This is a genomic window from Oceanicoccus sp. (genome assembly GCF_029238675.1).
Lineage (GTDB): Bacteria > Pseudomonadota > Gammaproteobacteria > Pseudomonadales > Dasaniaceae > Oceanicoccus.
In genome coordinates, this window is sequence record NZ_JAQWFR010000024.1 from 1 (window position 1) to 92,148 (window position 92,148).

The following is a 92,148-nucleotide window of genomic DNA, read 5'->3' on the forward strand; positions in this document are numbered from 1 at the left end:
AATATAACGCTTCAGTAAGCGGCGGCCGGCACGGCCGTCCGGCGCCGCAGGCGCGAACTTGACTGACTTGTTATGTGGCTTATTCCAATTTTCACAAAAATTGATCCAGTGTTTGATTAATCGCTATAGGTATCGATAGAGTTACTCTTCTTTCGCCTGAGCGAAAGAGCGAGACCCACGGCTGCAAGAACAATCAGAATATTACCCATGGCGATTCCGGGCGGCGTTCCTGCTGCAGCGATTGGCTTGATGGTGCCCAGGATATTCCTCCCAACATAATCAATCAGTAACAAAACATATGCACATGACACCAAGGACCGATATCGAAGAAATACGAACACGAAAAATACACCCATTATCAGTTGCAATAAACCCCACTGCGCTACAAATGCAACAATGTTCGCGGCAGCCTCATTCGAGTAGCTATCCAGTGGAATTGTAGCGATTGATTGGACGCCGCTATCAGGCAAGAAAACATGAATTCCACCGCGATAAATCGTGAGAAGCGTAATCGGAAGCAGCATCCATAACGCAAACTTGCTGCCCTCATAGGTGTTGTCTATCGAGTTGGGGAACAGGCGATTTAACAAAATTCCTCCCTCATCTTTCATGCCGGAGCGTGATAGACACATAACGCCTCAATAACCGGCAGCTGGAACGTAGCGAAGCGTAGTGTAAGCTGTCCGGCGCCGAAGGCGCGTAGTTAATTGACTTGTTATGTGCAGATTTAAGAGAATTATTGATTTGGATAGATGACAAACCCGATACTCTCCATTAAAGCCGCCGTTTGCCACTCAAATATCTCAACACCTGAAAAATCCAATAATCTGATATCTATTCCAGATATCTCCGCATTTCTTAAGTCTGCCTTAAAAAGCAAAAGACCATCATATTGGCTTGGTGAAAATATAGTATTTGTGAGGTTGGCACCCTCAAGATTTACTCGTGTCAAAATAGTAGCGACAAGTATACTCTCCGATAAATCGCATTTTTCAAGGTAAACTCCCTCAAAGTCTGAATACTTAAAGTTTGAGTTGGTTAGTTTTGCGGAGCTGAATAATACGCTTTTACTAACAATACTTACAAAATCAGCCAATTCAAAGTTACACCCTTGCGCCTGGCATTCATTAATTGTGACATCAAATAGCTCAGATCGATAAAAATTGCTCGTTGATATATTGCAATGCTGAAATTCAGCGTGCCTTAAATCGGCCGTTTGAAAGTCGCAACCCTTTTGGGTGTTTTTATCATAAAAGGTGTTTTCTTCAAAAACACTATTTCTAATACTTGCCCCTGAAAAGTCACAATTTAGTATTCTGCAATTTTCAAGGCGTAAGTTATCTAGATTTGCGCCGGAGAAGTCAGAGTCAGCTATTGTACAATTCTTAAACACTAAATCTTGCTCATATTCATTTTTCCAATCTAGGTTAGAAAACGAACGAGCTATAATCAGTTTTTCACCTTCATTTAACACCAGCTCTGCTTCTATTGGTGAAGCAATATCTTCGTCAGGTTGATTTTTTTCAATTCGTTCATCATTACTCATTTAGGACATGGTCAGCACATAACATTTATATATGGCGCATGCGCGTTTATCAGGAAGATATACGTCTCACGCATCACCTAAGTTATTCTTTAGCAAAGGAAAATAATAGAAGAGCAAATCCTTGCCAGTAGATAATAAGTTTTTCCCCTTATCCAAAATAATCGAGGGGGTCCTATTATTACCTGCTTTAAATAATTTATCCATTTGATAACGCTAATTATTTTTAATTAGTGTTTCTCTAAACGCGCATCAATAACAAATGCTAAAGCTTTAATTGACAGGGCAAGGGCTACTGACTATAAAATGAGTTTTCAAGGATTGAAGGAGGTGCTTATGGAAAGCCCATTTATCAGGTCGGTCAGGGAAAATATCAGACTAAGGGGATACAGTTTAAGAACAGAAAAATCCTATATTCACTGGATAAGGCGATATATCTACTTTATCAATAAACGCCATCCTAAGGATGCTGGTAATAAAGAGGTAGAAGCTTTTTTATCCTGGCTGGCCAATCATCGTCATGTCGCTGTAAACACCCAAAAAGTCGCATTAAATGCTTTGGCGTTTCTTTATAACAAAGTATTGAACCAACCTCTGGGGCAATTGGGTTTTTGCCGTCACCCCTATACCCATATTCAGTGCAGGCATCATCTTCACCAAACAGTAATAAGAAAGGCACTGGGCCAGGCTGTGAAACGATCATCGATTAAAAAGAAAGTGAATTGCCATACGTTCAGGCATTCTTTCGCCACACACCTGCTAGCATCCGGTACAGATATCAGGACGGTTCAGGAGTTACTGGGCCACAATGATGTGACAACACGCAAATTTATACCCATGTGTTAGGGCTACATTATGCGGGGACAGTTAGCCCGCTTGATAAACTGGGTACTGAAACCGCCTTTGCCGTCTCCGCCGCCGCTGCCGATTGGGCGGCCAAGGGCAATAAAGTCTACCCCTTTCATTTGGGGGATATCAATATCGCTACCCCAGAGAATATTGTCGAAGCGACTATCAAAGCTATTGGTGATGGCTATACCGGTTACTGCGCCGGTGCCGGGGTTACAGAGTTACGAGATGCCATTGCCCGCGATGTTGGTAGCAAACCCGGTTATCCGATTTACGAATCTCAGATTGAGTACCAGGACGGTAAGGCCGTGGCCTATGACTATATTCGTTTTGCGTATTCGGGTATTGAAGTGGCGGATATTAATGAAGGTATGGCGAAGCTGAAGACGTATTTTGAACGTTAGTGATAGGCTTATTAACGCTTATCCATTTTCTCAACTTCAGCTTCAATCCATACTTTTGCTTGCTCCGTAATCTCCCGGCTACCATGCTCAACTGAAGAAATAGGCTTACCTATCTTAACGGTAATGGTACCGGGGAACTTTAAAAACCCACCCGAGGGCCAATACTCACCGCCATTGTGGGCGATAGGTACCGCCGGCACCTGAGAGGCCACTGCGATATTAGCTCCGCCCCTGGCATACTTGGCTTCCTTCCCGGCATTGGTACGGGTGCCTTCCGGAAAAACTAATACCGATATGCCCTGACCGATTCGGGCTTTACCTTGTGCAAGGGTTTGTTTTAGGGCTTGCTTGGGGCTGCCGCGGTCAATAGGGATGGGGTCAGTCAGGCTTAAGCCCCAACCAAAAAACGGCAGCTTTAATAATTCCCGTTTTAGCACGATGGATACCGGCGCTAAAAAATATTGCAGAAAATAGGTTTCCCAGGAGCTTTGGTGTTTGGCTAAGGCCACATAAGGGGTGGCAGGTAAATTTTCTTTGCCCACTACGGTGACTTTTAAACCGCAGGTGACATGCAGCCAAAAAATAATAAAACGGTTCCAGCACAGCGCATAGTTGCTACGAATACGGTGGGGGAAAAAACTAAACAATAGAATACCGGTAGTACTAAACCAGATAAGGCTCAGGGCAAAACCGACATAAAATAATAAGCTGCGTGAAGCGGTTAGTAATATCATGATTGGGTAATGGCGTCGGCAGCAGCGGCAAGGTTGTTATAAACCGCTAAATTATGGAAGCTGGCATTTTGCTCGGCAATAATCTTTTGCAGGGTTTTCTGGCCTTTGCCGGTTTTGACTAAAATGGGAATACAGCCCTTTTTAAGGCCCGCTTCTAAATCACGTAGTGAGTCACCAATAGTAAAAGCTCCTTTGGCGGTCGTGTTGAATTGCTGTTCTATTTGGGTAATTAAACCCGCCTTGGGTTTACGGCAGTCACAGCCATCGTCTGGATGATGTGGACAATAGACAACCGCTGCGATATTCCCGCCCGCCGCTTTTACCATGGTATGCATTTTTTTATGCATGGCCTCCAGGTCGGACTCTTGAAACAAACCACGGCCCAAACCGGATTGATTGGTGGTTACCACCACGGTAAAGCCCGCCTTGGATAAACGGGCAATCGCAGCAATACTGCCTTCAACAGGAATCCACTCATCGGCGCTTTTAACAAACGCATCCGAGTCTTCGTTGATCACGCCATCCCTGTCCAGAATAATCAGTTTCACAGTATTATTATTTCGCCGGTACTAAGAGTGAAATATCTGCCACCTCTAAAAATAAACCGCGCAACTGTTTTAATAGCGCCAAACGGTTATTTTTTAAGGCGTCGTCGTCAACCATTACCATTACATCTTCAAAGAAGGCATCCACCGGTTCCCGCAGGTCAGCAAGATTGGCCAGGGCTTCTTTATATTGGCGTTGTTGAAACAAAGGCTCAACCATCGAGGCTTTGTTTTGTACTAAATCCGCCAATGTTTTTTCAGCGGCATCTGCCAGCAGTGCATTATCAACAGCGCCAATAGCGGACTCATCATCAAGCTTAGCTAAGATGTTAGATACGCGTTTATTGGCAGCAGCTAAAGCCTGAGCTTCAGCTAGTTGACTAAAGCTATGTACAGCTTGTACTCGCTGGTTAATATCTAATGGCTGCGATAAACCTTTAGCAGAAACCGCTAAAAAGACTTCCGCAGAAATATTCTCTTCCTCATACCAGGCGCGGAAGCGTTCGATCATATAGGCCAATACAGTATCGACCAGTCCATCAGCTGCTGGTAGGTCGCCATGCTGCTGTTGCGCTTGTTGTAACAGGTCGCGCAAATCAACATTTAATTGTTTTTCTACAATAATTCTTAACACGCCTACAGTAGCGCGACGTAGGGCAAAAGGATCTTTTGAGCCAGTAGGGGGTTGGCCAATACCAAAAATGCCGACGATAGTATCAAGGCGATCTGCCAAAGCTACCGCACAACCCGTTAAGCTCTCTGGCAATTTATCACCAGCGAATTTGGGTAAGTATTGATCTTTAATCGCATTGGCCACTTCTTCTGGCTCGCCATCGGCCAGCGCGTAATAGCAACCAGCGATACCCTGCATCTTATCGAATTCCAATACCATATCGGAAACCAGGTCGGCTTTACTTAACTCCGCAGCGCGGCTGGCGTAATCGGCATTGCTATTAATCTTATTGGCAATGGCGGCGGCCAATGACATGACCCGTTGAGTCTTATCATAGATGGTGCCGAGCTTAGCCTGGAAAACCACATTTTGAAGTTTTTCCAAACGGGTTTCCAGCTTGACCTTTTTATCAGTTTCATAGAAAAACACGGCGTCGCTAAGGCGTGGGCGAATCACTCGCTCATTACCGCTAATAACCTGTGCCGGGTCATTGCTAACAATATTAGAAACAGTAATAAAGTTAGGCAGCAAGTCGCCGTTGTTATTTTCTACATGGAAATATTTTTGGTGCTCTTTCATGGAAGAGATTAAAGCTTCAGCGGGGACTTCCAAAAAGCGCTCTTCAAAACTACCGGTCAGAGCAACAGGCCATTCAACCAGTCCGGTTACTTCGTCCAGCAAGTCATCACCAATAATGGCAGCGCCGCCGACCTTCTCGCCTTCTGCGGTAACTTGCTCGCGAATCATATCCCGGCGTTTTTCAAAGCTGGGAATAATATGGCCACTATTTTCCAGCAGTGCAGCATAGCTTGAGGGGTTGCCAATCTCTAAGGTAGTGTCGCAATGGAAACGATGGCCACGGGTAATATTGGCAGCTTTGAAGCCAAGGATTTCACAGTCAATCACCTGTGAGTCCAGCATCATTACAATCCACTGGGCCGGGCGCACAAATTCAGTACGACTGGCACCCCAGCGCATGCGTTTTGGAATCGGCAGTTTATCCAGTGCATTTTGTACAATGGCTGGTAATAGTTCAGTAGCCGCTTTACCACCTTTGATTGAACGATAAACCAACTTGTCAGCTTTACCGTCATTTTCAACCTGAACGTCTTCGATACTAATGCCATTCTTTTTGGCAAAAGCCTCGGCGGCCTTGGTGGGTTTACCTTCATCGTCAAAGGCGATTTTTTTCGGTGGGCCCCAGGCCGCAATTTCTTTTTCTGGCGTTTGGGTGTCGATACCAGAAATGACTACCGCTAAACGGCGCGGGGTCGCATAGCTTTCAACACCAGAGAAGTTTAACTCTTCAGCTTTAATACCGTTTTTAACTTGTTCGGTAAAACTGGTAGACAGTTTTAACAGGGCGGTAGGTGGCAATTCTTCCGTACCAATCTCAACCAAAAAATCAGACATTATACTTTCTCCCCTGTTGCAGCTAAAACTTCGTTGCGCAAATGTTCCGGCGCAAGGGGGAAACCTAAATTCTTACGGGCATCAAAATAAGCTTGGGCAACACCGCGGGCTAAAGTACGTACCCGCAAAATAAAACGCTGGCGTTCGGTAACAGAAATGGCGTGGCGTGCATCTAATAAGTTAAAGGAGTGGGAAGCTTTCATCACCATTTCATAAGCGGGCAAAGGCAAGCCTTTTTCAATCAAACGCTGACTTTCCGTTTCGCAGTGATCAAAGTGTTTAAACAACTGTTCAACATCGGCCTCTTCAAAATTAAAGGTCGACATCTCCACTTCATTTTGGTGAAACACATCGCCGTAGGTAACGATACCTTCCGGGCCTTCCGTCCATACCAAATCATAAATACTATCAACGCCCTGTAAGTACATGGCGATACGCTCAAGACCATAAGTGATCTCACCGGTAACGGGATAACACTCCAGACCGCCCACTTGCTGGAAGTAGGTAAACTGGGTGACTTCCATACCGTTTAGCCACACTTCCCAGCCCAGACCCCAGGCACCTAAAGTAGGTGATTCCCAGTTATCTTCCACAAAACGGATATCGTGGGTTAAAGGATCAATACCCAACGCGCGCAGCGAATCCAGATACAACTCCTGAATATTGGCGGGGTTGGGCTTCATCACTACCTGATATTGATAGTAGTGCTGTAGACGGTTGGGGTTTTCACCATAGCGACCATCGGTAGGGCGACGGCAGGGCTGCACATAGGCGGCATTCCAGGTTTCAGGGCCAATGGCGCGCAGGAAGGTGCCGGGGTGGAAGGTGCCCGCTCCTACTTCCATATCCAGTGGTTGCAAAATCACACAGCCCTGGGCTGCCCAATATTGCTGCAATGCGAGAATCAAGCCCTGAAAGGTCTTGGTATTTGGTGGTTGTGCTGCTGCTATGGTCACAATTTGGCTCTTGTTATAGGTAGAGTGTTTTTACTGCCACCGTCAGTGATGGCAAAGGTCGGACATTATACAGGCAGTTGGCCCCAAGGTTCTATTGCCAGAGGGGGTGAAAATTCGGTAATTAGCGTTCCTGAAGGGCTGGGAAACCGGTATGATTTCAACCCCTTAGTTCGGTTTACTGATAATGACACAGATCACCACCTTCGCTGTATTTGCCCTGTTCCAGTTTTTCTCGATAATGCCGATCCGCTTTTTGAGGTTTTTGGGGACCATGGTGGGTCGTGGTGCATGGCTCATGAATAGCCGCTTGCGGCAGGTGACCGAGGAAAACCTGGCTATCTGCTACCCCGATATGGATTCCAAACAGCGCGAAACCCTCGCCAAAAACAGCTTAAAGCACTTGGCCATGACGGCAATGGAGCTGGCCCCGATCTGGCAGCGCCCAGTAACCGCGGTGCTGAATGCCGTAGTTGAGGTTGAAGGCTACGAAGACTTTAAACAGGCACTGTCTGATGATAGGGGCCTGATTATCCTGGCCCCCCATTTTGGCTCATGGGAAGTCATCGGCCTTTATCTGGCCCAGCAGGCCAGGATTAGCATTATGTACCAGCCGCCGGAAAACCAAGCCATGCAGCAATTGATGTATAAGGCACGCAGCCGCAATGGTGCCAGCATGGTGCCCACGGATACTACCGGCGTAAAAGCGCTGCTGCAGGCCCTGAAGAAAGGCGAAATGATTGGTGTCCTGCCGGACCAGGTGCCACCGCTTGAAGGGGGCGGCTTTGCGCCATTCTTTGGTGTCCCTGCCCTAACGACGACGCTGGTAAAAAAGCTGGCCAAGCGCACCGGCGCCCGGGTAATGACTGCCAGTGTGATTCGTCTTCCCCATAGCGGGCAATTTCGCATGGTCTTTGCCGCTGCACCCGAGGCTATCGCCGCCGATGATGAGCTCGAGGCACTAACCGCCCTCAATAAAAGCGTTGAGGACACTGTAGCGCTGGCTCCGGAGCAATATCAATGGGAGTATAAACGCTTTAAAAAACAGCCTGATGGCGAACGCAAGTACTACCAAAAATAATAAAGGGGTCAATAATGAGTTGGCAATCCATCGTATTAAACCAAATTTTTCGACTGCGAAAACGCCGTATTGTTAAAACTGACCCTCGGGCTATAAAGGCTGGGTATAACAAGTTGGAGGAAAAGGCGGAAAAAACTTTAAAGATTCCCACCACCACCGAACACCGTGTTGATACCCTCAATGGCGTGCCCTGTGAATGGATGATTGCCGAAGGGGCAAAAGACAGCGACCAGCTAGTGCTGTATTTCCACGGTGGTGGGTTTATGCTTGGTTCACCACCTATTCTTCACCGCCCTCTCGCTGCCCGCTTATCAGCAAAGTCCGGCAGAAAAGTGTTATTGGTGGATTACCGGCTAACGCCTGCCCATACTTATCCCGCACCAGTAGAAGATTGCAGCCAGGTCTATCAATGGCTTTTGGATAATGGTTATAACGCCAGCCAGATTGCCTTTGGCGGCGACTCCGCGGGGGGCAACCTGGTATTGTCCGTTATACAAAGCGCTAGAGAGCAGTCTCTACCCTTACCCGCGCTGGGGATTTGCCTATCGCCCTGGGCTGACTTAACTCACACCGGCAGCTCCATTCAAAGTAACAAATATCGCGACCCGATGTTGCCGGTAGAAATTTTAGAGCTGATGGCACCGCTCTATGGCAAGGGACATAATCTGGCGGAACCTAAAATTTCTCCGGTATTTGCAGACTTTAGTGGCTTTCCCCCATTGTTGGTTTATGCAGGTACTACCGAGATTTTATTAAGTGATGCCGAGCGTGTTGTGGCCGCCGCCGAAGCCAAAGGTGTGACGGTAGAATCAAAGTACTGGCATAAACAGGCCCACGCCTTTCCCGTTATGACCCAGTACTTACCGGAAGCGCGCGAAGCAGTAGATGGTATGGCCGATTTTATCAATCGGCATATGCGCTAATTACGTTGGAGAAATAGTAGTGATCTTTGGAAAATTAATCGGTGGCTTAATTGGCTTTTTCTCTGGCGGATTTTTAGGTGCCATTATTGGCCTGTTTGCCGGCCACTTTTTTGATAAAGGTATTGGCCAGGCTATGGGCTTTGACTATGGTGCTGACCGCGCCCGCCTGCAGCGGTTATTTTTTGAAACCACCTTTATGATTATGGGCCATTTGGCCAAAGCCGATGGTCGTATCAGTGAAGAAGAAATCAGGCAGGCCGAAGTTTTAATGGGGCGCCTGGGCTTAACGCCCGAGCATCGCAAAGAAGCGATTACCTTATTTAAACAAGGCTCGCAAAGTGACTTTCAATTAGAGCCGGTTATTTCATCATTTATAAGTGAAGGTGGCCGCCGACACAACCTGCCCATTTTATTGCTGGAATTTTTATTTAGCATCGCCATGGCCGATGGTGAAATGCATCGGGCAGAAAAAGAGATACTGGCAAAAACGGCGGGTTATTTAGGTATTGGCAGCCGTCAATTTGAACAATTGTTGGCTATGTTAACCGCACAACAAAGCTTCCATGGCGGCAACTATCAACAGCAAGGCCGCCCCCATACCTCCGCCAATGATTTAGATAATGCCTATAAAGCCCTGGGCGTTACCAGCAGCGCCTCCGATAGAGATATTAAAAAGGCCTACCGAAAATTAATGAGCCAACACCACCCCGATAAACTGATCGCCCAGGGTGTGCCGGAAGATATGATGAAAGTGGCCACGGAAAAAGCCCAGGAAATCCAGGCGGCTTATGATTTGATTAAAGTAGCGAGAAAATCCTGATGAAATCATTTAGGGCTCATCCTGAGCCGCAAGCTCCGTTGATTTTAATGCCTGCTATAAAACATCTAGCATAATCCAAATCGAACTAACCAAAATCGTAATCATAGTACCCGCCATACCCAAAGGCCGGCAGAAATTAGGCCCAATTTCCGTTAAACCCAAGTAGTGGGAAATCCGCCCAAGCACTAGCGCTGCCCCCAGAATATGCAGCCAGGTATCCGAAGCTCCCAGTACTTCCATCGTAATTAATAAAAACAATGCCATAGGCACTGTCTCGGTAAAATTCCCCTGCCCGCGCACCCGGCGCAGCAATTCCGGGTCATCGCCATTGCCAATATTGACATTGATCTTTACCCGGTAGATACCGACTCGCAGGGTGATCACGAAAAATAGTAAACCTAATAGCGCAATATAAATGGGGGACACACTCAATAAGGAAGGTAAATTCATAGTGACTCCTAATGTTAGATAACAGGAAAAATTTTCCCGAGCATATCACGTAATAGCTCATGTAATAACTCTTGTACTAGCTCATGTATTAAATACAGGCCCAGAGATTTTTGCAGCAAACCGAACATACCTTCGCAGGCGGTCAAAAGTGTTAAATTAATCTGTCAAAAATGCTCATCCTATTTGCCATGTAATGATTTATAGTGCCCCGTCAATGAGTTTAGTAACCACTCTAAGCGGCCAGAACAGGGATAACGCATGTCAGAGTTGAATGAATCGCAGAGTAAAGATGTTGAGAATAATGAAAAGCCAATAAAAAAAGCATTCAAAGGTATTTATGTTGCTGCTGGGGTCTTGGCTACCCTGCTTAGTATTGTCACCTTTTTTGTAACGCAGTATTCATCCTATTCAATTTATGATCTTACAAGTACAAGCCTAAACCCAACAAGGCCTAACCCTATGTTTGTTGCCAGGGCGAGTGCAAAATGCAAGCAAGGGATAATGATGGCTAAGTTAATGGCCAGGGGAATGGGCTCAAGTGAGGCCGCGGCAGTTAAGAGAGCAGAGAAAAAATGTAGAACCTTTAGAAAGGAAGACCCTAAGGCATGGGAGCTTGCCATTGCCTTTACTAATAAGGGAAAGTCTTCAATGAATAATCTGTCTGTTAGTTATTTGGCTAGCAATGAGAAGGGCGAAGAAGTTGGTAGTGGGGAACTTGATCGAAAGGTGCTTTCAGGTGACGAGCGTTTTTTTGAAAAAAAGCTAAAAGTGAATGCTTTGGTAAAACGACTGCTAATTTGTATTAGCTATGATAGCGGCCCTTATCGTAGATCCTGGAAACTCTTTGATGGGCGGCCTGGCAACGCTCATATGCCACTGGGCGGCTTTGGAAGCTTTAAAACATATGATGAAGGTTATGAGTGGTTTGCAGAAAGTGCTTGCCAGTTAGAAATAGAAAGGATCAGGGCATAAGCGAGGGGAAGCAGAGTCAGTAATTTATTGACGCCAGAATGCCGGGGTAAATAGAACTAGCAAGGTAAAGACTTCAAGCCGTCCCAGCAACATAGAGAAACAAAGTATCCATTTAGCCGGTGCGCTGATACTGCCATAGTTGGAGGCTACCTCACCTAAACCAGGGCCCAGGTTATTCATTGACGCTACCACCGCAGAAAATGCAGTTACATAATCCAGGCCGGTCGCCATCAGCGAAAATAAAATAACAATAAAGGCGAAGATATAGACCGCAAAGAAACTCCAAACCGCACTGACGACCTTGGCCTCTACGCGACGGTTTCCCACCTTTAATGGAATGACCGCATTGGGATGAACCAACTGGGATAATTCCCTTACCCCCTGCTTGGCCATTAACATCACCCGCACCGCTTTCATGCCGCCGCCGGTAGAGCCGCCACAGCCACCCATAAACGACAGCATCAGTAACATAAAGGGCAAAAAGCTCGGCCACGCCGAAAAGTCCGTCGTTGCAAAACCTGCGGTTGTTGCAATGGAAATGGTTTGGAATAAACCGTGCAGCAGTCCTTCATCAATACTATAGGAGCCACTAAGAATTAAGTACGTCGCTACAATTACCGCTGCGCCAAAAATCGTATAGGCAAAAAACCGGCTTTCGGAGTCATGCCCATAGTGCTGGAAACTGCTCTGCCTTAGCGCATAAAAATGCAGCGCAAAGTTAATCCCTGCAATCATCATATATAAACAGGCAATTAACATAATCGCCGGGCTATTAAAGTAGCCCATGCTGGCATCGTGGGTAGAAAATCCACCAATCGCAATGGTTGAAAAAGCATGGCAAATGGCATCAAAAGCGGACATCCCCGCCGCCCAATAAGCCACGGCACAGGTCGCGGTTAATAACACATAAACCAAAAACAGCGCTTTAGCCGTTTCAGCAATCCGGGGCGTTAACTTGCTGTCCTTAACCGGGCCGGGCGTTTCTGCACGGTATAGCTGCATACCGCCAATGCCCAGCATCGGCAAAATAGCCACAGCAATAACAATAATACCGATGCCGCCCAACCATTGAAGCTGCTGGCGATAAAATAAAATGGACTTTGGCAGATGGTCGAGGCCGGTAATTACCGTGGCCCCAGTTGTTGTTAATCCTGATAGTGATTCAAAGACGGCATCACTTACCGTCATTTCCGGGTTAGGTGACAGAATAAAAGGCAGGGCACCAAACAAACCCAGCACCGTCCAGAATAAGGAAGTAATTAAAAAGCCATCCCGAGTACGCAGGTCGGCTTTTTGTTTCGTCACCGGCATCCACATTAGTGCACCGCTGATGACGGTAATCGCAAATGCCAACAGAAAAGAAGGATAAGCACCGTCGTCATACCACAGTGACACAGCAATGGGTGTAAACAGCGTTAAGCTGAACACCATTAGCAGCATACCTAAGATGCGGAAGATCAGTGCGATATGCATTAGAAGAAACTAAACCCAACCTGAAACAGGCGCTCGACTTGCTTGATCTTTGTCTTGTCGGTAAGAAAGACGATTACGTGATCTTCCGGTTCGACGACTAAATAGCGATGGGCAATTAACACTTCATCGCCGCGCACAATAGCGCCAATGGAAGAGCCTTCAATTTTTTCAATTTCATCCAAACGTTTGCCGACGACTTTGGAGGAGCGGGTATCACCGTGGGCAATCACTTCCAATGCTTCCGCTGCACCTCGCCGCAGGGAGTGCACATTGGAGACATCGCCGCGGCGTACATGGGTTAACAAACTACCCATGGTAATTTGCTGTGGCGAAATCGCAATATCAATTTCACCGCCTTGCACCAGGTCAACATAGGCAGGGTTGGCAATTAAGGTAATAACTTTTTTGGCGCCTAGTCGTTTGGCCAGCATAGACGACATAATATTGGCTTCGTCATCACTGGTGAGTGCACAGAAGACATCGACGTTTTCGATATTCTCGGCAATTAATAAATCTTTATCGGAGGCATTGCCGTTTAATACGATGGTACGGCGCAGGGATTCCGATAACTGGCGGCAGCGAGCGTAGCTTTGCTCAACCACTTTTACCTGATAGTTATCTTCCAGCGCATTGGCCAGGCGCTCACCAATATTACCGCCCCCGGCAATTAAAATACGTTTATAGGGGTTATCCAGGCGGCGTAGTTCACTCATCACCGGCCTGATATTTTCACGGGAGGCGATAAAGAAAACTTCATCGTCTGCTTCAACCACGGTATCCGCCATCGGCATAATGGCACGGTTGCGACGGAAGATAGCCGCTACCCGGGTATCGATATTGGGCATATGGCTGCGAATATCCCGCAGTTCATTGCCGACAATGGGGCCGCCGTAATAAGCCTTAACGGCGGCCAGTTGTACCTTGCCATCGGCAAAGTCCAATACCTGCAAAGCTCCAGGGTATTCAATTAAGCGCTGAATATAGCGAGTTACCAATAATTCAGGACTGATAATAACGTCGATGGGTATCTGCTGGTTATTAAACATTCCGGGCTTTTCTAAAAATGCTCGCGCCCTGATCCGTGAAATTTTGGTGGGGGTGCGAAATAGGGTATAGGCCACCTGGCAGGCTACCATATTGATTTCGTCAGAGTTGGTGACGGCGATTAACATGTCTGCATCGTCGGCACCCGCACGCTGCAATACATCAGGATGGGAGGCTTGCCCGGTGACGGCACCGATATCCAAGCGGTCTTGCAGCTCCCGAAGGCGATCACTGTCGAGGTCGACGACAGTAATATCATTTTGCTCATCGGCGAGATGCTCAGCCAGAGAGGCTCCAACCTGCCCTGCCCCGAGAATTATTATTTTCATGGATGTAGCCGTTTCTGGAGATAAATAGTTGGCGAAAATTAGTTATCTGGTAATTGTATGTGCTAATTGGCTAAAGGCCATTTTTTCATAACGTTTTTGCCGTTATTTTTACGTTTTTTTGGCAATTAGGGCATAAAAGAATCCATCGTGGCCATTCTCGGCGGGGAATAGCTGGCGACCATAGGGTCTGGCTTGTCCCCAGCTAGCATCGATAGGCAGATGTTCGGCATCGTCTTGCTGACCACAGAAGCGGGCTACTACATGCTCGTTTTCATCAGGGAGTACCGAGCAGGTGGCATATAACAACAGCCCCCCCGGTGTTAGTGTTTGCCAGAGCGTCTGCAAAATCGAAAACTGCAATTGATGTAATTGCTGTATATCTTCAAGGGTGCGGTGCAACTTGATATCGGGGTTGCGGCGGATAACACCCGTGGCTGAACAGGGGGCATCTAATAAAATGCGATCAAAGGTTTTGCCATCCCACCAAGAGTCCAGGTCGGCGGCATCACCGGTGATCAGCTGGGCCTTAAGCTTTAGGCGTTGCAGGTTTTCTTCAACACGGCTTAGGCGCTCTTCATCAATATCAAGGCCAATCACTGCTGTTAGTCGGGGTTCGGCTTCCAGAATATGGCAGGTCTTACCGCCAGGCGCACAGCAGGCATCCAATACCCGTTGCCCTGGTGCCAGCTTTAATAGTTCGGCGGACAACTGTGGCGCTTCATCTTGTACGCTGACCTGGCCATCGTTAAAGCCGGGTAATTGGTCGACGGCCACAGGCTCAACTAAGCGAATCCCCTCTTTGGCATGGTCACATAGAGCCGCTTTTATGGCCTTGTCTTGCAGTTGTTGTAAATAGTCGCAAGCGCTACCCTGCTGTTGATTGACCCTTAGGCACATTGGCGGGTGGCTATTGTTGGCCAGCTCAATCTTATTGGCATGGTCCGGCCAGGCCTTATTCAGTAATTTATGCAGCCACTCAGGGTGAGAGAGTTGTTGCGCGGGGCTAAGTTTTTCCAGCAGTTCTTCAGGGCTGCGTTGCCATTGCCTGAGAACACCATTCACCAACGCTTTGGCCCAGTGTTTTTTTAATGCTTTAGTCGCGTTAACGGTGGTACTTACTGCGGCATGATCTGGTATGCGCATTTCACTTAATTGGTAAATGCCCAGCATAACCAGCATCTGTATATCGCGGTCTTTGTTTTTCAGGGGTTTGCTAATCAGCTGTTTACTAATGCCAGCCAGCTTGGGGTAAAAACGCAAAACCCCATAGCAGAGCTGTCGAAATAGCGCGCGGTCTTTTTCAATAACCCGCTGTTCAAAGCGTGGAATTTGTTGCGACAGAGAAGAACCGTTAGAGACTGCGGCAAGGCAGCGGGCGGCTGCAGCACGGCATTCTATCGTCTTTGTTGTCATGTTATTTCTATCGGGTCAAAACGGGTGCCGGTGGTAAACAGGTCGGCTTTGGAGTTCATCACAGCGGGAATTTCCAGGGCTTTACCGCCGGGCAGTTGAATGATTTGCAGCTTGAGGCTGCCTTCACCACAGGCTACGACAATGGATTTTTTATCGGCGTGAATAATCTGGCCGGCTTTACCGCCCTTTTCACTTACGCTGGCTTGCCAAATTTTTATCCGGTCGCCATTCAGGCTGGTATAAGCAATAGGGAAGGGATTAAAGGCGCGAATTTTTCGCTCGATCACCGCCGCAGGCTGTTGCCAATCAATGGCAAGTTCCTGTTTGGATATTTTGGGGGCGTAACAGCTGTGTTCGTTATCCTGTTTGGTGGCGGTAATGGTTTGCTCGGCTATTTGCTGCAAGGCATTATTTAATGCAGGTACACCTATATTTGCCAGCTTGTCATGCAGGCTGCCGCCAGTGTCTTGGGCGGTGATATCGCAGCGAGCTTCCAACAGCATATCGCCGGTATCCAGGCCTTCATCCATTTGCATGATGATCACGCCGCTCTCACTATCGCCAGTTTCAACCGCCCTTTGAATAGGTGCGGCGCCGCGCCAGCGGGGCAATAAGGAAGCGTGAACATTGATGCAGCCCAGGCGGGGGGCATCAAGAATGACTTTGGGGAGTAACAATCCGTAAGCTACCACCACCATTAAGTCGGCATTAAGGTTCGCAAGGGTTTGCTGGTCGACAGGGTCTTTAAAATTGAGGGGCTGGTAAACAGAGATATTGTTGTCCAGCGCCACTTGCTTAACGGCGCTGGGCTTTAACTTTTTACCACGGCCTGCGGGTCTGTCGGGCTGGCTATAGACAGCAATGACTTGATGATCGCCCTGCTCCAGTATGCCCTGTAGATGGATAGCAGCAAAATCCGGCGTGCCGGCAAAAATGATTTTCAGGGGTTGAGCCATCTGGGTTGAGCCTTACGCTTTTTGTTTGTGTTGTTTTTCCAGTTTGGAGCGGATGCGCTTGCGTTTCAGGGGTGAAATATAATCCACAAACAGCTTGCCATTGAGGTGGTCTAATTCATGTTGAATGCAGACTGCTAGCAGCCCTTCAGGCTCCATTTCAAAGGTGTTGCCATCACGATCAAGGGCTTTTACCCGAACTTTCTCTGGGCGAGTGACGGTTTCGTGGAAGCCGGGGACCGATAGGCAACCTTCGTCATACTCGTGGTCGGGGCCATCCAGAACGGTGATTTCGGGGTTGATAAAGACCAATGGCTGATCCCCTTCATCGCTGACATCAATCACTACAATACGTTGGTGCACATTAATTTGGGTGGCGGCCAGGCCAACCCCCTGGGCGTCATACATGGTTTCAAACATATCATTGACCAATTGCAGTACGCTGCCGTCTACTTTCTCAACAGGCTTTGCCTGTGTGCGTAGTCGCGGGTCGGGGAACTCAAGAATGTCTAAAATGGCCATGGTTTGCTGAATCTGCTTTGTGACGAATTTCTAACTTCTAGTATAAACCGAAGTGTTGTTGCTAAGATTATGATCAGACTGCAAATAATCGAGTCCGTGTAGACTAATCATTTGCCGGTAAGCTGCTATAGTATATCAGGTTACAAATAAAAAATTACTCCATGCTATGTAGCGCTATAACGTCGAATAGCACGACATGGATTGCGAAGAAAGGAATGCCATTATGAAAAAAGCGGTGTTGGGATACATCCTGTTTGCGGTTGTGTCTCTTGTCTCAATAGCTCCCCAGGCCGGCGATGTGTTATCGCTCAAAGACGGTCATCCCCAAACCCATGTCGTTGTTAAAGGGGATACGCTATGGGATATTTCAAAGATGTTCTTGAATGACCCGTGGTTATGGCCGGAAATCTGGCATGTAAACCCCCAGGTAGATAATCCACACTTAATCTATCCCGGTGATGTACTAAATCTGGTTTATATCGATGGCAAGCCCAAGTTGGTGGTTAAGCGTAATAAAGACGTAAAACTGACCCCTAAAGTAAGAATTTCAGCGTTGGATTTGGCCATCCCGGCGATTCCGCTGGACGCTATCTCACCTTTTTTAAGCCAGAGTCGCGTAGTTAGCAAAGAAAGATTGCAGGATGCCCCTTATGTGTTGGCCGGTAATGATGGCCATATTGTCTCGGGTGCTGGTGACCAGTTATTTGCCCGTGGTGAGTTTGACCCGGAAGGGGAAGAGAATTTTGGTATATTCCGCCCCGGTGATTCTTATATGGATCCCGAGACTGAGGAGCTGTTAGGTTATCAGGCGCTATCTATTGCCAGTGCCAAAATAATTGATATACAAGAAGACATTGCAACAATGGGCCTAAACCGTACCTCTGAGGAGGTGCGTCGAGGTGATCGATTGTTAGCGGATGAAGAGCATCGTATTAGCTCTAATTTTTACCCCAGTGCGCCTGGGGAAGAAACCAACGGTTTTATTATCTCGGTTGAAGGGGGTGTTTCCCAGATTGGCAGCATGAATGTTGTGGTGATCAACAAGGGTGAGCGTGAAGGTCTTGAGGTGGGCAATGTGTTGGCCATCTACCGTGTAGGTGAACAGGTTAGAGATACTATTACCGGTGAGATTGTGAAAGTGCCAGACTCCCGTGCAGGTTTGATGATGGTGTTCCGCACCTTTGAGAAAGTCAGCTATGGTTTGGTACTTAAAGCCAACCGTCCACTGGCGGTGATGGATAAAGTAAAAAATCCCTAATTAAGTCATATCAATATTAATTCTACGATGATCAAGGATGATCTATGCATTATCAATACAATTCCCAGCAACTTCGTGCTTTACTAACACTTCATAGAACACCTCATTTATCTACCCGGGCGCTATGCCGTTTGCTGAAGGCTAGCGATACGCCGGAGGCTATTGCCAGCCTTTCAGCTGCCGAGTTGTTCGCCCTGAAAATTACCCCTGATACACAGCTTGCTTTGCGCCGGGGCTGCGACCAGCGATTGATTGACCAGGATATAGCCACGATTGAAAAGCTGGATATCCAGTTGCTTAGCCTTAATTCGGAGCATTATCCGGAATTGCTCAAGCAGATTAGCAACCCACCCCCACTACTCTATGTTAGAGGTAATGTTGATTTATTAAACCAGCCTCAACTGGGTATGGTAGGTAGTCGCAGGACCTCAAGACAAGGTTGTGAGAACGCTTTCCAGTTCTCCCGTGAGTTTGCCCGTGCGGGTTTTACCATTAATAGCGGCTTGGCCCTGGGTGTCGATACCGAATGCCACCGTGGCGCTTTGGCGGCCGAGGGCAAAACCGTGGCCGTACTAGGTACCGGTGTTGATATAACCTATCCGGTACGTAACCGCTCACTATTTAATGACATTGTGAATACAGATAATGGGGCGCTGATATCAGAGTTTCCTTTGGGCACTCAGGCGCTACCGGAGCTGTTTCCACAGCGGAACAGGATTATTAGCGGCATGTCTTTAGGGGTGTTAGTTGTTGAAGCAGCCCTTAAAAGCGGCTCATTGATTACAGCACGCTTTGCTATGGAGCAGGGACGTGAGGTATTTGCTATTCCAGGCTCTATTCATGATAGCGGTAGTAAAGGCGTTAACTACCTTATTCAGCAAGGGGCAAAGCTGGTGTCGACAGCGGCTGATGTGATGGAGGAGCTTCAGGGGTGGTTGCCAGCAAGGACAAGCAAGGAGACAACGCCGGATAATGTCGAGCTTTTATCTGACCTCACTCAAACAGAACAGCAATTGGTGGCTCTCTTGGGTTTTGATCCTGTTGCAATCGACTTACTACAGCATCAAATAGGCTGGCCCCTGACACAACTTAGCGAGGTTTTGACCACCCTGGAGCTAAAAGGATGGGTAGAGAATAATGCCGGTTGTTATCAGCGAATGGTAAAGGCGCGTTAATCCTGACGGAAAACGTCGGTTTTGCTTGCAATCAGGGCCCCAGTTGGGTAATTTTCGCGCTTTTTCCAGATCCTTAAATTATTGCTGTGAGGGCACAACCATGACCAAACCTTTTGTCGCTATTTTGATGGGCTCGGACTCAGATCTACCACAAATGGAGCCAGCTTTTGGCGTTTTAAAATCCTTTGGTATCGATTTCGAAGTAAAAGTGACCTCTGCTCACCGTACCCCCAAGATTACTCATGACTATGTAACCACCGCTGACCAGCGTGGCTGTGGTGCCTTTATCTGTGCTGCGGGTATGGCGGCTCACTTAGCGGGTGCTGTTGCTGCTGCAACCCTTAAGCCTGTAATTGGTGTTCCGATTAACGCTTCTTTAGAAGGCTTGGACGCACTGTTATCAACGGTGCAAATGCCTGGTGGTATTCCAGTAGCGACTGTTGCTATTGGTAAAGCCGGTGCTAAAAATGCAGGCTATCTGGCCGCGCAGATTCTAGCTACTGCCGACGCTGACCTGCAGCAAAAGCTGATCGCCGAGCGTGAAGCCAATGCCCAGGCTGTTGTAGCCAAAGACGAAGCCCTGCAGGAAAAACTAAAAGGCTAACCGCCTGGGCCTTATGGCTACCAAGGACTCGATCAGCCTCCGGCGGGCGACTACGGTCATCCAGTCCGGGGGTGTTATAGCCTACCCAACCGAAACGGTATGGGGCTTTGGCTGCGACCCGGATAACCAGCGGGCAGTAGAACAACTACTGGCGCTTAAGCAGCGTCCGGTGGAGAAGGGATTAATATTAGTCGCTGCCTCAGCAGAGCAATTTGCTCCTTATTTGCAAGGGTTGGACGATGCGCTTGTTAGCAAATTTGCGCAACTCACCAGCAAGCCCGCCAGCAAACCCACCACTTGGTTGGTGCCCCATAATGGTAGGGCGAAAGATTGGATTAGGGGTGATTTCCAGAGTGTTGCACTCAGGGTAAGCACTAGCGCACTGGTGATTGAATTATGCAACTCCCTGGGCGGTCCTGTTGTCTCAACCTCAGCCAATATCAGCGGAGAGCCCACCTGCGAGTCACCAGCACAGCTGCAGCGGTTTTTGAATGGTGACGGGCTGGACTTTATTTTACCCGGCCGGCTTAAGCCCAATGCCAAGCCGTCGGAAATTCGCGATTTGATTTCTGGCAAAGTAATAAGAGGCGCATAGTGGTGTCGCCGCAGGCCTGTTTATTTTGCCCCTCCATTAATTAGGTTTTTCATGCCAGAGATAGCCGTTGATCAAGTAAAAAAATACCTGCTGCAATTACAGGATTCTATCTGTGAACGCTTGGAACAAGAGGATGGCAAAGCCACCTTCCAGCAGGATGAGTGGGATCGCCCCGAAGGTGGTGGCGGTCGCTCAAGGGTTATCAGTGGCGGTGCCGTATTTGAAAAAGGCGGCGTAAACTTCTCTCATGTGTATGGCCAGAAAATGCCGCCTTCAGCCACACAAGCCAGGCCCGAATTAGCCGGTCGTGGCTTTCAGGCCATGGGGGTGTCATTGGTGATGCACCCGGAAAATCCTTATATCCCTACCAGTCACGCCAATATACGTTTGTTTATTGCCGAGAAAGAAGGTGAAGAACCGGTGTGGTGGTTTGGCGGCGGCTATGACTTAACCCCTTATTACGGTTTTGAAGAAGACTGCGTTCACTGGCACCAAACCGCAAAAAACGCCTGTGATCGCTTTAGTGCAGAAGCTTACCCCCGTTATAAAAAATGGTGTGATGAGTATTTCCAGCTGCCACACCGCAATGAACCACGCGGTATTGGTGGTTTATTTTACGATGATTTAAATGAAGGTGGTTTTGATCGCTGTTTCGAGTTTATGCGTAGTGTTGGCGATTCTTATATTAAGGCTTACCAGCCAATCGTCGCCAAACGCAAGGCTACGCCCTATGGTGAGCGGGAGCGTGAGTTCCAGCTTTATCGTCGTGGCCGCTATGTAGAATTTAATTTGGTGCACGATCGCGGCACCATATTTGGCTTGCAGTCCAATGGCCGTACGGAATCTATTTTGATGTCACTACCACCGCTGGTGCGCTGGGAATATGATTGGCAGGCTGAGGCTGGTAGCCAGGAAGAAGCACTAACTCAACAATTTTTAATTAATAGAGACTGGGTATAAACCCGGTTTGATAGTCCAAAGAGCACATTATGACAGCCACCGATAAATATGCAGTCTTCGGCAACCCCATCAAGCATAGCAAGTCTCCGCAGATTCATAGGGCGTTTGCACAAGAGACACAACAGCAACTGAGTTACCGTGCACACAAGGTGGATGTGGATAAATTTGCCGATGCCGCCAAAAGCTTTTTTGATAATGGCGGCAAAGGTTTAAATATCACCGTGCCCTTTAAAATTGATGCCTATAATTTTGCTGATGAACTCAGCGGCCGTGCTCGCCTTGCCGGTGCGGTTAACACCCTGGCGCTGCAAGAAGATGGCAAGATTTATGGTGATAACACCGATGGGGCTGGCCTGGTCAGGGATATCTGCGAAAACCTCGGTTGGGAAGTCACTAATAAGCGAGTGTTGTTATTAGGCGCAGGCGGCGCTATTCGCGGTGTACTTGAGCCATTGATGAAACTGAACCCCAGCCATGTCTTAATTGCCAACCGTACCGTTGAAAAAGCGCAGAAATTAGCGCGGGATTTTTCGGAGTTTGGCAGCGTCGGTGCCTGTAGTTTTAAAGCCTTAAATGCCAACCAGTACGATTTAATTATCAATGGCACCAGTGCCAGTCTTGCCGGGGAGTTACCGCCACTGCCGAGTGATGCATTAACTGACGAAGGTTGTTGCTACGATATGATGTACAGCGCCGAGCCTACTCCCTTTATGCGTTGGGGTGCAGAAAGTGCTGCCTGGGCAGTGTCAGATGGTTTGGGGATGTTGGTAGAGCAGGCGGCAGAATCCTTTTGCATCTGGCGCGGTACGCGGCCAACAACCCGCGCCGTGATTGACGCCATCCGTGAAGAGCTGGAAGCCTGCAACTAATCTTTTAGCAAATATACTACCCTGATACGCTGCTCAATCGATGGTTTGCCAGGTTTAAGCCCGGCTTTTTCTTTATGCCCGTACCGGCGGGAATGATGTTATTGCTCAGTAAAATAACTGTCTTTAAGGGCCACATAATTTTGTGCTGTCTGCACAAAGTGCTCCATTTCTCCGTCTTTTATGGGGCGAGCCTGACGCGCCGGGCTGCCGGTATAGAGATAGCCGCTCTCCAGCGTTTTGCCGGGGGTGACTAGTGCTCCCGCTCCAACAATCACATCATCTTCAATTACCACCCCGTCCAGTACAATGGCACCCATGCCCACCAGCACGCGGTTGCCTATGTTACAGCCATGCAGCATCACCTTATGGCCGACGGTAACATCTTCGCCAATAATCACCGGGTGGCCGCCAGGGTTGGTGGGGAGGGGCCTGGACTCATGGATAACTGAGCCATCCTGTATATTACTTCTATTGCCAATGCGTACCTTGTTAACGTCGCCGCGAATAACGACCAGAGGCCAAACGGAAACATCTTCACCCAGAACAACATCACCAATAACCACTGCGGCAGGGTCGACATAGGCGCCCCGCTCCAAGACTGGCGCTATTCCCTTAAAAGAACGAATATTTTGTTTAGGCATATTTTGTGTAGGCATAGTTTGCTTCGCTTTGTGCTGTTACAGTATCAGCCTATTGTAATCTCTTAGTCAGGTCTCTGTAAGCAATGTTTGCCAGGTTGTTTTCTGTTGCAGTTGTATTTTTGCTGGTTGCCAGCCCAGTGTCAGCTAACGTTTTTCCGAAAATTGTCCCGCAGATTGTGCTGCCCGATTCAGGTCTGGTAGCTAAAGATTTGGCTGTTATTGTCAATACAGAGGACCCGCTTAGCGTTCAAATTGCTGGCTATTATCAGCAGCAGCGACAAATACCGCCAGAAAATATTATCACTATTTCATTTAAAGTTGATAAGCCGGTTATGCGCCCCGGTGAATTCGCTGTATTGAAGAAAATAGTTGAAGCAAAAACGCCAAAGCATATTCAAGCTTATCTGCTAACCTGGGCAGATCCTTATCGTGTTGGCTGTATGTCAATCAGTTCTGCCTTTGCACTGGGCTTTGACAGCCGCTATTGCGCCAAGGGTTGCAAGCTTACCGCTGCCTCCCAGTATGCAGGGACAAACAGTTTAAGACCCTATGACGATTTTAGTATTCGGCCTACCATGCTCTTGGCAGCAGCTAATTTCGAGGAGGCCAAAGCCTTAATAGATCGCGGCGTTGCTGCAGATGGCCAGATGGTGGCTAACGGCAACAACGGCAAAGCCTATTTGTTGGAAACCTCTGATAAGGCCCGCAGTGTCCGTAAGAGCGTATTCCCTTCGGTGCAGTTATTGCTGGGGAATAAATTACCTGTGACGATACTAAAGGCAAATGCGATTCGAAATAGAAAAGATGTCATGTTTTACTTTACCGGCAAAAAGTTTGTAGCGGATATAGACAGCAATACTTTCCTGCCGGGGGCGATGGCAGACCATCTGACTTCAGCGGGGGGCAAGTTGACCAATAGCCGACAGATGAGCGCCCTTCGATGGCTGGAAGGGGGTGCAACAGGCAGTTATGGAGCAGTGGTTGAGCCTTGTAACTTCCCAGGGAAATTTCCTAACCCATTAATTGCCATGTCGAACTATATGCAGGGTTCATCCCTAATAGAAGCCTATTGGAAAAGTGTCATCATGCCCGGTCAAGGCGTATTTATTGGCGAGCCTTTAGCTAAGCCCTATATGGGATATCGGTTGAAAAAAAGAAATAATAGCTATGCCCTCTTTTCTCCCGTGTTAACCAGAGGCTACTATAAAATTTTAACGTCCAGTCAAAAAACAGGCCCCTTTACATTAGTGACCAGTGGTATTGAGATAACGCCTTACCAACAATTTATAACCTTACCCCAACCCCTATCACCGTTTTATAAAATAGAGCGATTACAAAATTACGCGCAGCCATTATTGAGCAGTCCGTTGTTTTGAAATTATAGTTTTGAAAAAGCATTTACGATTTTTGAGGTCAAAAACAGTGTCTAACCCATTACTAAAAACAGCATCGCTGCCAGCATTTTCCAGTATTCAACCAGAACATATAGAGCCAGCGCTTGATCAGTTATTGGCAAGTAATCGACAGCGAGTCGATGATTTATTGAAAGCAGAACAAACCCCCGGAAAATCTTTTTTGGCTTCCATTGAGCAGTGGGATGATGAGCTGGAGCAGCTATGGTCTCCCATTAGCCATTTGCACGGCGTAAAAAATTCAGATGCCCTGCGTGATGCCTATAACGCCTGCCTGCCAAAGCTGACAGAATACGGCACAGAAATGGGCCAAAACACACAGCTTTACCAAGCCTATAAACAACTGGCAGACAGTGATGTTTATGGGCAGCTGAATGAGGCGGAGCAAAAATCTGTAGACAATGCCTTGCGAGATTTTACGCTGTCCGGCATTGCGCTAAAACCCGAGCAACAAAAGCGTTACGGCGAAATAAAAAAACAACTGGCCGAATTATCCACACAATTTTCCAATAATGTCTTAGATGCAACCCATGGCTGGAGCAAGCATATAGATGATGCCGAAGAGCTTGCTGGTATACCCGAATCCGTATTACAGGGCTATCAACAAGCGGCGGCGGCAAAAGAGTTATCCGGCTATTTAATTTCATTGGATATCCCTGCCTATTTGCCCCTGATGCAATATTGTGAAAATTCAGCGCTGCGTCAGGAAATGTATACCGCTTATACCACCCGAGCTTCTGACCAGGGCCCCAACGCTGGTCAGTGGGATAACAGTGAGCTAATGGATACTATTTTGGCACTTCGGTATGAGTTGGCATTGTTGTTAGGGTTTAACAATTATGCCGAGCGCTCCCTGGCTACAAAAATGGCTGAATCACCGGAGCAGGTTGAAGGTTTTTTGAATGACCTTACTGAAAAAAGTATTGCGGTTGCAAAGCAGGATTATAAAGAGCTGGAAGCGTTTGCTAACAGTTTGGGCGTTACCACATTATCTGCCTGGGATATCCCCTTCTATAGCGAAAAATTACGTTTACAAAAATACGATTTATCCCAGGAAGAATTACGCCCCTATTTCCCCTCAGCGAAAGTGATAGAGGGTATGTTTACCGTAGTCAATCGTTTGTTTGGTATTGAGTGTAACGAAGTTAGCGACGTTGAAACCTGGCATCCTGATGTTCGCTTCTATCATATTGAACGCGATGGCGAAGTGATCGCAAAATTTTATCTGGATATTTTTGCCAGGGAGCATAAGCGTGGTGGTGCATGGATGGCCGACTGTCGTGTGCGACGACAACTAAGCGCTACAGAGCAACAACTGCCGGTTGCGTTTTTAACCTGTAACTTTACGCCACCCACAGAGACCACCCCATCCTTATTAACCCATAATGAAGTGACAACCCTGTTCCATGAGTTTGGCCATGGTTTGCACCATATGCTAACTGAAATTAATTGTGCAGCGGTTTCCGGCATTAATGGTGTGCCGTGGGATGCGGTTGAATTGCCCAGCCAGTTTATGGAAAACTGGTGCTGGCAAAAAGAGGCGATCCCGTTAATTTCTGGCCATCATCAAACCGGCGAGGTACTGCCGGATAATTTATTAGAAAAAATGCTGGCCGCAAAAAACTTTCAATCCGGTATGATGATGGCAAGGCAGTTGGAATTTTCATTATTTGATATGTTAATGCATCATCACTATTCGCCAGAAAATCCCAGATCGATTCAAACCGTATTAGATGAAGTTAGAGAAAAAGTCTCAGTCTATCCGGTTCCCGAATTTAATCGCTTCCAACATGGCTTTGGCCATATTTTTGCTGGCGGTTATGCGGCAGGTTATTATAGTTATAAGTGGGCGGAAGTATTATCGGCAGATGCTTTTTCCCGCTTTGAAGAAGAAGGTATTTTTAATCAGGCGACGGGAGAAAGCTTTTTGCAGGAAATATTACAACGTGGTGGGTCGAAAGAACCGATGGCCTTGTTCACCGCTTTCCGGGGGCGTGAACCCGATATTGATGCATTGCTGCGACACAGCGGTATTGTTACGACCAGGAAAGTAGCATGAGCGAACAAAAAATAATAAAACGATTTATCGCTGGGGCTGTTTGTCCGCGTTGTGCGGAGATGGATAAGCTAGTGATGTATAACGATAGCAATGGCCAGCAGATCAGGGAGTGTGTGCGCTGTGGTTATAGCGATATTATGACGGATGATGGCCCTCAAGCTATCGATGTCGATGAAGTGACTACTCGGGTAAACCAGCCCCGTTTGGGGGAAGAGCCACTAGCCCATGAAGACGAAGTTCAGGTAGTTAGTATCATCGACCCTAACCCCGGCGCTAAGCGGCGGGATCATTAAGCAGTAGGGTGGATTATAATCCACCCTACGGTTTTATCGCCGTCTGGAACGGGCGCGTTGTGCGCGTAGCTTTCTACGCTTATAACTCGCTCGAATCTGCCCCGCCATCTTAATGGCAAAGTGATTTTCATCCGCAGGATCTTCGTGATGATCGTGACTGTGGTTGGTGTTGTCGATAGCTAAACTGCCGGGATTCATTGTCATAGTTCTATTCTTCTTTTATTTTTCTATAGCAAAGAGATATCAGTTACAAATGGGCAAACTGCAAATTAATGGATAGTTCATCGGTTAAGCAGGGCCAGTGTTGTTGTTCTTTTTCCCAGTGATTATCTTGATGCAGGGCAACATAGGCTTTAAATTCCGGTGTTTCATACACATGCTCTTTAAGCATGTTACGCTCAGCCATATAGTGTACGGCTTCATCCAGTTCGTTGGCAAAGGGTTCGCCAATAATACTGTGCACAATCAGATTGGACATGGTCATATCCATCGGCACTAACGGAATTGATGTGCGAATCATAAAGCGGTCGTTAACCTCTTCAATCAGGCGGTGAGCCAGATAGGCTTCGTCCATCAGTTCATTCAAGCCCACATGCTGTGAAACAATTTCCGGTGGCTTTAAAAAGAAATCCTCCGCCAGCTTTAAAAACGGCTCGGCATATTCCCGAATGTTAGCTTCGCTGGTGATGGATCTTGTGGCATCAATAAATCTGGGGACGTGCTCAATATAGGCAATAATAAAATCTACCAGGCTGGCGGTGGCATCTTGCTCGGGCAGCTGGATGGTAAAGTGAATATCGTTCTTAACATGCTGGTCGAGCAGCTTGGCCAGATGATCGGTTTGCTGTTCATGGAGCTTTGCTAAGGCAATAGTGTCGCGGATGGCATCAGTTGCCACAGGTCGTCCTCTTCATGGGCGTTAATATTGGGTTTACAGGTTTTTACAGTGCTTGTGCAGGCCCTGCATAGGGCTAACACTTTCTATAAGTGATAAGGCTAGTACAAAATACTAACTTCGCTATCGCCTGCTTAGACCAATGTGAACTATTTCCTATAGCTTTGACCGCGACAGCGGCTAAATATTGAGCATTTTCGAGGCGCCCAAGGGTGGCGGTACCCACTAATCCCGGCATGGGGGCCGAAAGATTGGAAATAATCATCGACCAGATTAAACCCCATATCTTGTGGTTGAGGCCTCTGCCAAGTGTCATATCTGGAAGTTTGGGGGGCTCGAATAGCTGCTTGTTATAGCATTAGGAAGGGGTTTCCCACGATTTAACAGGCTTATGGTGGCCTGTTTTGTTAAAGATGCGTATAATCGCGGCGTTTTGTCGCACCCAGCGACCGGGGGATACCGAAAAATCGCTATTCATTGTCATTAATGGGCTTATTTGAGCGCGTTTTCGACGAATAAAGCACTCAGCCAGGCTCAAAAGGCCGAAATTGAGTGGTAATACAGCAGCTAAGTAATCACAGGGATGGGAGGTCACTGCAATATTGTTCCTACGAGTCAGTATTTGTCTCGCTCGGCGCATATCAGTGAAGATGTTAGCGATCCGGATTCTGGGGTATTTTTTAACATTTAAACAATGGAGACACGGGAAATGCATTTACGAGCGAAACGGCTGTACAAGCTGGCGCTTAGTCCTGTGCTATTACTGCTCAGTTTTCTGAGTACAGGTGCTTGGGCAGAAGAAGCTCAACGCTGGCAGATGAATATGTCGCCAGGCGTTACCGAAGTTGGGGCAGAAATTTACGGTCTGCATATGATCGTTTTCTGGATTTGTGTAGTGATTGGTATTTTCACTTTTGGCGCAATGTTTTATTCGGTGTTTGCGCACCGTAAGTCAAAGGGTGTTAAGCCAGCTACTTTCCACGAAAGTACAGCAATTGAGATTGCCTGGACTGTCGTTCCCTTTATTATCCTTATCGTGATGGCTTTTCCTGCCACAACCACATTATTAAAAGTCTATGACTTTGATGATTCCGAACTGGATATCCTGGTGACCGGTTATCAGTGGAAGTGGAAGTACGAGTATATTGATGAAGCTGGCGAAAACGTCGTGTTCTTCAGTAACCTGCGTACAGGTAAGACAGAAATTTATAACGAAGACAACAAAGGCGAGCACTACTTATTAGAAGTAGACGAGCCTGTTGTGCTTCCTGTTAACAAAAAAATACGCTTTTTAGTCACAGCGAATGACGTTATCCACGCCTGGTGGGTACCTGCATTGGCGGTGAAGAAAGACGCGATCCCCGGCTTTATCAACGAAGCCTGGACTCGTCCACTGGAAACCGGTGTATACCGTGGCCAGTGTGCTGAGCTATGTGGTCGTGAGCACGGCTATATGCCGATTGTTGTAAACGTCGTTGAACAAGACGAATACAACGCGTGGTTAGCAGGCAAAAAATCTCAAGCAGCTGAAATCAAAGCCTTGATGGACAAGCAATTCACCCTTGATGAGCAGATGGTTGCGGGCAAGGTCGTATACGACCAATACTGCGCTGCCTGTCACGGTCTGAATGGTGAAGGCGGTATCGGTAACGCCATCGCCGGCAGTCCATATGCTACCGGCGAAGTCGGCCCGCATTTAAATATGGGTATCAATGGTGTGCCTGGCACAGCCATGCAGGCTTTCGGCGCTCAGCTCAATGATGTCGACATGGCCGCCGTTATTACGTACCAGCGTAATGCTTTTGGCAATAATATGGGTGACATAGTTCAGCCCATCGACGTTTATAACTTTAAGCAAGGTCAGTAGGAGGAGTCACAATGGGTGCGCACGGGCCTGCTACAACAGGATTAATGCGTTGGGTAACAACAACCAACCACAAAGATATCGGTACGATGTATCTTTGGTTCAGCTTCGCCATGTTTATCATGGGCGGTGCTTTTGCCATGATCATTCGTGCGGAATTATTTCAACCGGGCCTACAAATTGTAGAGCCTGAATTCTTTAACCAGATGACTACCATGCACGGCCTCGTGATGGTATTCGGTGCCATCATGCCTTCGTTTGTTGGCTTGGCTAACTGGTTAATTCCAATGATGATTGGTGCGCCTGATATGGCGTTACCAAGAATGAATAACTTAAGTTTCTGGATTCTTCCTCCTACCTTTTTACTGTTGGCTTCAACATTATTTATGGAAGGCGGAGCGCCAAACTTCGGTTGGACATTCTATGCACCACTGTCAACGACTTATGCTCCAGACACAGTAACGTTCTTTATTTTCGGCGTTCACTTGATGGGTCTGTCGTCAATCATGGGTTCAATCAACATTATTGCCACTGTCGTCAACTTACGTGCGCCTGGCATGACGTATATGAAAATGCCAATGTTCGTATGGACTTGGTTAATCACTGCTTTCCTACTGGTTGCTGTAATGCCAGTACTGGCGGGTGCGGTTACTATGATGTTGATGGATATTCACTTCGGTACCAGCTTCTTCTCAGCGGCTGGTGGCGGTGACCCGGTTCTGTTCCAGCATATTTTCTGGTTCTTCGGTCACCCAGAGGTTTACATCATTATCTTGCCTGCGTTTGGTGTGGTGTCACAAATTATCCCAACCTTTGCTCGTAAGCCGTTGTTTGGTTACGACTCAATGGTTTATGCAACAGCGTCTATCGCTTTCCTATCGTTTATCGTGTGGGCTCACCACATGTATACCGTAGGTATGCCGATTGCTGGTGAGTTGTTCTTTATGTACGCCACCATGCTGATTGCTGTACCAACAGGGGTTAAAGTATTTAACTGGATCACAACCATGTGGCAGGGTGCAATGACGTTTGAAACGCCAATGCTGTTCTGTATCGGTTTTGTATTCCTGTTTACCGTAGGTGGTTTCACCGGTGTTATGCTTTCATTAGCACCGGTAGATTTCCAGTACCACGATAGCTACTTTGTTGTTGCTCACTTCCATTACGTAATGGTTGCGGGTGCGGTATTTAGTATGTCGGCTGCGGTTTATTACTGGTTGCCGAAGTGGTGTGGCCGCATGTACAACGAGAGCATGGGTAAAGCCCATTTCTGGATCTCGTTTATCGGCTTTAACCTGACCTTCTTCCCTCAGCATTTCTTAGGGTTAGCAGGTATGCCACGTCGTATTCCTGATTATGCGCTGCAATTTACTGACTTCAATACCATGTCTTCAGTCGGCGCGTTTATCTATGGTACTTCGCAGTTATTGTTCCTGTTCAATGTGGTTCGCACCATTACTTCAGGTGAGAAAACCAGCGAAGAGAAAACCTGGGAAGGTGCTGAAGGTCTTGAATGGACCGTTGCAACTCCCGCTCCTTACCACACATTCTCAACGCCGCCGGAAGTTAAATAACGGTTGGGTTGTATGTTTTGTAAGAAGTTAAGTAGAAGATGTAGATTGTTGTAAAAGAGGTAACAATGGCGGATATGCCAACAAACAATGAGGCAACGGGTTCAGTTGCTATGACAGTCGGTAAATTATCGATTGTGGTTGTTGTTATGTTCGCCTTTGTATTTGTAGTGATGGTGCCGTTATACAATGTGCTTTGTGATGCACTGGGTATTAACGGGAAAACCAGTGGCGAACGTTACCGCGTAGTGGAAGCCACCGTTGATACCAGTCGCGAAATTCGAATTTCGTTTGTTGCGACTAATAATGATGGTATGCCCTGGGAATTTCGGCCAACCGATTCTGTTCTCAAGGTGAACCCCGGCGCAGTTAACGACACCGTGTTTTATGCCAAAAACCCGCTAGCGGAAAATATGGTGGCTCAAGCAGTACCGAGCGTATCACCGGCACGAGCAGCGGAGTATTTTCATAAAACAGAATGTTTTTGTTTCAACCAACAGCCTTTAGACGGCGGTGAAGAAACAGAAATGGCACTGCAATTTATTGTCGACCAGGATTTACCGGCCGATATAAAAAGCATTACCTTGTCGTACACAATTTTTGATGTGACAGCGATGGTTGGTCCTCAAGCCAAAGTTGCCACACGATAAACAGATAAAACAAAAAGCTATTTCTTTCGTTGAAAATATCAGCGAAATAAACGGAGAAAAAAAATGTCAGGTCAGAGCAACTCAGATTACGAGAGCTATTACGTTCCCGAACAAAGCAAGCTGGCTATATTTGCTAGTTTAACTTTGTTTACGGCGTTATTCGGCGCGGCTAATGTGTTGAATGATAGATTGGCGACTATAAAAACAGGCATAGAGACAGATACCAATTCCTGGTTTATCTTCATCACGGGCCTGGTTTTATTTATGGCGACCTTGTTCGCATGGTTCCGCCAGACGATTATTGAAAACCGTGCCGGTATGAACAGCGGCCAGTTAAAACACTCTTACGTTATTGGTATGCAGTGGTTTATCTTTTCAGAAGTGATGTTCTTTGCCGCCTTCTTTGGTGCGCTATGGTACGTCCGTAACCTTGCAGGCCCATGGTTGGGTGGTGAGGGCGACGGCGGCCGTATGAATAGTTTGATCTGGGAAGGTTTCAGCTACAATTGGCCAATGATGACGACACCACAGGATGCTGTTGGTATCAGTAATCAGACCATAGCTAACAACGGCATTATGGCCGGCCCCGAGAAGAACCTTAGCTTTCCTGGTTGGGATAATATCCTGCACTGGTTACCGATGTGGAACACCATCGTGCTAATGACCTCTTCGGTGACTGCGCACATGGCTCACTTGGGTCTATTGGCTAACAACCGTAAGAAGTTAAACCTTTGGTTAGGTATTACTGTTGCCCTGGGTATCTTGTTCGTTTACTTACAGTATATGGAATACCACGAAGCCTATGTTGAATACGGCCTGTATCTGCACTCAGGTATTTACGGCTCAACCTTCTTTATGTTGACTGGCTTCCACGGCTTCCACGTTTGTATGGGTATGATTATGCTGTTGATCCAGTGGCTGCGTTCTACCAAAGCTGGCCACTTTACTGCTGAAGATCACTTCGGTTTCGAAGCCTCATCATGGTACTGGCACTTTGTTGATGTGGTATGGGTAGGTTTGTTCCTGTTCGTTTACATCCTTTAAGAAAGCTTGGCAATAACAAGGAACGGTTGTGGAGCTAACTTCACAGCCGTTTTTTTACGTTTAAAGCATGGTGAATTCGAATGTTATTGCCGCAAAGAAATGTCATCCCCGCGAACGCGGGGATCCAGTGACTTTGGGTGCAGGCTGGGTTCCCGCCCTCGCGGGAATGACGGCGATAAGCTATTTAGTGACAGGAGTGATTTTTTCGCTATAGCGGGCATCCCATGGGGCATTAGAGCCAAGTTTCCCGGTAAATACGCCGAAGAAGATAAAGCTCAGTAGTAGAAATGCCAGCACAATTCGCACGGTTAATGCGTTCCAGGTATAGCGGCTGTTATCGTTGTTGCCCGCCGACTGATCCTTAATCAGAAAGCCCAGGCTGGTAAATAAACTGATTACCAGGGCGATAAACAGAAATACAATAACCACTTTTAACCACATAAATAGACTCCAGAGTCTGTTGGATAGAAGTGGCATTATAACTCAGGCAAATTAATCTTTTATATGTCCGATCTTCAATCAAAGCGATTACAATTTACACCCAACTGGCGCGCTAGCTTGTTGGCGGTTCTATTGTTGCCTGTAGTAATCTCGTTAGGGTTTTGGCAGCTGGATAGAGCAGAAGAAAAGCGGCAGCTTCAGGACTTATTCGAACATCGGCAGCTGGCTGGCCCGGTAGCGTTGGAAGCCCTGAATACCCAGGCTGATCTTCGCTACCAGCCCGTGACCCTGAGGGGCGAGTTCGTTAATGAAAAAGCGGTGTTATTGGATAATCGAATTTATCAGGGACGCTTTGGTTATGAGATAATAACGCCGTTTCGCCTCGTGGATAGCAAGACAATGGTTTTAGTCAATCGGGGTTGGTTAGAGGGTGATATCTCCCGCCGTAGCCTGCCGGCTATTAAAGCCATTGCCGGTGAAATAGCGCTCATCGGTGAAGTTTATGTACCGCAGGGTGATGTAATGTTACTGGCAGATGAGTCAGCCAGTGGTTGGCCCAGAGTGATGCAGTCACTGAATATAGAGGCACTGCAAAAAGAATTTGAGCAAACACTATTTCCTTATAGTGTGCGCATAAAACAAATATCTGCCGCCAGTTATACACCCAATTGGGTAGTGGTAAACCTGCAGCCAGAAAAGCATACCGGTTATGCAGTGCAGTGGTTTGCTATGGCGGTGGCCTTATTGGTTATTGGTTTATTAGCTAATACCAATCTATGGTCGTTGATTAAACGTAATAAAGTAGAGGTTGTATAAGTGTCAGGGCAAGTTTTTAAATCGCAGCAAGAAGTCGAGCAAAATAGAAAGAATCGTAAAGTCATTCTAGGTATTTTTGGAATACCTGCATTGGTATTTATTTTGTCGACAGGTCTTTATCTTTTAGTGTCTTCTAAAGCTGTTGATATGGGCACGGTAAACAATGGTGAATTACTTGTTCCGCCGTTGCAGTTTGCCGAGCTGCCCTTAATGAATATTGACGGTGAAACATTTGATTATTCAAAGCCGGAACCGAAATGGGCTTTTGTGGTTTTAGGCGGCCAACGTTGCGAAGGCAGCTGTGAAAGAATGTTATATATCGCCAGGCAAAGCATTATTGCGCTAGCAAAAAAAATGAATCGGGTGCGGTTAATCTATGTCACTAATAATGGTATTGATGACGCCCTAAAAGAACGCTTTGACACAGAGTATAAAGGCGTTGATGTTGTTTCATTACAAGATGTAGAGCTACAGCAATTATTTACCCCTGTAGATATCGACCCTTTTAAAGTAAATACATTTTATGTCGTTGATCCTCGCGGTTGGTTAATGATGCACTACCAAGCAGAAAATACCGAACAGGACACACTGAACACCTTAGGCAAAGCTGTTGTTCGCGATATGAAACGATTAATTAAGTAAGACAAAAGGCAAAATGAATGGCTTTATTTAATTCTCCCGAAAATCGATTGCCCGGTTTTAAACTGGCACTAATAGCCTCTATCTTTGCGGTGCTTGTTCTGGCCTTGGGCGCTTTCACTCGTTTGGCTGATGCTGGCTTAGGCTGCCCTGATTGGCCTGGCTGTTACGGCCATGTACTTTGGCCGACCAGTGCCGAGGATGTTAAGGCGGCTAATCAGGCTTATCCTGACATGCCGGTTGAACACGATAAAACCTGGCCAGAAATGGTGCATCGTTATTTGGCCCAGGCCTTGGGGTTTTTCGCCATTGCTATATTTATTTTAGCGGTGCGATATAGGGGGCAGGAACAACCGGTAAAAACTATCAGTGCATTATTGGTTACCAATGTTTTATTAACGGCGGTGACTGCGGTTGTTGGTGTGGTTATGGAACCTTTTGCGGTGGCCTCAGTAATCGCTACGATACTGACCCTGGCATACTTCGGATTAAAACGAGGGACGTCCGTCCAGCCCTTTAAATTACCGGCGTTTTTGCTGGCCTTTATTATTTTGCAGGGTTTATTCGGCATGTGGACAGTGACCTTAAAGCTTTGGCCACAAGTCGTCACCTCTCACTTATTAGGTGGTTTCACTACCTTTAGTTTGCTGTGGCTATTAACCCTTCGCCTTAATAATTTGCAATGGCAAGTACCAGCAGTAAACTTCGAACAGCTTAAAGCCTTCCGACGGTGGGCGGTGATTGGTTTAGTGATTGTCTTTGTTCAAATAGCATTAGGAGGTTGGACGACGTCTAACTATGCTGCGGTTGCCTGTCCGGATCTGCCAACTTGCCAGAACCAGTGGCTACCAGATATGGATTTCAACGAAGGCTTTAATATCACGCAAAGTATTGGCCCTAACTACCTCGGTGGTATTATGGATAACGAAGCGCGTGTCGCGATTCACTTTATTCACCGTGTAGGCGCGATTATTACCACGGCTTATTTGCTGTTTTTAATCGTTGTTCTATATATGCGCATAGCGTTGCCAGAAACTCGCACTATAGCTTCGGTGATCCTGGGGGTGTTAATACTGCAGGTTCTTTTGGGCTTGGGTAATATTATTTTTCAGTTTCCAGTATCGGTCGCCGTGGCGCATAATTTGGTAGGTGCCCTGCTTCTAATCACTATGGTAACGTTAAACCATCGTGTTTTTACAGCAAAGCCCGTTTAGAGATTTTTAGTATGTCAGAGTCAACCAGTGAACCGTCGAGTCCATCCACCACCTGGGGGGACTACTACGAGCTAACCAAACCTAATGTAGTGTATTTAATGCTGCTCACCTCCGCCATTGGCATGTTTATGTCTGTGCCGGGCATAGTGCCATTGGATATTTTGATTTTCGGAAATTTGGGTATTGGCCTGTGCTCTGCCTGTGGCGCAGTAGTTAATCACTTGGTAGACCAACGTATTGATACCTTGATGAACCGCACTAAAAAGCGCCCTGTTGCCCAGGGCCGTATTAGTCAGGCGCATGCGGGTATCTTTGCCCTGGTATTGGGCGCAGTGGGTCTGGCAGTTTTATTAATCTTCACCAATCAGCTAACAGCATGGTTGACATTGTTTTCGCTGATTGGCTATGCGGTAATTTATACCCTGTGGTTAAAGCGCGCGACGCCACAAAATATTGTGATTGGTGGCTTGCCGGGTGCTGCTCCCCCGCTCTTAGGCTGGACTGCGGTTAATAATGAAATTCACGGCCACGCCCTACTTCTGGTGCTTATTGTTTTTGCCTGGACCCCTCCGCATTTTTGGGCTCTGGCGATTAATCGTAAAGAAGACTATGCCAAAGCCGCTATTCCCATGCTGCCAGTAACACATGGTGTTGAGTACACGGCCTTTCATATTCTGTTATATACCTTTGTACTAATCGCTGCAAGCTTACTGCCCTTCGCTACGGGCTTATCCGGTTTGTTGTACCTGGCGGGTGCCGTTATTTTGGGTGTTGTCCATCTGTATTACTCTATCGCTATAATGCGTAATAAACCTGGCGCGCCAATGGCAACTTTTAAGTATTCTCTTGTCTACTTAATGGCGATATATATTATTATGCTAGTTGATCACTACGTATAACGACTTTAGGAAAAGCGATGAACCAACCGGCCAACAGTTTACAGCCTGAACAAAAGCGCGGCATTTATATGACCGTTGCCGTTGTTGTTATATTCGTCTGCCTGTTTGTCGGTTTTTTTGTTTATGGCTTAAGTAAACCCAAAATATTAACTGATAGCGAATTAAAAACTAACGGTACTTTTTTATTTGATAATCCCCGCTCTTTTAAAGACTTCTCTTTAGTGGATTATAATAAGCAGCCATTTACCCCCGAAGACCTGCAAGGCAAATGGTCGCTGATCTTCTTTGGCTTTACTTATTGCCCAGATGTCTGCCCTACTACGCTAGCTTTATTAAATCGTTTTTATCGGGGTCAACTGGAAGGAGAATATGCAGATAATCTGCAAATTGTTTTGGTCAGTGTCGATCCTGCACGGGACACACCAGAAAAGCTGTATGACTATGTGAAGTTTTTTAATGAAGATTTTGTCGGTGTAACCGGTGAGTTTTTAGAGCTGCATCGTTTTGCTACGCAACTGAATATTCCTTTCAGTAAATCACCCGGTGGCGGTGAGAACTATAACATTGAGCATAGTGGCAATATTGCGATTATTAATCCTAAGGGCCACTATGTAGGGTTCTTCCGTTCGCCCCCTGAATTATCCAAATTGAACATCGGTTATCAATCAATTCGGGCAACCCGTTAGCCGGTTTCCGTCATTCCCCCCTTCGCGTGAATGACAGGATTATTGGGTTGCCTACTTGTACGGCACTGCAATATTCAGCGTTTCTTTGACTTGTTCCATCACCACATAACTGGTGGACTCCTGAACGCCCGGTAATGTTAGAAGAGTTTCCCCTAAGAATTCACGGTAGGCCGCCATATCCGCTACGCGAGCCTTAATCAGGTAATCAAAGTTACCCGATACCAAATAACACTCCTGTACTTCCTGCAACGCAACCGCTGCATCTTTGAATTGTTCAAAAATATCCTGTGAGGTACGAGATAAACGTATTTGTACAAAAACAACCAGTCCTGCTTCCAGATAATTAGGGTCCAACAAGGCGGTATAGCCTTTAATGACCCCTTCCCTTTCCATTCGTTTAACGCGTTCCATACAAGGCGTGGTTGTTAAGCCTACCCGGCGTGCAAGTTCGGCATAGGTAATACGGCCATCGGCCTGGAGTTCGCGGAGTATATTACTATCGATACGCGTTAGGGGCTTTTGAGCTTTCATGGAGTTTAACCAGCTGATTATTTCAAGAATAGAATTCTAACCAGTTAGTTGAACTAAAAATAGTGATAACTTATGGTTTTAATAGTCTGATTATGCAGGGTAAAGCAGGAAAATTGTGCGAAATAGTTATAACGGAGGGTCTAGGTCAATGTAATACAGAGGGTTTTGAGTGTTAACCGAAATGAAAATGCCCGGTTCCTAGTGGTTCCGGGCGTCAACGATTAATGCATCGCATACTCAAGTTCCTTAGCAATTTTATCTTCAAGCTGTTTGCTTAGGTCTATGGATACTTTTTCCATAGTCTCAGCAACTTCTAGCTCAATGTTGTTTGCAAGGGCTTTGTTACTGATAGCCGCTGCGGGCTCTACCCAAGTCACAGCAGCATTGCTGTTCATTGCCAGAGTCATAGAGGGTGCCTCATTTACAGCGCTTTCAGCATTGGCAGCATTGCCAAGAACCCCCAGGATAACGGCTAAGATAGCCACGTTTTTCATGATTACTCTCCTATAGTTGAGTGTGTTTTCGTCGAATACCTAAGATGTTAAATACTCAGCATATTAGTTGGCTTTTGGCCGTTTTGTTGTAGTTGTTACTGCAACGGTGCTAATAGTAACACTTATTTGAGTTTCGTCCAGTATTCGAGATGAAATATTTGTTACTTTTTAGAAATTATATTGTAACAAACGATTTAACTAAGGGGATAATTTGTATTTAAGTTATTGTTTATAAAGAAATAAAACAAAAATTATGCCGACTTTTAAAAGGTAACACTTTTTGAAATATTTTAGAAATAAAAGTGTTACCTTTTCGGGTGGAGAGTGGTGATTTATTAAGTTGTGTAGTGGTTTAAATGATGCCACTAGATATAGTGGCATCAGACACGCCATGCCCCACCACCAAATCCCTTGCCTGCAACCAACACCACGGTGATAATGGCCTGCGCAAAAATAATCCTCCTAACATTAGTCAGTCAGTCGATTCCCAATCGCCGATCTGCGCTATAACCGCGAAGCCAAAAACGACCATGACAGAGACAGCCAGCAAACCCATCGTATTAGTCGATGGTTCTTCCTATCTATATCGTGCCTATCATGCCTTGCCACCCCTGACTAACTCCAGGGGACATGCCACAGGGGCAGTCAAAGGCGTTATCAATATGATGCGGCGTTTGCTGAAAGATTATCCTGGCAGTCAGGTTGGGGTGATATTCGACGCCAAGGGCAAAACTTTCAGGGATGATATCTACCCGGAGTACAAAGCCCAGCGTCCACCCATGCCAGATGATTTACGGGAGCAGATCGAGCCCATCCATAACATTATCAAAGCCATGGGCCTGCCCCTGATTATTGTTGACGGGGTAGAGGCAGATGATGTGATTGGCACTTATGCTCGCCAGGCCACCGAGCAGGGACTGGATGTTGTGGTTTCAACCGGCGATAAAGATATGGCGCAGCTGGTTAACCAGCATGTCACATTAGTGAATACCATGACCGCTACAGTGATGGACGAGGAGGGCGTGATGGCCAAATTCGGCATTCCGCCATCGCTGATTATTGACTACCTGGCACTGAAGGGTGACAAGGTCGATAACATTCCAGGGGTTGCCGGTGTGGGTGAAAAGACAGCCCTGGGGCTGCTGCAGGGAATAGGGGGGCTGGATACTCTCTATGCCAATTTAGACAAGGTCTCTGAGCTTGCTCTCCGTGGTGCCAAAACCTTAGCCGCCAAGCTGGAAAAGGAAAAAGCGAATGCTTACTTATCCTATGAGCTGGCTACCATCAAGTTGGATGTAGAGCTAGAAGAAACTGTTGATACTATCTCCGTTGCTGGTCCAGATAGTGAGTTATTACTTACTTACTTCAAAGAAATGGAGTTTAAAACCTGGGTAGAGGAGGTGGAGAAGGGCGGCACCGGTGTTCCTTTAGCTCCCAATGCAGGGCAGGCTGAAAATAGTATCGCGACGCCAGAGGCGCCTGCTGAGAACGACTATCAGGTGGTGCTGACCGAGGCGGACTTTAAGGCATGGCTAGACAAGCTGGAGCAGGCCGATTTATTTGCCTTCGATACAGAAACCACCAGCCTTAATTATATGGAAGCCCGCGTGGTGGGTGTGTCATTTGCGGTGGAGGCGGGCAGTGCTGCTTACGTACCCTTTGGCCATGATTATCTGGGTGCAGAAGAGCAGCTAAGTGAAGACTTCGTCCTGTCATCACTCAAGCCCCTATTAGAAAACCCGGGCAAACCCAAAGTAGGGCAGAACCTGAAATACGACCAAAGTGTACTGGCCAATCACGGTATCGCCCTGCAGGGCATCGACTACGACACCATGCTGGAGTCCTATGTGCTGGATAGCACCGCCAGCCGTCATGATATGGACAGCCTTGCCAAAAATTATTTAGACGTCACCACCACTAAGTTTGAAGATATAGCGGGCAAGGGCGCCAAGCAGCTTACCTTCAACCAAATTCAATTAAGCGAAGCGGGACCCTATGCTGCGGAAGATGCGGATATTACCCTGCGCTTGCATCAAGCCTTATGGCCCAGGCTTGAAGCGGATGCTGCGCTAAAGTCAGTGCTGCAGGAGATCGAGCTACCGCTGGTACCGGTACTGTCCCGAATAGAGCGCAATGGCGCGCTTGTTAGTAAGGAGTTACTTTCAGTCCAGAGCCATGAATTAGGCAAGAGGCTGGAAGAGCTGGAAAAAGAAGCCTTTGATTTGGCGGGGGAGGAATTTAACCTTGGCTCCCCTAAACAGCTGGGCCGCATCCTGTTTGAAAAGCTGGAATTACCGGTGATCAAAAAGACCCCCAAGGGTGCACCTTCTACCGCTGAAGAGGTTCTTGCTGAACTGGCCCTGGACTACCCACTACCCAAATTGCTGATGGAATATCGCGGCCTGAGCAAACTGAAGTCCACCTATACCGATAAGCTACCAGAAATGATTAGCCCAACGACAGGGCGCATTCATACCTCCTATCACCAGGCGGTAACAGCCACCGGCCGTTTGTCTTCCTCAGACCCTAACTTACAAAATATCCCGATTCGCAACGCAGAAGGTCGTCGAGTCAGGCAGGCGTTTATTGCCCCTGAGGGATACAAAATTGTGGCGGCGGATTACTCCCAAATTGAGCTGCGCATTATGGCGCACCTGTCCCAGGACAAAGGCTTGCTGGAAGCCTTTGCGGCGGGCAAAGATATTCACCAGGCAACAGCCGCCGAAGTCTTTGGCTTGCCGCTGGATCAAGTATCGACAGAACAGCGCCGTCGAGCCAAGGCTATTAACTTCGGCTTAATCTATGGCATGTCCGCTTTCGGTTTGGCCAAGCAAATTGATGTGGGCCGCCATGAAGCCCAGCAATATATTGATACCTACTTTGCTCGCTACCCGGGTGTGCATGACTATATGGATCAAACCAAGGCCGACGCCTCAGAAAAAGGCTATGTAGAAACCCTATTTGGCCGTCGCCTGCATTTACCGGAGATCAACGCCAGTAATGGTATGCGTCGTCAAGCTGCACAGCGCACAGCAATTAACGCCCCCATGCAGGGTACCGCCGCGGATATCATTAAAAAGGCCATGGTCACTGTTGACCAATGGCTAAGGGATGCGGATATCGATGCCAAAATGATTATGCAAGTACACGATGAATTGGTGTTTGAAGTGGCCGAGTCATCAATAGAGGTGCTATGCGAGAAAGTCAAACAACTGATGGGTAATGCCGCTAGTTTGGATGCCCCCTTGATCGTCGATGTAGGCAAAGGTGACAACTGGGATGAGGCGCATTAATTTATTGCCGGGTTTATTACTGAGAGTGTGGAACTAAGTAACAGTGGGCGCGGTCATAGTTGCAGTGGTTGAATGCCACCCAGCTAGTGTTCCCCTGCATTAGTTAGTCTCCATGACCAGACTTCTCCCCCTTGGAAGCTCTGGATACGTTACCCGGTGCGATCATGTCGTCGCCGGGTTTTTTTATTCTTCCGGTTCGGCTTCAGCTTTTTCTTCAATGGTTAACCACTGGTTTAGCTTGGCCTGCAGTAGGTCCAGCCCGGTACGCTTCAAAGCAGAAAACAATTGCACACTGACCAGGTCAGCCATCGGCTCCAACTCTTTACGAACCTTCAGCAGGCTATTATTGGCAGGCCCCTTCTTCAGCTTATCCGCCTTGGTCAGCAATATATGCACCGGCATATCGCAGCTCTGGGCCCAGTTCAGCATCATGCGGTCGAAGTCTTGAAGAGGGTGCCGACAGTCCATTAACAAGATCAAACCATAGAGTGATTGCCGTTCCCGCAGGTATTCTTCCAGATGACGCTGCCATTTTTCTTTTACCTCCATCGGCACCTTGGCAAAGCCATAACCCGGTAAATCGACAATGCGCTGGCTATCACTGAGGCTAAAAAAGTTAATTAACTGGGTTCGGCCAGGAGTCTTACTGGTTCTGGCCATTCGCTTATTTTCAGTTAAGGTGTTGATTGCACTTGATTTTCCGGCATTTGATCGGCCGGCAAAGGCCACTTCAATGCCGCTGTCAGCAGGGCATTTGGCTAAAGTGGGGGCGCTGGTTAAGAATTCCGCTTGGCGAAAGTTGATTTTTATTTGGGTCAAAAGAGGGCCTTTTTGAATACTGGTGACAATCTATTACGTTTGGTCATACTACAGGGATGGCGATAGGATGCCACTCTTGTGTATAATGCCGCGGATTTTGCGACCATCTGGCACAAAGTAACACGACCAACCTAAGGGGAATCGAATGAAACAATTACTAATTGCATCTTCAATAGCCTATTTAGCTATGACTAGCCTTGTCACTCAGGCGGCAGACCAGGCGATCATCGATCGCTATAGTAAGAGTTGTGCCGTATGCCATGCCTCCGGTGCTGCGGGCGCGCCTATAACCGGTAATGCTGCCCAGTGGGCGCCACGCCTGGAAAAGGGAATGGACGTGTTGGTAGCCAGTGTTGATAAAGGCATGAACGCTATGCCACCAAAAGGTATGTGTTTTGATTGTACGCCGGAAGAATTCCAGGCTTTGATTCAATATATGGCCACACCAAAAAAGTAAGTTAGCTTAAGCACTGCACACAAGCAGGTGCTCAATATTAAGATCTATTGTTGGAACAACTATGAAAAAATTATTAGTAGGCTTTTTAGTCATTGCAGGTTTTACAGGTTTTGCACAGGCAGGTGGCAATGCCGCTGCAGGCAAAAACAAAGCGGCAACTTGTGTGGCCTGTCATGGCGAAGGCGGTAACAGCATAGTGCCGACCTTTCCTAAATTGGCGGGCCAGAATGAGCGCTATTTAGTGAAGCAACTAAAGGATATCCAGTGTGGCTACCTTTCTGCTCAAGAACAAAAAGCTCAAAAATGTAATGGCCGCGCAGTTCCAACAATGGCAGGTCAATTAGACAACTTTAACGATGCCGATTTAGCCGACATCGCCGCTTACTACGCGAGCCAGGCCGCTTCAGGTGGCCAGGCCAAGGCGGCAAATGCAGCCAAAGGTGAAGAAATTTACCGTGCCGGTATTCGCAGCAAAGGTGTAGCGGCTTGCACCGCCTGCCACTCACCAACAGGCAAAGGTAATGCCCCAGCAGGTTATCCTGCGCTAGGTGGTCAATATGCTGATTACATTGCTGCACAGCTAAGAGCCTTCCGCGCTGCTGCTGATGGCCTGCCGGGTCGTGCCAATGATGGCGACACCAAGATTATGCGCGATGTAGCTTACCGCATGAGCGACAGCGAAATTGATGCTGTAGCAAGCTATATTTCAGGCTTGTATTAATTCCTTATTGTGGATTGTTTAAAAGGTGGCTAAGGCCACCTTTTTTATAGGTCTAACAAACCCAAGGAATTAATCTTGTTATCTGCAGACTAATTGCGTAGCAAAACAATTAAAGCTGTATTAATGTTGCCCGTTAGAAATAATGACTAAATGGAGTAATCCCATGAATCGTTTTATTAAGATGCCAGTCATCCTTACTGCCCTGGTATTAATAATGACATCCGCTTTCGCTAGTGCACAGGAACCAGTTGCTGGCAAAGACTATGTGGTACTAGATCAGCCTGTTCGCACCCGTGACAGCAGCAAAGTCGAAGTAGTGGAAGTATTTTGGTATGGCTGCAGTCACTGTTACAGCTTTGAGCCACTGATTAAACAATGGAAAAAGCGCAAGCCTGATTATGTCGATTTCCAGCAGTCCCCGGCGATGTGGAATGCCAATATGAAAACCCACGCGGCCATGTTTTTTACTGCCGAAGTACTGGGTGTGATGGATAAACTCCACGACCCTATTTTTACCTCTATGAATGTTGAGCGTAAGCGCCTGGCCAATGCCGGTGAAATTGAAGACCTGTTTGCCGACTATGGTGTTGACCGGGAAGAGTTTCGTAAAACCTTTAAGTCCTTTAGCGTAAACAGCATGGTTAAACAGGCCGATGCCCGTGCTCGTAGCTATAAAATCAGCGGCACACCTGAAATCGTTGTTAATGGTAAGTATCGCGTTTCATCGCGTTTGTCCGGAGGCCAGGCTGAGATGCTGAAAGTGGTGGATTTCTTAGTTGAAAAAGAGCGCGCCCAGCTAGCTAAGTAGCACTTATCCCGTTTTTCATCAGGCGGGCTCCGCCGCCTGATTGCTCATCAATACACAATTAAACCAGTCTGGCCCCACTTAAACCTCGTCATTCCCGCCCTCGCGGAAATAACAGCCTGCTACTAACGAAAACACTTAGGTAAGCAACATTCGGGTCTATACTGAAATCTATCTTTTAGCAAAGCTGGACAAACAAGGCATGAACCGCAAAACCTCCCCCAACACACAAAACGAATGGAAAGATAAATACCTCGAGGCCCTTGATGAACAGGAAAAGCGCGACCGCCAGCAGCAGCAAATGGTCGCTTTATTGTTTAAAGCGGTACTCCGTTTAAGCGTGGTTGCAGAGGGGGTAGACCAGCAATTAGATAAACAGCTTGCAGGTATGCGCCAGATGTTTCGCGATGGCGGCCCATCGGGCAGTGATCTCAATACCGTGGTACAGGCCCTGGAGGGCCAGGTTAAGCGCATGGATATCGTGAAAGACGAGCGTGCCAAGTCAATAGTGCAGGGCTTTCAATTACTCGTCACCACATTACAAAATCTAAAGCCGGAAAAAGATGCCGCCCAGCAACTTAAACGTTTAAATAAAAGCCTGAAAATCCGCAGCGGTTCGGTTCAGGAGTATTCAATACTGGTCAACGAGTTTGCCAAAGTGCAACGGGAGGTGCTGGATGAAAAAAATATTCAGCGTGTCAGCAAACCTTTTTGGCATCAATGGACAGCAGATCATAAAACTCCTGAAACAGAAATTATAGAAATAGCAAAAAAAAGTGCTAGCCCTGAAGCAACTATTAAAGGGGGCTTTACAAAAACAACCCCATTTGCAAAGGCCGAAAATGATAATGACGGACTAGACCTGTCGGATGATGCTGAAGAGCCACGCAACACAGTAGACCCTGCATCCGTTGGCGAAGAGCCGACCTTTTTCCGCTTGAATAAAGCGGTGTGCGAAGTATTACAAGAGCTACTCGAGCAAATCGAACCGCCACCCATGGCCAAAGAAAATTACCAGGCCGCGCAACAGCAAATAGAAAAAGGTTTAAATTGGTATGAGCTGGTGCCCACTCTGGAAGATATCAGCATAGTTGTTATCTCAGCTTTTGATCGCAACCAGCAAGAATTTGAAGTCTTTCTTTCCCAGCTTAATGACCGCTTGCTGCAGGCCTATAAATTTATCAGCGAGTCAGAACAAGCCAATGGGGCGGGGCGTGAAGCGGGCAAACAGCTTAGCAATTCTATGCGCGAGCAAGTCAGTGCTATGCAGCAGTCCGTGCAAGAGGCCACAGAACTGGAACAACTCAAATCAGAAGTTAGCGCTCGGCTCGATCAAATTGTTGTTGCCATGGATCAATACCAGGCGGGCGAACAACAATCTGAAAGTGCCTTGTCTAAAAAACTTGATGCTCTGGTCGAGCAAGTCAAAACCATGGAATCTGCTTCCGCAGATGCAGAGCAGCGTATCGAGGAGCAGCGCCAAAAGGCTCTGCGAGATGTACTAACCCAGCTACCCAATAGGGAGGCTTATAATTTAAGGTTGGAAGTGGAGTTTGAACGGCGGCAGCGCTATAAGCGGCCTTTGTCCATGGTGGTTTGTGATATTGACTTTTTTAAGCGTATTAATGACAGCTACGGCCATTTGGCCGGTGACAAAGTCTTGCGAATTATCGCTAAGACCCTGCGTAAACGTTTACGTAAAACCGACTTTATTGCCCGGCTTGGGGGTGAGGAATTTGTTGTTCTGATGCCGGAAACCGAGCAGGACGAGGCTTATAAAGTGGCGGAGGGTGTAAGGGAGGCAATAGCCAGCTGCCCGTTTCACTTTAAAGACCAGCCCGTATCCATCACCATGTCTTTTGGGGTGTCAGAGTTTGTTGAAGGTGATAGTGGTGACAGGGTTTTTGCCCGTTCTGATAAAGCACTCTATCAGGCAAAGAAAGGGGGTAGAAACCGGTGCGTATTAGCCAAGCCCCCGGGAAATCCCCAGAATTAGGTTAGCTTTTAACCAGCTTGGCCATTCTGCGGGATAAACTTTCACTTTTCACACATTTAACCTCCAATATCTACTATCTACATTGAAAACATCAGCTATAGTATTGTTTAGCAAGAGTTTTTTGAATTTGGCCGTTTAATTGCCGCGTTGTATAAAAAATAATCAACTTTAAGTTCGTGAATAATTAACAGCTATCACCTGTAGCTATTGTGCGGTGTAGGCAGCTTGTGAGATTCTCTATCGCCCTTGATATAGCGGTATTAAAAGCAGTGGAAATAATAATGAAAATTAATGAAATGGCAGCTCGAATTCTAATTTGTTTATGCACATTTTTATTTGCTCATCATGGCTTCGCTGCCCCTTCCTATAAAATCAATCCAGGGGATTTTCTAGCTATTGACGTCTGGAATGAAGACAGCCTGACCAGAGACGTGGTGGTGTCTCCCGATGGTTATATTAGTTTCCCCCTGGCTGGCTCTATCATGATTGGTGGATCCACAACGCTTGAAGCTGAAGATGCTGTTTCAGTGGCTCTGGGTAAGTTTTTAAAAGACACGCCAACTGTCACAATTTCAGTGAAGCAGCTAGCTGGCAACAAAATTTATATCATAGGAAAAGTGCTCCGTCCCGGTGAGTATCCTATCAATCGACCTACTGACGTGATGCAGGCACTATCTATAGCGGGTGGGTTAAACACATTTGCATCAGAAAATAATATTAAAATTTTGCGCCGTCTTAAAACCGGTGAACAAACAGCGATTTCCTTTGAGTATGGTGAGGTTAAAGCTGGCGAGGACCTGGAAACTAATATCGTACTGCAAAGCGGTGACGTTGTCGTCGTGCGATAACAAGCTTGTTACCGATAAGAATTTATAAAAAAAACAGAAGCTCAATGGCTAAAAAATATTCTTTGTATATTGTTAATGCATTTTTTTGCACCATAGTATGTTTTTCATCACCGTTATTTTCAGCGCAACTTTTGCTGGAAAGCGATCTGAATGTAGAGACGGAGTACGATGACAACGCAGGATTAGATGAAAGTTTTAAGGACGAACTTCATGGCGTAAACCTGAAGCCACTGCTTAGAGCGCGCTACGAAGGTGAAAACTGGTCTACTGCGGCGGATCTTGAGCTCATTTTTTCCGAGTACAACCGAACGGAATATAATAGCGATGATCAAAACTTTCAGTTTTCGAGTAATAGGAGAGGCGAGCAATATAGTGCGGGGGTTAACGTTTCAATTCTTCGTTCAACTAACAGAAACAGCGAACTGAATGATTCCGGCCGCTTAACCAACGACCGCTATGAGCTATTGACTTTAAGCCCTTACTATTTTTATACGGTCAATGAGTCTAACTCATTGGCAATAAACTTTTCGGCCAGTGAAAGAAAATACGAGGCCGAAAAGTTTGTCGGCTCTGATACATGGAACTCAACAGTTCGCTGGACGCATAACTTGAATGAGAAGGCTCAGTTGTTTTTAGTCTTTAATGTCTCGAATTATGAGTCTGAAGACCAGACCAGCAGCACCGGCACTTATGTATTTTTTGAGTTAGAGCCGTCCTTAGGTCTGGTGTCGCGGCAGGTAGAACAAAGCTATGTGATTGCTACGGAAGGCGAGGGTGTTCAACTGGGCGGCAGCTACCAATTATCAGAACAGTTAAGTATTGAAGGGCTATTTGGTGATGTGGACTACGAAACAGATTATGACATTACCGACCCTGAAGATGCATGTAATAACCCGAATTACATCGCTTCACCGACTCTGGAGATTAGCAGGGGTCTATGTGATTTGGAAGGTCAGGCGTCCAGTACTGAGTCGATATCGTTTGATATTCGCTGGGAAGATGAAAGGGATACTTTTAACTTTGCCTATAGCGCTACTGCCCAGCCAAGTTCAAGAGGTTATTTATTAGACTCCAGACGTTACAGCCTGGGCTGGAATACTAAGGCATCAGAGACGAGCAGATTTAAAGTTGAAGCCATGTACTCTGAAAACGAAGCTCTGGATCGTTTTACTTCAGACGCTAGCCAGGAAGTCAGTAATAGAGAATTTACACAGATAAAGCTTGAATATAATAAAGATATACTAGAGCAATGGCGGTTAAAAATAGGCTATAGCCATCGTGTACAGAAGCAAAGGGGTAAGGACGCTTCCGGTAATATTGTGCGTTTTGAAATAACCTATAAACCTAGACAGCGATCATGGTCTTTCTAAGATCCAATTAGAGAAAAAGAAATATGAATACGGCAGTTGATTTTGAGGAAGAGACTAAAAGCGTTGGCGATTATGTCAAGCTATTTAAGCGGCGCAAAAAGCAAATGCTTGTGCCCGCGTCAATGGTATTTTCAATTGCTGTGGCAATAGCACTTTTATTGCCCTCTACTTATAAATCTTCAGCGACTATTCTGATCGAGGCACAGCAGATACCGACCGATTTGGTAACTTCCACAGTAACAACCTATGCTGCTCAGCAAATCCAAACAATCAAAGCGCGGATTATGACAATGAAAAATATTATGGGGCTGGTTGAGACCCATAAATTATTCAGCGAAGCTGATTTAAAAGCCAAAGGTGCCAGTGAAATAGTTCATGAATTTACTAAACGGGTGGGGCTGGATGTTATTAGTGCGGGCGTACTTGATTCAAATGGTCGAAAAGCAGAAGCTACCATTGCGTTTTCCCTCAGCTTTGAGCATTCATCGCCCACAAAAGCACAAAAAGTTGCCAACGAAATGGTAAGCCTGTACCTGAATGAAAACCTGCGAGCAAGGGCCGAGCAGTCATCAAGCACCTCCGCATTTTTACAACAGGAAGTGGATAGCCTGGCAAATAAATTGGAAACCCAGGAAGGCAATTTAGCAACCTTTAAACAGGATAATAAAGACAACCTGCCAGCGTTATTTCAATATAATTTAAAAGTTGTTGAGCGTACCAGCAATGATGTTGGTGCCTTGGATATGCGAAAGCAAGATCTTCAAAAGGCATTAATTAGATTAGAATCAGATTTAAGCTTAATCAGCCCCTATACCCCCTCGGTTTTGCCAACGGGAGAAAGGGTTTTAAGCGAGCAGGACAGGCTAAAAGCACTACGCGCCAGATATAGCCAAAATTCTGCGCTCTACAGTGACAGCCACCCCACGGTTGTGCGCAATAAAAGAGAAATTGAAGCGCTGGAAAAAAAGCTGGGTATTGTTGCTGAAGATAATGATGTCTACCTTAAAGAGCTAAGAGAACAAGAAGAAACCCTAAAAGCTCTTAAAGATAAATATACCGATGAGCATCCCAAAGTGACTACACAGGAACAAGTAGTAGCAGCGCTGCAAGAAAAGATTGCCGCTTTACCGGCTGCTACAGAGTCCCAGGCACCGGTGCAGGACCCGGACAACCCATCCTACTTAATGCTTAATGGACAGGTAGAATCTGCAAAATTGGAGTTGGAACTCTTAGATGAGAAGCGCGCCTCCCTGATTGCAAAAAAAGGTAAATATGAACGCTTTGCTGTAAACGCGCCCCTGATTGAGAAAGAATATAATGAGATGGTGCGTGACCTGGATAACACGCGGATTAAATATCAAGAAATAAAAGCCAAGCAGATGACAGCGGAGCTGGCAAAAACACTGGAACAGGGCCGCAAGGGTGAGCGCTTCACGCTGATTGACCCGCCGGAAATTCCACAAAAGCCAGTAAGCCCTAATCGACCGGCAATTATGTTTATGGGCTTTGTACTGGCCGCTGTTACGGGTGTGGTCACTGCCATTTTTGCCGAGGCCCTATCGTCCCGAGTATGGGGTGCGCGAACCTTGGTTGGCATAACCGGTATGCAGCCATTAGTAGAAATACCTTACTTACAAATAGACAGTGAAATTAAAAAAGGCTTAAACAAAAAATATATTATTGCCGGGGCTATGCTGTTTATCGTGATCGCAGGGGCCGCTATAATCCATTTCTTTGTGACACCATTAGATGTCCTTTGGTTTAAGTCATTGCGAAGAATGCCTTAAATTACTCACTAGACTTTAACCAATAGATATCAGAAGACAAGGTTCTCAGCATGGACTACATACAACAAGCAATTGACAAGGCTCGAAATGAGCGTCAAGGAAAAATCGGCAACGCAGCCGAGAATTCCGCGCCCGAAGCAAACCCATCCGCAGGGCCCTTGGCACCTGCGGTTACTGGCGTGCCGGAAGAAATTAATTACACCAAAACACGCCAGGTTAAACTATCGGATGATGTATTAAGGAATAACCGTATTATTGCTGGCTTTGATTTTGACCAGCGCGCGGAGGCCTACCGCCAATTAAGAACACAGGTGCTACAAAAAATTCGTGCTAACGACTGGAAAACCATTGCGGTCACCAGCCCTAATGAAAGCGCTGGAAAATCAATAACCGCCCTGAACCTGGCCATCAGCCTTTCTAAAGAAGTTAACCAAACCGTGCTGTTAGTGGATATGGATTTGCGTAATCCCTGCCTGCTTGAGCTATTAGGCCTGGAGGCAGAGGCAGGCATAGTTGATCATTTAAAAGGTGAAGTTTCTGTTGCTGATATAATGGTTAATCCCGGTTTTGAGCGCTTAGTTATTTTACCAGGTAAAGCGGACCCTCATTACAGTTCTGAAATGCTTTCTTCGCCGCCAATGAAAGAGCTGCTGCATGACCTGACATCTCGCTATGAATCCAGAATCATTGTATTTGATTTGCCAGCATTATTAGTTAACGATGATGCGCTGGTATTTACCCCGGTTGTCGATGCCTCCTTATTGGTGATTGAAGATGGTGGTAGCAGTGAAGAAGACATCAAAAGATCTTTGCAGTTATTAGAGGGTACCGAGCTTTTGGGCACAGTGCTAAATAAAGCGGAATAAACACAGCTCATGTATACACAACACTTCGGTCTTAGCGACAAGCCCTTTAATTTAATTCCGGATCCCGATTATTTATATTTTTCATCAAAGCATAAAATAGGTTTAAGCCTGTTGGAATATGGTTTGATGGAAACCGCCGCGGGCCTTACGGTGATAACCGGGGAGGTGGGCGCAGGCAAGACCACCTTAATCAGAAAGCTAATGCGGCGCATTGACTATACAGCGCTAACCGTAGGTATTATTAATAATACCAGTACCTTTCACGAAGGTTTAATTAGCTGGGTTGTTTCCGCCTTTAACATACCTCACGAAGAAAAAGATAACATTGCCCTCTACAGAGAGTTTCAGAAGTTTTTAATCGCAGAGTATGCCGCGGGCAGACGCTGCGTACTGATCGTAGATGAAGCACAAAATTTAAGTGGTAAGGCACTCGAAGAGCTTCGGATGCTAACCAATATCAATGCTGATAGAGACCAGTTATTGCAAATTGTGCTGGTGGGCCAGCCCGAGTTACTAGACGTGTTATCAAAGCCGGAATATGCACAAATTGCTCAACGTGTGTCTGTAGAGTATCACCTGGAGCCTCTCGATTTTGAAGAGGTTTACGGCTACATCCAGCATCGACTGGAAGTTGCTGGCGGTGCAGATGATATTTTTACTAAGCAGGCAGTGAAGGCCATTTACTATTTCAGTGGTGGCGTGCCACGCCTGGTTAATACCCTGTGTGATTATTGTTTAGTTCATGCCTATGCTTTGGGCAGTGTTGAAGTTGATTTTACCTTGGCGATGGAAGTAAGAAAGGGCCGCAAAGTAGGTGGTGTAAACAGACAGGTAAAAAATGTTGAGTCTGTTGAACAGGTACGGCAGGATCTTATCGCCGAGACAGGTATAGATTTAAAAGCTTTGACTTAAATAAGCTTTCTCTAACCTGTTGATGCAATAACAATAAAAATTAGCAGTACAATTTAGCAGTACAATGATAGGCCGCGTTATAGGTGTATTTGTGAGTATAACAAGAATTACAAAAGGCATAAAAAGACGGCTAAAAAATAATAAAGCCAATAAACTATGTCGTCTGCAAAAAAACCCATTAGCAACAATCAATAAAACGGTGGTAACTACGTTTTATGATTTTGAAGCTGACTATGCCGGAACGGGCAAGCAGCAACCTTGCTTTGCAACCGTAGCCAGAATTTTAGATATAGAAAAAAAACACGGTATACACTCAACCTATAACACCGTGGCAAAACTGGCCCATGATATTCCAGATATAGTGAAAGAAATTCATCATAGGGGCCATGAAATCGCCAGTCACTCTTATGATCACACCGTGCTGCTTCCCCTGAGCCGGCAACAAAAAAAACATAATGTTGAGAGCGCCAAGCAAATGTTTGATGCTCTAGGCTATTCCAATATTGGTCATAGAAGCCCACAGTCTGCCTGGGACTTCACTTTGGTTAAGCAATTGAGTGAAAACAACTATCGTTGGAATGCAGAGAACGGCAGTGAACCATACCCATATATCATTCACCAAACCGAGACCAACAAGCTATGGCGAATGCCAGTACGCGATGATGATTGGTACTATGTCAGGGATAAAATGCAGCCCAAACAAGTATTACAAAAATGGATATCGCTGGTTCAACAGGCCAGGGAAACGCAATCCTATACGGCAATAGGGTTTCATCCCTGGCTACAAGCTTCCGAAGACAAGTTGGTGGTATTGGAAGAGTTCTTTGCATGGCTGGCTGGGCAGGATGATATCGCTGTGATGCCTTTTGGTGAGGTGGTAAACGCTATGGAGAGCCAATGAACATTGTGCAGTCTCGAATAGCGCGAATTAGGCAGGCCTACCACTGGTGGGAGCTAGATCGGCTAAATGATTTCTCCTGGCATTTTCAGGGCGGCCGGGAGCATTTTAAAAAAGAATTTAAAGAGATCGTAAGCTCCCATAAGTGGGTATTTATTGTTGGCTGTAATAACTCGGGCACTAGTATTTTACAAAGAATGCTTGGGCGTGTCGGCAGTGTCTCTACTTTCAAAAAAGAAGGGCAGCGTTATACGCAAGTATTGCCCCGAGCCTATAGACGAGGCTATGAGCGTGTATACATGGAATATGCTGACGCTCTAAAGATGAAGGGCAGCGTCGAGCAAAATGGACCTCGTTTGGTTCACGACTGGACGCGGCATTTACCTCAGCCCTTATCGGATATCATTTTGGAAAAAACGCCAGCCAACGCAACACGTATGCAGTGGCTGCAGGAGTGTTTTCCGAATAGCCGTTTTATTGGTTTGGTAAGAAATGGTTATGCGGTGAGTGAAGGTATTAATAGAAAGTCACATAAAAGTTTCTCAAGAGCTGCAGACCAGTGGCAACATGCCAATAAAGTGCTGCTAGAGAATTCGAAAAATGTTGATCACTATAGGCAGTTTCACTATGAAGACATCGTCGAAGACCCGGGTGCTGCGGTATCGGCCTTAGCGGCATTTGTCGGGGCAGAGGGCGCGGATATATCGGATGTGGCAACGGCCAGTTATGACTTGCCTAACGTGCGAGGCGATACGCCAATGGGTTTAAGAAACCTTAATCAGGATAGCTTTGGCCGCCTTACCCAGCAGCACATTGACATTATCTACCAACATGCTGGTGAACTGCTAGATCACTATAACTATGACCTCAATCGGTAATTAATAGCATGCGCTGGGCCTATATAAAAAATGGCGATGTGGTGTCGCAGTTAGAAAGAGTGGATGCCGACGATGCCAAAGATATCGACGGTGGTCCCGATGCTTTCCTGGTTGATTTTCTAACAGAGAATAAAGGTCAGCCGATATTTTTATTATCCTGTGGATCCAGGGATGAAAGCTATCAAACCGACACTATTGATGCGCGAGTCAAGCGTGTAACGGGGCCAGCCCTGAGCAATGTAAAAAAATTGTTATTGCAACTGCAGTTGATTACTTCAAGTTTTAGCGAAATTAAACGTTTTTCCCCCGATAGAATTATTTGCGGAAGAATTGGACCTTTGCTATGGGTTTGTTTTGTGTTGTCAAAACTCTATTCCATTCCGCTCATTCACTCCAGGCATAATAGCGTTGATGAACATAATTCGAGTTGGCCAAGAAAGCTATTGATGGCCATTGACTCATTGCTATTAAAGCGCATAGAGGGTGTGATTTGTCATGGTCCTTATTTAAAAGACCAAATGATTAATCGTGCAGGTGTACAGCCCAGCAAAGTGGTAGAGTTTGATGTGGGTTATCAAAGCTATTTAAATTCTCCGGAACAAAGCGTTGACAGTAAGCTGCCCCCAAACCCAAACGCCAGATACCTGTTTTTTATTGGCAGGGTATCCGCGATAAAAGGTATTTTTGATTTATTGGATGCCCTGGAGGCCTTATTATTAAAGCACTCCGATATTTACCTCGTAGTGGTTGGCAAAGGCGAACATTCAAGTCGATTGGATCAAGAGGTGGCTCGGAGAAATCTTGATGACCGAGTTATAAGGTTGGGTTTTTGTCCGACCCAGGAAATATCTTCATTATTAAAGCAGGCTCATTTATTAATAACCCCTACCAGAAAAGAATTCCCAGAGGGACGTTGCATGGTAGTGATGGAGGGCTTGGTTATGGGTGTGCCAGTGATTGCCCCAAATTACGGGCCGTTTCCCTTTTTGGTCAAAGACGATACTAACGGAATACTGTATGAGCCTAACTCAACACAACAGTTACAGGCGGGAATTGATGCCCTGTTGACGGATGACAAGCAATATAAACGGTTAGCTGAAGGGGCGCATCAATCGGGTCAGTCACTATTGGAACCTGAGTTGAGATTTTCTCAGGCCGCTAATACTTTATTTGATCAGCTGGGGGCATAGCAGATGACTGATATTATTATACATATGGGTTTGCATAAAACCGCGACAACTACATTGCAGCAACAATTTTTCCCCCATTTTGATCAAATAAACTATATCAATAAGTCCCCTAAAATTACGCGGTTTGTCAACGCAGTATCAAAACAAGACCCTATTTATTTCAACCCCTCGGAGGCGCTGGGCCATTTAGAGGGTGCTATTGATGAAACCCGAGTCAACCTGTTGTCGCGAGAGTCTTTCTCTGGCCCGCCTTATGCGGGCGTTATTGAGCAAGGCCTGGATCATAGGCACTCAATTATTAAAAATCTTAGTGCAGCTTTTCCTGACGGCAAAGTTGTGCTGGTTCTTCGCCGGCAAGATTCATTGGCAAGATCATTCTATCGCCAATACATAAAATTTGGTGGTACAGAGAGTGTTGAGCGTTTTTTTGGTTTTGATGATAGTGGCGTAGCACTTTTCTCCCGTGATCGTTTTATGTTTACCGCCTATGTTGATGCCCTAATGGATCACTTCGAGGGTAGGGTGCTGTTATTGTTGTTTGAAGACTTTGTAGCGGAACCAACGGAATTTTTTAAGACATTAGCTGATTTTATGGGCGTTAAGAATAAGCAGATAGAGATACATCAATCTAATGCCACCCGCTTTGGCGATACCGGTTTAGAGGTTTGTAGGCGACTCAATTGCCTGTTCAGGGCCCAGCTTAACCCCGGTGGGATTATCCCTGGTGTTCCGGTATTAGGTGCCAACGGAATAAAAATGATCAACCCGATGAAGTGGGTGCATGATCATTGGCCAATAAAAGGTGGTTCTAAGGGGGCAATAACAAAAACCAGCCAGCTTATTTTAGATGCTGCAAAACAAGACAATCGCCAACTGGAACAAAAATACAAGCTGGACTTAGAAAAGCATGGCTATTACTAATAGCGAGGGCCTAAAGCAGGGCGCCATGTCTATTATAATATTCTCTGAATAGAGTTCTGAAGGGCAGGTGTTTTTTCGATGCCTTTAATCAGTCCGTAGACCATATAGACTGGAGCAACATAGTGTGAAATGAGGCGGTAGAAAACGTTTTGACCTTTCATTACACCCAATAGGGCATCTAGCAGTATAAGTGCCATTGACAAATAACCCAGCGGTGAAAAGAACAAACCAAAAACAAGCATGGCCAGTATTAGCAGGCCTTTCATGTGCCCAGAGCTATTTAGGCGGGCATAACAACCCTTGCTATTATTGAGGTTTTTTCTAATCACTTTGCCATAATAGATAAATAGACTATTTTTAAACTCGGCTTTTATTCGAGAGGCATCGCTATAGGGAACGGTGTGGTGAACTCCCATAGAAATTGGGATGGCCGTCAAGCGGTACTTTTTTGTTATTCTAAGTGTGTAATCAAAATCCTGGCACTTAACAAAATGGTCATCAAAAGAGCCTATTTCATCAACAATGCTCTTTTTTACCATAAATATTCCGCCACAAGAGTAGCGTTTTTCTTCAGTATTTATAGAGGTGCGGTTTTTAAGAATACTATTTCGCACGGAAAAGGTTTCATCGTATTCATAGTCGTCTAGCTGGCCAAATACTGCATCGGTCTCATTGTTTTGAATTTTGTCTATGCCAGCGGTAATAAATTCGGGATTGAGCTCAACGTCGCCATCAACAAAAAAGACAATATTTTTTGTTGCCAGCTTGAGCCCCTCGTTACGAGCGGTTGCGGCATTTTGTTCGCCCGCTATAGAGACGACGCTCAGGCCCTGGATTTTATCCTTGAATGATAGAGCGACATCCAGGGTCTGGTCAGTGGAGCCAGAGTCAACAAAAATAACGTCACAGTCTGCCATGTCGAATTGAGCAATGGCCTCCAGAGACTTGGCTAATGCAAACTGTTCATTTTTGGCAATTAGAATGAAAGAAACTTGAGTGATTTTCATCCCGCAAGTATAGCTTAAGGAAGATAATAGGCCAGAGTTTGTAAGGTGGTGATTCTGTTGATAGTTACATAATAAATACCAAACTATACCGCAAAATACCAAGAACTAGCTTAAGCAGCATGCTATTCTATTATGTGATCACATAAGTACCGAGCTTACATAAATATAAGACTGATCAATTATTAAGCTGCGCCAGCAGCAACCAATCGTACAGAGTTAGCAAAATGGTAGCAAAAAGTCATACTCCCGCAGTTTCTGCCTCGGGCGCTGCCCGTTTATTGGCGGGGATAGAGCGTGCTTCTTATAAGCACCGCTACCTGTGGTATCTGCTTTTCTTGAGTTTACCCCTCACTCATCTGCTATGGGGCAATATCAGACCCTATGAAATAGTGATTATCATGTCGTTTGTGATTATTGCGGTTTCGGGAAAACTATACCACCAACGCATCACGGTCCTCGATCAACTGGTATTTATCTTTGGCATCTTTATGCTGCTGCCTGTGTTGCTCGGTACGGATAGTTTTTATGATTCAGCTCGTCAATACCGTTATCGCGTATTAGGCCCGGTGCTAACTTATATTGTGATTAGAATACTTCCTTTTGCCTTCAAAGAAATCACCCGCGGGCAGGTATTATTTTTGCTGGTGGTAGTGGCGCAAACCCTATTAGCAATACTGGAATATATCAAGCGGGGGGAACGGCCTTCCGGTTTAACGCACTGGTTTGTGGGTTATGTCATTAAGTACTCATTTACGGTTTCTTTGGCGATATTTTTTGTTTTGTTTACCTTGTTAAAAACACGGATTAAAACCGTTAAGCTAATTTTACTGCCGATACTTGCAGTGCTTCTATTGGGGCTGGTGGTTGGTGCTTCGAGGGGTGTGTTGGCACCGTTTATGGTAATGCTTTTTTCCTCCGCCTATATCTGGAAGAGTAAGAATCGACGAGGCTTGATGTCGCTTGGGGTTAAGGCGTTTTATTTGGTGTTTCTATTCTCCGTGGCCTTTTCGCCACCAAAGTTTGAATATGATGAATCTGTAGTATTAGTTGGTAAAGATAGAGATAGCTTGCAACGTATTTTAGCGTTTGATGACTATTTTCGAGATGTCACCAATCGTATGCAGTTTTGGTCTGGTGTGTTCTCGATGTCACTGGATAAACCTATGCTGGGCCATGGTACGGCGGGCTTTGAGCGCTCTACAGAAATAGAGGGGGCGCATAAACCCCATCATAGTCATAATATGTTGATGACTTCAGCCTATACCAGTGGGCTGATAGGCTTGACTATTTTCGTGTTGATAATATTTTCTGCCGTCACTTTGGTGAAAAATTTTGGCGGAGACCGATGGGATGGCGAAGTTATTGAAAAGTGCTTTATTGGTTGGTTTGGTATCTTTATGATTGTTGGTTTAACCAATGATATTAATGGTGGCATAGTAATATTAGTATTCTTTATGTTTGCCATGATGCAAAAAATCGCAATACATCGGCGCCTTGTTGTCGCAAAAGAATTATCTGAGAGTATGGTCGCATAGTCGATACGTTGTAAAATCAGTACATTAAAAGGCTGATACATTAAAAGGTTGATAGCATGTCAATGAATTCGTTAGAAGAAGAAATAAAAAAAAGCGAAGCGAAGAAAAAAGCTAGAAAGGCAAAGCCTGGTGGGCTTCCGAAACTGATAAATATCCCCAGGAATTGGGCGCATCAGGCTATTTCATATTTAGATCGTGGTGAGCTCTATTTCCGCATTATCAGCCAGGTGCTGGAAACCGCGCTGGTATACTATCTGCTGGCTTGGTTATTGGCCTTGGATAGCTGGATTATATTTGCTATTGCTTTCGTAATCGTACATACCTTGAACTGGATTTTTAATTCAACTTTTTGGGCAATTATAATCTTTACCTTTCCCTGGTTGCGAAACCCCGGTGAAAAGGCCACCTGTGATTTTTTGAACGATATGGCAGTGCGCTTGCGAAAAAGCGAAAGCATTGTAGGCATGGCAATGTACGGCAGCGTTACCCGAAAAGTGTGGCATGACCGCAGTGACCTGGATATGCGAATTGTGCGAAAGCCCGGCTTAAAATATTGGCTACCAGCTAATTTGATTATGCTCAGAGAGCGTATTATCGCCACCATGGCGATACAGCCAATGGATATGTTTTTAGCTGATGGCGTAAAGTTTTTAGGTTTGCTAAGGGCAGATGAGCCCCCGGTTTTTATGATTTTGCGAGATGAGGCACTTAGCAAGGCCTATCCCGGTTTTGAAGCCATCGATGAAATACACTCGCTGTGTGAATAATGGAAAATAATAATAACAATAAGAATAGGTCAACAGTGCAGCAACTCGAAATACTAAGTGTACATTGGGGCTTTTCACTTGGCGGTGTAGCAAAATACTCCCTGCTGATTGATGGCGTTAGTCAATACCAGCCGGTAAAAATTAAAACTATCTGTGTGCTTATCGAGGGCCGGCAATATGATGAAGTGGTATTAGATGAAATAAATGCCGAGATAATATGTATTAAACATGCTGGGGATATCGCCGGTATTAAAAAATTATTTCGTTATATAGACCAGTCAAGGTCTGATTTTGTGATGACACATGGCTTTAATGCTCACTTTATGGTGATGCTACATCGTTGGTTTGGTAACAGTCGCCCCCAGCGTATTAGCTCTTATCATGGTGAGTACCATGCAACAACACCGGCACGCCAATTGATCGAGCCGGTTTATAATTATTTTACACCGTTCTACTTTCGCCATTTCGTCAGTGCCATTGTGCCAGTAGCAGAGCATTGTGCAACACACCTGATTAAACACGGTGTGGATAAAGACATTATCCAAGTGGTACATAATGGCATAGACGATATCAGTCGAGATGAACAGGCCCGCGATCTGTTAAGAAAAGAGTGGGGCATAGCCGATAATGACATCGTCGTTGGTACCGCTTCCAGAATGGACCCGGTTAAGGGCCTGTCCTATTTAGTAAAAGCCCATGCACAGGTGGTTGCAGAAAATCGACAGGTAAAATTAGTTATTCTAGGTGTGGGCGAAGAAGAGCAGATGCTTAAAGAGCTGGTCAGCACCATGGGCTTAAACGACTCGGTTATTTTCCCTGGCCTACGCAACGATGTACCCCGGTGCCTGGAGGCATTTGATATATTTGCACTACCCTCTTTGGCCGAGTACCACTCCATAGGCTTGTTGGAGGCGATGCGTGCAGCTAAGGCTATCGTATCTACCGACGTAGGTGGCAACACCGAGTCGGTAAGAGATGAAAAAGAAGGTTTAGTAGTAAACTCCAGGCAAGTGCAACAATTAACCGGTGCTCTGCTGAGAATGGCGAGTGATCCATCTTTAAGAGCGCGTTTAGGTGCTGCTGCCCAACAGCGATTTAAAGAAAATTTTACTTCAGATGTTATGGTTAAACGAACCGCTGATTGGTTAAACAGCTTGCGAAAGTTACTGTCGTGAATATTGTATTTGTCGTTTACAACTATATAGATAGCAAAATACCTTTGCAGCCCTGGCTGACCATTGATCAGGTAGCCTGCTATATGTCATCTCATGGTCATTGCGTGTCGGTGATTACCGATGTTGAAGATCCCTATAAAAGTGAACACTATGAGGTGCTGGCCGTTAAAAGTTTGCGGGGGACCAACTCCCCCGAAATTTTACAGCACATAGACCGGCTGCAACCGGATAAGCTGATCGCCCTGGTGACGCCGCTTACCTTGGCTACATCCAGCTGGTATAGCATTGCTAAGCCAAAACAGTTTTACGCTTTTGTCTCTTATCCCTTTTATGGGCTGCAGGATTTTATAACGGCTGCCCGCTATGTGCCGTTTAGTGAGATGGCAAAATTTGCCAGGCAATTGCTAATCCCGGGTTTTATTTGGCAGAGAAAACTTAATCAATACTTTGCCGGGCTTATCTCCCAGTCTGAACGAACCTGTGAAGTTCTATCCAAATCGCTGCATGACGCAAATATAAATCTTATTGCTCCGGGTATTGACCTGAATAAATGGTCGCCAGTGACTCAGTTGCCCCAAAGCAATAGTGATGAAACAATATTGATTTATATGGGCACCGCATCAGATATTAGAGGTTTTTATCTACTGCTGGATGCCCTGGCAAAAACCCGGTCAAGCTCGCTAAGGCTCAAGGTTCTGGCTCGCAGTGCCAGCAAAGAAGATGTGGCGCATTTGCAGCAACAGGTTCACAAGAGAAATATAAGCGAAAAGGTTGTCTTTAAAGGTGGTTGGCTGGAACAGCAGGACCTAAAGGCAGAACTGTCTTCCGCTTCGGCGGTGGTTTTGCCTTTTGTCCTCGTGCAGTCCGATTTACCCGTAGCAGTAATGGAGGCGGTTGCGGCCGGCGTTCCTGTTATTACCAGTGATATTGTAGGCTCATCTTATTTGATCAAAAATGCCAGTATTGAAATCAACGCCGGTGATGTTGATCAGCTGGCCGCAGCCCTGGATAGCTTGGCTAAAGATAGTGACCGGCAACAAGAATTGAAAAATGCTTGCGCAGGTCACTATCAAAAAATGATTTCCTGGGATGAAATGTCGCGGCAATGGTGTGAAGTGCTGGAGCTTGATGATGATTGATAACTCGCGCTCAAAGGGCACTATTGTGGTGTTTATCACTGGTGTTGATGGTTCGGGCAAGTCAACACTGACTGAGTGGCTCGAACAAGAGTGCAACCGGCGCAGTCTAAGCGTTAACAAGGTATGGTCCAGGTTTAATAATTATTTTTCCAAGCCCTTGCTCGCATTGTTGCGCTTAACCGGGCATAACTATTATCGACAAGTAGATGGCGAGCCTTTTGGTTTTCATGACTTTGAGAAGCTGGGATTGCTGCGCTATCTTTTTGTGGTTCTGCAAATTCTGGATGTCCGGATTGCTACTCGACTGAAAATACTGAGTAAGCTAGGCAAAAGCGATGTATTGATTTGTGAGCGTGGACCATGGGATACATTGGTTGATGTTATGGGTGATATAGCGGTAGAGGATCTTGGAGAGAGCGCTTTTGGCCGGGCCTTTGTTTCGCAGGTACAGGGCCTTGGCCATACATTATTAATTAGCCGTGACTATAACGCCATTACAGCCATCCGGCAGGAGTTGAAAGAGGATCATAAAATGGAAACCAAGATCCGCTTGTATCAGCGGCTATCATCTACATTTGACTGGGCGGTCATCAATAATAGCGGCAGTCTGGACGAGACCAAACAGCAAATTTTAAATGCACTATCTTTAGCTCAAGGTAAAACATCATGAGTAAACCTGTAAAAGCCTTTGTTATTGGTGCCGGAGGAGGGCATCTAACAGAATCACTATTGGCGACAGAGGGCGTGCCCATTGATCGAATAATTATTACATTCAGAATGGCACATACAGAAGAGACCCTTAAGTCTGAAAAAGTGCGCTATATCGTTGACCCCCATGGAAACTTAATAAAGTATTTAATTAATTTCTTGCAAAGCTTTTATATTTTATTGCGTGATCGCCCCAAGGTTATTATCAATACCGGTGGTGGGATTTCTATTGCCACATCGCTGCTGGGGAAATTCCTATTTCGTTCCAAATTAATTTATATTGAGTCCGGTGCTCGGGTGACCACAGCATCCAAAACCGGCGACCTTATGTACAAGCATGCAGATCTTTTTATTGTACAGTGGAAGGGCCTGCTTAAGTTCTTCCCCAATGCCGTCTATGGTGGGGTGTTACTATGAGTCTTGCTATGAATATCGTGGCATTGGTTGGCACCAACCCCTATCCCTTTGACCGCTTTATAAAACCTATGGACCAGTTGGCGGGTGAGCATGGCTGGGATGTTTTTATCCAGACTGGCAGTTCAGAATATCGGCCTTATCACTGTGAGTATGAGCAGTTTATTGAAAAAGATAAGCTGCATGCAAAGATAAAACAAGCTGATGTAGTAGTTTGTCATGGCGGTTTTGGCAGCATTAGAGATGCGCTATTTTATAACAAGCCCATTGTGGCAGTGCCCAAAAAGCCCGAATTAGGTGAGGCGCAGGATTACCAGGAAGAGCTGGTAAGAGAGCTCGAAAATACTGGCTATCTGATCGCCGTATATGATATTGAAAATCTCTATAGCTCAATTATAGCGGCCATCGATTTTACGTCGGCTGCCGTTGCGGGTAATCAGATTCCGGGCATTGTTAGTGATTATCTTAAATCAGTGAATTTAGCTTAAAAACCAGAGAAAAACATGTCAGAAAATAATGAAAAAGCAATGCGAATTCTGGTCACTGGCGGCTCAGGTTTTATCGGCGCCAACCTGGTGAAGTATTTTATTGATCGCAATATTGAGATCCAGAATATTGATGTCGTGCCTCCCACCTTGATCCCCAGTCAGGAATCTTCTTGGGTTCAGCAGGATATTTTGGACGCAGAGGGTTTGAAAAAAACCTTTGAAGACTTTTCACCCACCCATGTTATTCATATGGCGGCGCGTACGGACCTTGAAGAAGAAAATGACATTAATGGCTATAGTGCGAATATACAGGGTGTAGAGAATGTCTTAAATGCAGCCAAGCTACCGAGTGTTGAGCGGGTCATTATTATTTCCAGTATGTTGGTCTGTGAGCCTGGCTATTTACCCAAAGACGATTTGGATTTCAAGCCCAATACACTCTATGGTGAAAGCAAAGTAGAAACAGAAAAAGCGGTGCGTAAACAACAACTACCCTATAGCTGGTGCATTGTTCGCCCGGCTGTTATTTGGGGGCCACACCACCTAAGGCTATTGGATGGTTTCTTTAAAATTATGCGCAAAGGTTTATATTTCCACCCGGGTGCGTCCCAGGCCAAACGCTCTTATGGTTATGTGGGCAATTCTGTTTATCAATTAGATAAATTATTACAGGTGGAAGAGACGGCGATAGCTGGAAAAGTATTTTACCTGACTGATCCACCGATCAATCTGCATGAATGGGTAAATGGTTTCTCCCGGTTATTTCACGGCCGGGATGTGCGCAATATCCCCGGGTTTATTCTGCAAGCGGCAGGGCTGGTCGGGGATATGCTGGAAAAAATAGGCATTCATAAATTTCCGATGAATAGCTTTCGTTATCGCAATATGACGGCAAACAATATAGTCCCTACCGAAGCGATCAGTGAAGTGGTCGGGCCTTTGCCCTATACAATGCAGCAGGGTATTGCAGAAACCGTAGATTGGATAAAAGAAAACTAGGAGCCTTATAGAGTGAAAGTTCTAATAAATAGCATCAATTATTGGCCAGAGTTGACAGGTATTGGCAAATATACCGGTGAGATGGCCGAGTGGTTGGCGGCCCAGGGACATGATGTCTATGTGGTAACAGCTCCACCTTATTATCCTGCCTGGAAAGTAGCTGAGGGTTACCGTAGTAGTGCTTATAAAACAGAGCAAGTCGCCGGTGTAACTATTATCCGTTGCCCAGTCTGGGTGCCACCGTCGCCGACGGGCCTAACCCGTATTATTCATTTACTTTCATTTGCCATGTCCAGTATGCCCGTGATGTTATGGCTAGCATTAACTAAGCGGCCCGATGTAGTACAGGTTATAGAGCCCCCCGTAGCCTGTACCCCGGTCGCATGGTTGAGTGCAAAACTGGCGGGCGCCTTCTCATGGCTACATATTCAGGATTTTGAAGTGGATGCCGCCTTTGAATTAAACATTTTACCTGAGGGGCCCGTCCGTAAGGTGGTAGAAATGATTGAGCGTTTTATCATGAGAAGGTTCGATAGAGTCTCTACCATCTCGGAAAAAATGCTCGAGCGCTTAGTGAGCAAAGGCATTGATCCCGCCAAACAATTTTTATTTGAAAATTGGACGGATATTGATGCGATACAGCCTATAGCCGGGATTAATAAATTAGGCTTAGAATTAAATATTGATGCCGATAAAAAGGTGCTGCTGTACTCAGGTAATATGGGCAAGAAACAAGGTCTTGAAATACTTGTTGAGCTGGCTAAAGGTGTTCAGCACAGAGAGGATATTATTTTATTACTATGCGGCGATGGGGTTATGCGGCCTGAGTTGGAGCATTTGGCGCAGGGCTTATCAAACATTCAATTTTTGCCGCTTCAACCGATGGACAGGTTGAATGAGCTATTAAATATAGCTGATATTCACTTGCTACCGCAGCGAGCAGGTGCGGAGGATCTTGTAATGCCTTCAAAATTAACCAACATGTTATCCAGCGGAAAACCAGTTATAGCCACTGTTGGGCAAAATACCCAGGTAGCTAGCGTAGTCAAGCTGTGTGGAGCAGTGGTATCACCTGATAATGCAGCGCAGCTCTGTCAGGCTGTTATAGCATTAATTGATGACCCGGAAAAAAGTGCCCGCCTGGGCGCTGCCGGAAGACGTTATGCCGAACAAAACTGGGAATTGAATGCGGTATTACATAAAGCGTTTGTCCTATAAAAATACCCCGGAATTAAAAGCATGCCAGAAGATAACTCTTTAAATCAAAGGCCCATTGTCCATATGGGATTTCACAAAACAGGAACCAGCTGGTTTCAACGTCAGTTTTATCCGAGTGTAGAAAATCTGGACTACATGCATCACTATCAAGTTAAAAAGATTTTTCTTGACCCCAGGGGCTTGGAAGAAACGGGCAGCGAAGAAAAAGATATAGCGATGTCAGGAAAAATTCTTTGCCATGAAGAGCTTTCTGGCAATATACAAGCGGGTGGCCTGAATTCGTTTGCGACGATGGAAATTGCACGCCGAATAAAGGATAAAGTAGAAAATCCTAAGATTGTTCTATTTATTAGAAACCAAAAATGTATGATCGCTTCAGCTTATTCACAATATATAAAAAATGGTGGAAACTATTCGGCTAGTCGATATTTGTTCCATAAAGAGTTTCAAAAGACGCATAGAGAGGCATTGTTTTCTTTTCAGCATTTCGATTATGACTTAAAACTAAAGTATTACGAGAGCCTTTTTGGAAAAGAAAATATACACCTCTATCTCTATGAAGACTTTTCTGCCGACGGAGAAGGATTTATTAAGCAATATAAAAAGGATCTTAATATTGTCTGTTCAGTGATGCCAAAGGCAAGAGTCAATGTTGCCTATGGTCGTGGCATATTACAGTTGTCTCGATTAATAAATGTTTTTTCACGAGAGGCGATGATTTATAAATATTATTTATTACATTTACCAGGGCTGCACAGCCTGGCCCGAAGGGTTCTGCCTAAACTGAATAAGATAAAGCTATTTAATAAAAAGGCCACACCGGAAGCATTGCTGGGCGATGATAATATCAAGTTTATTGATGAATATTATAAGGCGTCTAATCGGAGATTGAGCGAGCGCTACCCCTTGGCTTTCGAGAAGCATGGTTATATTAAGCCGTGAAAGTAACCAGCAAGAAACTATTTCAGCTATATGGTTTTATAGTGTTGAGACTAATGAAAAAAGTGCATGTAAGGCGTTGATAATTTGACCTCAAAAAATAACGATAAACAAAAAAACTTCTTTTTCGATACCGCAGCACTAGTGGGTGGTAATGCAGGAGCACAGTTTATCACGGTGGCATTAACACCTGTGATTACACGGCTATTTAGCCCGGAGGCTTTTGGTGAGTTTTCTGTGATCGTGGCCTGTGCGGGGCCTTTTGTCGCCTTCGCGGGCTTGCGATATCACGAGGCTATCATGCTGCCTGAAAAAGAGTCCGATGCCTCGTCCTTATTTTGGTTATCCACTTATCTTATATTAGCATTAACGCTGCTAGTTACCATCGTCATAGCATTTATAGGGACAGACATTGCGAACCTTTTAGAGATCTCCCAGGCACACGGACTAATTTATTTTGTGCCTGTACTAATATTTCTTGTTTCGATACGCCGTGTGTTGGATGCTAAATTGCAGCGAGCACGGCAGTTTAAATATCTGGCTGGTACGTCAATTGGTGTAGCCATTACAGACCGGACGGTTTCCATCGGCGGTGGTTTATTAGCGTATCTATCGGCATCAACACTGGTTGTCGGTAGGGCGCTGGGTTTATTGTCCAGCATCCTGTTAATGTTAATAGCAAAAACACCGGATAAGCAGGCAAGTATTGGCAGCATTCGAGCGGTTGCCCGACGTTACAACAACTTCGCAAAATATGCATGGGCCGGAGTTATTCAACAGTTGGATATGGTATTGCCAACTATTGTTTTGGCGAGCATTTTTGGGCCGGTCGTCGCAGGTTTATATGCTCTGGCTAAAAGAGTATTGGCAGAACCTTCCTTAATAGTAGGGCGGGCCCTGTCAAAAACGTTTTACCAAAAAGCTACCGAACTACATCGGAACAACCAATCGATTGCCAAAATCACCGCTGAACTTTTAACTTACCTGATTAGCTGGATAGTCCCGCCTATGGTTATATTTTCCTTTGTGGCCGCTTCTTCATTTGCATTGGTTTTTGGTGAAGAATGGCGGCAGGCTGGAAGTTATAGTGTGCTACTAATACCGGTATTTATCGCTTCTTTTGTTATGCAGCCGCTGTCGAGAATATTTAATATTTTGGAGAAGCAGAAGCAGTTGGCTATGTTTTCTGTATTAAAATTATCTTTTACTGTGGCCGCTCTTATCAGTGGAATTTATTCTGAGTCGCCAGAGATGACTTTTACCTTGCTCTCAGTATTTGTGATATTTTTAAGTTCATCCCGTGGATATTGGATTCTTACTCAGGTCGGTGTGCCCAGGTTTACGATGATGCCCGTTTTCATAGGAGTTGTTGTCAAGTCGGTACTCTTTTCATTACCCATTGTTCTAGTACAACACTATTTTTCTCTGCCTGAATGGCAACAGATATTACTGGCCGCAATGCTGGTTGCTATATATATGGGCTGGATGGTGCTCAATGACAATCGTTTAAGTGCCATGCTTAAACGGAAAAAACATCCCCAATAATCAATGTGCGCAGTTTACGATAAGAAAAAAATCATATGCAAATGGAAGAGTCCATTAAACATGTTTTTAAAACATAAGAAATCTCCTCGCCTGCTCGCACTTATACTGCTGGCCGGCGTTGTCTCTATTTATCCAGTCAATGCCGAGCAGCTTGATAAGCTCATATGGCTCGATTTTAATCTGGACTGGGATGAGCAACTACCTTCACCGATTGCGATGGGGGGGCGTGTACTGGATGCCCCTGCAGGAAAGCATGGCCGTTTGCGAGCGGTGGGTGAAAAGCTGGTATTTGAAGACGGTACGCCTTTTAAACTCTGGGGTGCAGGTATAGCATTTTCAAACTCTATTGGCGGCAACGCTGTGCCCCCACCTAAAAAAGATGCGGCTAAATTAGCGGATAAGATTGCCAGCTATGGCTTTAACCATATCCGGTTTATTGGTTTTGATGGTAACGCAGAGCAAGCGATACAAAATTGGCATAAAAATGGAGTGATCAAATCTGAATTATTGGATCGCCTGGATTATTTAGTCAAAGAGTTACAGGAGCGGGGTATATACTATTCCTTTTCTATTAATAATAATTCTTCGAAATTATTTCGTGACACCAATATTCTTGAACCGAATGTCAAAGAACAGCCCTACAAACATTATAGAACCCTGCGCGTTATAGATGAGGCGGGTAGAACTAAAGTCGCCGAGTGGTCCAGGGAATTTTTAGCACATTACAACCCATATACTCAACAAACCTATGCTGAAGACAACGCCAATATCTATTTTAATGCCGTTAACGAAGATACTTCAGTGCTTACCTATTATACTCGGCTGCGTAAATTTAGCCCTGAGTGGGCAGAAAAAATTGAAAAGCAGTTCGCTGATTTTTTAAAGCAAAAATATAAGACAAACGATGCATTGAGAGAAGCCTGGTTGCAATCGGGAAAAGTAGGCCTGGAAAGTACAGAAGATATTGATGACGGCAGCGTTGCTCTCAGGCCGTTAACCAGAATAACCCTGATGAGCTCTGCACGCATATCGGATACCTCAGAGTTTTTGATATCACTTGATATCGCTATTGCGGAGGCTGTTTCTTCATCGGTTAAATCTGTTGGCTATGATCGCTTATATACAGGCAATAATAAATGGATGGGTTATAGCAGTTTGTATGCCAGCTATCTCCATGGAAATTATATTGAAGGGCATATCTACTATGGTGGTGGCAGATATATAGTTGATAAAAAAACCAATAAAAGAACCAAAGACCTCCTTGTTACTAATCGGAGTTATATCAAGGAGATGACAGCAGGTGAAAAAAGTTTAAGACCTTTATTTAATGATACCCGGTTTGGGATATCCCGGCTGCTGCCAACCAACCTGGTTGACAGGCCATTTATAGCCAGTGAGTGGAATCATGTTGTATGGAGTGATTATGCTTATGAGGGTTTATTCATTATGCTGGGTCTTGGCTCAAGAATGGGGGTAGATGGTCTTGATATGCAGCTATACTTTAATTCTCCAGGGCCAGATTATAAAACGACGACGGCTGAATCGTCATATACCATTACTGGCAGTCCGTTACATTTAGCCTTGCTACCCTCTATGGCGCTGGCATTCCAGAAAGATTACATAGAACAGGCAGAAATCAGGGCGGTGTACTGCCATGCTAAAGATAAAAACGAGTTATATCAAAAGGGCTTGTTACGGCCAGAAATAAAACAAGATTTTGAAACAGTCATCATGCGCCATGGCATAGAGTATGTTCGTGCCGCTATCGGTGAGGGCTGTGATTTTAAGCCTGAGAGGGGAAATAACCGCATGGCTGCAGTCGTCGAGCCAGTAAGCTACAAAAATGGTCACTTTAATATTTATACGAAAAAATTTGAAGCATTGGTAGGTGACCTAGTTAACAACCAAAACAAAGGCGGGGTCTTATCTGTCAATTTATCACAACAGGGAAGCCTATCCGCTATCAGCCTTGATGATCAGCCCCTAACAGAGTCATTATGTATTTTAACAACAGTGGGTGGGCCGATAAAAAATTCGAAGGCTTATTTCAGCTACGATAAAGACGGAAAGAAATCGATTCACTCGATGACAAAGGGCGAACCTCAAATCAGGGCTAATACCGGTGAGATACAACTGCGATTAAATAAACTGTCCACCACTAGCAGGATTGCTTATAGTATTAGGGCTGATGGCAGTAAAACAAGACTCGATAATGCCGTCATTGCTAACGGCGATAAGGAAATTGTTAGCCTAACAGCAGAAAGCCTGGACTCTCCCTGGGTACTCGTTGGAGCACCATCATGCGTCAGCTAATAAGATATTTAAAAAATACCCTTAACCCCTCCTATGCGTTATCACCTTTGCTGTTAAGGTCGGTGAGTGTCGACGAAATGCCCTCGCCAATCGGGCCGATTGTTTATTTGCCCGCTGAGACGATTGATTGCCAGGAGTTACCTGGCATGCCTGTTACACCGCATATGTCCCATTTACAGGAAGCCAGTCATAGCTCCATGACGGCTACGGTTAGGGTTTTAGAAAATTTGATTTATGTGGCAGAGTGCACGGCCAAGAACCTACTACTCTCGCCGCAAAGGAAATTTATCAGCGAAAGTAGTAGTACCATGAAAAGCACCAGATCATTCAGATGGCAGAATGCGCGTCGCCCTGTTTGTAAGTCCTATAAAGGCTTAAACATGGTTTTTCGTGGCGTGAGCAATAATTTTTATCATGCGCTAATCGACAATTTGCCACGCCTTATGGCGCTATCTGATACGGCCCTTGGCCTTACGGAAAATGTTCGATTGCTTATACCCGGGAAATTATCCGGCGCTGAAGCTGCACTGTTGGAATTGGTTTTGCCTGATAATGTTGAAGTCGAGATTATAGAAGCCGGGAAGTCATATCATTTAGAGCGCTGTCTTTTTGCTACATTTGCAACCAGGCAGTTTTCAGGCTTTGTGCCCAGCGCCTACCTGGACTGGCTTGGTAAGCATGTGCTACCCCAGCGAGAACGAAAGGCCAATCGGCTTATCTATATTTCCAGGCAAAAAGCTCCAAAAAGAAGATTGCTAAACGAAGACGAAATGATTGCCTGTGTGAAAGGCTATGGATTTGAGGTTTTTAACCTCGAGGATCTTTCCCTATCTGAGCAGATAGAATTATTTTATGATGCAAAATGTGTTATCGGTTTACATGGGGCGGGCTTTACCAACCTGGTTTTTAGCAGCGGCCTGCAGGTTATTGAACTTTTTCCTTATCAATGGGTAAAGCCCAGCTACTATTTTCTAACAAAGGCTGTTGGCGGCCATTATCATTATGTGGTGGGCGAAGGTGATGAAATAAATGTTGATGTGGCGTTGCCGGTTAACCTTGTTAGGGAGCGTATAGAAGGTCTGGCCCTATAGCATTATGCAAGACTTTTACTTGTCGTCTTATCTGCATTTTTTTTCACAGCTCGGGTTAGCCATCGCGTCACCGGTTGTTCGATTAATAGATAACAGACATGACCGCCAATAATAGAAAGTATAACGGCGGTGACGATAAAGACACTAAAGTGGACTTCTAATCCGAGAACTTTTCGCCAAGTGAAGCCTAAAAGGTTAATAGTAAAAAGGTGTGTTAAATATAACGAATAAGAGCTGGCTCCAAGCCTGGCTAAAATTGTGGGAATGTTAATAGAGTACATACGCTCCCAATAAATAGCACCTATAACAATAAAGAAGCTTGGAATCCCCCACTTGACCACCCGCCATTTAGGGGTGGTATCAAAGAACATAGAAACAAATAAAAGTGCAGCGCCAAAGAAAAACCATAGATGCGGAGAGGGAATAGAGTTTCGGTTGAAATAAACAGTGGCAATAATACAACCCATTAGAAATTCAAGTAACAATGGGTGTGTATAAACCTTAAGCTGCCAAACATCGGCGAAGAAAATGCTGCCAAGAATGCAGCTGCCGATAAACCAAAAAGCCAGTAGATATAAAAATAAACGCTTAGGGAAAAATAATAAAATAGCGACGACACAATAAAAATACATTTCATACAGCAATGTCCAGCCAACCGGCAAAATGGTTTTAATAGCGCCATCATGGGGTGTTGGATAGGGTAAAAATAACATCGAGGTTACATAATGGCTGATATTAAAACTTTTACCGTCACTAAAATTTTCAGGCGACAGGAATAATAACAGGGCGATAAACGACGTGTAGAGCCAGTATGTTGGTGCGACCCTGATAAATCGTTTTATAATAAATGAGTTGCTACTACCCGGTGTTTGAAACGCATTTTGCGTTACATAAACCATGATAAATCCGCTAATAACGAAAAAAATATCGACCCCTGCACGGCCAACACCAAATGTCGTTAAATCATTGGATACCAGATCCCTTGCGGCGAGGTGCATGTAGCTATGCAAGATAACGACTAAGATTGCAGCAATGGCACGTAGTGCCTGTATCGATTCAAGAGTGTGTCTGGCAGTCATGGGTGTTTTATATACCGTTAATTATGTTTTTTTTGGCAGATTACATGAATACTATCATTTTTAGTCTATTTGCAATCGTTTATATAAGTACATATCTTACAGCTACAGACAGTAATATTACTATAACCACCATAACGAGAGCCATTTGCTGAGTAATGCCATGAGCGATAACGATAACACCAGTGGTCATAAGGCCTCTTTTATTGGTATAGGTGCGCAGAAATGTGGTACGACATGGGTCCACCACTGTTTAAGTCAGCATCCCGGGATTTATGCTGCCCAGGGGCAGGACAAGGATACAAAGTTCTTTGGTAGTTTTTATGATCGAGGCTATCAATGGTATGAGAGTCATTTTGCAGAAGCCTCGCCCGGGTTGAAGAGGGGGGAGGTTTCAACCTCCTATTTTTATAATAGTGATATTCCTGAGCGTATTCGGCGGTATAACCCGGATGTAAAACTATTTGTCTGCCTAAGAGACCCTATAGAACGTATTATTTCAAACCACAAGCACCAAGTACGTGGGCGGCAGATTTGGGGTGATAATTTTTCCCTGAAACATGCGCTTGATAATAACCCTGCCTATATCATGCAGTCGCGGTATGCCCTTCATCTCGAGCGTTGGTATAAGGTGTTTCCCAAAGAGCAAATCAAAATTGTTTTTTTCGAGGATATTTATTCTGCGCCACAGCAGCTTATTAGTGAGCTATATGAGTTTCTGGAAGTAGATGCCAGCTTTATACCACAGGAGTTAGATACGGTTGCGAATGCATCCTATCTTCCGGCCGCTGGCGGCACGACTAAAATCGTTGCCACCGCTGGTCGCGCGCTAAGGTCAATAGGTCTGGGTACGATAGTAGAGCAGGGCCGTAAAATGGGCATTAATCAGTGGTTGAGACGCTCTAAGGCGCCTGCGAATAAGGAAACTCTTACCGTTGAGGCGGAGGCACTTGAGCAGATTTGTAGCCTCTTACAGCCCGACGTCGACAGATTGAGTGAGTTAACTGGCAGGGATTTGTCCCATTGGCTGAAAAAATAGCTATAGCCATGGCCTACTAGTTATTTGGCAGCCTTTGAAATAGTTTTTCCAGCTCAATCTCTTTTAGAATATTCATCAGTGTCTTTTTTTCATCTTCATTGAAGATTTCATCATACTTATTGCGGCTTTGTATCTGGCTTCCCATATTGGTCTTCCAGGCTTCCTTGGTGGTTTTGACCGATTCAACCTGATTAGAGAAGTCGCTGATACAGCCTGTGTTTTCTTCAACGCCAATAAAAGCAAAAAGCTGCTCGGCAACTTTTTCGGGATTTTTGATAAGGTCCTCATAGAAAACAATGAAGTGGTTATTGTTGTTGGCACAGTCTGCCGAATAACGTATAGCACGGCACCAGTTAGTGGCTAGCCGTTCAAGCTTTCCCTGGTAAAACGTCGTATTCCAGGCGGTGTCGGGATATTTTTGTGCAGCATCATATAAGGAGGCCACGACATCTTCCCCCGGGCGCACTATGTGGATGAACTTTGCATCGGGAATGTGTTGCTCAATAACATCCATATAAGCAATATTATTGGGGGTTTTAATTAGCCAATGCGAGGCGCTGCGTTGCAGTGATTGTCTTTCGAGTACCTCAAGTAAACGTTTGAATTGTGATTTAACGGTAAGTTGTTGCCCAAAACTCAGGCGTTGAAATGCCTGATCTTCTATATTGTCAGCAAACCTTGCCAGGGAGCGAGCCCCCGAGCGTGGCTGGGGAGCAAGCCCTATGGCCAGCATATAGCGCTGAATACGGCTTTTAAGGCGTTGTTTGTAACCGCCAGGGTTGCCAAATAGCCGCTCCTCGGTTTGACCAATAATACAGGATAGAAATTGGGTTTCAGGAAACGAGACTATCGCTGGATGGGCGCTGACTATTGCTTGCAGAAGAGTGGTCCCTGACCTGGAGCATCCAACCATAAAGAGCTTTCCAGGAGAGTGGGGCATAAAGTGTGTGCTTCCAAAAGGTAATAGGATATAGGTCGTTATTTCCTAATTATGCCTATTAGAGTGATCCTACTCCAGAGCAATTTTGTGGATAATAGAGGGTGATAATACAGATTTGCCCCGATATGGACTTTTTTACACTGTTCAGGCATTCATTTTGGCGTTATGGTTGTACTCAAATATTATAATAAGCGAATTAGTGGTTAGTGATAATGATTGCTAGCAGACCTGGAAGGCATGGTTTCCATCATGGCTCGATCCTTCTATGCCTCTTTAAAACTGTTCTAGCCGGGCTGGTTGTAGCTGGCTTGGTGGCCTGCGGCGGCGGCGGGTCTGGCGCGGGGCCCGCCGCCGCTGTGGAGACTGGTACCAATCGGCCCGCAGTGCCAGCCGTTAGTTCGGATGATAGTTCAGCCGTTAGTTCGGATGATAGTTCAGCTGATAGTTCAGGGACAGGCGGTAGTGCCAATACCAGTGCCAATACCAGTGACCAGTGGAGTGAAACACCCCAGCCCGGCTTTGAGGTAGTGAGTATTGATGATTGGACACAGACCAGTGTCAGGAAAGTGCTCAAAACTTTCGCCTACAATGGCTTGGCCACGGATGAGCAAATCCTGGCCTGGGCTGGTACCGCCCCGCAAACCGCTATCGCTGAAATGCTAACGTTTAGTTACAGCAATGAAAAATTGTCCCCAATGGATGGCGAGACGGCTAATTACAATGAGTCGCTGAGAACTCTGCAGGAATTCTGGAGTAGCGATGATAGTGCCAACCCCGTGCGCTGGAACTTTCGCAAGCAATATAATGTATTACTCAGCCGTCAGGCCGCCCTTAGTCCTACCAACCTTCAGCGTACCTGGGTACAAGCCGTAAGCACTCGAGGGGTTAACCCATTTCTGCATAAAATCACCTTTTTCCTGACCAACTACCAAATGGCAGTGGATTTCAGAAGCACCAAGAGCGGGATTTATACCAGTTATTACGATGCCATGATGGAGTATTTAGTCTCCGGTATTCCCTTTACTGCGGTGATTGCAGAGGCTTCAAAGTCCGCTACAGTGTCTAAGTTATACGCTCACCGTGCCAATACCTACGACAACGATATGGGGCAGTTTTCGGGTAATGACGATTTTGCCCGAGAGTACTTTCAGCTCTTTTTTAGAATTCAAGGTGAGCAAGAACATCAGGATTATCATGAATTTGTGACCATAGAAAATAATGCCCGTGTGCTGACAGGCATGGATATAGATCGCGAGTATGGTGCCTATGGTAGTGGCGCTAGCGTTGATCATTGGTTAGAGCCGATTAATTTCACTGATCATATTGATGGCAAAGGCAATGAATTAAATAATGGCACCAACCATCATGCAGGTTGTCTCGAAATTTTAAGAGAGCAAATTTGTGGCGCGACAGCGGAGGAAAAAATTGACCAGCTATCCCCGCTGGCTTCAAAGCACCCAGAGGCACTTAGCAATTTACCCATTTATATTATCGAAACCCTGGCCGATGACCGTTTAACCGAGGAAAAGAAATTAGTTATTCGTCAGGGTTGGCTGGATGCCGATGATGACTTGCTGGAATTTATAAGGTCTTACGCGATCTCTACAACCTTTCACGACAGCGATACCATTAAATATCAAAATGCTTTTGATCGAAATATTTCACTCTATAATGCCGTCGTGCTGGATAACCATGAGCTACTAACGGCACGCAAGACTCAATGGGGCTTACTGGGTTTTCTGGTTGGTCAAGGGGCTAGTCCATTCAGCCCGGCTCACGATGTGTTTGGTGGTCAAACAGGTTTAGATGCCGCTCGAAGTACTGGCTTGTTTAAAAAAGCCTATGAGGCGGTTACAGAAAATTTCGGTGAAAGCCTTACCGCTAAAAAAAATAACTATTACACAGACTCAAGTTTAGACACCGAAGTTACATGGAGTAAAGACTGGCGTAAATTGCTGGTTGCCGATGAAAACGGCGATTACATTGCCGATGAGGTGGCTAGTTTTTTATGGCAAAGAATCAACAGTGATGGACTTAAAAATTATGATGTTATCGCCAGATCCCAGATTCTAGCCTTATTGGTTCACGGCAAAGATTTTGGTTTGTTGATAACGGAGCTGGCACCAGCAGTGAGTACAGATAGTTTAGCTTATTATAGTAGCGAACAATTAACTACCGACCCAGGTCTTTTAGGTGTCATTGATATGCTGGCATCAACAAGCCTTCAATTGAATAACAATAGTAGTGCGAGCAGGGAAGAGGCTAACACCCAAATTGATTTAGCGGTTAGCTTTATTGCGGCCTTGCCTTATACCTTTGTGACCGCGGGCCAATAACAGTGAATAGACGAGAATTTAATAAGCTGTTTTTAAGTGCCTTTGCAGCAAGCGCCGGCGGGTTATTATTGCCGGCTGCAAGCCATAATTTATTCGCCGATGTGCCACAGACTGACAGACGCCTGGTCAACGTTATGCTGGAGGGGGGTGCTGACTTCAGGTTTGTTTTTGTACCAGCGCCTGATTACGACCCCACTTATGTAGAGCAATTTTGGTCTGCAAGGGCGGCCCTGTATGCTGCCGGTGATTATGCAGATTATGCATCTATGTATGACAGTGAATATATAACCGTTACTGACAGTGAGAGCGGTTTTTCTTTTGGGATTCACAAAAGCTGTGACTGGCTAGCCCAGCAGTTTACTATTGGAAACGTTGCGATAATTTCCAATGTGGTTGGTTCTAAAAATCGACGACACGATCATTCACAATTAATTGTGAATGCAGGCGATGTCACTACTGGTCGTATTGATACTGAGCGTGACGGCTGGGGAGGGCGTCTGGCCGAGACAATATCTGGTCAGTCAAATGTTGCGGCGTTAACCGAAGCGGTGTCTTTGTTTTGTAGTGGCACTAACTCTGCGGCGAGATTAGAGCATGTTTTTCACGCTATCAATTTGCGGGATATGTCACTGCCGCAGGTTAACCAGGGTGAAGATATTGCCAGCAATAGAAACGCTCTTATAAGGTCTTTGGCGGCTTATTATCATGCGCGCGGTATAGAGATAGAGTCAGAGAAAACCGCAGGGTGGCCTTATCGCCAATTCTTCAAACATCATAGTTTTCTAGATACATTTGGGGGAGATATTGAAGATGCTTTGTCCCTTGCTCCCCTGCCAGCGCTATTGCAGAACCTGAACTTAAATAACGACAAGTTCACCCAGCAGTGCCAAAATTTATACGATAGTTTTTTTATCTCGGATAAAGTTAATTCCAGAGTATTTTCATTTGATTATCGAGATTGGGATCATCACGCAGCACTTGAAGAAAAAATTACTTTGAATTTGACTGATGTCTTTTCCCTGAGTGGTGGTTTAGCTGCCGTCATGTCTGAAATGGCGTCTAATATACCAACAGCCTTTCAGGGCACCGTCTATCTGTTTGGGTCTGATTTTGGTCGTCAATTAGCAGCGAACGGCTCATCGGGTACTGATCATGGTACTGCAAGTTATTCGATAATCATCGGGCCGGCAGTTAATGGCGGTATCCGAGGAGACATGTTTCCATTGGCAGAAGCCCTGCCTGACCTCTCTGATGGCGCTGGCCGAACGCCCTTTGAAATACCCGGCACAGATATTGTCGGGGAGACCTCACTGGAGCGGGTGTTGGCAAAAGTCTGCGACTGGGTCAGTCCTGGCTCAGGCGAATTGGTTTGCCCTAATGCAGCTAGTGGCCCTCTTGAAGCTGGCGTTGATCTCAACAGCCTTTTTGGCTAGTAAATGATCAGGTCATTTGTTAAAAAAACAGTATAAATAGTGCCAAAAACTCTTCTGGCCATAGAAAGACACTCTGTGGTTAAATACCAGCAAAAATAAGTCGGGATATTTTAAGTGAGTAATAAAGTAGCTTTAATAACGGGTATTACAGGCCAGGACGGCTCCTATTTGGCGGAGCTTTTGTTAGACAAAGGTTATGAGGTTCACGGCATTAAGCGTCGAGCAGCCTCTCTGAATACAGATCGTATAGACCATATTTATAAAGACAGGCACGAGAAGGATGTCAGGTTTTTTCTGCATTATGGTGACCTCTCTGATACATCTAATCTAGTGCGTTTAGTTGGCGATATACAACCCGATGAAATCTATAATTTGGGTGCTATGAGTCATGTGGCGGTTTCTTTTGAATCTCCCGAATATACCGCCGATGTCGATGGCATGGGGGCGGTGCGTATCCTGGAGGCTATTCGCCTACTAGGGCTAGAGAAGAAGACAAAATTTTACCAGGCTTCTACGTCCGAGCTTTATGGCAAGGTTCAGGAAATTCCCCAGACAGAGAAGACGCCCTTTTATCCCCGCTCTCCTTATGCCGTGGCAAAAATGTATGCTTACTGGATAATTGTGAATTATCGAGAAGCCTATGGCATCTATGCCTGTAATGGCATTTTGTTTAATCACGAATCACCGCGACGCGGAGAAACCTTCGTAACGCGTAAAATTACCCGCGCTTTAGCTAATATCGCAATGGGCATTCAGGACACGCTGTTTTTGGGTAACATGGATGCCAAGCGTGACTGGGGTCATGCTAAAGACTATGTAGAAATGCAATGGCGTATGCTTCAACAAGATGAGCCTGAAGATTTTGTCATTGCCACCGGCAAGCAATACTCCGTGAGAGAGTTTGTCAACGTAGCTGCTGCGGAGCTAGGCATTAATATACGCTGGGAAGGCAGTGGCGTTGATGAAGTGGGTATAGTGGAGTCAGTTGATTCTGTAGATAGTGACCTAAAGACTGAACAACTTGTCGGCAAAAAGATCGTAAAAGTCGACCCCCGTTATTTCCGTCCAACGGAAGTAGAAACATTATTAGGTGACCCTTCCAAGGCTAAGGAAAAGCTGGGCTGGGTTCCCACTACCAGCTTTGAAGAGTTAGTGACTGAGATGGTGAACTTTGATCTCGATAAGGCAAAACGTTTTGCCTTGTTAAAGCACAAGGGATTTGATGTTTCTTTAACGGAAGAATAGCCGCCGATCATGGAACAGCAGTTCTAATGATCCTTTTAAAACTTAAAAAAAGTAGGTGCTAGTGTTAGATCTAACTGCCAGAGTGTTTGTCGCCGGCCATAAAGGTATGGTTGGCTCAGCGATTGTTCGTCAGTTACAGTCGTTAGGTTATAGTAATATCATCACCCGAGATAAATCAGAGTTGGACTTATTGTGCCAGCAGTCTGTGCGTGGTTTTATGCAGTCAGAAAAGCCTGAGTACGTCGTTCTGGCGGCTGCGAGAGTCGGCGGCATTCAAGCTAATAATAACTACCCTGCAGAGTTTATTTATCAAAACCTGATGATTGAGGCCAATATTGTTCATGAGGCACATAGTGCCGGCGTAGAGCGCTTGTTGTTTTTAGGAAGCTCATGCATCTACCCGAAGTTGGCAGCACAGCCAATGAAAGAGTCTGCATTATTGACGGGGGCTCTTGAGCCAACCAATGAGCCCTATGCGATTGCCAAAATTGCGGGCATCAAGCTGTGTGAATCATATAATCGTCAATATGGAACTGATTACCGATCGGTAATGCCCACCAATCTTTATGGTCCTTTTGATAATTTTCATTTGGAAAACAGCCATGTGATCCCCGCGTTACTTCGTAAATTCCATAGCGCTGTCGAAAGTTCTGATTCGACCGTTGAGGTATGGGGGTCTGGTAACGCTATGCGTGAATTCCTTCACGTGGATGATATGGCCGCGGCCAGCATTCATGTTATGTCTCTGCCAAAATATGAGTATGAACAGTCTACAGAGCCAATGTTGTCTCATATTAACGTTGGAACCGGAGTTGATGTCACCATTCGTGAGCTTGCCGAATGCATTTCCGAGATTAGCGGTTTTAAAGGTGAGATAGTTTTTGATGCGTCAAAACCTGATGGCGCGCCAAGAAAACTCATGGATGTATCTACGCTGCAAAAACTTGGCTGGCAACCGCAGTATGATTTAATGACCGGCCTTGCACATAGTTATGATTGGTTTATTAATAATCAGGCTCTTTTTAGAGAATAATAAGAGTAACAAGAGCAGGGATTAACGATCCTTGGTTGTAGTATAGATATCAACTACTAGAAAGTAACCACTATGAAAAAATTATCAGATGTTAAATTAGCCATTATTGGTTTAGGTTATGTGGGCTTGCCGCTCGCAGTTGAGTTCGGAAAGCATATACAAACGATCGGCTATGATATTGACAGTAGTAGAATCTCTGAGCTTCAGAAGGGCTATGACCGTACCAATGAAACAACGGCTGACGAGCTAGGACAATCTTCCCTTCTTGAAATAAGCAACACAAAAGAATTATTACGCACTGCAGATGTATTTATAGTCACCGTACCAACACCCATTGATGAAGACAAAAGACCTGACCTGACACCATTGAATGCGGCTAGTGAGCTGGTTGGAGATGTAATTAGTCAAGGCGCTATCGTGATTTATGAATCTACGGTTTATCCCGGTTGTACCGAAGAGTTTTGCGTGCCGATTATTGAACAATGCTCGGGATTGGCTTTAAACAGCGGTTTCTATGCGGGTTATAGTCCAGAGCGAATTAATCCCGGCGATAGGGAGCACCGTTTAACCAATGTCACTAAGATAACCTCTGGATCTACGCCTGAAGTTGCTGATTACATCGGTGAACTTTACGACACTATTGTTGAGGTTGGCACACATCGAGCGTCATCTATTAAAGTGGCGGAAGCGGCTAAAGTCATTGAAAATGTACAGCGCGATGTGAATATTGCATTAGTTAATGAGTTGGCACTAGTCTTTAAAAACTTATCTATCGATACTAATGATGTCCTAATCGCCGCAGGAACCAAATGGAATTTCTTGCCATTTCGGCCAGGCTTAGTAGGCGGGCATTGTATAGGGGTTGATCCTTATTACTTGTATACGAAATCTGAGCGTGCAGGATACAAGCCACGAATCATTTCAGAAGCTAGAGAAATTAATGAATCAATTGGCAATGTTATTTCCAGTGAAGTCATTAGCCTGATGACCCAGAAGAGAATTCATATTGTGGACGCCAAAATTCTCGTTTTGGGGGTCACTTTCAAAGAGAATTGCCCCGATTTGAGAAATACAAGAGTCATAGATATTATTCGCAGCCTGGAAAAAAATAATGCTAACGTCGATGTCTACGACCCTTGGGTTGGCCATGATGAGGAAATAAAACAACGTCATAATCTAAGCCTTGTCGAAAAACCGAAGCCTAATACATATGATGCCGTCATCCTGGCTGTTTCCCATAATGAGTTTGCCGCCATGAAGCCCGAGGAAATAGTAGCATTAGGTAAATCCCAGGCGGTGATATATGACGTCAAGAGCGTTTTGCCCAAAGATATTTGTGATGGCTGGCTGTAGTCTATTCAGCATTATTCCCCCAGCTAGTCGTGAATGCTTTATTTAGCCCAAATGTTTGAGGTCATTGGTATAAATACCATTTAGCCCCCCCTTTTCTTGAACAACGTTGGCTTGCGTGCCATATTTAGATGCTATAACTATAAAAAAGACTAAATTTGAGGCTGTTCCCACTCGAATACCCATATGACGATTTAGCGGCCCATGTTGCTTGGGCAAACTAAAGGTGTGGGTTTAGATCTTTGGATTTAAATTAGTCAGCCGATATATCGAATTATTTTCAGGAAGTATACCTATGGTCAGTAATGATAATCTAAGCTCGGGCAGCAATAATGTTGAGGGTGAAACTCCGCCTAACGAGGGCTATGTATTATTGTGGGTGCTATTAGTTGCCGCTTTTGGGTTGTTGATTATTATTTTTCAAGAAGGTCTGGGGGAAATGGTTGGTGCCTGGGATAGGGAAGAGTATAGCCATGGCTTTATGATTCCGTTAGTTGCAGCTTATCTCATATGGCAAAAGCAGCAGCAATTACCGCCATTAACTTCAAAAGGATCCTGGTTGGGTTTAATAGGTACCCTATTAGGCTTGATGGCATTTTTTATCGGAGAAATGGCAACCGTTTATGAGGTTGTTCAATACGGCTTTTTATTATGTGTTGTTAGTCTCTTTCTCGCCTTTCTAGGCTGGCGTCCTACGGCGTTGTTATGGGCAGCGTTTGTCTATTTATTATTCATGGTGCCATTGCCGCAGTTTGTCTACAAGGCACTGTCTTCGGAATTGCAGTTGATATCATCCGCCATAGGTGTTGCTGTTGTTCGTCTATTTGATATCAGTGTTTACCTTGAGGGCAATATTATTGATTTGGGCGTATATAAATTGCAAGTTGTCGAGGCCTGCAGTGGATTGAGATATTTGTTTCCTTTAATGAGCTTTGGATTTTTGATCGCTTATTTATATAAGGTTCCTGCCTGGCAAAGAGCGTTTCTTTTCTTATCGACTATACCCATTACAGTATTGATGAATAGCTTCAGGATAGGTGTTATTGGTGTCACAGTTGAGTACTGGGGCATAGAGATGGCGGAGGGTTTTTTGCACGACTTTGAAGGCTGGGTTGTCTTCATGGGTTGTCTGGGTGTATTGGTACTCGAGATGTGGTTGCTACATCTATTTTCAAAATCCAAGCTAAATATGTGGGATAAAGTGGATTTAGATATGCCCGACGAAATTATAAGCCTTTCCCAATTTAATATCAGTTGGAAAAAACAGCGTCCATTTATTGCGTGCCTGGTGTTGATCGTTACAGCTCTGCTAGGCAAACAGCTTTTAGAGACCAGGGAAACTATGACCTTGGAGCGCACAGAGTTAAAGCGGTTTCCTTTATATAACCAGAAGTGGATTGGTAGAGAGAGCTCAATTGAAAACAATGTTTTAGGAGTATTAAAACTCACAGACTATTTGATGGCTAATTATACGACCAGAACTAGTCCACTCCCGATAAATTTTTATATCGCCTACTATGAATCTCAACGCCAGGGGGCCGCCATTCACTCGCCAAGAACCTGTATTCCAGGTGGTGGTTGGGAGTTCAAAGGTCTGGATCAATTAATAATACCAGGCGTTAAGCATATGTCTGGTGAGCCACTTGAGGTAAACCGGGTATTAATCCGCAAAGATAATTCAGCCCAAATCGTCTACTACTGGTTTGAACAACGAGGCCGCAATATTACCAATGAGTATGAGGCAAAGTGGTACGTATTCTATGACTCGATGATGGACAATAGAACCGACGGCGCGCTGGTGCGAGTAACTGTGCCAGTACCTGATATTGATAATATTGAGGAGTCAGAACAGCATGGCATCAAGTTTATCCAGGATTTTTACCCGCTGATTCCCGATTATATTCCAGGCGCAAAGCTTTAATAATAATGAAAATAGATATTGATAGAGTCCATAATCGATGGAATTAATTTATAGCTTCACGGTCGCGTTGTTTTTAACCATAGCGATTATGCCTTTGCTGATCCGGTTTTCCGCGCAGTTGCGGTTAGTTGACGACCCAGGCGCCGACCGGAAAATACATGATAAGGTGATGCCCCGAAGTGGTGGCCTGGCGATTATTCTGGGTGTCTTTATCCCTTTGTTTTTGCTGCTATCAATGGATGGTTATATTCCTTATCTCTTAATTGGCAGCGGCATAATCATTCTATTTGGCTTACTGGATGATCGCACTGAGCTTAATTATAAATGGAAGCTTTTCGGGCAGTCGCTTGCCGTTGTCGTGGTAATGATGGGCGGCATAGTGGTTCATCAAATTCCATTCTTTGGTTTAGAGGCCATGCCGGTATGGATGAGCTGGCCTTTAACCTTTGTTTTTCTACTGGGGGTGATTAACGGAGTCAATTTTTCCGATGGGCTGGATGGCTTAGCTGCCGGCACCAGTCTGTTAGCTTTAGCCACCATTGCCATATTGGCTACGATTGTTGACGACCAGAATGTGGCTTTGATCTCATTGACGGTTATTGGCGGCGTGTTAGGTTTTTTACGTTATAACACTTTCCCTGCCAGGATTTTTATGGGCGATGCCGGTAGTCAATTTTTGGGTTTTATTACCGCCTGTTTAGCCATAGCCGTGACCCAGTCTGAATCTTCGGCGCTCAATACATTCTTGCCGGTTATTATTTTGGGCTTGCCGATATTAGATATTTTGCAGGTAGTACCGGTCCGAATTAAAAAAGGTTTACCACTGCCGGGGCCAGATAAAGAGCACTTTCATCACCAGCTGGTAAAACTACAATTTAAGCATCACGAAGTTGTTGGCATCATTTATCTCCTTCAAATCTTGATGATGAGCGGTGCCTATTTCCTACGATTTGAAAGCGATATTGCATTATTTTCTTTTTATATGTTGTACCTGTTAGTTGTTTTAGGCTCTTTGTATACAGCACACAGAATAGGCTGGGTGGTCAGGACGCCTCAGCCTGGAGACTCGGCCCGCGACAGGCGCAACCTGCTATTACGTAAGGTTGGGTGGGTTCATCACTATTCGGCGCCAATAGTACAGCTTGTGCTCATTCTATTCTTTATTGTCGCGCCCTTTCTATTAACAGATATGGCTTCCCAGTTTTCAAGGGCGGCGCTTGTTCTGGCCGTTATATTGGCAGTGCTGGGGGTTATTTTTAGGTCCATAGCAGCAGTGTTGACGAGGGTTTCTTGTTATTCGGTCAGCGTATTTTTAATCTATTTGATCTCTACCAATATACAAAATCCGTTATATCTGAACTATATTGACACATTCCTGGTGATACTGACGGCTTTCTTAATGCTGTCAATTAGGATGAGTCGCCAGGAACAATTCAGGCTTGATACACAGGATTTACTTATTTTACTGATGGTAGTTATAGTACCTCAGCTACCCCTTAATGTTAGCGAGGGCTTCCCCGTCGGTGAAATAGCTCTTCGCCTGGCAGTGTTAATGTATGCCTGTGAGTTTTTATTGGCTCGAGAAAGCAGGGCGCAGTTGAAATTTTTAAGCATGGGGTCAATTTTAGGCCTCTTTGTTATTGGCATAGTTACATATATATAACGTAATAAATTGATAGATTTTTGGGAGAATAGAATGTCATTGGGTAAATTTAAAAAAGCGGGTACGGCAGTATTGCTTTCTTCAATGCTGTTAGTGGCTTGTGGAGGAGGGGAAAATCGCCAGGCTGAGTATCTCAATAAGGCTCAAGAATATTTTGACCAGGAAAATTTTGATAAAGCTAAAATCGAAGTTAAAAATGTGCTGCAGATAAATCCTAATAATGCGGATGCACGCTATTTATCAGGCATGATTGCCGAGTCCAATAAGAATTTTCGGGGTGCGTTTAAAAACTTTAATGCAGCGGTAGAGATTGATGACAGCCATATAAAATCACTTAATAAGCTCGCCTCGTATTTCTATATGTCAAAGGATCTGGATGGCGCACAGGAAAAGGTTGATGCGGTATTAGCCGTTGATGCCAATAATGCAGACGCGCTGGGTACTCAGTCCGCGATTTTTGCTTCTCAAGAGAAGAAAGACCAGGCCATAGAGAAAGCACAGTTGGCGTTATCGATAGAACCAGGTCATGTGCAGGCAACGACAGTCTTGGCGGCTCTTTATGCTGAAGAGAACCCGGAATTAGCTTTAGAAACAATTACCAAGGGCATTGCCAGTCAGTCTAAAAGTGAATCTTTAAAACTTTTAAAAATTCGACTTATGGCTAATCAAAAGAATAGAGATGGAGCTATTCAGTTATTCCGGGAGCTAATTGCTGAGTATCCTGAAAATATTATCTATGTTGGCCAGTTAGCAAACTACCAGTTACAGTCAGGTGCTACTGAAGAGAATGTTGAACAACGCAAAGCAGATGCTGAGAAAACGCTAAGGGAGGCTGTTGCTACTAACTCAGAAGAAGATCAGTTTAAACTATGGTTAGTGGAATTTTTACTTAAAAATCGCGGGGTTGAAAGTGGTCGAGAGCAGCTGGAAGAATATATTTCTGCCTTGCCGGACAACTTTGCGATGCGAGATAAATTGGCCAGAGTTTATACAGATAATAAAGAGATTGATAAAGCTATCGCACTTTATCAATACGTAATTGATACTACTCCGAAAGACACCATTGCGTTGGATGCGCGTAATCGCTTGGCAGTCATAGCCATCTTACAGGAAGATAGAGAAAAAGCGGATCTGCTATTAGCCGAAATTTTTGAGCTGGAGCCAGAAAACACCGATGCATTACTTGTAAGGGCAAAATTAAAATTGCAAGAGAATGATATTGACGGCGCTATCCCCGATTTACGAGTGGTGCTAAAAAATGACCCGGAATCTGTTGAGGCGTTAACCCTCTTGGCCGTGGCCCACCAGAATAATAACTCAGCTGATTTGGCGCTGGATAATTACCAGCGCTTATTGATCATTGAGCCAAAGAATTTGCCAGCTCTTGTGGGGTCTGCTCGATTATTGATTGCCAAGGGTCAGCTTGAAGACGCGCTTTTTCAACTTGAGGCCGCTAAAGAAGTTAATGATAGTAACCCTGAGGTGGTGCAATTACTGACTAATTTATATACCCGTGAGCAGCGCTGGGATGATGCGCTATCAACCGCAGCCAAGCTAACGGAGAATAGTCAAACCATGGCAATAGGTTATTACCTGCAAGGCCGAGTCTATTTACGCCAGAAAGAATATGCTACTGCGGTTGGCGTATTAGAAAAATCTATCGAACTGCAGCCTGCAGGTGTTGAGACGTTGAGCTCATTAGCTGCCGCCTATGTGGCTTTGGAGAAAACAGAGAAAGCGATTGGTTTTGTTAAAGCCCATGCTGAAAATTACCCTGACCAGATCCATGCTAAAGAACTGCTAGCCAATTTGTATTTACGCAGTGGTGACCAGGTCTCGGCGCTGTCAGAGTTGCAGGCGGCCATTGCGCAGGACCCTGATAGAAATTCGGCCTACCTGTCTATGGCCCGAATTTATTTTGTTCAAGGCAAGCCTGAAAAAATTGAATCTCTTTATCTGGATGGCCTTAAACAAAACCCGAAAAACAACGGATTAAGATTAGCCCTTGCCGAGTACTATCAGTCTACAAAGCAACATCAGCAAGCGGTAGATAGCTATGAAACTTTACTGGCAGATAATCCAGATGCCCTGGTGGTCAAAAACAATCTAGCCGTTTTATTAATGGATCACTTTAATAGCGCCGAAACCGTGACCCGGGCGGCTGAGCTTGCGGCTGATTTGGCTGCGACGGAAAATCCTGCCTTTTTAGATACTGCTGGCTGGGTTCAATATCAGCAGGGTAATTATCCTCAGGCGGTTTCATTGTTGAGTGCAGCGATTGAGTTTGGTGGCAAAGGTGCTGATTATCATTACCACTTGGGTATGGCGTATTATAAGAGTGATATGAAACAGCAGGCTAAGGAGCAGCTAGAGTTGGCTTTGGCTGATAAGAAGGCTGATTTTGCTGGCAAGGAAGAGGCGGAGAGTACTTTGCAACAGCTGCAACCTTGATATTTTATAAAAGCTTCGCCCTGATTTCGGGGCGGACTATGACTACGCGCACTGGGTGGATGCTTAAGCGTAGTGCACAGGATATAGAACATAGAAATTATGTACTAATAACAATTTTACTGGATTACATTGCTGATTTTCTATGTTAAAAAACAGTATTAAAAACATAAAAAGCAATGTTAAAAAAATAATGAATCAAATGGATATGGATACAATGAAAAAATCAATATGCAGTCTTTCCTTTTTGTTTCTCCTGACAAGCAATATACAGGCTGCTGTTGTTTATAATTTTGCAAACCTTGTAGACACTAATCAAGGTGAGATATCGGGTGTATTGGCTGATGGCGTTACATTTCCACTGGGCAACCCGGGAGAGCAAGCCTTTCAATCATTCAGTTGGGAAAAAGAGAGCATCACCTTAACTGCGTCGGCTAGCTATAACGGTGTTGGCACTTATGACAGCAGTTATCCCGGTGCCTATGAGGCAGGTGATAATTATACCGCCTGGATCTACCTGGATGAAATAACAACAACAGGTCATGTTGGTACCATGGGTGTTTGCCATGAGGGATTGAAATACAAACAAGGGGTTGGTAACCAGTGTGATCCCAATGTCGATGACAAAGTGTCTTATAATGAAGTGATGCAGTTAGACTTTGATCAGCCAGTCGTAATTGACTTCGACAGATCCGTTTTTCGAGGTCTGCTTGAGGCTGTCATCAACCCAGAGATTGAAGTGAGTTATGATCAGGGTTTGACTTGGGGCTTTATGGATACAAGCTCACAAATTTCTGGTGATTCATTTTACTTTCGAGTAAACGAAGCTTATGCCACTGAAAGATTTGTTATTGAGAAGTTGACTGTAGCAACAGTGCCTGTACCTGCAGCAGCATGGTTGTTGGGGTCAGCTATGATTGGGCTAGTGGGAATTAAACGTAGTAGATCACGTTTATAATTCCGGTATACACCGAGTTTATATGGCCCGCCCGACAGGATTCGAACCTGTGACCAATGGCTTCGGAAGCCACTACTCTATCCAGCTGAGCTACGGGCGGAGGGCTGCTTAAACCCTGAGGTTTTTGCAGGCCACGCATCATACCTATGAACACCCATTTAGTCTACGAATCCGTCGGATATTGCCCTTTTCGGGGGCTGTTTGCCGATCGGGAATAATTAATAGCCCTTAAATTTCCGCTTGGGGCGGAAAGTGGCTATAATTCGCGCCTGTTAATCTGGCGTATAGAGAGTGAGTGATGAACATGTTAAAAAGCAATGCTGTTAAGCTGATGGGTATCTTATTATTGGGTATGGCAGTCTCTGCCCACGGTGTATCCGACAAGCAGCGCGCTGCCATTGAAGAGCGCATTGCGCCGGCTGGCAGTGTCTGTATGGAAGGGGATAGCAGCTGTGGTGCCGTAGTAGCCTCATCCGGTGGCGGTGCCAAGTCCCCGGAAGATATCTACAACACCAACTGTATGGCCTGCCACGCTACTGGCGCTGCCGGTGCTCCTAAAATGGGTGATGTCGATGCCTGGGCTGGTCGTCTGGATAAAGGTTTGGAGCAGGTTTACGCCAATGCCATTAACGGTATCAATGGTATGCCGGCCAAGGGCCTGTGTATGAGCTGTTCCGATGACGACGTTATAGCTGTGGTTGACTATATCTTCGATAACAGCAAGTAACTTACTGATCCACAATAAAAAAAGCCGCGATTGAGCGGCTTTTTTTATGCTCGCGAAGGTGGAAACCAATGGCGGGTTTTGTTAGCAAATTTGACCAGCGAAAGCATGACCGGTACTTCTACCAATACGCCAACGACGGTAGCTAACGCCGCGCCTGAGTGGAGCCCAAACAGTGAAATAGCAACGGCCACAGCCAGCTCAAAAAAGTTACTGGTGCCAATTAATGCTGCAGGGGCTGCTACATTGTGCGTTAGCCTTATATAGCGCGCTGCAAAATAAGCAATAAAGAAGATACCGTAACTTTGGATAATCAACGGTATTGCAATCATAAAAATACTTTGCGGTTTTGCTAAAATCGTTTCAGCCTGAAAGCCAAAGAGTAATAACACCGTGGCCAATAAACCTATAACAGATAAAGGCTTTAACTGATCAACAAAACCGGAAATTTGATTGTGCATAAAGCGCCGGGTTAAATAACCAGCCACCAGTGGCAGCAGCACATATAACACCACCGATAATAATAGAGTCTCCCAGGGTACAGTGATATCCGTTACACCCAATAGAAACGCCGTAATCGGTGCAAAGGCAAAAATCATAATAATGTCATTAACCGACACCTGAACCAGCGTATAGTTAGGGTCGCCCTTGGTTAACTGGCTCCAGACAAACACCATCGCGGTACAGGGAGCAACACCCAATAAAATCATCCCGGCAATATATTCATTGGCGGTTTCAGGGCTAACAAAATCGGCAAAAACAAAATGAAAAAACAGCCAGCCTAAAGCGGCCATAGTAAACGGTTTGATAATCCAGTTAACAATAAGAGTGAGGATTAATCCTTTTGGCTTTTTACCCACATCTTTAACGGCGGCAAAGTCCACCTGAATCATCATGGGATAAATCATCAGCCAGATCAGCACGGCGATTAGCAAATTAACATGGGCATATTCCCAGCTGGCAACCTGTTGAAACACCGAAGGGAAAAAATTCCCCAGCACCACACCGACAATAATACTCAGGCCAACCCAAAGGCTCAGATAGCGCTCAAAAATTCCCATTAGTTTTCTCCCAAAGCTTTAAACGTGACGGTGAGCTCTTCTCTACTCATCTTGTCTAAATCGTGACTTAATAATTTTTTGATACGGGATTGCAGTATTGCAAGGGTGTTCCGAAAGGCATCGGCAATTTCGTCATCACTGCCCTCAAGGCGGGAAGGGTCAACCAGCCCCCAATGGACCTTAATGCTTTTACCAAACCAAACCGGGCAAGTTTCCCCTGCGGCGGAATCACACACCGTAATCACCACATCAGCTTGCCAGCTTTCATGGTCATGCCAGGATTGGCTGCATAAAGTGTCGGTAGAGATATTCGCCTCGGTTAAATACTGCAGCGATAGAGGATGCACTTCTCCTACAGGCTGGCTGCCAGCGGATTTCGCGATTAGCTGGCCATCACTACAGTGATTAGTAACGGCCTCTGCCAAAATACTGCGGCAACGGTTATGGGTACAAATAAATAATATTTTCATGGGAAGCTTGTCTTGGGGGTTTAGCAGCATTGCTGTTTGCGTTCAGGGCGGTCACCCATACAGCAAAGCAGCTTGTGAGGGTCTTTGGTATAGGCTGGGTTGTTATCAGCAGTGGCTTGAATCACTTCCCTGGCCCAGGCAGGCAGGGAAGGGCTGAGACTATAGAAAATCCACTGCCCTTCACGCCGGTCTTCCAATAATTCACACTCACGGAGTTGGGCCAGATGACGGGAAACCTTGGGTTGGCTGACTTGCAGTGCTTCGGTCAGTTCGCAGACGCAAAGTTCTTTTTCCAAATGTATCAATAAGATGGACTTTAGACGGGTATCGTCTGCAAGGCATTTATAGAAGGCTAATGGGTTCACAATACATATCCGAGAAATCATATATATGGTAATTTTTATATATGTTTTTCCGCATGTCAATTCTTTCCCTTCTATACTCCATCCAGCCCCCCGTCATTCCCGCGCAGGCGGGAATCCAGTGCTGTTATTTCCGCTTTAGCGGAAATAACAGCATAAGCATGCAGGCTGGATTCCCGCCTGCGCGGGAATGACAGTCAGGCTCTGTCTATGGAGAAGCTAATCGCTTCGGCAATCCCCTTTAGCCCCTGGCTAAGCATCAACAATCGATCCACCCCCAAAGCAA

85 protein-coding genes, 1 tRNA gene and 1 pseudogene are annotated in these 92,148 nt (G+C 45.5%); 61 read left to right on the plus strand and 26 right to left on the minus strand.

Features of this window, described 5'->3' with window-relative positions:
• Positions 1-116: 116 nt before the first annotated feature.
• Both P8H32_RS08065 and P8H32_RS08070 read right to left on the minus strand, forming a co-directional pair.
• Positions 117-590 (minus strand): hypothetical protein, encoded by a 474-nt coding sequence (locus tag P8H32_RS08065; RefSeq protein ID WP_301089120.1) that lies wholly within the window; start codon positions 588-590, stop codon positions 117-119.
• Between the two features lie 146 nt (positions 591-736).
• On the minus strand, positions 737-1,546 hold the full coding sequence (locus P8H32_RS08070) for a pentapeptide repeat-containing protein (RefSeq protein ID WP_301089122.1): 810 nt from the start codon (positions 1,544-1,546) through the stop codon (positions 737-739).
• 303 nt (positions 1,547-1,849) lie between these two features.
• Between P8H32_RS08070 and P8H32_RS08075 the strand changes: the two are divergent.
• Positions 1,850-2,430 (plus strand): annotated as a pseudogene (locus P8H32_RS08075) (phage integrase N-terminal SAM-like domain-containing protein); the annotation flags it as partial.
• A gap of 377 nt (positions 2,431-2,807) precedes the next feature.
• Here P8H32_RS08075 and P8H32_RS08080 read toward each other — a convergent pair.
• From P8H32_RS08080 to glyQ, 4 genes are read right to left on the minus strand one after another with little or no spacing between them, the layout of a single operon-like run.
• Positions 2,808-3,530 carry a 1-acyl-sn-glycerol-3-phosphate acyltransferase gene (locus tag P8H32_RS08080; RefSeq protein ID WP_301089124.1) on the minus strand — a complete coding sequence of 241 codons (723 nt, stop codon included), beginning with the start codon at positions 3,528-3,530 and terminating at the stop codon, positions 2,808-2,810.
• Positions 3,527-4,078, minus strand: a complete 552-nt coding sequence (gene gmhB / locus P8H32_RS08085; RefSeq protein ID WP_297291406.1) for a D-glycero-beta-D-manno-heptose 1,7-bisphosphate 7-phosphatase — start codon at positions 4,076-4,078, stop codon at positions 3,527-3,529. Before gmhB ends, P8H32_RS08080 begins: the two co-directional genes overlap by 4 nt.
• 7 nt (positions 4,079-4,085) lie before the next feature.
• Positions 4,086-6,161: a glycine--tRNA ligase subunit beta gene (glyS, locus tag P8H32_RS08090; protein ID WP_301089126.1), complete on the minus strand. Its 2,076-nt coding sequence runs from the start codon at positions 6,159-6,161 to the stop codon at positions 4,086-4,088.
• On the minus strand, positions 6,161-7,111 hold the full coding sequence (gene glyQ / locus P8H32_RS08095; RefSeq protein ID WP_297291408.1) for a glycine--tRNA ligase subunit alpha: 951 nt from the start codon (positions 7,109-7,111) through the stop codon (positions 6,161-6,163). The genes glyS and glyQ overlap by 1 nt, the downstream gene beginning before the upstream one ends.
• 190 nt (positions 7,112-7,301) lie before the next feature.
• Here glyQ and P8H32_RS08100 point away from each other — a divergent pair, with 190 nt between their 5' ends.
• The 3 genes from P8H32_RS08100 to djlA are packed head-to-tail and all read left to right on the plus strand — an operon-like array spanning position 7,302 to position 9,938.
• Positions 7,302-8,195: a lysophospholipid acyltransferase family protein gene (locus tag P8H32_RS08100; protein WP_297290861.1), complete on the plus strand. Its 894-nt coding sequence runs from the start codon at positions 7,302-7,304 to the stop codon at positions 8,193-8,195.
• Between the two features lie 14 nt (positions 8,196-8,209).
• Positions 8,210-9,118, plus strand: a complete 909-nt coding sequence (locus tag P8H32_RS08105) for an alpha/beta hydrolase (protein ID WP_301089128.1) — start codon at positions 8,210-8,212, stop codon at positions 9,116-9,118.
• Between the two features lie 19 nt (positions 9,119-9,137).
• Complete coding sequence (djlA, locus tag P8H32_RS08110) at positions 9,138-9,938, plus strand: co-chaperone DjlA (RefSeq protein WP_297290859.1); 801 nt, start codon at positions 9,138-9,140, stop codon at positions 9,936-9,938.
• Between the two features lie 54 nt (positions 9,939-9,992).
• Here djlA and P8H32_RS08115 read toward each other — a convergent pair whose 3' ends face one another.
• A complete protein-coding gene (locus P8H32_RS08115; RefSeq protein ID WP_297290858.1) occupies positions 9,993-10,388 on the minus strand; it encodes an MAPEG family protein in 396 nt (131 codons plus the stop codon).
• Positions 10,389-10,646: 258 nt separating this feature from the next.
• Here P8H32_RS08115 and P8H32_RS08120 point away from each other — a divergent pair, with 258 nt between their 5' ends.
• Positions 10,647-11,360, plus strand: coding sequence for a hypothetical protein (locus tag P8H32_RS08120; RefSeq protein WP_301089129.1), 714 nt, complete (start codon positions 10,647-10,649; stop codon positions 11,358-11,360).
• Between the two features lie 24 nt (positions 11,361-11,384).
• On the opposite strand, the gene P8H32_RS08125 is transcribed toward P8H32_RS08120, so the two are convergent.
• The 5 genes from P8H32_RS08125 to def form a co-directional block, all read right to left on the minus strand.
• Positions 11,385-12,833, minus strand: a complete 1,449-nt coding sequence (locus tag P8H32_RS08125; RefSeq protein ID WP_297290856.1) for a TrkH family potassium uptake protein — start codon at positions 12,831-12,833, stop codon at positions 11,385-11,387.
• Positions 12,833-14,206: a Trk system potassium transporter TrkA gene (gene trkA, locus P8H32_RS08130; protein WP_297290855.1), complete on the minus strand. Its 1,374-nt coding sequence runs from the start codon at positions 14,204-14,206 to the stop codon at positions 12,833-12,835. Before trkA ends, P8H32_RS08125 begins: the two co-directional genes overlap by 1 nt.
• A 108-nt stretch (positions 14,207-14,314) precedes the next feature.
• Complete coding sequence (rsmB, locus tag P8H32_RS08135; RefSeq protein WP_297290854.1) at positions 14,315-15,619, minus strand: 16S rRNA (cytosine(967)-C(5))-methyltransferase RsmB; 1,305 nt, start codon at positions 15,617-15,619, stop codon at positions 14,315-14,317.
• Positions 15,616-16,575 (minus strand): methionyl-tRNA formyltransferase, encoded by a 960-nt coding sequence (gene fmt, locus P8H32_RS08140; RefSeq protein ID WP_297290853.1) that lies wholly within the window; start codon positions 16,573-16,575, stop codon positions 15,616-15,618. Before fmt ends, rsmB begins: the two co-directional genes overlap by 4 nt.
• Before the next feature lie 12 nt (positions 16,576-16,587).
• Positions 16,588-17,094, minus strand: coding sequence for a peptide deformylase (gene def, locus P8H32_RS08145; protein ID WP_297290852.1), 507 nt, complete (start codon positions 17,092-17,094; stop codon positions 16,588-16,590).
• A gap of 223 nt (positions 17,095-17,317) precedes the next feature.
• On the opposite strand from def, the gene P8H32_RS08150 reads away from it, so the two are divergent.
• The 6 genes from P8H32_RS08150 (at position 17,318) to aroE (ending at position 22,555) form a co-directional block, all read left to right on the plus strand.
• Positions 17,318-18,352 carry a LysM peptidoglycan-binding domain-containing protein gene (locus tag P8H32_RS08150; RefSeq protein ID WP_301089131.1) on the plus strand — a complete coding sequence of 345 codons (1,035 nt, stop codon included), beginning with the start codon at positions 17,318-17,320 and terminating at the stop codon, positions 18,350-18,352.
• 44 nt (positions 18,353-18,396) lie between these two features.
• Positions 18,397-19,527: a DNA-processing protein DprA gene (dprA, locus tag P8H32_RS08155; protein ID WP_297290850.1), complete on the plus strand. Its 1,131-nt coding sequence runs from the start codon at positions 18,397-18,399 to the stop codon at positions 19,525-19,527.
• Positions 19,528-19,627: 100 nt separating this feature from the next.
• Positions 19,628-20,131: a 5-(carboxyamino)imidazole ribonucleotide mutase gene (gene purE / locus P8H32_RS08160; protein ID WP_297290849.1), complete on the plus strand. Its 504-nt coding sequence runs from the start codon at positions 19,628-19,630 to the stop codon at positions 20,129-20,131.
• Positions 20,132-20,144: 13 nt separating this feature from the next.
• Positions 20,145-20,726 carry a Sua5/YciO/YrdC/YwlC family protein gene (locus P8H32_RS08165; RefSeq protein WP_301089133.1) on the plus strand — a complete coding sequence of 194 codons (582 nt, stop codon included), beginning with the start codon at positions 20,145-20,147 and terminating at the stop codon, positions 20,724-20,726.
• Between the two features lie 51 nt (positions 20,727-20,777).
• On the plus strand, positions 20,778-21,686 hold the full coding sequence (gene hemF, locus P8H32_RS08170; protein WP_297290847.1) for an oxygen-dependent coproporphyrinogen oxidase: 909 nt from the start codon (positions 20,778-20,780) through the stop codon (positions 21,684-21,686).
• A 29-nt stretch (positions 21,687-21,715) separates the two neighbouring features.
• Positions 21,716-22,555, plus strand: a complete 840-nt coding sequence (aroE, locus tag P8H32_RS08175) for a shikimate dehydrogenase (protein ID WP_297290846.1) — start codon at positions 21,716-21,718, stop codon at positions 22,553-22,555.
• A gap of 98 nt (positions 22,556-22,653) precedes the next feature.
• Here the strand turns inward: aroE and P8H32_RS08180 are convergent, their stop codons facing one another.
• Positions 22,654-23,211 (minus strand): gamma carbonic anhydrase family protein, encoded by a 558-nt coding sequence (locus P8H32_RS08180; protein ID WP_297290845.1) that lies wholly within the window; start codon positions 23,209-23,211, stop codon positions 22,654-22,656.
• 122 nt (positions 23,212-23,333) lie between these two features.
• Between P8H32_RS08180 and P8H32_RS08185 the strand changes: the two genes are divergently transcribed.
• From P8H32_RS08185 to P8H32_RS08195, 3 genes are read left to right on the plus strand one after another with little or no spacing between them, the layout of a single operon-like run.
• Positions 23,334-24,572 carry a TIGR03790 family protein gene (locus tag P8H32_RS08185; protein WP_301089136.1) on the plus strand — a complete coding sequence of 413 codons (1,239 nt, stop codon included), beginning with the start codon at positions 23,334-23,336 and terminating at the stop codon, positions 24,570-24,572.
• 46 nt (positions 24,573-24,618) lie between these two features.
• Positions 24,619-26,667 carry an oligopeptidase A gene (gene prlC / locus P8H32_RS08190; RefSeq protein ID WP_301089137.1) on the plus strand — a complete coding sequence of 683 codons (2,049 nt, stop codon included), beginning with the start codon at positions 24,619-24,621 and terminating at the stop codon, positions 26,665-26,667.
• Positions 26,664-26,960, plus strand: a complete 297-nt coding sequence (locus P8H32_RS08195; protein ID WP_297290842.1) for a YheV family putative zinc ribbon protein — start codon at positions 26,664-26,666, stop codon at positions 26,958-26,960. The genes prlC and P8H32_RS08195 overlap by 4 nt, the downstream gene beginning before the upstream one ends.
• A 33-nt stretch (positions 26,961-26,993) precedes the next feature.
• Here P8H32_RS08195 and P8H32_RS08200 read toward each other — a convergent pair whose 3' ends face one another.
• On the minus strand, positions 26,994-27,164 hold the full coding sequence (locus tag P8H32_RS08200) for a hypothetical protein (RefSeq protein ID WP_297290841.1): 171 nt from the start codon (positions 27,162-27,164) through the stop codon (positions 26,994-26,996).
• A 43-nt stretch (positions 27,165-27,207) separates the two neighbouring features.
• Positions 27,208-27,858, minus strand: a complete 651-nt coding sequence (locus tag P8H32_RS08205; protein WP_297290840.1) for a hypothetical protein — start codon at positions 27,856-27,858, stop codon at positions 27,208-27,210.
• Between the two features lie 706 nt (positions 27,859-28,564).
• Here P8H32_RS08205 and coxB point away from each other — a divergent pair.
• From coxB to P8H32_RS08225, 4 genes are all read left to right on the plus strand, one after another.
• Positions 28,565-29,722 carry a cytochrome c oxidase subunit II gene (gene coxB, locus P8H32_RS08210; RefSeq protein WP_297290839.1) on the plus strand — a complete coding sequence of 386 codons (1,158 nt, stop codon included), beginning with the start codon at positions 28,565-28,567 and terminating at the stop codon, positions 29,720-29,722.
• 11 nt (positions 29,723-29,733) lie between these two features.
• Entirely contained in the window at positions 29,734-31,293 is a 1,560-nt protein-coding gene (ctaD, locus tag P8H32_RS08215) for a cytochrome c oxidase subunit I (protein WP_301089138.1), read from the plus strand.
• Positions 31,294-31,358: 65 nt separating this feature from the next.
• On the plus strand, positions 31,359-31,940 hold the full coding sequence (locus P8H32_RS08220; protein ID WP_301089140.1) for a cytochrome c oxidase assembly protein: 582 nt from the start codon (positions 31,359-31,361) through the stop codon (positions 31,938-31,940).
• Between the two features lie 63 nt (positions 31,941-32,003).
• Positions 32,004-32,984 (plus strand): cytochrome c oxidase subunit 3, encoded by a 981-nt coding sequence (locus P8H32_RS08225; RefSeq protein WP_297293355.1) that lies wholly within the window; start codon positions 32,004-32,006, stop codon positions 32,982-32,984.
• Positions 32,985-33,164: 180 nt separating this feature from the next.
• On the opposite strand, the gene P8H32_RS08230 is transcribed toward P8H32_RS08225, so the two are convergent.
• Positions 33,165-33,425 carry a DUF2909 domain-containing protein gene (locus P8H32_RS08230; protein WP_297293356.1) on the minus strand — a complete coding sequence of 87 codons (261 nt, stop codon included), beginning with the start codon at positions 33,423-33,425 and terminating at the stop codon, positions 33,165-33,167.
• Positions 33,426-33,488: 63 nt separating this feature from the next.
• On the opposite strand from P8H32_RS08230, the gene P8H32_RS08235 reads away from it, so the two are divergent.
• From P8H32_RS08235 to P8H32_RS08255, 5 genes are read left to right on the plus strand one after another with little or no spacing between them, the layout of a single operon-like run.
• Positions 33,489-34,241, plus strand: coding sequence for an SURF1 family protein (locus P8H32_RS08235; RefSeq protein ID WP_297293357.1), 753 nt, complete (start codon positions 33,489-33,491; stop codon positions 34,239-34,241).
• On the plus strand, positions 34,242-34,883 hold the full coding sequence (locus P8H32_RS08240) for a hypothetical protein (protein WP_297293358.1): 642 nt from the start codon (positions 34,242-34,244) through the stop codon (positions 34,881-34,883). It abuts the gene before it with no gap.
• Between the two features lie 17 nt (positions 34,884-34,900).
• On the plus strand, positions 34,901-36,094 hold the full coding sequence (locus P8H32_RS08245) for a heme A synthase (protein WP_297293359.1): 1,194 nt from the start codon (positions 34,901-34,903) through the stop codon (positions 36,092-36,094).
• 11 nt (positions 36,095-36,105) lie between these two features.
• Positions 36,106-36,993 (plus strand): heme o synthase, encoded by an 888-nt coding sequence (cyoE, locus tag P8H32_RS08250; RefSeq protein WP_297293360.1) that lies wholly within the window; start codon positions 36,106-36,108, stop codon positions 36,991-36,993.
• A gap of 17 nt (positions 36,994-37,010) precedes the next feature.
• Complete coding sequence (locus P8H32_RS08255; RefSeq protein ID WP_301089142.1) at positions 37,011-37,679, plus strand: SCO family protein; 669 nt, start codon at positions 37,011-37,013, stop codon at positions 37,677-37,679.
• 51 nt (positions 37,680-37,730) lie between these two features.
• Here the strand turns inward: P8H32_RS08255 and P8H32_RS08260 are convergent, their stop codons facing one another.
• The gene (locus tag P8H32_RS08260) at positions 37,731-38,210 is read right to left on the minus strand and encodes an Lrp/AsnC ligand binding domain-containing protein (protein WP_297293362.1); all 480 of its coding nucleotides are present in this window, start codon (positions 38,208-38,210) and stop codon (positions 37,731-37,733) included.
• Positions 38,211-38,431: 221 nt separating this feature from the next.
• Positions 38,432-38,704, minus strand: a complete 273-nt coding sequence (locus P8H32_RS08265; protein ID WP_297293363.1) for a hypothetical protein — start codon at positions 38,702-38,704, stop codon at positions 38,432-38,434.
• Between the two features lie 530 nt (positions 38,705-39,234).
• On the opposite strand from P8H32_RS08265, the gene polA reads away from it, so the two are divergent.
• Positions 39,235-41,997, plus strand: a complete 2,763-nt coding sequence (gene polA, locus P8H32_RS08270) for a DNA polymerase I (protein WP_301089182.1) — start codon at positions 39,235-39,237, stop codon at positions 41,995-41,997.
• 183 nt (positions 41,998-42,180) lie between these two features.
• Here the strand turns inward: polA and yihA are convergent, their stop codons facing one another.
• Positions 42,181-42,816 (minus strand): ribosome biogenesis GTP-binding protein YihA/YsxC, encoded by a 636-nt coding sequence (gene yihA, locus P8H32_RS08275; RefSeq protein ID WP_301089144.1) that lies wholly within the window; start codon positions 42,814-42,816, stop codon positions 42,181-42,183.
• Between the two features lie 145 nt (positions 42,817-42,961).
• Here yihA and P8H32_RS08280 point away from each other — a divergent pair, with 145 nt between their 5' ends.
• The 13 genes from P8H32_RS08280 to P8H32_RS08340 all read left to right on the plus strand — a co-directional run bounded on the left by P8H32_RS08280 (position 42,962) and on the right by P8H32_RS08340 (position 56,465).
• Complete coding sequence (locus P8H32_RS08280; RefSeq protein ID WP_297291194.1) at positions 42,962-43,273, plus strand: c-type cytochrome; 312 nt, start codon at positions 42,962-42,964, stop codon at positions 43,271-43,273.
• A 61-nt stretch (positions 43,274-43,334) separates the two neighbouring features.
• Complete coding sequence (locus P8H32_RS08285) at positions 43,335-43,994, plus strand: c-type cytochrome (protein ID WP_297291193.1); 660 nt, start codon at positions 43,335-43,337, stop codon at positions 43,992-43,994.
• A 163-nt stretch (positions 43,995-44,157) separates the two neighbouring features.
• Positions 44,158-44,802, plus strand: coding sequence for a thiol:disulfide interchange protein DsbA/DsbL (locus P8H32_RS08290; RefSeq protein ID WP_301089146.1), 645 nt, complete (start codon positions 44,158-44,160; stop codon positions 44,800-44,802).
• A gap of 199 nt (positions 44,803-45,001) precedes the next feature.
• Positions 45,002-46,795, plus strand: a complete 1,794-nt coding sequence (locus P8H32_RS08295; protein ID WP_301089148.1) for a GGDEF domain-containing protein — start codon at positions 45,002-45,004, stop codon at positions 46,793-46,795.
• Between the two features lie 281 nt (positions 46,796-47,076).
• Positions 47,077-47,643 (plus strand): polysaccharide biosynthesis/export family protein, encoded by a 567-nt coding sequence (locus P8H32_RS08300; protein ID WP_301089149.1) that lies wholly within the window; start codon positions 47,077-47,079, stop codon positions 47,641-47,643.
• Positions 47,644-47,687: 44 nt separating this feature from the next.
• Complete coding sequence (locus tag P8H32_RS08305) at positions 47,688-49,013, plus strand: hypothetical protein (RefSeq protein WP_297291189.1); 1,326 nt, start codon at positions 47,688-47,690, stop codon at positions 49,011-49,013.
• A gap of 23 nt (positions 49,014-49,036) precedes the next feature.
• Positions 49,037-50,800 carry a hypothetical protein gene (locus P8H32_RS08310; protein ID WP_301089151.1) on the plus strand — a complete coding sequence of 588 codons (1,764 nt, stop codon included), beginning with the start codon at positions 49,037-49,039 and terminating at the stop codon, positions 50,798-50,800.
• A 50-nt stretch (positions 50,801-50,850) separates the two neighbouring features.
• Entirely contained in the window at positions 50,851-51,666 is an 816-nt protein-coding gene (locus tag P8H32_RS08315) for a CpsD/CapB family tyrosine-protein kinase (protein ID WP_297291187.1), read from the plus strand.
• Positions 51,667-51,675: 9 nt separating this feature from the next.
• Positions 51,676-52,578 (plus strand): AAA family ATPase, encoded by a 903-nt coding sequence (locus tag P8H32_RS08320; protein ID WP_297291186.1) that lies wholly within the window; start codon positions 51,676-51,678, stop codon positions 52,576-52,578.
• A 91-nt stretch (positions 52,579-52,669) separates the two neighbouring features.
• On the plus strand, positions 52,670-53,479 hold the full coding sequence (locus tag P8H32_RS08325; RefSeq protein WP_301089153.1) for a polysaccharide deacetylase family protein: 810 nt from the start codon (positions 52,670-52,672) through the stop codon (positions 53,477-53,479).
• Positions 53,476-54,354, plus strand: coding sequence for a sulfotransferase (locus tag P8H32_RS08330; protein WP_297291184.1), 879 nt, complete (start codon positions 53,476-53,478; stop codon positions 54,352-54,354). The genes P8H32_RS08325 and P8H32_RS08330 overlap by 4 nt, the downstream gene beginning before the upstream one ends.
• 8 nt (positions 54,355-54,362) lie before the next feature.
• Complete coding sequence (locus tag P8H32_RS08335) at positions 54,363-55,544, plus strand: glycosyltransferase family 4 protein (protein WP_297291183.1); 1,182 nt, start codon at positions 54,363-54,365, stop codon at positions 55,542-55,544.
• 3 nt (positions 55,545-55,547) lie between these two features.
• The gene (locus tag P8H32_RS08340; RefSeq protein WP_301089155.1) at positions 55,548-56,465 is read left to right on the plus strand and encodes a sulfotransferase; all 918 of its coding nucleotides are present in this window, start codon (positions 55,548-55,550) and stop codon (positions 56,463-56,465) included.
• Between the two features lie 32 nt (positions 56,466-56,497).
• Here the strand turns inward: P8H32_RS08340 and P8H32_RS08345 are convergent, their stop codons facing one another.
• Complete coding sequence (locus P8H32_RS08345; protein ID WP_301089157.1) at positions 56,498-57,472, minus strand: glycosyltransferase family 2 protein; 975 nt, start codon at positions 57,470-57,472, stop codon at positions 56,498-56,500.
• Between the two features lie 224 nt (positions 57,473-57,696).
• Between P8H32_RS08345 and P8H32_RS08350 the strand changes: the two genes are divergently transcribed.
• The 13 genes from P8H32_RS08350 (at position 57,697) to P8H32_RS08410 (ending at position 71,803) form a co-directional block, all read left to right on the plus strand.
• A complete protein-coding gene (locus tag P8H32_RS08350; protein WP_301089158.1) occupies positions 57,697-59,007 on the plus strand; it encodes an O-antigen ligase in 1,311 nt (436 codons plus the stop codon).
• Positions 59,008-59,063: 56 nt separating this feature from the next.
• Complete coding sequence (locus P8H32_RS08355) at positions 59,064-59,774, plus strand: hypothetical protein (RefSeq protein ID WP_301089160.1); 711 nt, start codon at positions 59,064-59,066, stop codon at positions 59,772-59,774.
• Between the two features lie 35 nt (positions 59,775-59,809).
• Positions 59,810-60,949 carry a glycosyltransferase family 4 protein gene (locus P8H32_RS08360; protein WP_301089161.1) on the plus strand — a complete coding sequence of 380 codons (1,140 nt, stop codon included), beginning with the start codon at positions 59,810-59,812 and terminating at the stop codon, positions 60,947-60,949.
• Positions 60,946-62,088 (plus strand): glycosyltransferase family 4 protein, encoded by a 1,143-nt coding sequence (locus P8H32_RS08365; protein ID WP_301089163.1) that lies wholly within the window; start codon positions 60,946-60,948, stop codon positions 62,086-62,088. Before P8H32_RS08360 ends, P8H32_RS08365 begins: the two co-directional genes overlap by 4 nt.
• Positions 62,078-62,758, plus strand: a complete 681-nt coding sequence (locus P8H32_RS08370) for a hypothetical protein (protein ID WP_297291176.1) — start codon at positions 62,078-62,080, stop codon at positions 62,756-62,758. The genes P8H32_RS08365 and P8H32_RS08370 overlap by 11 nt, the downstream gene beginning before the upstream one ends.
• Positions 62,755-63,213, plus strand: coding sequence for a PssD/Cps14F family polysaccharide biosynthesis glycosyltransferase (gene pssD, locus P8H32_RS08375; protein WP_297291175.1), 459 nt, complete (start codon positions 62,755-62,757; stop codon positions 63,211-63,213). Before P8H32_RS08370 ends, pssD begins: the two co-directional genes overlap by 4 nt.
• A complete protein-coding gene (locus P8H32_RS08380; protein ID WP_297291174.1) occupies positions 63,210-63,698 on the plus strand; it encodes a glycosyltransferase in 489 nt (162 codons plus the stop codon). The genes pssD and P8H32_RS08380 overlap by 4 nt, the downstream gene beginning before the upstream one ends.
• 15 nt (positions 63,699-63,713) lie before the next feature.
• Positions 63,714-64,697 carry an NAD(P)-dependent oxidoreductase gene (locus P8H32_RS08385; protein ID WP_297291173.1) on the plus strand — a complete coding sequence of 328 codons (984 nt, stop codon included), beginning with the start codon at positions 63,714-63,716 and terminating at the stop codon, positions 64,695-64,697.
• A gap of 12 nt (positions 64,698-64,709) precedes the next feature.
• A complete protein-coding gene (locus P8H32_RS08390) occupies positions 64,710-65,915 on the plus strand; it encodes a glycosyltransferase WbuB (protein WP_301089165.1) in 1,206 nt (401 codons plus the stop codon).
• A gap of 21 nt (positions 65,916-65,936) precedes the next feature.
• Entirely contained in the window at positions 65,937-66,857 is a 921-nt protein-coding gene (locus tag P8H32_RS08395) for a hypothetical protein (protein WP_297291171.1), read from the plus strand.
• Between the two features lie 84 nt (positions 66,858-66,941).
• On the plus strand, positions 66,942-68,399 hold the full coding sequence (locus tag P8H32_RS08400) for a lipopolysaccharide biosynthesis protein (RefSeq protein WP_301089167.1): 1,458 nt from the start codon (positions 66,942-66,944) through the stop codon (positions 68,397-68,399).
• Positions 68,400-68,402: 3 nt separating this feature from the next.
• The gene (locus P8H32_RS08405) at positions 68,403-70,712 is read left to right on the plus strand and encodes a hypothetical protein (protein WP_301089169.1); all 2,310 of its coding nucleotides are present in this window, start codon (positions 68,403-68,405) and stop codon (positions 70,710-70,712) included.
• Positions 70,700-71,803 (plus strand): DUF563 domain-containing protein, encoded by a 1,104-nt coding sequence (locus P8H32_RS08410; protein ID WP_297291169.1) that lies wholly within the window; start codon positions 70,700-70,702, stop codon positions 71,801-71,803. The genes P8H32_RS08405 and P8H32_RS08410 overlap by 13 nt, the downstream gene beginning before the upstream one ends.
• A gap of 2 nt (positions 71,804-71,805) precedes the next feature.
• On the opposite strand, the gene P8H32_RS08415 is transcribed toward P8H32_RS08410, so the two are convergent.
• On the minus strand, positions 71,806-72,882 hold the full coding sequence (locus P8H32_RS08415; protein ID WP_301089171.1) for an acyltransferase: 1,077 nt from the start codon (positions 72,880-72,882) through the stop codon (positions 71,806-71,808).
• Positions 72,883-73,042: 160 nt separating this feature from the next.
• Here P8H32_RS08415 and P8H32_RS08420 point away from each other — a divergent pair, with 160 nt between their 5' ends.
• Positions 73,043-73,918 (plus strand): sulfotransferase, encoded by an 876-nt coding sequence (locus tag P8H32_RS08420; RefSeq protein WP_301089173.1) that lies wholly within the window; start codon positions 73,043-73,045, stop codon positions 73,916-73,918.
• Positions 73,919-73,934: 16 nt separating this feature from the next.
• Here P8H32_RS08420 and P8H32_RS08425 read toward each other — a convergent pair whose 3' ends face one another.
• Positions 73,935-74,831, minus strand: coding sequence for a sulfotransferase (locus P8H32_RS08425; protein WP_297291166.1), 897 nt, complete (start codon positions 74,829-74,831; stop codon positions 73,935-73,937).
• 410 nt (positions 74,832-75,241) lie between these two features.
• Here P8H32_RS08425 and P8H32_RS08430 point away from each other — a divergent pair, with 410 nt between their 5' ends.
• From P8H32_RS08430 to P8H32_RS08470, 9 genes are all read left to right on the plus strand, one after another.
• On the plus strand, positions 75,242-77,194 hold the full coding sequence (locus P8H32_RS08430; protein ID WP_301089175.1) for a DUF1800 family protein: 1,953 nt from the start codon (positions 75,242-75,244) through the stop codon (positions 77,192-77,194).
• A 2-nt stretch (positions 77,195-77,196) separates the two neighbouring features.
• The gene (locus tag P8H32_RS08435) at positions 77,197-78,627 is read left to right on the plus strand and encodes a DUF1501 domain-containing protein (protein WP_301089176.1); all 1,431 of its coding nucleotides are present in this window, start codon (positions 77,197-77,199) and stop codon (positions 78,625-78,627) included.
• Positions 78,628-78,741: 114 nt separating this feature from the next.
• Entirely contained in the window at positions 78,742-79,872 is a 1,131-nt protein-coding gene (gmd, locus tag P8H32_RS08440; protein WP_301089177.1) for a GDP-mannose 4,6-dehydratase, read from the plus strand.
• A 61-nt stretch (positions 79,873-79,933) separates the two neighbouring features.
• Positions 79,934-80,905 (plus strand): GDP-L-fucose synthase, encoded by a 972-nt coding sequence (locus tag P8H32_RS08445; protein ID WP_297291162.1) that lies wholly within the window; start codon positions 79,934-79,936, stop codon positions 80,903-80,905.
• Positions 80,906-80,977: 72 nt separating this feature from the next.
• Complete coding sequence (locus P8H32_RS08450) at positions 80,978-82,258, plus strand: nucleotide sugar dehydrogenase (protein WP_301089178.1); 1,281 nt, start codon at positions 80,978-80,980, stop codon at positions 82,256-82,258.
• A 376-nt stretch (positions 82,259-82,634) separates the two neighbouring features.
• Positions 82,635-84,176, plus strand: coding sequence for a VPLPA-CTERM-specific exosortase XrtD (gene xrtD, locus P8H32_RS08455; RefSeq protein WP_301089183.1), 1,542 nt, complete (start codon positions 82,635-82,637; stop codon positions 84,174-84,176).
• A 37-nt stretch (positions 84,177-84,213) separates the two neighbouring features.
• A complete protein-coding gene (locus tag P8H32_RS08460) occupies positions 84,214-85,839 on the plus strand; it encodes a glycosyltransferase family 4 protein (RefSeq protein WP_301089179.1) in 1,626 nt (541 codons plus the stop codon).
• 33 nt (positions 85,840-85,872) lie between these two features.
• Positions 85,873-88,290, plus strand: a complete 2,418-nt coding sequence (locus P8H32_RS08465; RefSeq protein ID WP_301089180.1) for a tetratricopeptide repeat protein — start codon at positions 85,873-85,875, stop codon at positions 88,288-88,290.
• A 142-nt stretch (positions 88,291-88,432) separates the two neighbouring features.
• Positions 88,433-89,245 carry a VPLPA-CTERM sorting domain-containing protein gene (locus P8H32_RS08470; protein ID WP_297293112.1) on the plus strand — a complete coding sequence of 271 codons (813 nt, stop codon included), beginning with the start codon at positions 88,433-88,435 and terminating at the stop codon, positions 89,243-89,245.
• Positions 89,246-89,268: 23 nt separating this feature from the next.
• On the opposite strand, the gene P8H32_RS08475 is transcribed toward P8H32_RS08470, so the two are convergent.
• Positions 89,269-89,345, minus strand: a tRNA-Arg gene (locus P8H32_RS08475).
• 198 nt (positions 89,346-89,543) lie between these two features.
• Between P8H32_RS08475 and P8H32_RS08480 the strand changes: the two genes are divergently transcribed.
• Positions 89,544-89,972: a c-type cytochrome gene (locus P8H32_RS08480; RefSeq protein ID WP_297293113.1), complete on the plus strand. Its 429-nt coding sequence runs from the start codon at positions 89,544-89,546 to the stop codon at positions 89,970-89,972.
• 44 nt (positions 89,973-90,016) lie between these two features.
• Here P8H32_RS08480 and arsB read toward each other — a convergent pair whose 3' ends face one another.
• The 3 genes from arsB to P8H32_RS08495 are packed head-to-tail and all read right to left on the minus strand — an operon-like array spanning position 90,017 to position 91,865.
• Positions 90,017-91,030 (minus strand): ACR3 family arsenite efflux transporter, encoded by a 1,014-nt coding sequence (arsB, locus tag P8H32_RS08485; RefSeq protein ID WP_301089181.1) that lies wholly within the window; start codon positions 91,028-91,030, stop codon positions 90,017-90,019.
• Complete coding sequence (locus P8H32_RS08490) at positions 91,030-91,500, minus strand: arsenate reductase ArsC (RefSeq protein WP_297292419.1); 471 nt, start codon at positions 91,498-91,500, stop codon at positions 91,030-91,032. The genes arsB and P8H32_RS08490 overlap by 1 nt, the downstream gene beginning before the upstream one ends.
• Positions 91,501-91,520: 20 nt before the next feature.
• Positions 91,521-91,865, minus strand: coding sequence for a metalloregulator ArsR/SmtB family transcription factor (locus P8H32_RS08495; RefSeq protein WP_297292420.1), 345 nt, complete (start codon positions 91,863-91,865; stop codon positions 91,521-91,523).
• Between the last annotated feature and the right edge of the window lie 283 nt (positions 91,866-92,148).

Coding starts and splice junctions, on each gene's coding strand:
- P8H32_RS08070 (WP_301089122.1), bottom strand. CDS start 1,546: ATGAGTAATGATGAACGAATTGAAAAAAATCAACCTGACGAAGATATT.
- P8H32_RS08080 (WP_301089124.1), bottom strand. CDS start 3,530: ATGATATTACTAACCGCTTCACGCAGCTTATTATTTTATGTCGGTTTT.
- glyS (WP_301089126.1), bottom strand. CDS start 6,161: ATGTCTGATTTTTTGGTTGAGATTGGTACGGAAGAATTGCCACCTACC.
- P8H32_RS08100 (WP_297290861.1), top strand. CDS start 7,302: ATGACACAGATCACCACCTTCGCTGTATTTGCCCTGTTCCAGTTTTTC.
- P8H32_RS08105 (WP_301089128.1), top strand. CDS start 8,210: ATGAGTTGGCAATCCATCGTATTAAACCAAATTTTTCGACTGCGAAAA.
- P8H32_RS08115 (WP_297290858.1), bottom strand. CDS start 10,388: ATGAATTTACCTTCCTTATTGAGTGTGTCCCCCATTTATATTGCGCTA.
- P8H32_RS08120 (WP_301089129.1), top strand. CDS start 10,647: ATGTCAGAGTTGAATGAATCGCAGAGTAAAGATGTTGAGAATAATGAA.
- P8H32_RS08125 (WP_297290856.1), bottom strand. CDS start 12,833: ATGCATATCGCACTGATCTTCCGCATCTTAGGTATGCTGCTAATGGTG.
- trkA (WP_297290855.1), bottom strand. CDS start 14,206: ATGAAAATAATAATTCTCGGGGCAGGGCAGGTTGGAGCCTCTCTGGCT.
- rsmB (WP_297290854.1), bottom strand. CDS start 15,619: ATGACAACAAAGACGATAGAATGCCGTGCTGCAGCCGCCCGCTGCCTT.
- fmt (WP_297290853.1), bottom strand. CDS start 16,575: ATGGCTCAACCCCTGAAAATCATTTTTGCCGGCACGCCGGATTTTGCT.
- def (WP_297290852.1), bottom strand. CDS start 17,094: ATGGCCATTTTAGACATTCTTGAGTTCCCCGACCCGCGACTACGCACA.
- P8H32_RS08150 (WP_301089131.1), top strand. CDS start 17,318: ATGAAAAAAGCGGTGTTGGGATACATCCTGTTTGCGGTTGTGTCTCTT.
- dprA (WP_297290850.1), top strand. CDS start 18,397: ATGCATTATCAATACAATTCCCAGCAACTTCGTGCTTTACTAACACTT.
- purE (WP_297290849.1), top strand. CDS start 19,628: ATGACCAAACCTTTTGTCGCTATTTTGATGGGCTCGGACTCAGATCTA.
- P8H32_RS08165 (WP_301089133.1), top strand. CDS start 20,145: ATGGCTACCAAGGACTCGATCAGCCTCCGGCGGGCGACTACGGTCATC.
- hemF (WP_297290847.1), top strand. CDS start 20,778: ATGCCAGAGATAGCCGTTGATCAAGTAAAAAAATACCTGCTGCAATTA.
- aroE (WP_297290846.1), top strand. CDS start 21,716: ATGACAGCCACCGATAAATATGCAGTCTTCGGCAACCCCATCAAGCAT.
- P8H32_RS08180 (WP_297290845.1), bottom strand. CDS start 23,211: ATGCCTACACAAAATATGCCTAAACAAAATATTCGTTCTTTTAAGGGA.
- P8H32_RS08195 (WP_297290842.1), top strand. CDS start 26,664: ATGAGCGAACAAAAAATAATAAAACGATTTATCGCTGGGGCTGTTTGT.
- P8H32_RS08200 (WP_297290841.1), bottom strand. CDS start 27,164: ATGACAATGAATCCCGGCAGTTTAGCTATCGACAACACCAACCACAGT.
- coxB (WP_297290839.1), top strand. CDS start 28,565: ATGCATTTACGAGCGAAACGGCTGTACAAGCTGGCGCTTAGTCCTGTG.
- ctaD (WP_301089138.1), top strand. CDS start 29,734: ATGGGTGCGCACGGGCCTGCTACAACAGGATTAATGCGTTGGGTAACA.
- P8H32_RS08220 (WP_301089140.1), top strand. CDS start 31,359: ATGGCGGATATGCCAACAAACAATGAGGCAACGGGTTCAGTTGCTATG.
- P8H32_RS08225 (WP_297293355.1), top strand. CDS start 32,004: ATGTCAGGTCAGAGCAACTCAGATTACGAGAGCTATTACGTTCCCGAA.
- P8H32_RS08230 (WP_297293356.1), bottom strand. CDS start 33,425: ATGTGGTTAAAAGTGGTTATTGTATTTCTGTTTATCGCCCTGGTAATC.
- P8H32_RS08235 (WP_297293357.1), top strand. CDS start 33,489: ATGTCCGATCTTCAATCAAAGCGATTACAATTTACACCCAACTGGCGC.
- P8H32_RS08245 (WP_297293359.1), top strand. CDS start 34,901: ATGGCTTTATTTAATTCTCCCGAAAATCGATTGCCCGGTTTTAAACTG.
- cyoE (WP_297293360.1), top strand. CDS start 36,106: ATGTCAGAGTCAACCAGTGAACCGTCGAGTCCATCCACCACCTGGGGG.
- P8H32_RS08255 (WP_301089142.1), top strand. CDS start 37,011: ATGAACCAACCGGCCAACAGTTTACAGCCTGAACAAAAGCGCGGCATT.
- P8H32_RS08260 (WP_297293362.1), bottom strand. CDS start 38,210: ATGAAAGCTCAAAAGCCCCTAACGCGTATCGATAGTAATATACTCCGC.
- P8H32_RS08265 (WP_297293363.1), bottom strand. CDS start 38,704: ATGAAAAACGTGGCTATCTTAGCCGTTATCCTGGGGGTTCTTGGCAAT.
- polA (WP_301089182.1), top strand. CDS start 39,235: ATGACAGAGACAGCCAGCAAACCCATCGTATTAGTCGATGGTTCTTCC.
- P8H32_RS08280 (WP_297291194.1), top strand. CDS start 42,962: ATGAAACAATTACTAATTGCATCTTCAATAGCCTATTTAGCTATGACT.
- P8H32_RS08285 (WP_297291193.1), top strand. CDS start 43,335: ATGAAAAAATTATTAGTAGGCTTTTTAGTCATTGCAGGTTTTACAGGT.
- P8H32_RS08290 (WP_301089146.1), top strand. CDS start 44,158: ATGAATCGTTTTATTAAGATGCCAGTCATCCTTACTGCCCTGGTATTA.
- P8H32_RS08295 (WP_301089148.1), top strand. CDS start 45,002: ATGAACCGCAAAACCTCCCCCAACACACAAAACGAATGGAAAGATAAA.
- P8H32_RS08300 (WP_301089149.1), top strand. CDS start 47,077: ATGAAAATTAATGAAATGGCAGCTCGAATTCTAATTTGTTTATGCACA.
- P8H32_RS08305 (WP_297291189.1), top strand. CDS start 47,688: ATGGCTAAAAAATATTCTTTGTATATTGTTAATGCATTTTTTTGCACC.
- P8H32_RS08310 (WP_301089151.1), top strand. CDS start 49,037: ATGAATACGGCAGTTGATTTTGAGGAAGAGACTAAAAGCGTTGGCGAT.
- P8H32_RS08315 (WP_297291187.1), top strand. CDS start 50,851: ATGGACTACATACAACAAGCAATTGACAAGGCTCGAAATGAGCGTCAA.
- P8H32_RS08320 (WP_297291186.1), top strand. CDS start 51,676: ATGTATACACAACACTTCGGTCTTAGCGACAAGCCCTTTAATTTAATT.
- P8H32_RS08330 (WP_297291184.1), top strand. CDS start 53,476: ATGAACATTGTGCAGTCTCGAATAGCGCGAATTAGGCAGGCCTACCAC.
- P8H32_RS08335 (WP_297291183.1), top strand. CDS start 54,363: ATGCGCTGGGCCTATATAAAAAATGGCGATGTGGTGTCGCAGTTAGAA.
- P8H32_RS08340 (WP_301089155.1), top strand. CDS start 55,548: ATGACTGATATTATTATACATATGGGTTTGCATAAAACCGCGACAACT.
- P8H32_RS08345 (WP_301089157.1), bottom strand. CDS start 57,472: ATGAAAATCACTCAAGTTTCTTTCATTCTAATTGCCAAAAATGAACAG.
- P8H32_RS08350 (WP_301089158.1), top strand. CDS start 57,697: ATGGTAGCAAAAAGTCATACTCCCGCAGTTTCTGCCTCGGGCGCTGCC.
- P8H32_RS08355 (WP_301089160.1), top strand. CDS start 59,064: ATGTCAATGAATTCGTTAGAAGAAGAAATAAAAAAAAGCGAAGCGAAG.
- P8H32_RS08370 (WP_297291176.1), top strand. CDS start 62,078: ATGATGATTGATAACTCGCGCTCAAAGGGCACTATTGTGGTGTTTATC.
- pssD (WP_297291175.1), top strand. CDS start 62,755: ATGAGTAAACCTGTAAAAGCCTTTGTTATTGGTGCCGGAGGAGGGCAT.
- P8H32_RS08380 (WP_297291174.1), top strand. CDS start 63,210: ATGAGTCTTGCTATGAATATCGTGGCATTGGTTGGCACCAACCCCTAT.
- P8H32_RS08385 (WP_297291173.1), top strand. CDS start 63,714: ATGTCAGAAAATAATGAAAAAGCAATGCGAATTCTGGTCACTGGCGGC.
- P8H32_RS08395 (WP_297291171.1), top strand. CDS start 65,937: ATGCCAGAAGATAACTCTTTAAATCAAAGGCCCATTGTCCATATGGGA.
- P8H32_RS08405 (WP_301089169.1), top strand. CDS start 68,403: ATGTGCGCAGTTTACGATAAGAAAAAAATCATATGCAAATGGAAGAGT.
- P8H32_RS08410 (WP_297291169.1), top strand. CDS start 70,700: ATGCGTCAGCTAATAAGATATTTAAAAAATACCCTTAACCCCTCCTAT.
- P8H32_RS08415 (WP_301089171.1), bottom strand. CDS start 72,882: ATGACTGCCAGACACACTCTTGAATCGATACAGGCACTACGTGCCATT.
- P8H32_RS08420 (WP_301089173.1), top strand. CDS start 73,043: ATGAGCGATAACGATAACACCAGTGGTCATAAGGCCTCTTTTATTGGT.
- P8H32_RS08425 (WP_297291166.1), bottom strand. CDS start 74,831: ATGGTTGGATGCTCCAGGTCAGGGACCACTCTTCTGCAAGCAATAGTC.
- P8H32_RS08450 (WP_301089178.1), top strand. CDS start 80,978: ATGAAAAAATTATCAGATGTTAAATTAGCCATTATTGGTTTAGGTTAT.
- P8H32_RS08460 (WP_301089179.1), top strand. CDS start 84,214: ATGGAATTAATTTATAGCTTCACGGTCGCGTTGTTTTTAACCATAGCG.
- P8H32_RS08465 (WP_301089180.1), top strand. CDS start 85,873: ATGTCATTGGGTAAATTTAAAAAAGCGGGTACGGCAGTATTGCTTTCT.
- P8H32_RS08470 (WP_297293112.1), top strand. CDS start 88,433: ATGTTAAAAAACAGTATTAAAAACATAAAAAGCAATGTTAAAAAAATA.
- P8H32_RS08480 (WP_297293113.1), top strand. CDS start 89,544: ATGAACATGTTAAAAAGCAATGCTGTTAAGCTGATGGGTATCTTATTA.
- arsB (WP_301089181.1), bottom strand. CDS start 91,030: ATGGGAATTTTTGAGCGCTATCTGAGCCTTTGGGTTGGCCTGAGTATT.
- P8H32_RS08490 (WP_297292419.1), bottom strand. CDS start 91,500: ATGAAAATATTATTTATTTGTACCCATAACCGTTGCCGCAGTATTTTG.